The 115,343-nt window shown below is 43.1% G+C and carries 118 protein-coding genes, 1 pseudogene and 4 riboswitches (1 of these 123 running past the window's edge); of the genes and pseudogenes, 27 read left to right on the top strand and 92 right to left on the bottom strand.

Features of this window, described 5'->3' with window-relative positions; translation table 11 throughout:
* The 8 genes from panB to CARFE_RS0102825 all read right to left on the bottom strand — a co-directional run.
* Window positions 1-830: the 5' portion of a 3-methyl-2-oxobutanoate hydroxymethyltransferase gene (gene panB, locus CARFE_RS0102860; RefSeq protein ID WP_028051663.1), read on the bottom strand. The gene continues 1 nt to the left of window position 1, outside the view; 830 of the gene's 831 nt are visible here — the first part of the coding sequence; its start codon is at window positions 828-830; the stop codon is cut by the window's left edge — 2 of its three bases fall inside, at window positions 1-2.
* Window positions 823-1,701 (bottom strand): Rossmann-like and DUF2520 domain-containing protein, encoded by an 879-nt coding sequence (locus CARFE_RS0102855; RefSeq protein ID WP_028051662.1) that lies wholly within the window; start codon window positions 1,699-1,701, stop codon window positions 823-825. The genes panB and CARFE_RS0102855 overlap by 8 nt, the downstream gene beginning before the upstream one ends.
* 215 nt (window positions 1,702-1,916) lie before the next feature.
* Entirely contained in the window at window positions 1,917-2,402 is a 486-nt protein-coding gene (gene folK, locus CARFE_RS0102850; protein WP_028051661.1) for a 2-amino-4-hydroxy-6-hydroxymethyldihydropteridine diphosphokinase, read from the bottom strand.
* A 1-nt stretch (window position 2,403) separates the two neighbouring features.
* Window positions 2,404-2,763: a dihydroneopterin aldolase gene (folB, locus tag CARFE_RS0102845; protein WP_028051660.1), complete on the bottom strand. Its 360-nt coding sequence runs from the start codon at window positions 2,761-2,763 to the stop codon at window positions 2,404-2,406.
* 8 nt (window positions 2,764-2,771) lie between these two features.
* Window positions 2,772-3,527 carry a dihydropteroate synthase gene (gene folP, locus CARFE_RS16895; protein WP_281170176.1) on the bottom strand — a complete coding sequence of 252 codons (756 nt, stop codon included), beginning with the start codon at window positions 3,525-3,527 and terminating at the stop codon, window positions 2,772-2,774.
* Between the two features lie 440 nt (window positions 3,528-3,967).
* Complete coding sequence (locus CARFE_RS0102835) at window positions 3,968-4,450, bottom strand: HD domain-containing protein (RefSeq protein ID WP_028051658.1); 483 nt, start codon at window positions 4,448-4,450, stop codon at window positions 3,968-3,970.
* Between the two features lie 65 nt (window positions 4,451-4,515).
* Entirely contained in the window at window positions 4,516-6,186 is a 1,671-nt protein-coding gene (locus CARFE_RS0102830; protein WP_028051657.1) for a formate--tetrahydrofolate ligase, read from the bottom strand.
* A 179-nt stretch (window positions 6,187-6,365) separates the two neighbouring features.
* Window positions 6,366-6,761, bottom strand: coding sequence for a thioesterase family protein (locus CARFE_RS0102825; protein WP_028051656.1), 396 nt, complete (start codon window positions 6,759-6,761; stop codon window positions 6,366-6,368).
* Between the two features lie 381 nt (window positions 6,762-7,142).
* Window positions 7,143-7,228: riboswitch (glycine riboswitch) on the top strand.
* Window positions 7,229-7,322, top strand: a riboswitch (glycine riboswitch). It abuts the riboswitch before it with no gap.
* 39 nt (window positions 7,323-7,361) lie between these two features.
* On the opposite strand from CARFE_RS0102825, the gene CARFE_RS14055 reads away from it, so the two are divergent.
* The 8 genes from CARFE_RS14055 to grdD all read left to right on the top strand — a co-directional run bounded on the left by CARFE_RS14055 (window position 7,362) and on the right by grdD (window position 15,091).
* On the top strand, window positions 7,362-7,757 hold the full coding sequence (locus CARFE_RS14055) for a GrdX family protein (RefSeq protein ID WP_051250125.1): 396 nt from the start codon (window positions 7,362-7,364) through the stop codon (window positions 7,755-7,757).
* Window positions 7,758-7,806: 49 nt separating this feature from the next.
* Window positions 7,807-8,730: a thioredoxin-disulfide reductase gene (trxB, locus tag CARFE_RS0102805; RefSeq protein WP_011345259.1), complete on the top strand. Its 924-nt coding sequence runs from the start codon at window positions 7,807-7,809 to the stop codon at window positions 8,728-8,730.
* Between the two features lie 14 nt (window positions 8,731-8,744).
* Window positions 8,745-9,074 carry a thioredoxin family protein gene (locus CARFE_RS0102800; RefSeq protein WP_011345260.1) on the top strand — a complete coding sequence of 110 codons (330 nt, stop codon included), beginning with the start codon at window positions 8,745-8,747 and terminating at the stop codon, window positions 9,072-9,074.
* 11 nt (window positions 9,075-9,085) lie between these two features.
* Window positions 9,086-10,372, top strand: a complete 1,287-nt coding sequence (locus CARFE_RS0102795) for a glycine/sarcosine/betaine reductase component B subunit (RefSeq protein WP_028051654.1) — start codon at window positions 9,086-9,088, stop codon at window positions 10,370-10,372.
* Between the two features lie 117 nt (window positions 10,373-10,489).
* Window positions 10,490-10,960: a glycine/sarcosine/betaine reductase complex selenoprotein A gene (gene grdA / locus CARFE_RS0102785; protein WP_011345262.1), complete on the top strand. Its 471-nt coding sequence runs from the start codon at window positions 10,490-10,492 to the stop codon at window positions 10,958-10,960.
* Between the two features lie 27 nt (window positions 10,961-10,987).
* Complete coding sequence (gene grdB, locus CARFE_RS0102780) at window positions 10,988-12,295, top strand: glycine reductase complex selenoprotein B (protein WP_011345263.1); 1,308 nt, start codon at window positions 10,988-10,990, stop codon at window positions 12,293-12,295.
* A 106-nt stretch (window positions 12,296-12,401) separates the two neighbouring features.
* Entirely contained in the window at window positions 12,402-13,931 is a 1,530-nt protein-coding gene (grdC, locus tag CARFE_RS0102770; RefSeq protein ID WP_028051649.1) for a glycine/sarcosine/betaine reductase complex component C subunit beta, read from the top strand.
* 14 nt (window positions 13,932-13,945) lie between these two features.
* Entirely contained in the window at window positions 13,946-15,091 is a 1,146-nt protein-coding gene (gene grdD, locus CARFE_RS0102765; protein WP_028051648.1) for a glycine/sarcosine/betaine reductase complex component C subunit alpha, read from the top strand.
* Window positions 15,092-15,209: 118 nt separating this feature from the next.
* Here the strand turns inward: grdD and CARFE_RS16145 are convergent, their stop codons facing one another.
* The 18 genes from CARFE_RS16145 to CARFE_RS0102675 all read right to left on the bottom strand — a co-directional run bounded on the left by CARFE_RS16145 (window position 15,210) and on the right by CARFE_RS0102675 (window position 31,856).
* Window positions 15,210-15,380 (bottom strand): hypothetical protein, encoded by a 171-nt coding sequence (locus CARFE_RS16145; protein ID WP_154652707.1) that lies wholly within the window; start codon window positions 15,378-15,380, stop codon window positions 15,210-15,212.
* 49 nt (window positions 15,381-15,429) lie between these two features.
* Complete coding sequence (locus CARFE_RS0102755; RefSeq protein ID WP_028051647.1) at window positions 15,430-16,548, bottom strand: DUF362 domain-containing protein; 1,119 nt, start codon at window positions 16,546-16,548, stop codon at window positions 15,430-15,432.
* Window positions 16,549-16,709: 161 nt separating this feature from the next.
* On the bottom strand, window positions 16,710-17,651 hold the full coding sequence (locus tag CARFE_RS0102750; RefSeq protein ID WP_028051646.1) for a selenium metabolism-associated LysR family transcriptional regulator: 942 nt from the start codon (window positions 17,649-17,651) through the stop codon (window positions 16,710-16,712).
* Window positions 17,623-19,020 carry a cobyrinate a,c-diamide synthase gene (locus CARFE_RS14050; RefSeq protein WP_051250124.1) on the bottom strand — a complete coding sequence of 466 codons (1,398 nt, stop codon included), beginning with the start codon at window positions 19,018-19,020 and terminating at the stop codon, window positions 17,623-17,625. Before CARFE_RS14050 ends, CARFE_RS0102750 begins: the two co-directional genes overlap by 29 nt.
* Window positions 19,021-19,079: 59 nt before the next feature.
* Window positions 19,080-20,399, bottom strand: a complete 1,320-nt coding sequence (locus CARFE_RS0102740) for a YeiH family protein (RefSeq protein WP_028051645.1) — start codon at window positions 20,397-20,399, stop codon at window positions 19,080-19,082.
* Between the two features lie 146 nt (window positions 20,400-20,545).
* Entirely contained in the window at window positions 20,546-21,148 is a 603-nt protein-coding gene (locus tag CARFE_RS0102735; RefSeq protein ID WP_011345271.1) for a hypothetical protein, read from the bottom strand.
* Window positions 21,149-21,466, bottom strand: a complete 318-nt coding sequence (locus tag CARFE_RS0102730; protein ID WP_011345272.1) for a TusE/DsrC/DsvC family sulfur relay protein — start codon at window positions 21,464-21,466, stop codon at window positions 21,149-21,151.
* Between the two features lie 27 nt (window positions 21,467-21,493).
* Window positions 21,494-22,822: a sulfate reduction electron transfer complex DsrMKJOP subunit DsrK gene (dsrK, locus tag CARFE_RS0102725; protein ID WP_028051644.1), complete on the bottom strand. Its 1,329-nt coding sequence runs from the start codon at window positions 22,820-22,822 to the stop codon at window positions 21,494-21,496.
* A 17-nt stretch (window positions 22,823-22,839) separates the two neighbouring features.
* The gene (locus CARFE_RS0102720; RefSeq protein ID WP_028051643.1) at window positions 22,840-23,556 is read right to left on the bottom strand and encodes a respiratory nitrate reductase subunit gamma; all 717 of its coding nucleotides are present in this window, start codon (window positions 23,554-23,556) and stop codon (window positions 22,840-22,842) included.
* A 15-nt stretch (window positions 23,557-23,571) separates the two neighbouring features.
* Entirely contained in the window at window positions 23,572-23,760 is a 189-nt protein-coding gene (locus CARFE_RS0102715; RefSeq protein WP_011345275.1) for a 4Fe-4S binding protein, read from the bottom strand.
* 26 nt (window positions 23,761-23,786) lie between these two features.
* Window positions 23,787-25,082: a (Fe-S)-binding protein gene (locus CARFE_RS0102710; protein WP_028051642.1), complete on the bottom strand. Its 1,296-nt coding sequence runs from the start codon at window positions 25,080-25,082 to the stop codon at window positions 23,787-23,789.
* A gap of 105 nt (window positions 25,083-25,187) precedes the next feature.
* The gene (cobA, locus tag CARFE_RS0102705; protein ID WP_034541476.1) at window positions 25,188-26,690 is read right to left on the bottom strand and encodes a uroporphyrinogen-III C-methyltransferase; all 1,503 of its coding nucleotides are present in this window, start codon (window positions 26,688-26,690) and stop codon (window positions 25,188-25,190) included.
* A 77-nt stretch (window positions 26,691-26,767) separates the two neighbouring features.
* A complete protein-coding gene (locus CARFE_RS0102700; RefSeq protein WP_011345278.1) occupies window positions 26,768-26,953 on the bottom strand; it encodes a helix-turn-helix domain-containing protein in 186 nt (61 codons plus the stop codon).
* Between the two features lie 13 nt (window positions 26,954-26,966).
* On the bottom strand, window positions 26,967-28,025 hold the full coding sequence (gene dsrB, locus CARFE_RS0102695; RefSeq protein WP_028051640.1) for a dissimilatory-type sulfite reductase subunit beta: 1,059 nt from the start codon (window positions 28,023-28,025) through the stop codon (window positions 26,967-26,969).
* Window position 28,026: 1 nt separating this feature from the next.
* The gene (gene dsrA / locus CARFE_RS0102690; RefSeq protein WP_028051639.1) at window positions 28,027-29,217 is read right to left on the bottom strand and encodes a dissimilatory-type sulfite reductase subunit alpha; all 1,191 of its coding nucleotides are present in this window, start codon (window positions 29,215-29,217) and stop codon (window positions 28,027-28,029) included.
* Between the two features lie 327 nt (window positions 29,218-29,544).
* On the bottom strand, window positions 29,545-31,155 hold the full coding sequence (locus CARFE_RS0102685; RefSeq protein WP_028051638.1) for a long-chain-fatty-acid--CoA ligase: 1,611 nt from the start codon (window positions 31,153-31,155) through the stop codon (window positions 29,545-29,547).
* A gap of 194 nt (window positions 31,156-31,349) precedes the next feature.
* Complete coding sequence (locus CARFE_RS16810) at window positions 31,350-31,439, bottom strand: desulfoferrodoxin FeS4 iron-binding domain-containing protein (RefSeq protein ID WP_084138721.1); 90 nt, start codon at window positions 31,437-31,439, stop codon at window positions 31,350-31,352.
* A 24-nt stretch (window positions 31,440-31,463) separates the two neighbouring features.
* Window positions 31,464-31,856 carry a PaaI family thioesterase gene (locus CARFE_RS0102675; RefSeq protein WP_011345283.1) on the bottom strand — a complete coding sequence of 131 codons (393 nt, stop codon included), beginning with the start codon at window positions 31,854-31,856 and terminating at the stop codon, window positions 31,464-31,466.
* 132 nt (window positions 31,857-31,988) lie between these two features.
* Here CARFE_RS0102675 and CARFE_RS14045 point away from each other — a divergent pair, with 132 nt between their 5' ends.
* From CARFE_RS14045 to CARFE_RS0102650, 4 genes are all read left to right on the top strand, one after another.
* Window positions 31,989-33,116 carry an FTR1 family iron permease gene (locus tag CARFE_RS14045; RefSeq protein ID WP_051250122.1) on the top strand — a complete coding sequence of 376 codons (1,128 nt, stop codon included), beginning with the start codon at window positions 31,989-31,991 and terminating at the stop codon, window positions 33,114-33,116.
* A 228-nt stretch (window positions 33,117-33,344) separates the two neighbouring features.
* Window positions 33,345-33,758: an Hsp20/alpha crystallin family protein gene (locus CARFE_RS14040; RefSeq protein ID WP_011345286.1), complete on the top strand. Its 414-nt coding sequence runs from the start codon at window positions 33,345-33,347 to the stop codon at window positions 33,756-33,758.
* Window positions 33,759-33,857: 99 nt separating this feature from the next.
* Window positions 33,858-35,030 (top strand): MFS transporter, encoded by a 1,173-nt coding sequence (locus tag CARFE_RS0102655; RefSeq protein ID WP_028051636.1) that lies wholly within the window; start codon window positions 33,858-33,860, stop codon window positions 35,028-35,030.
* 66 nt (window positions 35,031-35,096) lie between these two features.
* Window positions 35,097-35,945, top strand: coding sequence for a DegV family protein (locus tag CARFE_RS0102650; RefSeq protein WP_028051635.1), 849 nt, complete (start codon window positions 35,097-35,099; stop codon window positions 35,943-35,945).
* A 57-nt stretch (window positions 35,946-36,002) separates the two neighbouring features.
* Here the strand turns inward: CARFE_RS0102650 and CARFE_RS0102645 are convergent, their stop codons facing one another.
* The 8 genes from CARFE_RS0102645 to CARFE_RS0102605 form a co-directional block, all read right to left on the bottom strand.
* Complete coding sequence (locus CARFE_RS0102645; RefSeq protein WP_028051634.1) at window positions 36,003-36,440, bottom strand: Hsp20/alpha crystallin family protein; 438 nt, start codon at window positions 36,438-36,440, stop codon at window positions 36,003-36,005.
* Window positions 36,441-36,492: 52 nt separating this feature from the next.
* Window positions 36,493-37,290 (bottom strand): MetQ/NlpA family ABC transporter substrate-binding protein, encoded by a 798-nt coding sequence (locus CARFE_RS0102640; protein ID WP_028051633.1) that lies wholly within the window; start codon window positions 37,288-37,290, stop codon window positions 36,493-36,495.
* 19 nt (window positions 37,291-37,309) lie between these two features.
* Window positions 37,310-37,957 (bottom strand): methionine ABC transporter permease, encoded by a 648-nt coding sequence (locus tag CARFE_RS0102635; RefSeq protein ID WP_011345291.1) that lies wholly within the window; start codon window positions 37,955-37,957, stop codon window positions 37,310-37,312.
* 2 nt (window positions 37,958-37,959) lie between these two features.
* A complete protein-coding gene (locus CARFE_RS0102630; RefSeq protein ID WP_028051632.1) occupies window positions 37,960-38,973 on the bottom strand; it encodes a methionine ABC transporter ATP-binding protein in 1,014 nt (337 codons plus the stop codon).
* Window positions 38,974-39,034: 61 nt separating this feature from the next.
* Window positions 39,035-39,139: riboswitch (SAM riboswitch) on the bottom strand.
* A 110-nt stretch (window positions 39,140-39,249) separates the two neighbouring features.
* Window positions 39,250-40,098: an ABC transporter permease subunit gene (locus tag CARFE_RS0102620; RefSeq protein WP_028051631.1), complete on the bottom strand. Its 849-nt coding sequence runs from the start codon at window positions 40,096-40,098 to the stop codon at window positions 39,250-39,252.
* Entirely contained in the window at window positions 40,082-40,987 is a 906-nt protein-coding gene (locus CARFE_RS0102615; RefSeq protein ID WP_028051630.1) for an ABC transporter ATP-binding protein, read from the bottom strand. Before CARFE_RS0102615 ends, CARFE_RS0102620 begins: the two co-directional genes overlap by 17 nt.
* A gap of 1 nt (window position 40,988) precedes the next feature.
* Window positions 40,989-42,071: an anti-sigma factor family protein gene (locus CARFE_RS0102610; protein WP_028051629.1), complete on the bottom strand. Its 1,083-nt coding sequence runs from the start codon at window positions 42,069-42,071 to the stop codon at window positions 40,989-40,991.
* 1 nt (window position 42,072) lies between these two features.
* On the bottom strand, window positions 42,073-42,540 hold the full coding sequence (locus tag CARFE_RS0102605) for an RNA polymerase sigma factor SigX (protein ID WP_028051628.1): 468 nt from the start codon (window positions 42,538-42,540) through the stop codon (window positions 42,073-42,075).
* A gap of 155 nt (window positions 42,541-42,695) precedes the next feature.
* On the opposite strand from CARFE_RS0102605, the gene CARFE_RS16410 reads away from it, so the two are divergent.
* From CARFE_RS16410 to CARFE_RS0102585, 4 genes are all read left to right on the top strand, one after another.
* On the top strand, window positions 42,696-42,968 hold the full coding sequence (locus tag CARFE_RS16410; protein WP_051250121.1) for an SHOCT domain-containing protein: 273 nt from the start codon (window positions 42,696-42,698) through the stop codon (window positions 42,966-42,968).
* Window positions 42,969-43,037: 69 nt separating this feature from the next.
* On the top strand, window positions 43,038-43,226 hold the full coding sequence (locus CARFE_RS0102595; protein ID WP_049752105.1) for an SHOCT domain-containing protein: 189 nt from the start codon (window positions 43,038-43,040) through the stop codon (window positions 43,224-43,226).
* A gap of 72 nt (window positions 43,227-43,298) precedes the next feature.
* Window positions 43,299-43,487, top strand: coding sequence for an SHOCT domain-containing protein (locus CARFE_RS0102590; RefSeq protein WP_049752106.1), 189 nt, complete (start codon window positions 43,299-43,301; stop codon window positions 43,485-43,487).
* A gap of 158 nt (window positions 43,488-43,645) precedes the next feature.
* Window positions 43,646-44,581, top strand: coding sequence for a metal-dependent hydrolase (locus CARFE_RS0102585; RefSeq protein WP_028051626.1), 936 nt, complete (start codon window positions 43,646-43,648; stop codon window positions 44,579-44,581).
* Here the strand turns inward: CARFE_RS0102585 and CARFE_RS0102580 are convergent.
* Complete coding sequence (locus tag CARFE_RS0102580; RefSeq protein ID WP_028051625.1) at window positions 44,578-45,564, bottom strand: sodium:calcium antiporter; 987 nt, start codon at window positions 45,562-45,564, stop codon at window positions 44,578-44,580. The genes CARFE_RS0102585 and CARFE_RS0102580 overlap by 4 nt on opposite strands.
* Before the next feature lie 399 nt (window positions 45,565-45,963).
* On the opposite strand from CARFE_RS0102580, the gene CARFE_RS0102570 reads away from it, so the two are divergent.
* Window positions 45,964-46,464: a hypothetical protein gene (locus CARFE_RS0102570; RefSeq protein ID WP_028051624.1), complete on the top strand. Its 501-nt coding sequence runs from the start codon at window positions 45,964-45,966 to the stop codon at window positions 46,462-46,464.
* Between the two features lie 9 nt (window positions 46,465-46,473).
* Here CARFE_RS0102570 and CARFE_RS0102565 read toward each other — a convergent pair whose 3' ends face one another.
* The 5 genes from CARFE_RS0102565 to CARFE_RS0102540 form a co-directional block, all read right to left on the bottom strand.
* Complete coding sequence (locus CARFE_RS0102565; protein ID WP_011345302.1) at window positions 46,474-47,223, bottom strand: hypothetical protein; 750 nt, start codon at window positions 47,221-47,223, stop codon at window positions 46,474-46,476.
* Window positions 47,224-47,298: 75 nt separating this feature from the next.
* Entirely contained in the window at window positions 47,299-48,330 is a 1,032-nt protein-coding gene (locus tag CARFE_RS0102560) for a GerMN domain-containing protein (RefSeq protein WP_028051623.1), read from the bottom strand.
* A 55-nt stretch (window positions 48,331-48,385) separates the two neighbouring features.
* Window positions 48,386-48,922, bottom strand: coding sequence for a 4Fe-4S binding protein (locus CARFE_RS0102555; protein WP_028051622.1), 537 nt, complete (start codon window positions 48,920-48,922; stop codon window positions 48,386-48,388).
* Window positions 48,923-49,084: 162 nt separating this feature from the next.
* The gene (locus tag CARFE_RS0102545) at window positions 49,085-51,016 is read right to left on the bottom strand and encodes a cell division protein FtsA (protein WP_034541474.1); all 1,932 of its coding nucleotides are present in this window, start codon (window positions 51,014-51,016) and stop codon (window positions 49,085-49,087) included.
* A 66-nt stretch (window positions 51,017-51,082) separates the two neighbouring features.
* Window positions 51,083-52,408, bottom strand: coding sequence for a CCA tRNA nucleotidyltransferase (locus CARFE_RS0102540; protein WP_028051620.1), 1,326 nt, complete (start codon window positions 52,406-52,408; stop codon window positions 51,083-51,085).
* A gap of 133 nt (window positions 52,409-52,541) precedes the next feature.
* On the opposite strand from CARFE_RS0102540, the gene CARFE_RS14030 reads away from it, so the two are divergent.
* Window positions 52,542-53,783 carry an HD domain-containing phosphohydrolase gene (locus tag CARFE_RS14030; protein ID WP_051250120.1) on the top strand — a complete coding sequence of 414 codons (1,242 nt, stop codon included), beginning with the start codon at window positions 52,542-52,544 and terminating at the stop codon, window positions 53,781-53,783.
* A gap of 203 nt (window positions 53,784-53,986) precedes the next feature.
* On the opposite strand, the gene cydC is transcribed toward CARFE_RS14030, so the two are convergent.
* The 11 genes from cydC to CARFE_RS0102480 all read right to left on the bottom strand — a co-directional run bounded on the left by cydC (window position 53,987) and on the right by CARFE_RS0102480 (window position 66,306).
* Window positions 53,987-55,660 (bottom strand): thiol reductant ABC exporter subunit CydC, encoded by a 1,674-nt coding sequence (gene cydC / locus CARFE_RS0102530; protein WP_028051619.1) that lies wholly within the window; start codon window positions 55,658-55,660, stop codon window positions 53,987-53,989.
* Window positions 55,657-57,381 (bottom strand): thiol reductant ABC exporter subunit CydD, encoded by a 1,725-nt coding sequence (gene cydD, locus CARFE_RS0102525; protein WP_028051618.1) that lies wholly within the window; start codon window positions 57,379-57,381, stop codon window positions 55,657-55,659. The genes cydC and cydD overlap by 4 nt, the downstream gene beginning before the upstream one ends.
* Window positions 57,382-57,456: 75 nt before the next feature.
* Window positions 57,457-58,473, bottom strand: a complete 1,017-nt coding sequence (gene cydB / locus CARFE_RS0102520; protein WP_028051617.1) for a cytochrome d ubiquinol oxidase subunit II — start codon at window positions 58,471-58,473, stop codon at window positions 57,457-57,459.
* A gap of 1 nt (window position 58,474) precedes the next feature.
* The gene (locus CARFE_RS0102515) at window positions 58,475-59,812 is read right to left on the bottom strand and encodes a cytochrome ubiquinol oxidase subunit I (RefSeq protein WP_245570747.1); all 1,338 of its coding nucleotides are present in this window, start codon (window positions 59,810-59,812) and stop codon (window positions 58,475-58,477) included.
* A 50-nt stretch (window positions 59,813-59,862) separates the two neighbouring features.
* Window positions 59,863-60,282: an RrF2 family transcriptional regulator gene (locus tag CARFE_RS0102510; protein WP_028051615.1), complete on the bottom strand. Its 420-nt coding sequence runs from the start codon at window positions 60,280-60,282 to the stop codon at window positions 59,863-59,865.
* A gap of 113 nt (window positions 60,283-60,395) precedes the next feature.
* On the bottom strand, window positions 60,396-61,637 hold the full coding sequence (locus CARFE_RS0102505) for a DNA recombination protein RmuC (RefSeq protein WP_084138709.1): 1,242 nt from the start codon (window positions 61,635-61,637) through the stop codon (window positions 60,396-60,398).
* A gap of 170 nt (window positions 61,638-61,807) precedes the next feature.
* On the bottom strand, window positions 61,808-62,734 hold the full coding sequence (gene hydE, locus CARFE_RS16270) for a [FeFe] hydrogenase H-cluster radical SAM maturase HydE (protein ID WP_051250119.1): 927 nt from the start codon (window positions 62,732-62,734) through the stop codon (window positions 61,808-61,810).
* Between the two features lie 3 nt (window positions 62,735-62,737).
* Window positions 62,738-63,664, bottom strand: a complete 927-nt coding sequence (locus tag CARFE_RS16265; protein WP_051250118.1) for a 5-oxoprolinase subunit C family protein — start codon at window positions 63,662-63,664, stop codon at window positions 62,738-62,740.
* Window positions 63,657-64,421 (bottom strand): 5-oxoprolinase subunit PxpA, encoded by a 765-nt coding sequence (locus CARFE_RS0102490; protein WP_028051613.1) that lies wholly within the window; start codon window positions 64,419-64,421, stop codon window positions 63,657-63,659. The genes CARFE_RS16265 and CARFE_RS0102490 overlap by 8 nt, the downstream gene beginning before the upstream one ends.
* Window positions 64,418-65,101, bottom strand: coding sequence for a 5-oxoprolinase subunit PxpB (pxpB, locus tag CARFE_RS14015; protein ID WP_034541472.1), 684 nt, complete (start codon window positions 65,099-65,101; stop codon window positions 64,418-64,420). Before pxpB ends, CARFE_RS0102490 begins: the two co-directional genes overlap by 4 nt.
* 11 nt (window positions 65,102-65,112) lie before the next feature.
* Complete coding sequence (locus tag CARFE_RS0102480; protein ID WP_011345319.1) at window positions 65,113-66,306, bottom strand: NRAMP family divalent metal transporter; 1,194 nt, start codon at window positions 66,304-66,306, stop codon at window positions 65,113-65,115.
* A gap of 169 nt (window positions 66,307-66,475) precedes the next feature.
* Here CARFE_RS0102480 and CARFE_RS15460 point away from each other — a divergent pair, with 169 nt between their 5' ends.
* The gene (locus CARFE_RS15460) at window positions 66,476-67,153 is read left to right on the top strand and encodes an HD domain-containing protein (protein ID WP_051250117.1); all 678 of its coding nucleotides are present in this window, start codon (window positions 66,476-66,478) and stop codon (window positions 67,151-67,153) included.
* Between the two features lie 43 nt (window positions 67,154-67,196).
* Here the strand turns inward: CARFE_RS15460 and CARFE_RS0102470 are convergent, their stop codons facing one another.
* On the bottom strand, window positions 67,197-67,862 hold the full coding sequence (locus CARFE_RS0102470; protein WP_028051612.1) for a hypothetical protein: 666 nt from the start codon (window positions 67,860-67,862) through the stop codon (window positions 67,197-67,199).
* Between the two features lie 139 nt (window positions 67,863-68,001).
* Here CARFE_RS0102470 and CARFE_RS14005 point away from each other — a divergent pair, with 139 nt between their 5' ends.
* Window positions 68,002-68,922 (top strand): MBL fold metallo-hydrolase, encoded by a 921-nt coding sequence (locus tag CARFE_RS14005; RefSeq protein ID WP_051250116.1) that lies wholly within the window; start codon window positions 68,002-68,004, stop codon window positions 68,920-68,922.
* 753 nt (window positions 68,923-69,675) lie between these two features.
* Here CARFE_RS14005 and CARFE_RS0102455 read toward each other — a convergent pair.
* From CARFE_RS0102455 to CARFE_RS0102425, 8 genes are all read right to left on the bottom strand, one after another.
* The gene (locus CARFE_RS0102455; protein WP_028051610.1) at window positions 69,676-71,070 is read right to left on the bottom strand and encodes an amino acid permease; all 1,395 of its coding nucleotides are present in this window, start codon (window positions 71,068-71,070) and stop codon (window positions 69,676-69,678) included.
* Between the two features lie 47 nt (window positions 71,071-71,117).
* Window positions 71,118-72,011 carry an L-serine ammonia-lyase, iron-sulfur-dependent, subunit alpha gene (sdaAA, locus tag CARFE_RS0102450; protein WP_028051609.1) on the bottom strand — a complete coding sequence of 298 codons (894 nt, stop codon included), beginning with the start codon at window positions 72,009-72,011 and terminating at the stop codon, window positions 71,118-71,120.
* A 10-nt stretch (window positions 72,012-72,021) separates the two neighbouring features.
* Window positions 72,022-72,678, bottom strand: a complete 657-nt coding sequence (sdaAB, locus tag CARFE_RS0102445; protein WP_028051608.1) for an L-serine ammonia-lyase, iron-sulfur-dependent subunit beta — start codon at window positions 72,676-72,678, stop codon at window positions 72,022-72,024.
* Between the two features lie 81 nt (window positions 72,679-72,759).
* Window positions 72,760-73,989, bottom strand: coding sequence for a threonine ammonia-lyase (gene ilvA / locus CARFE_RS0102440; RefSeq protein WP_028051607.1), 1,230 nt, complete (start codon window positions 73,987-73,989; stop codon window positions 72,760-72,762).
* 22 nt (window positions 73,990-74,011) lie between these two features.
* Window positions 74,012-74,389 carry a RidA family protein gene (locus tag CARFE_RS0102435; protein ID WP_028051606.1) on the bottom strand — a complete coding sequence of 126 codons (378 nt, stop codon included), beginning with the start codon at window positions 74,387-74,389 and terminating at the stop codon, window positions 74,012-74,014.
* Entirely contained in the window at window positions 74,386-75,060 is a 675-nt protein-coding gene (locus CARFE_RS0102430; protein WP_028051605.1) for a helix-turn-helix transcriptional regulator, read from the bottom strand. Before CARFE_RS0102430 ends, CARFE_RS0102435 begins: the two co-directional genes overlap by 4 nt.
* Before the next feature lie 179 nt (window positions 75,061-75,239).
* Complete coding sequence (locus CARFE_RS16130; protein ID WP_154652705.1) at window positions 75,240-75,455, bottom strand: hypothetical protein; 216 nt, start codon at window positions 75,453-75,455, stop codon at window positions 75,240-75,242.
* Between the two features lie 76 nt (window positions 75,456-75,531).
* Window positions 75,532-76,065, bottom strand: a complete 534-nt coding sequence (locus CARFE_RS0102425; protein ID WP_028051604.1) for a hypothetical protein — start codon at window positions 76,063-76,065, stop codon at window positions 75,532-75,534.
* Between the two features lie 185 nt (window positions 76,066-76,250).
* Between CARFE_RS0102425 and CARFE_RS0102420 the strand changes: the two genes are divergently transcribed.
* Together CARFE_RS0102420 and CARFE_RS0102415 are read left to right on the top strand one after the other, a co-directional pair.
* Complete coding sequence (locus tag CARFE_RS0102420) at window positions 76,251-76,637, top strand: hypothetical protein (protein ID WP_028051603.1); 387 nt, start codon at window positions 76,251-76,253, stop codon at window positions 76,635-76,637.
* Window positions 76,621-77,943, top strand: coding sequence for a 4Fe-4S binding protein (locus CARFE_RS0102415; RefSeq protein ID WP_028051602.1), 1,323 nt, complete (start codon window positions 76,621-76,623; stop codon window positions 77,941-77,943). The genes CARFE_RS0102420 and CARFE_RS0102415 overlap by 17 nt, the downstream gene beginning before the upstream one ends.
* Before the next feature lie 51 nt (window positions 77,944-77,994).
* Here CARFE_RS0102415 and CARFE_RS0102410 read toward each other — a convergent pair whose 3' ends face one another.
* The 4 genes from CARFE_RS0102410 to CARFE_RS0102395 are packed head-to-tail and all read right to left on the bottom strand — an operon-like array spanning window position 77,995 to window position 82,071.
* Window positions 77,995-78,837, bottom strand: coding sequence for an SDH family Clp fold serine proteinase (locus tag CARFE_RS0102410; protein ID WP_084138706.1), 843 nt, complete (start codon window positions 78,835-78,837; stop codon window positions 77,995-77,997).
* Between the two features lie 29 nt (window positions 78,838-78,866).
* Window positions 78,867-80,687 carry a sensor domain-containing diguanylate cyclase gene (locus CARFE_RS0102405; RefSeq protein ID WP_028051600.1) on the bottom strand — a complete coding sequence of 607 codons (1,821 nt, stop codon included), beginning with the start codon at window positions 80,685-80,687 and terminating at the stop codon, window positions 78,867-78,869.
* Window positions 80,688-80,711: 24 nt separating this feature from the next.
* Window positions 80,712-81,494: a TPM domain-containing protein gene (locus CARFE_RS0102400; protein ID WP_051250115.1), complete on the bottom strand. Its 783-nt coding sequence runs from the start codon at window positions 81,492-81,494 to the stop codon at window positions 80,712-80,714.
* A gap of 10 nt (window positions 81,495-81,504) precedes the next feature.
* Window positions 81,505-82,071 (bottom strand): LemA family protein, encoded by a 567-nt coding sequence (locus CARFE_RS0102395; RefSeq protein WP_028051598.1) that lies wholly within the window; start codon window positions 82,069-82,071, stop codon window positions 81,505-81,507.
* 375 nt (window positions 82,072-82,446) lie between these two features.
* Here CARFE_RS0102395 and CARFE_RS0102390 point away from each other — a divergent pair, with 375 nt between their 5' ends.
* Entirely contained in the window at window positions 82,447-83,247 is an 801-nt protein-coding gene (locus tag CARFE_RS0102390; RefSeq protein ID WP_028051597.1) for a sulfite exporter TauE/SafE family protein, read from the top strand.
* Here CARFE_RS0102390 and CARFE_RS0102385 read toward each other — a convergent pair.
* The 13 genes from CARFE_RS0102385 to CARFE_RS0102320 form a co-directional block, all read right to left on the bottom strand.
* Entirely contained in the window at window positions 83,244-83,666 is a 423-nt protein-coding gene (locus CARFE_RS0102385) for a putative zinc-binding protein (protein WP_028051596.1), read from the bottom strand. The two genes, CARFE_RS0102390 and CARFE_RS0102385, sit on opposite strands and share 4 nt — an antisense overlap.
* Window positions 83,667-83,806: 140 nt before the next feature.
* On the bottom strand, window positions 83,807-84,241 hold the full coding sequence (locus tag CARFE_RS0102380) for a DMT family transporter (protein ID WP_028051595.1): 435 nt from the start codon (window positions 84,239-84,241) through the stop codon (window positions 83,807-83,809).
* Between the two features lie 71 nt (window positions 84,242-84,312).
* Complete coding sequence (locus CARFE_RS14000; protein WP_034541467.1) at window positions 84,313-84,555, bottom strand: spore coat protein; 243 nt, start codon at window positions 84,553-84,555, stop codon at window positions 84,313-84,315.
* Window positions 84,556-84,568: 13 nt separating this feature from the next.
* On the bottom strand, window positions 84,569-84,772 hold the full coding sequence (locus CARFE_RS0102370) for a ferritin family protein (protein WP_028051594.1): 204 nt from the start codon (window positions 84,770-84,772) through the stop codon (window positions 84,569-84,571).
* Window positions 84,773-84,842: 70 nt separating this feature from the next.
* Entirely contained in the window at window positions 84,843-85,124 is a 282-nt protein-coding gene (locus tag CARFE_RS0102365) for a ferredoxin family protein (protein WP_028051593.1), read from the bottom strand.
* Window positions 85,121-86,416 carry an FAD-dependent oxidoreductase gene (locus CARFE_RS0102360; RefSeq protein ID WP_028051592.1) on the bottom strand — a complete coding sequence of 432 codons (1,296 nt, stop codon included), beginning with the start codon at window positions 86,414-86,416 and terminating at the stop codon, window positions 85,121-85,123. The genes CARFE_RS0102365 and CARFE_RS0102360 overlap by 4 nt, the downstream gene beginning before the upstream one ends.
* On the bottom strand, window positions 86,417-87,427 hold the full coding sequence (locus CARFE_RS0102355) for an electron transfer flavoprotein subunit alpha/FixB family protein (protein ID WP_028051591.1): 1,011 nt from the start codon (window positions 87,425-87,427) through the stop codon (window positions 86,417-86,419).
* Between the two features lie 27 nt (window positions 87,428-87,454).
* Window positions 87,455-88,270: an electron transfer flavoprotein subunit beta/FixA family protein gene (locus CARFE_RS0102350; RefSeq protein ID WP_011345345.1), complete on the bottom strand. Its 816-nt coding sequence runs from the start codon at window positions 88,268-88,270 to the stop codon at window positions 87,455-87,457.
* Window positions 88,271-88,355: 85 nt separating this feature from the next.
* Complete coding sequence (locus CARFE_RS15455) at window positions 88,356-88,994, bottom strand: ferredoxin-thioredoxin reductase catalytic domain-containing protein (protein WP_051250114.1); 639 nt, start codon at window positions 88,992-88,994, stop codon at window positions 88,356-88,358.
* A 101-nt stretch (window positions 88,995-89,095) separates the two neighbouring features.
* Window positions 89,096-90,331, bottom strand: coding sequence for a glutamate 2,3-aminomutase (eam, locus tag CARFE_RS0102340; RefSeq protein ID WP_028051590.1), 1,236 nt, complete (start codon window positions 90,329-90,331; stop codon window positions 89,096-89,098).
* Between the two features lie 79 nt (window positions 90,332-90,410).
* Window positions 90,411-90,540: riboswitch (cyclic di-AMP (ydaO/yuaA leader) on the bottom strand.
* A 67-nt stretch (window positions 90,541-90,607) separates the two neighbouring features.
* Entirely contained in the window at window positions 90,608-91,348 is a 741-nt protein-coding gene (locus tag CARFE_RS13990) for a tyrosine-protein phosphatase (protein WP_051250113.1), read from the bottom strand.
* Between the two features lie 241 nt (window positions 91,349-91,589).
* Window positions 91,590-91,964, bottom strand: coding sequence for a nucleotidyltransferase family protein (locus tag CARFE_RS13980; RefSeq protein WP_034541463.1), 375 nt, complete (start codon window positions 91,962-91,964; stop codon window positions 91,590-91,592).
* An 11-nt stretch (window positions 91,965-91,975) separates the two neighbouring features.
* Entirely contained in the window at window positions 91,976-92,479 is a 504-nt protein-coding gene (locus CARFE_RS0102320; protein WP_028051589.1) for a ribonuclease toxin HepT-like protein, read from the bottom strand.
* Window positions 92,480-92,619: 140 nt separating this feature from the next.
* Between CARFE_RS0102320 and CARFE_RS0102315 the strand changes: the two genes are divergently transcribed.
* Window positions 92,620-93,204 (top strand): Uma2 family endonuclease, encoded by a 585-nt coding sequence (locus tag CARFE_RS0102315; protein ID WP_028051588.1) that lies wholly within the window; start codon window positions 92,620-92,622, stop codon window positions 93,202-93,204.
* A gap of 26 nt (window positions 93,205-93,230) precedes the next feature.
* On the opposite strand, the gene CARFE_RS0102310 is transcribed toward CARFE_RS0102315, so the two are convergent.
* From CARFE_RS0102310 to CARFE_RS0102275, 8 genes are all read right to left on the bottom strand, one after another.
* The gene (locus tag CARFE_RS0102310) at window positions 93,231-95,087 is read right to left on the bottom strand and encodes an N-acetylmuramoyl-L-alanine amidase (protein ID WP_028051587.1); all 1,857 of its coding nucleotides are present in this window, start codon (window positions 95,085-95,087) and stop codon (window positions 93,231-93,233) included.
* 248 nt (window positions 95,088-95,335) lie between these two features.
* Complete coding sequence (locus CARFE_RS15450) at window positions 95,336-96,787, bottom strand: transglutaminase domain-containing protein (RefSeq protein WP_028051586.1); 1,452 nt, start codon at window positions 96,785-96,787, stop codon at window positions 95,336-95,338.
* Window positions 96,788-96,901: 114 nt separating this feature from the next.
* Window positions 96,902-97,591, bottom strand: coding sequence for a 6-phosphogluconolactonase (locus tag CARFE_RS0102300; protein WP_028051585.1), 690 nt, complete (start codon window positions 97,589-97,591; stop codon window positions 96,902-96,904).
* Window positions 97,581-98,639 (bottom strand): ABC transporter ATP-binding protein, encoded by a 1,059-nt coding sequence (locus CARFE_RS0102295; protein WP_034541460.1) that lies wholly within the window; start codon window positions 98,637-98,639, stop codon window positions 97,581-97,583. The genes CARFE_RS0102300 and CARFE_RS0102295 overlap by 11 nt, the downstream gene beginning before the upstream one ends.
* Before the next feature lie 9 nt (window positions 98,640-98,648).
* Entirely contained in the window at window positions 98,649-99,515 is an 867-nt protein-coding gene (locus CARFE_RS0102290; protein WP_051250112.1) for a carbohydrate ABC transporter permease, read from the bottom strand.
* Between the two features lie 12 nt (window positions 99,516-99,527).
* Complete coding sequence (locus CARFE_RS0102285; RefSeq protein WP_028051582.1) at window positions 99,528-100,409, bottom strand: carbohydrate ABC transporter permease; 882 nt, start codon at window positions 100,407-100,409, stop codon at window positions 99,528-99,530.
* A 12-nt stretch (window positions 100,410-100,421) separates the two neighbouring features.
* Window positions 100,422-101,690: an ABC transporter substrate-binding protein gene (locus CARFE_RS0102280; RefSeq protein WP_028051581.1), complete on the bottom strand. Its 1,269-nt coding sequence runs from the start codon at window positions 101,688-101,690 to the stop codon at window positions 100,422-100,424.
* Window positions 101,674-102,879 (bottom strand): ROK family transcriptional regulator, encoded by a 1,206-nt coding sequence (locus CARFE_RS0102275; protein ID WP_028051580.1) that lies wholly within the window; start codon window positions 102,877-102,879, stop codon window positions 101,674-101,676. The genes CARFE_RS0102280 and CARFE_RS0102275 overlap by 17 nt, the downstream gene beginning before the upstream one ends.
* Window positions 102,880-103,110: 231 nt before the next feature.
* On the opposite strand from CARFE_RS0102275, the gene CARFE_RS0102270 reads away from it, so the two are divergent.
* Window positions 103,111-106,758 carry a 5'-nucleotidase C-terminal domain-containing protein gene (locus CARFE_RS0102270; RefSeq protein ID WP_028051579.1) on the top strand — a complete coding sequence of 1,216 codons (3,648 nt, stop codon included), beginning with the start codon at window positions 103,111-103,113 and terminating at the stop codon, window positions 106,756-106,758.
* Window positions 106,759-106,874: 116 nt separating this feature from the next.
* Window positions 106,875-107,195, top strand: a complete 321-nt coding sequence (locus tag CARFE_RS0102265) for a coiled-coil domain-containing protein (protein ID WP_028051578.1) — start codon at window positions 106,875-106,877, stop codon at window positions 107,193-107,195.
* A gap of 55 nt (window positions 107,196-107,250) precedes the next feature.
* Here CARFE_RS0102265 and CARFE_RS15445 read toward each other — a convergent pair whose 3' ends face one another.
* The 7 genes from CARFE_RS15445 to CARFE_RS13960 form a co-directional block, all read right to left on the bottom strand.
* Window positions 107,251-108,771 carry an HD-GYP domain-containing protein gene (locus tag CARFE_RS15445; RefSeq protein WP_051250111.1) on the bottom strand — a complete coding sequence of 507 codons (1,521 nt, stop codon included), beginning with the start codon at window positions 108,769-108,771 and terminating at the stop codon, window positions 107,251-107,253.
* Window positions 108,772-108,869: 98 nt separating this feature from the next.
* A complete protein-coding gene (locus CARFE_RS0102255) occupies window positions 108,870-110,111 on the bottom strand; it encodes a methyl-accepting chemotaxis protein (RefSeq protein ID WP_028051577.1) in 1,242 nt (413 codons plus the stop codon).
* Window positions 110,112-110,488: 377 nt separating this feature from the next.
* A complete protein-coding gene (locus CARFE_RS15440; RefSeq protein WP_051250110.1) occupies window positions 110,489-111,904 on the bottom strand; it encodes a S1C family serine protease in 1,416 nt (471 codons plus the stop codon).
* A gap of 106 nt (window positions 111,905-112,010) precedes the next feature.
* Window positions 112,011-112,502, bottom strand: coding sequence for an HD domain-containing protein (locus CARFE_RS0102245; protein ID WP_028051576.1), 492 nt, complete (start codon window positions 112,500-112,502; stop codon window positions 112,011-112,013).
* A gap of 264 nt (window positions 112,503-112,766) precedes the next feature.
* Window positions 112,767-112,898: a hypothetical protein gene (locus CARFE_RS16660; protein ID WP_281170174.1), complete on the bottom strand. Its 132-nt coding sequence runs from the start codon at window positions 112,896-112,898 to the stop codon at window positions 112,767-112,769.
* 283 nt (window positions 112,899-113,181) lie between these two features.
* Complete coding sequence (locus CARFE_RS0102235; RefSeq protein ID WP_028051575.1) at window positions 113,182-113,778, bottom strand: hypothetical protein; 597 nt, start codon at window positions 113,776-113,778, stop codon at window positions 113,182-113,184.
* A 159-nt stretch (window positions 113,779-113,937) separates the two neighbouring features.
* Window positions 113,938-114,897: an IS1182 family transposase gene (locus CARFE_RS13960; protein WP_281170175.1), complete on the bottom strand. Its 960-nt coding sequence runs from the start codon at window positions 114,895-114,897 to the stop codon at window positions 113,938-113,940.
* Here CARFE_RS13960 and CARFE_RS13955 point away from each other — a divergent pair.
* Window positions 114,862-115,343 (top strand): annotated as a pseudogene (locus tag CARFE_RS13955) (Mu transposase C-terminal domain-containing protein); the annotation flags it as partial. The gene CARFE_RS13960 and the pseudogene CARFE_RS13955 overlap by 36 nt on opposite strands.

Raw genomic sequence — 115,343 nt, 5'->3', positions numbered from 1 at the left:
TAATAGATTCTTTCTAATATCTCCAGAGCCATGGTAAAACTGTGTTTTTCTTCCGGGAATTGTTGCTCCTTCACTTCCTGCACATATTGTCTTATTGCTTCTTTAATTAAGCTTGAAAGATCGGCATATCTTTTTACAAACTTAGGTAACATCCGGGGATACATACCCAAAACATCGTGGTAAACCAGAACCTGCCCATCGCAGTTTACTCCCGAGCCAATTCCTATTGTTGGAATTGGTATGCTTTCGGTTATTTTTGCCGCTAAAGCCGCCGGCACGCATTCCAAAACTATGGCAAATGCCCCCGCATCCGCCAAAGCTTTAGCATCATCTAAAAGTTTTTGGGCAGTCTTTAAGTCCTTACCTTGAACTTTATAACCCCCAAGGGCATTAACCGACTGGGGAGTTAGGCCAATATGTCCCATTACCGGTATTCCTGCAGTTACAAGCTTCGCCACCAGTTCAGCTATTTCACCGCCCCCTTCAAGTTTTACCGCCTGGGCTCCTCCTTCTTTTAAAAAGCGGCCGGCATTATAAAGGGCATCGGTGTAACTTGCCTGATAAGACATGAAAGGCATGTCTGCAACTACCATGCTCCTTTTGCTCCCCCGTACCACCGCCTTGACGTGATGGAGCATCTCCTCCATGGTAACGGGGACAGTACTGTCGTAACCCAAAACCACCATCCCTAACGAATCCCCTACTAAAAGCACTTCCGCTCCAGCTTCCTCGGCAAAAAGGGCGGAAGGATAATCATAAGCCGTTATCATGGCAATCTTCTGACCCGCTTCTTTCATCTCTTTTAAACTGCTAACGGTAACCCTATCCATTAGATTTTTCCCCCTCAAAAAGTTTTAAAATCTCCTGTCCTTTTTCCGGATTATAATCTTCGCGCTTTTGGGCCATTTCCAAAGTGTGCCTACCCAGAACCCGATAAAATTCCCTTAGTTTCGGATATTCCCGCAATTTCTCCAAGTGCTGTTCTATGGTTACCGTATCTCCCCGGGCAATCGGCCCGGTTAATGCATTTACCGTGCCATACTTTTCAATATTATTTAGCGTTCCCAAAATTAACGGTTTTAACGCTCTATAACCCTCTTCCCGATCAATTCCCGAAATTTCTAAAAGCTCTAAAGCTATATCAATAAGGGTAACCAGATAATTGGAAGCCACTACCGCTCCGGCGTGATACAAGCTTTTTTGATTCTCTTTAAGGTAAAGCACCTTGGCTCCTAACACCCGCACCAAATAAGCCCCTAATTCAACTCCTTCCGGATCCCCTTCCAAAGAAAAATAAGCCTCGGGCATGACCTGTCGACCCATCTCCGGAGAAGCTATGGCCTGAAGAGGATGCATGGTAAAAGTAATCCCGCCCTTTTCCTTTATAGGGCTTAAAATTTTGTAACACTGGGAGCCGCTGGTATGAGCAAAATACTTTCCCTTTAAATTGGGAATTTTAGCAATTTCCCGGGCAACCCGGGCTATTTCTCGATCGGGAGTGGTGATAAAAATAAGTTCCGACTCCGCAACCAAACTTTCCAGGTCCCGGTAAACAAAGCTGTTTATTTTTAAAGCAAGCTTCTCAGCAGAAGATAAACTTTTACTGTAAACCCCACTGATATTAAACCCTTTTTCGCGCAGGAGTAAACTTAATGCTCCCCCAACTCGCCCTGCCCCGATAATTCCAATGGAATTAATCATAAAATCCCCCTCTGTTGGGTTGTGATAAAAAAAGCCTTCCGAACGGAAGGCCTTTGTTTTAACTCCCGTCTCGGTCCTCTGGATCCAAGCGGTCATATTGATTTTTCAAAAATAAATCGACTCTGTAGGACCCATAACGGTGTCCTCAAGGTTATAATAACAAGACCAAGAAATCTTTACAATAAATTTTCCTACAGGAAGATAAAATAATTTTTTCACAAATTTTTGAATTTTTTTATGCCCTGCTCCTGCCTTAATTTTTCAGCAATGCTTTTTAAAACTACCCCATTTATCTCCGCCTCGGGCCAGAGCTCCAGAAGGGGTAGCACTACAAAAGCCCTTTCGGTGATGCGGGGATGAGGCAGGGTTAGTTTCTCCTCCTGCCTCTTTTCCCCTTCATACCACAAAAGGTCCAAATCGATTACCCGCGGGCCATAACGTATGCTTCTTACCCTACCCATTTTATTTTCTATTTGTAAAAGAGCTTCCAACAAACTTTCTGGCGTAAGAGCAGTTTCTATTTCGCATACCGTATTTAAAAACCAGTCCTGCTCAGCGTATCCCCAGGGCTCCGTTTCGTATAAAGCTGCAACTTTATTAATCCTGGTACCGGGAAGGGATTTAATTTCCTTTAAAGCAGTTTTTATATTTTCTTCTTTTTTTCCCAAGTTAGTACCGATTCCAATATATGCTAAAGCCACGCTATCTGCCCCTTTTTACTTCCACATAAACATCGGAAAGTTTCTGCCTTAAAGGTGCCCCAGGTTTGTGAACCCGCACCATTACTTCTTTTATCAAGGAAAATTTGTTTAAAATTCCCCCTGCTACTTCTTCCGCCAGAGCTTCGATTAAATCAAAGCGGTTTTTTGTAACAATCTCCTCGGTGAAATCTAAAACTTCTTTATAGCTAACGGTTTTATTTAAATCATCGCTGCGCCCCGCATCCCTTAAATCAATACCAAGCTCAAGGTCAAGAATGAATTTTTGCCCCAAAGCTTTTTCTTCCGGTAAAACTCCGTGAAAAGCATAAAATTCAACACCTTTTATGACAATCTTATCCATCTTTTCACCTACCGTACCATGGCATCGGTCATTTTAGCAACCCGCACCATTTCTTTCACATCGTGAACCCGTACGATATCTACACCTTTAGCTATTCCCAAAGTTACGGTGGCCGCCGTCCCTTCCACCCGTTCGTTCACCGGCAAATCTAGAGTTTTACCAATCATTGATTTCCGTGAAGTACCCAATAAAATCGGCTGGCCAAGGCTATTTAGTTCGTTTAAGCGCTTCATTAATAAAAGATTGTGCTCTAACGTTTTGCCAAAACCAATTCCCGGATCAATAATAATCTTTTCCCGCGGTATCCCTGCTTTAACACCGATCTTGATACTTTCTTTCAAGAAAGCTATGACCTCTGCCATTAAATCATCGTACTCGGCCTCGGTTTTATTGTGCATCACTACCACCGGTGCCCCATAGCGGGCAGCTACTTCAGCCATTCGGGGATCTTTTTGTAGCCCCCATACATCATTAATGATATGAGCTCCCGCTTCCAAAGCTTTTTCCGCCACCTCTGCTTTGTAAGTATCCACCGAAATGGGAACATTCATTTCCCGCACCAAGGCTTCCACTACCGGCAATACCCGGCGCAGTTCCTCTTCCGGCGGAACATATTCCGCTCCCGGCCGGGTTGATTCCCCGCCGACATCGATAATATCCGCTCCCTCGGCAACCATTTGCCGCGCTCGCTTTACCGCCGCTTCAATATCGTTGTACTGTCCACCATCCGAAAAGGAATCGGGAGTCACATTTAAAATCCCCATAATGAGGGTTCTCTCGCCAAGGGTAATTTTTCGGCCCCGGCAATCCAGTTCGTACTTCGCCCGTCCATTTAAATTTTTTAAAACTTCTTCAATTTCTTCCGCCAGACTCTTTAGGCCAAAGGGCTGCATTTTTAACTTGGGTATTACCTGCCGCCAAACTTTTTCGGTAGCAAAACACAAAACATCGGTTGTGGGAGCAGTTAAATCCAAACTCCCCCAGGAAGTAGCACAGTCCCCTCCTTTGGCCAGAAGCTCCTGTTTTAAAATATTGGCAGCTTTCGTCGAAAGCTCTTTAACTTTAATACATCTTAAAACCCCTTTAGGGGCCATCAAATTTACCCCAGCCAAAGTACTACCGATCAAAGAAATTTCCTTTTTTACCTCATCAATATTGGAAAACTCCATTGACCATAAGATATGCTCCATAGCATAAACCCCCATTAATAAAACTTCTCCTGGTGAAGTAATAACATTTCTTCTTTTTTGTGGCATTTATCTATAACCTTACAGGTAAGACACGGCCGGGAAAGCTTATCGGCAAGGTATAATAAACGGGTAAAACCTTCCGAGTTTTGTTCCCGGTGACCCCTTATTGCTTCCGTTATCAGGAAAATTTCCTCTTGAACAAACTCCTGATACTTTTCTAATATCTCCCGGGCAACTTCAGCCCCAATCAGCGCGTGATTTAAACCGTAAAGATACTCTTCTACCCTCCCTAAATCGTGGAGAAGGGCAGTAAGATAGATAAGTTCCCTTGGAAAGGAAAATTTATTTTCAAAACACAAAATAGCTAAAATTCTTGCCACATCTAAAAAGTGCTGGAAGTCGTGCCTGCAAAACTCCCGGTCTTTCTCCAAATAATTTATCTCTTTAAAACGCCTAACCACTTCTTCATCCCTATAAACCCGCCAGAATCTCTGCATAGGTTACCCCAAACTTTCTTTAACTATAACAAGGAAAAAGGGGGATTTCTCCCCCTTTAGCCCCCTTAGAATAAGCCGGTAATTTTACCGTTAGCATCGATATCAATGACCTCTGCTGCCGGTCGTTTGGGAAGCCCAGGCATAGTCATGATATCGCCGGTAATGGCCACGATAAAGCCTGCTCCCACCGAAGCCCGCAGCTCCCGCACCGTAATGTTAAAGCCGGTCGGTCTTCCAAGTTTGTTCGGGTCATCGGATAACGAGTACTGGGTTTTGGCCATAATTACCGGCATATTGCCAAAGCCCATTTCTTCAAACTTGGCCAAGGTCTTTTCCGCATCTGCGGTAAAGACAACCCCATCGGCACCGTAAATTTCCCGGGCAATGGTTTCAATCTTCTGCTTAATCGGCATTTCTAAATCGTAGAGGTAACGGAAATTGGCTGGTTTTTCTTCAATCACTTTAAGCACCTTTTGAGCTAATTCGATTCCACCTTCACCGCCCTTGGCCCAAACTTCCGATAAAGCAAACTCAGCACCGGTAGCTTCAATGAGCTCCCGGAGCTTGTTGAGCTCGGCATCGGTGTCGGTGGGGAAGCGGTTAATGGCAACTACCGCCGGTAAACCAAACTTACCGATATTTTCAATGTGCTTTTCTAAATTAGCAAAACCTTTTTCTAATGCTTCAAGATTTTCTTTATTGAGTTCGGCCCGCGGTACACCACCGTTGTATTTTAAGGCCCGAACCGTTGCAACGATAACTACTGCCGAAGGTTTAAATCCGGCAAACCGGCAAACAACGTTGAAGAACTTTTCAGCGCCAAGGTCAGCACCGAAACCTGCTTCGGTTACCAGGTAATCGGCAAGTTTTAAAGCAATCTTATCGGCCAAAATAGAGTTAGTACCATGAGCGATATTAGCAAACGGACCACCATGCACAAAAGCCGGGGTGTGTTCTAAGGTTTGCACTAAATTAGGTTTAATTGCATCTTTCATTAAAACAGTCATTGCGCCAGCGGCTTTCAAATCTCTGGCATAAACCGGCTTTTGGTCGTATGTATATCCAATTAAAATCCGGTTAAATCTTTCTTTTAAGTCCATGAGGTCGGAAGCTAAGCAAAGGATAGCCATTATTTCGGAAGCAACGGTAATATCAAAGCCCGTTTCCCGGGGTACCCCTTGAGCCGGACCGCCAAGACCGATTACTACCTTGCGAAGAGCCCGGTCGTTTAAGTCTACCACCCGGCGCCAAACAACTCTCCTGGGGTCAATCCCCAATTCGTTTCCTTGATGGATGTGGTTATCAATCATCGCTGCTAAAAGGTTATGCGCTGTAGTAATTGCGTGCAGGTCCCCGGTAAAATGGAGGTTAATATCTTCCATCGGCACGACCTGAGCATAACCACCACCGGCGGCACCACCCTTTACCCCAAAGCTTGGGCCTAAGGATGGTTCCCGTAAAGCAATGACAGTTTTCTTTCCTAAGCGGGACAAAGCATCCCCCAGGCCAACGGTTGTTGTAGTTTTTCCTTCCCCGGCGGGTGTCGGGTTAATTGCCGTTACCAAAATTAATTTGCCGTCCGGACGGTCCTTGATCTTGTCCCAAACGTGAGCTGCAATTTTTGCTTTGTACTTACCATACAGTTCAATGTCATCTTCGGTGAGCCCTAACTTTTCCGCTATTTTTACTATGGGCTCTAATTTTGCCTCCTGGGCAATTTCGATATCACTTTTCATATCCTTTCCCTTCCTTTCCCTTAAATTTTTAAATAACCTTTACCAAACTATTTTGAGCATCAATTAATAGATTATTCTCTTCTTCGGGCCAAATTCCTGCTTATATTTTGAAATTTTTAAATTTTCCTAAAAGATATTGTAGGAACTTTCATTAACTTTATTTTTCCCTCAATATCCCTTTATTTTTCTCTGGAACTTACCTTTCCTAAAAATTTCTCAATGTTCACTCGTACCCTTTCATGCCGTCCTTCCCCTATTTTCCCCTGCTCATCAAAAGCTTCCACCAAAAACGTAAGCTTTCGCCCTTCAACGGAAATCAATTTGGCTTTAGCTTCAACCAAAGCACCGACGGGCGATGCTTTTATGTGAGAAACCTCAATTTTTGTCCCCACGGTAGTTTCTCCCGGAGATAACGCAGCAGCAACAGCATTTACCGCCGCTTTTTCCATCAAAGCTACCATCATTGGAGTGGCAAATACTTCTAAACTTCCACTCCCCACTGCCTTGGCCGTTTTTTCCAGGGAAACGGTAGTTTTAGCCGTCCCTTCCAGGCCTTCGGTAAGGCTTTCCGCCATCCTATCACCCCACTTTTCCACGTGTTTATTATTTTATTCTTTCCTTCCCTTTAAATTTCCTCTTTCTATTTTTAATCCTTAAAAAAAATATTGTTAAGATTAAGTAAATTAAGCTGTATACTGCATTGGTATACAAACCTCTTTATATGCGCTTTTTGTCACAATAAACTAAAAAATATTTTCTCATATTTTCGCCATTTTCTTAATTTTCACAAGATAAAAACTTCTAAATTTGTCGAAAAAATTAAATTTTTGTAGCAGGACTTGTGTAAATTGTCACGAATGTATATAATAGAAATTGAAAAGTTAAGAAAAACTTTTCATTCTCCCCCTGCATATTTTTACTCCATCCCCCCAAAAATTAATAATGAAATTTTCCGGATGAAGGTTGTGGGAGAGACCCGTAATCGGGCGCCGAAGGAGCAAGGGCAACCGAAACTCTCAGGCAAAAGGACCGCAACCGGACGGAACTCTGGAGAGTCCGCAAAATGCGGCACCGAAGGAGAAACCCGTAGCCTTGGGCCCGGGAATCTCTCAGGTTGTAAGGACAGAGGCCGGAAAGTTATTCGGCCTCTGTTTTTCTTTTAGGAGGAATTTTTCATGCTGGTGATTACAAATAATCCGAAAGTCAAAGACTATATTCAAAGATTTACTTTAGAACCCCGCTTTACGATTATCTGGGTGGATGGATATACCGAAGATGTGTTAGCAAAAGTGCGTGATCTCTGCCATTTAGGTTATAAACTTTTAACCCATCCCTTGACCGGTAGCATTAAGCCAAACCAAACACCTTATAAAACCGTAGTTTTAGAAAAGCTCGAGCAAGAATCCGATTACGATTCCATCCTAATGGCTGAAATTAGCTATTTAAAAACCAAAGAGCTATTAGAAAAACGGTCTCGTCCCAAGGAAATCGAGCTCTTTCTGGAAGATTTTGCTGTAATAGACCTGGATTTTTTTAAAAGTTTCCTTTACAGCATGGGTCTTATTACATAAGTTTATAACTTTAATTTATAACTTTTCCCTTTAAAAGGAGGAATATCGTATGGAAAGATACGATGTAATCATCATCGGCGCCGGTCCTGCTGGACTTTCCGCAGCTCTTTACAGCGCCCGGAGTAAGCTTTCCACCCTTTATATTGAAAAGCTTTCCACCGGCGGACAGGCTGCCACTACCGATGAAATTGAAAATTATCCGGGATTTGCCCATGGGATTTCCGGCCCGGAACTTACCGCCCAAATGGAGGAACAAGCAAAGCGTTTTGGTGCCAAAAAACTTTTGGCCGAAGTAAAGGGGATTGAGCTTGCGGGGGCTGACCGGATCGTCAAAACCACCAAAGGTAACTTTGTTGCGAAAGTGGTAATTATCGCTTCCGGTGCTGCACCTAAACTTCTTGGCTGTCCGGGAGAGCAAGAATTCAGATCCCGGGGGGTTTCCTACTGTGCTACCTGTGACGCCGCTTTTTACGAAGGCGCCAACGTCATGGTCGTAGGGGGTGGCGATTCAGCGGTTGAGGAAGCCTGTTACCTTACCAAGTTTGCTGATAAGGTAACCCTTGTCCATCGCCGCGATACCTTGAGAGCCACCAAAGTTCTCCAGGAAAGGGCTTTTGCCAACGAAAAGCTGGAAATCCTTTGGAACACCGTGGTGGAAGAAATTATCGGCACCGACGTTGTGGAAAAAGTGCGCTTAAAAAACGTGGTCACCGGTGAAGTTTTTGAAAGGGAAATTGACGGAATCTTTATCTATGTTGGCCTTAAGCCCAATACCGAGTTTGTCAAAGGCTTAGTAAACCTGGACGAACAGGGGTACATTATTACCGATGAAAACATGCGCACCAACATTCCCGGAATCTACGCCGCCGGCGATGTCCGGCAAAAGCTGTTACGGCAGGTAGTAACTGCCGCTGCTGACGGTGCTATTGCTGCTTACCATGCGGAAAAATATCTTGAAGAATGTACCGAGTAAAGGAGGTGATAAACATGGCGGGAAACATAATTGAGCTAAACAAAGACAATTTTGAAGAAGAAGTTTTAAAAAGCGAGCTTCCGGTTCTGGTGGACTTCTGGGGTCCCAGGTGCGTACCCTGCATGGGTTTAATGCCGGTAGTAGAAGAATTGGCCGAAATCTATGCGGGTAAAATGAAGTTTACCAAATTAAACACTGCCGAAAACCGGAGGCTTGCCATTCAGCTTAAAGTTATGAGCCTTCCTACCTTCCAGTTTTATAAAAACGGCGAACTTGTAGACCAGCTACAAGGTAATTTTGGCCGCGAAGAAATTGAAGAAAAAATTCGGGCCATTATCGGCTAAGGAGGGATAAAATGCGGCTTACCCTTGGGAAAATTAACATTAAAGGGCTGGAATTTGGCCCCAGTACCCGGGTCGAAAATGGAGTTCTTTACGTTAATAAAGACGAATTAACAGCCTTATTGAAAGAGGATAACCGGATTAGTTCCGTTGAGGTTTTCTTAGCCCGCCCGGGCGAATCGGTACGAATTGTACCGGTAAAAGACGTCATTGAACCCCGGGTGAAGGTGGAAGGCCCAGGAAATATTTTCCCCGGTTTTCTCGGTAAAGTAGAAATGGTGGGCAGCGGCCGGACCCACGTTTTAAAAGGTGCTGCTGTGGTCACTACCGGAAAGATTGTAGGATTCCAGGAAGGAATTATTGACATGACCGGTCCTGGAGCCGAGTATACTCCTTTTTCCAAAACCTATAACGTTGTAGTTAAAATCGAACCGGTAGATGGATTAAGTCAACATGAACACGAAAGTGTGGTCCGGTTAGCCGGACTTAAAGCAGCGGCCTACCTTGGGGAAGCTGGTAAAAACATTACCCCCGATGAAGAGGTAACTTATGAAGTTGCTCCGCTCTTAGAAGCCGCTTCAAAGTACCCCGAACTTCCAAAAGTAGCTTATGTTTACATGCTCCAAACTCAGGGTTTACTGCATGATACTTACGTTTACGGGGTAGATGCCAAACGTATTTTACCCACCCTCATCTCCCCTACCGAAGTATTTGACGGCGCTATAGTTAGCGGTAACTGTGTTTCGGCCTGTGACAAAAACACTACTTACGTGCACATGAATAACCCTGTAATTGAAGAATTATTTGCCCGTCACGGCACGGATATAAACTTTGTTGGCGTTATTATCACCAACGAAAACGTTACCTTAGCCGATAAAGAACGTTCCTCCAGCTACACCGCTAAACTTGCTGAAATGCTTGGAATTGACGCTGCAATCGTTTCCGAAGAAGGCTTCGGTAACCCTGATGCCGACCTGGTTATGAACTGCCGGAAGTTAGAGCAAAAAGGTATCAAAACCGTCCTTATCACCGACGAATACGCCGGTAGAGACGGCAGCTCGCAATCGCTGGCCGACACCACTCCAGAAGCCAATGCCGTGGTTACCGCCGGTAACGCCAACGAAACCATTGTGCTGCCCAAGTTAGATACTGTCATTGGCCATGTGGGAGTTGTCGATGTTATTGCCGGAGGTTTTGCCGGGTCACTACGGCCCGATGGCAGCATCGAAGTGGAAATCCAAGCAATCACCGGCGCTACCTCGGAAGTTGGCTTCAATAAACTATCCGCAAAAGGATATTAATGGTGTTAGGTGTTAGGTGGTTGGTGGTTGGTGGTGGGAAAATCTCAACCACTAACGACAGACCACTAAACACCGTGATTGCTGTCCCTACTATAAAAACTAAAGGAGGAGTTTAGTATGGCAATTTTGGCCGGTAAAAAAGTTATTGCTGTAGGTGACCGTGACGGTGTCCCCGGTCCCGCTATAGCAGAGTGTGCCAAGAGTGCCGGAGCGGAAGTAGTATTTGCCACTACCGAATGTTTCGTCTGAACTGCTGCCGGCACCATGGACCTGCAAAACCAGGCCCGTATTAAGGAACTTGCTGAAGAACTCGGCGGTGAAAATATCGTTGTCCTTTTAGGTGCAGCCGAACCGGACACCGCATCACTGGCAGCAGAAACCGTAACTCTGGGCGATCCTACTTTCGCAGGTCCATTAGCTGGAGTCTCGTTGGGACTCAAGGTTTATCACATTTTGGAACCCGAAATTAAGGCTGAAATTGACCCGGCCGTTTATGAAGAGCAGGCAGCCATGATGGAAATGGTTTTAGATGTTGATGCCTTAGCCGCCGAAGTATCCAAAATGAGAAAAGAGGGAAGCAAATATTAGTCCTTGCTTGGCAAAGGAGGTAATTTTGTGGCTAAATTCCGTGTAGTCCATTACTTAAACCAGTTTTTCGGTCAAATAGGCGGCGAAGAAAAAGCAGATACTGCTCCCCTGAAAAAAGACGGTCCCGTAGGCCCTGGTACCGCTTTAAATGGTGCTTTTAAAGGAGAAGCGGAAGTTGTCGGTACCGTTATCTGCGGTGATAGCTATTTTGCCGAAAACATGGAAGAAGCCCTTAAGCAAATTCTATCAATGATCAAGGAATATAATCCTGACCTGGTAGTCGCCGGTCCCGCTTTTAACGCCGGCCGTTACGGTACCGCCTGCGGGGCGGTTGCCGAAGCGGTAGTAAAAAATCTTGGCATCCCTGCGGTAACCGGCATGTACCCGGAAAACCCAGGTGTAGAAATGTATAAAAAATCCGTTTACATCATAGCTACCGCCGATTCGGCCATCGGTATGCGCAATGCCATCCCCAAAATGGCAGCTCTGGGTCTTAAGCTCTTAAAGAAAGAAGAAATCGGTACTCCCGAACAGGAAGGCTACATTGCCCGGGGAATTCGGAAAAATTACTTTGCGGAAGAAAGAGGAGCCAAGCGGGCAGTAGACATGCTTATCGCCAAAATCAAGGGAGAAAATTTTACTACCGAACTTCCTATGCCTGCTTTTGACCGGGTTCCCCCTAATCCCGCCATAAAAGACCTTAGCAAAGCCACCATAGCTCTGGTAACATCCGGTGGTATTGTTCCCAAGGGCAATCCCGACCGGATTGAATCGTCGTCAGCTTCAAAGTTCGGTAAATACTCTATCGCTGGCGTTAAAGACTTAACCAGCGATACCTTTGAGACCGCCCATGGCGGCTATGATCCGGTTTACGCCAATCAAGACGCCGACAGAGTTTTACCGGTTGACGTTTTAAGGGAAATGGAAGCGGAAGGTAAAATTGGCAAACTGCACGATTACTACTATGCTACCGTTGGTAACGGTACTTCTGTTGCCAATGCTGCTAAATTCGGTCAGGCCATTGCTGCCGATTTAAAAGCTTCCGGAGTAGATGCGGTCATTCTTACCTCCACCTGAGGTACCTGCACTCGCTGCGGTGCAGCGATGGTCAAGGAGATTGAACGGGCCGGTATTCCCGTAGTTCACATGTGCACCATCGTTCCCATCAGTAAAACCGTTGGTGCTAACCGAATTGTACCAACCGTTGCTATTCCTCACCCCCTCGGCAATCCTGCCCTTCCGGCGGATGAGGAAAAAGCTTTAAGAAGAAAACTCGTGGAAAAAGCATTAAAGGCTCTTACCACAGAAGTGGAAGGGCAAACGGTATTTGACTAAAAAATCCCGGGAGCAGGTCATAAGCCTGCTCCCCAAAATTTAGAAAGCAAGCCCATTATCCGGGCTTAAGATAAAAAAATAATTTTGACAAACGGAGGTTATAATTATGCCGGTCTTAAAAGGTGTTGGCCAGTGCCTCATTCATGCCCCTGACCTTTTGTACCACAACGGAACCACCCAGACGGTTGAAAGGCTAAAAAACCCTGACTCTGAATACCTGAAAAAACTTCCCGAACATTTGCGGAAGTATGACGATGCTGTAGCTTACGCCCCAAACCAGGCATACATCGGTAATATCGGTCTTGAAGAGTTAAAAACCATTCCCCGCCCCTGGTACACAAACTCCATTAATGGAGCTTCCCGTTTTGGCAAGTACGGTGAAATAATGCCCGAAGACGAATTTTACGGACTCTTAAAAATAGCCGACGCCTTTGACCTCGTTATTCTGGAAGAAAGTTTTCAGGAAGAGGTCAAGGAAAAACTTGCCAAACATAAGCTAATAAACGAACAACTGCTGGCCCGCCTTACAAACGCCAAACCCCCGGGGGAAATTGAAAAGTTGGTAACCTCCCACACAGCGGAAGGTTTATACCTCGGGGAAAAATTAGTAGGTTGCGTGCGGCAGGCCCATGAAATTGACGAAAACTTATCGGCCCATATTATGTTAGAAAACCTTGTGGTAAAAGCATCGGGTATTTTAGCAGTCCTCCATCTTTTAGCCAATACCGGAATTAATCCTGAGGAAGTAGATTACATTATCGAATGTTCCGAAGAAGCCTGCGGTGACATGAACCAAAGAGGTGGCGGTAACTTTGCTAAAGCTATTGGTGAAATTGCCGGTTTGGTAAACGCCAACGGCTCCGACGTGCGCGGCTTTTGTGCCGGTCCTGCCCATGCCCTTTTACATGCTGCATCCCTGGTAAAATCCGGTACCTTTAAAAACGTTGTAGTTGTAGGTGGCGGTGCCGTTGCCAAACTCGGAATGAACGGCAAAGACCACGTCAATAAAGGAATGCCGGTTTTAGAAGACATGCTGGGAGCTTTTGCGATACTGGTCTCGGAAAACGATGGCCTTAACCCAATCATCCGCCTGGATGTTATTGGCAAACACAATATCGGTAGCGGCGCTTCTCCGCAACAGGTAATGAAAGCCCTGGTGGCCGAACCTCTTGCCAAACTTGGCCGGAAAATCACCGAAATTGACTACTATTCGGTAGAAATGCAAAACCCCGAACTTACCGAACCGGCCGGCGCCGGCAACGTACCGGAAGCAAACTACAAGATGATCGGTGCTCTGGCGGTTATGGCAGGAGAGATCGGCCGGGCCGATATCCCCAAGTTCGTGGAAAAACACGGATTACCCGGCTTTGCTCCCACTCAAGGTCATATTCCTTCCGGAGTTCCGGCCCTTGGGTTCTTTAGGGATGCTCTCTTGGAAGGCAAAATTTCTTCGGCCATGGTTATTGGCAAGGGTAGTCTGTTCCTGGCCCGGATGACCAACCTGTTTGACGGTTTATCGCTTTTAATTGAGAAGAACCCCGGTAAGGTGGAGGAAACTACCGGCCTTACAAAAGAAGCCGTTCGGGAAATGGTTGCCGAGTACTTAAGGGAAATGGCCAAAGGCCTTCTTTCCTAAGGGGGTACAAATAAATGGAGCAGGTAAAAAGATTAATTGCGGAAGTGTTAAATGAAGCAGCGGATGTTATTGCCACCGGACGGGCTCTTAAAAACATCCGGGTAGGTATCACCCTTCTGGGCAGTGAACACGGTGTGCTTGAAGTGTTAAAAGGTGCCGCGATGGCCGCCCAAAACCTTCCTAACGTTGAAATCGTAGTAATTGGTCCGGAAGATGTCGAAACCAGGCTCACTAAAGTCGTTGTCACCGATGAAAAAGAAGGCCACCGGGTAATGGAAAAGATGTTAGACTCCGGTGAATTAAATGCGGCCGTTACCATGCATTACAACTTCCCTATCGGCACCTCTACTGTAGGTTTGGTAGTAACCCCCGCTCAGGGCCGGAAAATGTTTATTGCCACTACCACCGGTACCTCTTCCCCCGACCGGGTGGAAGGAATGGTTAAAAACGCTATTTACGGCATTGCCACTGCCAAAGCTTACGGAATTAAAAATCCTAAAGTTGGTATCTTAAATGTGGACGGTGCCCGGCAGGTAGAAAGAATTTTAAAAGAACTCCAAAGTCGCGGCTACCCAATTGATTTTAGCGAATCAAAGCGTTCCGACGGCGGTGTAGTAATGCGGGGTAACGACTTACTTGCCGGTACTCCCGACGTCATGATTTGCGATAGCTTAACCGGCAACCTCTTAATTAAAATCTTCTCCGCCTACACCACCGGTGGAAGTTACGAGGCGTTAGGCTACGGCTACGGTCCGGGAATTGGAGAAGGCTTTAACAAAATAATTAATATCATTTCCCGGGCCTCGGGCGCCCCGGTAATTGCCGGTGCTATTGAATACGCCGCCGCCATGGCCCAGGGTAGACTTGTAGAAGTTGCACAAGCAGAAATCGCAGCTGCTAAAAAAGCAGGGCTTCTTGAATTGGTAAAACCTTTAGAGAGAAAAGAAGCAGTAGAAGAAGTAAAAATGCCCCCGAAAAAACCGGTAGACAAAGAAATTGCCGGAATTGATGTTCTAGAATTGGAAAATGCCCAGAAGCTTTTATGGAAACACGGTATTTATGCCGAAACCGGCATGGGTTGCACCGGTCCCATTATCCTTGTTGCTCCTGACGACTTAAGTCAGGCCCTTAAAGTCTTAAAGGAAAATAAAGTATTGTAGGGTCCGGTTTAGAGGTTTGAGGTTGGCAGTAAAACCCCTGCAGGCATAAGATGCAGTCTTAAGCCCGCCCTACATTAAACAAAAAGCCGCAGAGGTTTTGGCCTCTGCGGCTTTCTTCTTACTCCTCCATTTTGATAAAATTTTCCCAGGACTGAAAATAATTTTTTAAAATCTCATCGGCCATTTCATTACCATAATACTCGGATAACATGTGCACCGCCGATTCTCGGTTGATGAGGCCCTGCTTAAAGCTATCCATCAGGTTATGCACCCGGTCGTCATAATCCATAAAACCGCCTCCCGTTTTTTTTATTTTTTCCGGAAAGGGAGGGTTTTTATTACTTTTTCCGGGAAAACAGCCGCATTAAAAAGCCTTCTTTTAGTTCCACCGCATTGGCCGGGCAGAGTTCCTGGCAGCAATAACAGCGAATACACTTATTATAATCCACTATCGCCCGTCGATTCTCAATCTTAACGGCTTTAGGCGGACAATGACGGGCACAGCGACCACAACCGACACACCGTTCGTTCATTACCGGCCGGGCGGTAAACTGGTTTTGAAAGAAGCGAACTAAAAAAGCCGGAATCCTTCCGTCCAAAGACTCGATGTTGTTAGGCGGCGCAAAATTAAACGTTAAACCTTTCCCGCTGCCGGTAACTTCTATTTCCTTTAACGGCACCACTACCCCCCAGTTTAAAGCTACTCTGGCTACCGGCATTTTTTCCGCCTCAAATCCTATCATTTGCGTCATCACCATATCCACCGCAAAGCCGTTATCTCCACCGATAATAACCCCTGCTTTTTTAGGATTCCCGTTTCGGGGTCCATTTCCTTCCATCCCCACTACCCCATCGATAATGAAAAACACCGGTTTTATTAAAAGAGCCAAGTCGCAAAGCATGGCCGCAAAATCATCCCTTTTTTGCATTCGTAAATGATATTGTGCCTTGGTAGTCGCAACATTAAACCCAAATAAATTTTTTATGCCCCCGGTTATCCCCATAAACGAGTGGGTTTTCATTTTAGCTACCGATATAACCTTATCCACTACGGAAAGTTCCCTGGCCAGAGAAAACCTTTTTACGGTACGCCCTTCAGGATGCGGATAATCTTTAGCCTCGGCAAAAGGTAATAACTCTGCCCCTTCTTCCTGGCACACCCGGGCAATGCCGCACCGGGCGGCTACCCGTTCGGTATTACCGGTCCCCGGCGAATCCCCCACCAGCGGAATAGCCCCGGCTTTTTTTACCATACGAACTACCGCCCGCACCACTTCCGGATGGGTCGTCACCGCCCTTTCCGGCGGAAGCCCTTCCAGCATATTGGGCTTAATCAAGACCCGCTCCCCGGGCTTAATAAACGTCTCAATTCCACCAAACTCTGAAAATACTTCTGCTACTGCAGCTTCTACCTCCGCATAGTTATAACTACTACATTTTGCCACACAAACTTTCATCCCTTTTCCTCCCAAGTATAATTTTGGGGACAGTCCCTAATTTAATACTTCAAGCCTTTGGCCCCTTCTTTTATTCTTCTTTAATTATACAGTTATCTTTTTCCCGCTTTAAAGTTAAATCCTGCAACAAAGCCAAAAAAAGACCGGGGATTAACCCCGGTCTAAACAGGTTGAACGTAATCGCAAATGTCCTGGCTTATCAGCTTAGCTACAAGCTCATTATTTCTTAAAAGATTTATAAAAAGTTGCTTTTGCTTCTCGTGGGCAGTGCTTTTCGTCAAAACAAAGGATAAAGGCCTTCTAATCGGTGCTTCCAGTATACTTAGTTTCTTAAACATTTTCAAATCACAATCCCGCCGCACTGTCAGCTCGGAAATTATGGTTACACCTAAGCCTGCTGCTACAACTTCCTTGATAGCCTGCGTACTGCTAAATTCCATGGTAACGTTTAAGTCATTAAGATCAAGCCCCAGTTCCTTTAAGGCTATTTCCAGCACCTTTCTCGTTCCCGAACCTTCTTCCCGTAAAATTATCCGTTCTTTCAACAATTCCGCTACCGGCAGTCTTTCTTTACTGCCCCAGATATGATGATAAGGCACTACAACTACCAACTCGTCTTCCCAAAATTTTTCTACTTTAAGCTCCTCATCGTCAATTGGTCCCTCAATGAGTCCAATATCAATAGTTTTTTCCACCAATTCATGATAAATGGTATCGGTATTGGCAATCTTCACCCGCATTTCAATCTCAGGATACAGTTTATAAAAATACGCTAAAAGCTTGGGTAGGACATATTCCCCAATAGTCAGCGTAGCCCCAATGTAAAGTTTTCCTTTACTTTCTCCCCCGGCATCTCGAGCCAACTCGTATGCTTCGTGAATTTTATCAATAATATCCTGAACTTTCTGGTAAAAAATCTCTCCAGCTTTTGTAAGACGTACTCCTTTATTCGACCGCTCAAACAGCTTTACTCCTACTTCATTTTCCAGGGATTGAATTTGCAGACTAATTGCCGGCTGACTCATGTGCAATCTTTTCGCCGCCGTGGAAATATTTTTGGTTTCAGCTACCACTTTAAAAATTACAAGCTGCGAGTGAAGCATTAAAACCCCCACCTTTTACCCGAAAGTTTTTAGCTGCGTTAACAAAATTCTCGGACCATTTGGGGTATGTTAACACGTGAAAATGGGTGTAAGCAGCAAACACATTTTTATAGCAAAAGCCATCCTGACCTTTAGTGATCCCCTGCCCTTTATGAAGCTTAAGACCAAAGGTTAATTCCTCAGTTAAATTTAGCCTGGAATAATGAAACTCATGTCCTTTTAGGCAATATCCTACCGGAAAATACGGATTTTCCCTGACAATTTCCCCTTCGGTATAACCATGCCCCTGGGGCTTAGGGGTCATCTGGCATTCCGCCGGAATTACGCCGGCCATATAATATTCGCTCCCGTTATACTTAATTTTATCGCATAAATACATAAGACCGCCGCACTCGGCATAAATCGGCATCCCCAGTTGCGCATATTTTTTTACCTGAGTTAATAATTTCCGGTTCCGGGCAAGTTCTTCTAAATAAAGTTCCGGAAACCCGCCTCCAATATATAACCCACCTAACTCCTCGGGTAACTCATCATAAAAAGGATTTATAAAAACTATTTCAGCCCCTGCTTTCTCCAGCATCTCTAAATTTTCAGGATAATAAAAGCAAAACGCTTCATTTTTAAAAACCCCAATTTTTACTTCGCCTCTTCCCAATGGCTTTGGCCCTACTGTTACAATGTTTTTACTGGCTAAACTAATAATCGGCTCTAAATCAATATGCTCCTCTACCATCCGGGAAAGATAATCTAACAGGTCATTAGAGGCCTTAACTTCTCCAGAAGTGATAAGCCCAAGATGCCGTTCCATTATTGCCCCTTTTTCCCCAATTTTGGGCATATAACCTAAAATTCTAACCGGACAGTAACCGGCAAATACCTCTTCTAAAAGCTTAATCTGACGGCGGCTGCCCACTTTATTAAAAATTACGCCAAAAATTTTTAATTCCCGATCAAACTCCATCAACCCTTTTACCACCGCAGCCAAGGTTCTGGTGGTTCTGGTAGCATCTACCACCAGTAATACCGGTAAATTTAATAACTTTGCCAGCTCTGCGGTGCTATTTGTTCCCAGGGCATCAACACCATCAAAAATCCCCATATTTCCTTCCACAACCGAAAGCATAGCAGTTTTTGCATAATACCTGTAATGGTTAACCACTTCCTCCCGGCTGTGTAAAAAAAGGTCCAGATTTCGGCTCTGCTCTCCTGCAGCCAAAGTATGCCAGCCCGGGTCAATATAGTCCGGACCTTTTTTAAACGGCTGAACCTTAATTCCTCTCCGCGAAAGGGCCCGTAAAATTCCCAGGGTCAAAGTGGTTTTTCCGCTTCTTCCACTTGCCGCTGCTACAACTATACCATTTGGCTTCATTTTTTCTCCCATCCTTTAAAAAGGGTAAATGAGGGCCGCATATTAGCAGCCCTCACTTTTTAGAGTTTGCTCCAGTAATCGCCCAAAATGTGCACTGAGAAAGTATAGCCCAGTAAAACGTTAACAATAACACCTATGACAAATGCCGCCAGTGGTTTCCAACCAAAAGACGATAATTCTCTAAACCTCGTAGTAAAGCCAATACTTAAGAAGCAAAATACAAAGGCCCAAGTACGTAAAGTTTTTATAGGATTAATAACCAAGGGTGTCAATACTTCTTTCGACACTTGAGGAGTTAAACTCGCATCAACAATACTAATTATGATAGTTGCAATAAAGAATCCAATAACAAATTTGGGGAATCGTATCCACACTTCTTTCGCCGAAACAGAAGCACCCTCAGCACGCTTTTCCCATTTGGTTGCTGCCACCACAGCTAAAATTAAGCACCAGATCCCAATCCAAATGTCACGGCCAATTACCTTCATTAGTGTAAAGGCTTTAATGGCAACTTCATCACCAATCGCTGAAGCCGCAGCAAGGCCAGCAGCATCGGCAAATTCGGAAGAACCTATCCATGCCCCGGCCTGCCCTGGCGGGAGTCCTAAAGCCTTACAAACAAACGGAAGAAGGAAGATCATAATCACAGCAAAAATAGTTACCAGAGCAATAGAAATGGAAACATGTTCTTTTTTGGCATTAACAGCACCACCTACAGCAATTGAAGCAGAAACTCCACAAATCGAACCACCGGCACCCAAGGTTGCCCCAAAAGGTTTTTCCAAACCAAAAAGGCGAGTTGCAGCAAAGAAAATAGTCAACCAGGTAGTTACCGATATAATAGTTGCCTGTAAAAGAGCAATGGGACCAGCTTTAACAATTAAGGTAAAGGGTAAAGTTGCACCAAGTAATACAATACCGGTTTTAATGTAAAACTCGGTTCTAAAGCTAGTATCAAGCCATTTTGGAAGTTTAAATACATTACTGACTATTAAACCCAATAAAAGTGCCAACAGCGGAGGTTCAAGATTATATTGCTGAGCAACTGTAGACGAACCAAGCACCAACACTATAACCGTAAGCAAGTAAATAATTGTGAAACCTTTAATAAACTCGCCGACATTAAATCCCATAAACTTAATACTTATGCTAAATAGTACAAGGAACATTAAATAAAGATACACATAAATCAAACCGTTTTCAGCAAAGTGTTTAGTTACTTCCGAAAACGATTTCCATTTAGGTGGCGCTACAGCAATTGGCTTAATTGAAAGCCCCATTTTGTACAAAATTAGCGCCACCAAAACAATACCAATTCCAAGGTAAACTGCCCACCAGTCTTCCTTTTTAAGGAATTCAGAACCTTGCTTGTCGCTCATCAATGACCTCCCCCTTTTCGTCATAAATTTTTCTTATAGGCTTATTGTCTGAATCCCTTGACTCTCGCGCCTTCAACCCCCCTCCTTTCTTGTTGTTTGTGGTTACTTTCACATTTTAAGATTTTTTATAAAGCATTAGGGAAACCCTAATGCTTTATAACGCCCCTTTTACCAAACTCAAATCCAAAGAAGTAACGGCTGAAGAAGAAGTAGATAAAATGGGTAATTTTACTAAAGGGCAGGTAGAAAAACATTAACCCTGTTACGAAATAAAACCAGTTTTGCCCCTGGAAATTTAAAACATAGCCGAAGGCTCCAGCAATAAATAACGTTACCAGTAAAACCGAAAGATAATCATCGGGGGTATTTAACTTCTGCATTTCCGATTTCGTCAACCGCTCAAAAATCCCAACAATGCCAGCCAATAGACCCGCTCCGGTCAGCACTACCAATATATCCCTGACAAGACCGGCAAACTCTACTTCAAATACAGATAGGATAAGGGTGACAAAGGAAGCAAAGATTCCAAGATGAAAGATTACCCCCCGCAAATAAGATATAGCATGTTTGCGGGTACTTTCTTTGGCCCAGGGAGCCATTCCTAAGGTATATGCGTATAAAACTCCATAGGAACTATCCCCCCGGGGACGGGCTAAATCCCGGGGGGGATTGGCCTTTAAAAGCCCGGCCATTTTAACAATAATGCCCGCTACCGTTACAAAAAACGCCACCAGCAAAAAAGTTTTCATTTACACGCACCCCGTAGGTTTAGGCAGACCAGCAATTTTGCAAGCCCCTTTGGCAGGACCGGATGGGAACAGTTCGTAAATCTCTTTCAAGCTAAACCCGGTATCTTTGCAAAGCTTTCTGATCATCGGAGCGATTTGGTACTGAAGATAATAGTTGCGGATGTAGTTAACCACTTTCCAGTGAGCTTCGGTAAGCTCCGTAACCCCCTCGGTCTTCGCTAAAGCCTTAGCTATCTCCTCATTCCAAATTGAAGGGTCTTCAATGAAACCATCCTCATCCACATTTAAAACCAACCCATCAATTTCAATTTGCGGCATATTTACCTACCTCCTTAAAAAATTTTTTTATAAGATAATAGCTTTTCCAACCAAATCCATAAGCCCGGACATTTCCACAGGCAGATTATAGTACTCAAAAACCAATGGCAATTGAGCTTTGCAGATGGAACAGGGAGCCACTACATAGTCCGCTCCGGTCTTTTTTACCTGCTCGGCCTTGACTTTCCCAAGCTTCATCCGGGTTTCCATAATTTCTTCCATCAATAGCCCCGACCCAGCACCGCAGCAGAAATTTTCCTCCCGGTTAGGAGTCATTTCTACAAAATTTTTAACTACATGGCGCAGAATAAAGCGCGGTTCTTCAATAATATCCCCTGCTCGGGCTAAATTACAGGGGTCATGGTAAGTGTAAACTATATCGCCATTTCTCTCCGGATCAACTTTTATTATTCCTTTAGCAATTAAGTACGCCGCTTCTTCGTGAATATGGCGAATTTCCACATCAACGGGACCGTTTAGCCCATCGGTATACATCCGGGCTGCCCGCCAGCCATGACCACATTCACCCTGAACAATCTTTTTAGCTTTCAATTTTTTGGCACAATCTAAAAGCCGGCGATTGTGTTCTTTCATCACTTTTTCATCAAAGAAAAGGCCAAAGTTGGCAGCTTCAATTATTTCACTGGGAATGGTCCACTTAATACCGGCTGCATGATACATCTTGGCCACACCAATCATCGTGTTGGTATTGACGAAAAAGTCCGCTGAGGAAGGCACATACATGACATCCGCTTCTTCATCTACGGGTATGCGGATTTTTATACCCGTCTCTTCGTACATTTCTTCTTCAAGGAATTCGCAGCTATCTAACAGGGCCGGTTTGGTAATCCCCATGTTGTTGCCGGTATTGGCCATATTTTTGACAATACCGACAGTAAATCGTGGCACCATCCCGAGCTCTGCTAATATTTGCCTGACCATGATGGTAACTTCGGCCGTATCGATTCCAAAGGGGCAAACTAAAGCACACCGCCGGCACTGGTTGCACTGGTAAAAATAAGTAAACCATTTTTCCAAAAGTTCGGCACTTATTCCAATGCCTCCGGCCACTTTCCCTAAAACCCCTGATAGTGGCATTACTTCCTGCTTATAAACACTTCGGACTAAATCGGCTCGTTTGGTCGGTATATTATAAGGGTCTTCAGTTCCCAGGTACGAGTGGCAGGCATTTATACAAGCACCGCATTTGGTGCAGCATTCCATAGCGAGTTTAAACATTCGACTTTCGGCGGCTTTTTCGCGAATTAAGGCCACCGCTTTGCGCACTTTTTCCTCATCGTCCAAAATGCGATATGGCAGCGGGGCGAGGTCTTTTGCTTTCTGCGGGGCATTCATTATATGCTTCCCCCTTTCTAAAGCCTTAAAAGCTTTGCCTTGCCATCACCGGTTAACGTAATTGCTTTATTTATTAACCCGCCCGCTAAGTGCAAAAGTTTAGAAAACGGAAGGTACATCAATAAGATTTGTCCAAAGAAATAATGAAGGACAAAAGCATCAGGAAGCTCATAGTTAATTGGCCTTAAACTAAATAAATCCGCAAAATATTTCTTCACGGTAGAAAGTTCTACCGGTGCCAAAGTCCGCATCGCATTTCCGGTGGTGACAATTACCAAAATTAAAAGTAAATCAATGTAATCCCAGGGGTCGGAAACCTGTTTAATCTGGCCGGAGAGCCGCCTTAAAAGAAGGGCTAATGCACCCAAAAAGGCCAGAGTACCTGCCAGCATCCCAAAAGCAAAGGACAGCTTTTCGCTCTGTTCCGGAGTTGCACCAAACAGCGTAAACTGGTGCCCGGCAAAGGCTATTCCGGCTATATGCCCGATAACTATCAAGAATATCCCCAGGTGAAATCCGTAAGACATCACCCAAAGCGGGCGCTCAAACCGATACAGGGTTTTAAAGAATAGGATTTCTTTCAGAATTTCACCACCGGGCGTATCGGGTACCGGAAAAAGGTTTAATTGATACTTCACTTTTGAGGCATACCAACCTCTTATCCGGTAGATAAGCCCAAACACCAGTATTAAAAATGTTAGATAAGGAAATACGCCAACAACAAAATGTTTCAAGGGTTCTTCCCCCTATTATAGTTCTTGAATGGTAACGGCCCCGGTTGGGCAGGAAGTAGTACAGGTTTCACAACCCATACACTCCGAGGGATCCGAAACTAATTCCACCTTATCACCCTTTAATTCAAACAATCTTGCCGGACAAGCTTCGGCACAGGTACCGCAACCGGTGCATTTATCCAGATCCAAATTAACCATGTACATCGCTTTCACTCCCTTTATAGTTATTTTTAGTTATTTTTTTCTTCCCCGGGCAACACCAAAGCATTAGCAACGATTTCCGATAAAGCAGTGATATTCGCGGGTATTTTATAATGCTTTTTAAGGTCTTGAAGCTGTACCAAACAGTTGTGGCATGGTGCCACTACTTCTTTAGCTTCGGTAGCCATTATTTGGTCTGCCTTTGGTTTACCCGCCGCTATCCTGGATTTAGCATAATCGGTCATGGCCAGCATCCCACCGCCACCACCGCAGCAAAGGTTTTCAACACCTGAAGGGCTCATTTCTCTAAAATCACTTACAGCCATCGCCAGGATTTCTCTTGGCTCTTTATAAATGCCGCCGTTTCTGGCTAAATTACACGGGTCATGGTAGGTCACCGGCTTGTTATTACGCGAAGGGTCAAGTTTTATGCGGCCGGACGTAACGTATTCATGGATTAATTCCACCACATGCCTTACTTCAAAGGGGAATTTTTCACCCAGCCAGTTTTCAGCTTCCCAGCGCATGGCCCTAAAGCCATGCCCACATTCGGTCATCGCCAGCACTTTCACCCCGAGCTCTACAGTGGCATCCCTTAACCTTTGGGCATGAAGTCTTGCCAAGTCGTCTTCCCCGGAAAATAATGCTAAATTGGTTGCATCAAACATTTTGCTGGAAACGGTCCAATCCTCGCCGGCAGCATAGAAAATTTTTGCCAGAGCAATAAAGGAAAGAGGATAAACCTTAACTTCCAGGGGTATCGTCATGTACAACACCCGGGCACCTTTTTTATCCACCGGGATTTTTGCTTTGGAGTCCCCAACTTCGTCCTGAAGTTGTTCTTCCAGCCACTCTATCGTTTCTAAAAACTCCTCCCGGGTAACCCCCATGTTATTCCCCGATTCAATGGTTAAATCCACTCCAGCCTTTAAACTGGCAGGAACCATGTTAATTGCTGCCAGCATGGCCCGGGCCGTTCTGACAATTAACCCGGTATCTATACCCATGGGACAGTTAATGGTACACCGCCGGCACATGGTACAGCTACCAAAGGCAATATCCTTTAACTCCCGGGCGTACTCCTCATCAAAATCCCGAGCTCCTACCAGGCCGGGAAACAATTTTCCCGTCGGCGTAAAATACCTCCGGTAGATTTTTCTAAGTTTTTCCGCTTTATAAGCCGGCGTATGAACGGGATCCTGGGTAGCCCTATAGTAGTGGCAACTATCCTTGCAGATGCCACAGTGAGCACACACTTCCAGGCTGGCAATTAATTTTTTATTTAATCTGCTTTTAAGAAACTCCACCGCTTTTTGGGTACTCATCGCTTTACCCCTTTAATCTCGAGCATTTTTTTCTTTTTTCAATTTAACCGTAACACTTACTGCTTTCTGTGTAAAATTCGCGTTTTTTATTTCACTATTTGCAATTTAAATTGCTGCTTCTAATATCTTTTCTAAAATGCCATCAACTCCAGGCCGTTTAGCCTCAAGAATCTCAAAGTTACCATATCTTTTAATCTCCGCCGTTGTGCTTAGCCCCATCGAAACCATTTTTATTTCCGCTAACCTCTCTCGCTTTTCGTCCGTTAAGCTTTCAAAAAAATTGTTCACTGCTGCCGGGCTTACAAAGGTAATAAAATCAATTTTCCGACCATCAATTAACTCAAAAAGATGGTCTGCCTCAACCTTTGCCCTGACAGCCTTGTACACCGGTAGGTACTTTACCGGTAAACGCTCCTCACGGAGTTTTAATTCTAAAATTGTAGCCTTTTCGCTTTTGGGAAAGAGAATTTTTTCCCCATCTTGAAGGCGCCCGGCAATGAATTTTACCACTTCACGGGGCAAAAACCGGTCAGTTTTATGGGCTACATTTATCCCTGAATTTTCCAAAGCTTTCTTAGTTTTTTCTCCGATAGCAATTATTTCGGGCAAAGCATCTATTGATAGCTCCAAACACTTTAAACGGTTCAAAAAAAACTCTACACCGTTCGGACTTGTAAATAAGATATACTTGTATTCATTAAGCCTCTGGAGTTCCCGGTCTACTTCCCGGTAGCTCTCGGGTTTTAAATATTCCACCTGGGGCAAATGCCAAACTTCAGCTCCAAGTTCTTTTAACCGGCAAGCCAAAAGTTTACCGGAGTTACTGCTTTGAGTAACCAGTATGCGCTTGCCCATTAGCCTTTTCGTTTCAAACCAGTTAAGCTGCTCCCGGAGCTTAACCGTCTCCCCCACCACAATAATTACCGGATGCTTTAAGTCGGCCTTTCTTACCTTTTCCTCAATATCCTGAAGACACCCGGTTACCGTCCTTTGTTCCGCTCGGGTCCCAAGCCTGATTACGGCAACAGGGGTTTGGGGCGGGCGGCCATACTTCAGCAAATTGGCTACAATTTGCGGCAGATTTTTCCTCCCCATTAAAAAGACCAATGTATCCGCAGCTAAAGCTACTTTTTCCCAGTTAATTTGACTTTCTTTTTTGGTCGGGTCCTCGTTACCGGTTATTACGCAAAAGGAAGCCGCTACTTCCCGGTGGGTTACCGGAATCCCTGCATACGCCGGAACGGCAATAGCCGAAGTTATTCCCGGAACCACCTCAAAAGGAATCCCGTGCCGGGTAAGCTCTAATGCTTCTTCGCCACCACGCCCGAAAACGAAGGGATCTCCCCCTTTTAACCTCACCACCGTTTTCCCTGCTAACGCTTTTTCCACCAAAAGCTTGTTAATCTCTTCCTGCAAATACTCGTGACGTTCAGGAGCTTTTCCGGCATAGATAAGTTCGGCATCTTTTCGGGCATAGGTTAAGAGTACCGGGTTTACCAAGCGGTCGTAAACTATCACATCCGCTTTTTTGATTAGATTTAAACCTTTAACGGTAATCAAATCCGGATCTCCCGGGCCGGCACCCACGAGGTACACAAAACCAGGCATAGACTTCATCCTTTGCTTAATTTCTTAGGGCCGCCCAGGGCGGGCGGCCCAGGGCAGGGGAGAAAAGGGGAGTAATGTTATGTTTTTAGCTTGATATAAGAAGTCCCAAGATAAAGAAACTCAATTTTATCTTCCTTGGCCAATTCGGTAACTGCTTTATCTACTTCTCCTTTGGAAACACCTAAAGCTTGAGCCACTTCTTTGTTTTTGGCCTTATCGACCGTTTTTAAGTAATCAATGATTTTTTGTTTTAGCTCTTCCACCCTACCGACCCCCTTACCAGTTAAACTGAGTAGTGGTTCTAAAGGTGGTCGGCGCAAAGATAAAGTCATCGATATGTTTTTCCGTAAATGGAAGACCCGTCAGTTTAAAGAACCGCTCCCAGCCAATCCGCTCAATCCATTCGCCATATCTTTCACCCGGCAGAGCATTTTCAGCATATACTTCTAGAAGGTGCTTTACTGCCTCCACCGTCTCCGTCCACCGGGGCGGATTGTTGGGAAGATACGGTATTGCCAGCCGGGAAAACTTAGGAGCGGTCCGGGCGTTGGAAACCTTACCGCCCACAAAGATGGCTACCCCGTCGTTTTCCGGATCGGCAATTGGCATGGCCGGACAAACGGTATAGCAGTTGCCGCAGTACATACACTTATCCGGATTCACTTCCACCGATTTTAGCTTGGGATTTGGCTTAATGGCACCGGTCGGACAGCTCTGAATAACCGAGGGAATCTCACAAACCTTATGCAGCTTTTCGTGATCGATTCTCGGCGGTTTGCGGTGAATACCAACGATAGCAATATCCGAACAGTGCACGGCCCCGCACATATTAAGACAGCAGGCCACAGCAATCCGGACCATGTTGGGAAGCTTGTTTTCCACAAAGTAATCGTAAAGCCCATCCATTAAACTTTTTACCAGGCCGGAAGCGTCGGTAGCCGCAGAATGACAGTGCACCCAGCCCTGAGTATGCACAATGTTAGAAACCGAGTGTCCGGTACCTCCTACCGGCAAGCCTCTTCGGGCAAGCTCCTCCAAAAGCGGCTCCACCATTTCCTTATCATCCAGTAAAAACTCAATATTATGGCGACTGGTAAAGCGCAAATGCCCTTTGCTGTATTTATCGGCAATTTCGCAAATTTCCCGGATAAAATCAATGCTGGCAAGTCTTGGCGACCCTACCCGAACGGTATACAGCTCGGCCCCGGTTTCCGAAACATGCTTTAAAACCCCGGGACGAATTTGTTCGTGGTACAGCCACTTGCCATAATTTTCTTTAATAATATCAGGAATAAGCGTACTGTAATGGGGAGGCCCAAAATCGGTTTTGGCCATTTTACTTCACCTCCTCTGGGTACCAGAAGTAGTAGGGGTTAGCACGAGGAGCTGTAACCATTTGCGGCACCGGTTTAATTCCGGTATCCCGTAAGAACTTCGGCATACCCAGACGGTAAATGGTTTCGCCAATCCGCTCCCGGGTCTTGCCGTTTTCATCCCACCAATCGGTAATGGTCCGGATAAAATCCTTAAGTTCGGTATAAGGCGGTTTCATTTCCATAAACGGTATGATAACCCAGGACATAAATGCCGATTTTACAATCGGAGCCTTGGCACCTATGAGTAATGTGGCACCGCCTTCTTTGCCAACCCTTAATGCCCGGGGCATTTCGTTAATACAATGCATGCAGCGGGTGCAGGACTCATTATCAATAACAATTTGTCGGGTCTCGGGGTTGTACTTCACCGCTTTTTTCGGGCATTTTTCCACGACCATTCCCTGAATGTCAAAACCGGCCTCGGCATATGCTTTTACTTCCTCCTGATTTACCCGGATTTCATCCCTCCAGGTACCAATTACCGAGAGATCAGCCCGGGCAATAGAAGCTACGCAATCGTTGGGGCAACCGGCAATCTTGATCTTAAACTTATAGGGCCACATCGGCCGGTGAAGCTCATTTTGAAACTCCATGGTAATCTCATGGCAAACATCCAGGGTATCGAAGCAAGCAAACTCGCAACGGGCCGGACCAACGCAACAGCTCGGCGTTCTTAGGTCCGAACCGGAACCTCCCAGGTCAAAGCCGGCTTCTGCCAGTTCATCAAAGCAAGCCTGCAGTTTATCAGTGTCGGTACCCAGGAGAATTGCATCACCGGTCGAACCATGGAAGTTAGTTAAACCGCTGCCATATTTTTCCCAGATATCGCAAAGTTTCCGCAATGCTTCGGTAGTGTAAAACCAACCGGCTGGCTGGTTTACCCGAATAGTGTGAAATTCCGCTGCATCGGGAAACTGCTCCGGAACATCGGAGTAACGGCCAATAACTCCGCCACCGTAACCTTTTACCCCCACAATTCCGCCGTGTTTCCAGTGAACTTTCTTTTCCCGATAAGAAAGCTCAAGCTGTCCTAACAGCGCTTCGGCTTTTTTGTTTTTGGCCGCAGCTTTTTTAATTTCCTTGACAAAGCTGGGCCAACGCCCCTCCTCTAACTGGTCCAAAAGAGGAGTCTTTTTTTCCTCGTTGGCCATTAATTCGGCACCTCCTGCTTGTGATAATATTCTCATGTGTTCTCTACTAAAATCATAATTTTTCTAACATTTTCGGTCAATTAGGTTTATTATTTGATAAACTTATGGCGTTATTTTAATTTATTAATTTTTGCTCTATTTTTCTCTTTAAATCCCCTTCCACATTTCAAAATCATCCCTAAACATCCCGGTTTTTCCCGCTTTTATTTGTGATATTGGTAACTATCTATAAAAAAAATAAATACCGTTATTTGTGATATTTATAATTTTAGGGACAGTCCCTAAAGTTATCCTTAAAGTATAGTAAAAGGGACTGTCCCCAAATTACTACTTCCGACCTAATTCTTCTTCTCTTAATTGCCGCCGCAGAATCTTACCTACAGCAGTCTTGGGAAGTTCCTCTCTAAATTCAACTTTCTTCGGCACTTTATAAGCCGCAAGTCTTTCCTTACAAAAAGCTATTATCTCTTCAGCGGTAGCGGTCTCTCCATCCTTTAACACCACAAAAGCTTTTACCGTTTCTCCCCGGTATTCATCGGGAACGCCAACTACTACCGCTTCCTTAATTTTGGGATGCTCAAACAACACTTCTTCAACTTCCCGGGGATAAATGTTATAGCCGCTGGCAATAATCATATCTTTTTTCCGGTCAACGATATAAAAATATCCATCCTCATCCATACGGGCAATATCACCGGTGTAAAGCCAGCCGTCCTTTAACACCCGGGCCGTCTCCTCGGGCATATTCCAGTAACCTTTCATTACCTGCGGGCCTTTAACTGCCAGCTCTCCAATTTCACCAATCGGAAGTTCCCGTTCGTAATTTTCGGGGTCCACAATTTTAGCTTCGGTATCCGGGAAGGGAAGCCCAATAGACCCTACTTTTCTTTTACCCCCTAAAGGATTACAGTGGGTAACCGGCGATGCTTCGGACAATCCGTAGCCTTCGACCAGATGGCCGCCGGTAAGCTCCTCAAACTTTAAAGCAACCTCCACCGGAAGGGGAGCAGAACCGGATATGCACTCTTTAATGCTGTCTATCCCGTAGCTTCCGGCATTGGGATAATTGTTGATAGCAATATACATCGTTGGAACACCGGGGAAAACGGTCGGCCGGTATTTTTTAATGGTATTCATTACTTCATTTATTTCAAAGCGAGGTAAAAGCACCAGCGTTCCTGCATTTATAAGGGAAAAGTTCATGGCCACACTCATGCCGTAAGAGTGGAAAAAGGGTAAAACTCCTAACACTACTTCCTTGCCAAATTCACAGGAAGTCATCCAGGCCGTAACCTGCATGGGGTTTGCCAAGATGTTACGGTTGGTTAAAATTGCCCCTTTAGCAATTCCTGTGGTACCACCGGTATACTGCAATACCGCCGGGTCATTAAGATAGTCAATTGGGGGATACTCCACAGTATAACCTGCCGCCGATTTTACATAAGCTTCAAAATCCACCGCATCATCAGGAACATCATAAGGGCTAAAATCAAATAATATAATTTTTTCTAAATTCGTCTGGTTTTGCACTGCCTTTATCCGGGGGTAAAGGTTACGCATTGCCACAATAACTTTAGCCCCGGAATCGTTTAAAATGTGCAAAAGTTCCCTTTCCACGTACATCGGGTTTACCTGAACTAAAATAGCTCCAATTTTTTGAACCGCAAGATAAGTAATCACATACTGCGGGGTGTTGGGAGACATTAAAGCCACACGGTCACCCTTTTTCACTCCATCCCGGGCAAGAGCTGCTGCCAAAAGATCGGTGTAAAGCTTTAACTCCCCGTAAGTAATCTCTTTCTGGTAAAAAATTAGCGCTTTGTGATTCGGCATTTTAGCCGCAATTTCATCAACTATTTGGGCTATCGTCTTATCAGGGTAATTTAAAGAATGCGGTACCCCTTCTTCATAAGACTTAAGCCAGATAGGTTCTCCCATCCCTTTTCTCCTCCTTTTTACTTTTCTCTCTTTTTTTAATATTTCGAATTTTTGTATTGTTCGATAAATATTATAACGCATCCCCCTCCAATATTTAACCCATCAACTGAATGAACGCTCATTTTTTTATCGACATGAATCGACTTCTAAAATCCCAAAAAATAAAAAACCGGGAAATCTCCCGGTAATAACAATCACCTTTTCTCCCGTAAAACCATCGGCTTGCCGCAGCACGCAAACTGCCCTTTTCCACTCTCCAAAATTTTCACTTTATTCCCGCAAATCTAACATAAATACATCGTCTTATTTTACCACACTAAATAAGTGGCAATACCAATGGCCAAAAGTTCTTGTTTATCATTATACACCTCTACTTCACCAACTACCACCCTATTTCCCGTACTTACTCTCCGGGCACGAGCCACAATATCGCCGCCAAGGCCGGGTTTTAAGTAATTTACTTTCAGTTCAATAGTCGCCGTTTTTTGTCCCTCGGTCATTTGCGCCACCACCATTGCTCCTACCGCCGCATCAATAATTGAAGCAAAAACACCCCCATGTACCACTCCAAAAGTTTGAAAGTGATGCGGTTTTAAACTAATCTTTAATTCCGCTTCCTGGGGCGTTACCTTCACCGGTTCCATCCCCATAAAGCTCCAAAAAGTGTCGTCCCGCAAAAGTTTTAACAAATCCCCCTGCATTTTCCCCCTCTTTTCTCTATTTTTTTGCTAACCTAAAATTCGCCGCTGAACTTAATTCACCTTCTTGACTATTCCGATTTTTTTACTTATAATTAAATTGAAAATGATTTTCAATTTCAAGGAGGTTTTTCTATGGTTAAAAGATTTTCTTTAATAGTCGTTATTGTTACCCTGCTTACTTTTGTCTTTACCTTTCCCTCTTTTGCCGAAAACCCTATCGGAGAGTACCAAAATCTCTTAAAAAGCCTTTATCAAGAAGCCAAAGAAGGTGAATGGGGGGAGGCTCAGGAACTTGCTTCTAAACTCCAAACTTTTTTTGAAAAAGAGGAAAAAGAAATTAAAGAATTAAGCCCAAAACTTTATGAAGAATCGGAAGAATATTTGCCAAAAATTATCAAGTACGCTTCTAAAAAAGACTTCGAAGAGCTTTCCGAGTACTATGAGAAATTAACAGGAGCTTTTCCCTCCAGTGAAAAGAAAGAAGGTTTTGCCGGTCTTTTTGATAGCGCTTTGATAATTCTCAGGGAAGGATTTGAAGCTTTTCTAATCATAGGCGCGCTCTGGGCGTTTTTGCAAAAAGCCGGACAGGAAAACCTTAAAGGAAGTCTTATCCTGGGTGCAGTTACAGGAGTAGCCGGTAGCATTGCCGTTGCTTTTTTCCTTCTATCCGCTGCCGGTAAAGCTCTACCTCCAGCAGCATTAGAAGGTTTATCCTCGATTATCGCAGCAGCTCTTCTTTTTTATGTAAGTTTCTGGCTTCTTTCCAAAGCAAGCACCCACAGGTGGGAAGAGTTCATTAAAAATACCGCAAACCAGGCTCTAATCAGGAAAAGCTACTGGTCCTTTTTCGGCGTCTCATTTTTGGCGGTATTTCGGGAGGGTTTTGAAACCGTATTATTTTACACCGCTCTCTACCACCAGGTAAGCCCCTCAGGCTTCTGGAGCGGGCTTATTTCCGGTGCCCTTGGTCTTGTCGTATTAGTTTTTGCCATCGTTAAGCTCGGGGTAAAGATACCCCTTCGTCCCTTTTTCCTGGCTACCGGAATCCTCCTCTATTATCTAACCATTAAATTTGCCGGTTACGGCGTTCATGAGCTGGCAGAAATAGGCTGGATTTCGGAAACCAAGCTGGGTAATTTTAGCTTAAGCTTGCTTGGTTTTTACCCCACTTTAGAAAATTTAATTGTTCAGGGAATTCTGTTAGTAATAGGTATTTATGGAATTGGTAAAATCTTAACCAATCCCCCACAAGCCACTTAAATAATTTTGAAAGGCGGCCAATGCCGCCTTTTTTCTTTGCAAAAGTGAAATTTAAAGAAATTTTTAGCAATAATTCATTTTTTAGTTTTAACCTTTATTTTTGGCGCTTTTCTCTTATTTTTGACTATTTTTGACTTTTGCATATTGGTCAGGAAAGGTCAATAATTATAGGTGAAAGGTCAAGGAAAGTTAAAATAAAATATAAAAAGATACCCGGAGGTGGTTGGTATGCTCATGAGATTTGATCCCTTCAAAGAAATCTTTGATTTAAATCGCTGGTTTGCCGAAGCCTTTACTCCAATTAACAGAAGCCTTTCTCTACCAAGAGTTGACATCTTAGATAACGGAGATGAGCTTTTAGTTAAAGCAGAGCTTCCAGGTATTGAAGATAAGAACCAAATCGAACTCTACGTCCAAAACGATTATTTAATCATTAAAGGTCAGGTTCAGGATGAAACCGAAGCCAAAACCGACAGATACTATCGCAAAGAAAGATTCACCGGTAGCTTTGAAAGGGTAGTTTACCTGCCGGTGGAAGTGGAACCTGCCAAAGCCACTGCTGAATATAAAAACGGCATTTTAAACATCAAGCTTAAAAAAGCTCAAGGTAACCCCCAGGGATTTAAAGTAGATATCAACTAATCCCCCTCCCTCCCTCCTTCCCCGAAGATTTACCACTTCGGGGTTTTTTCTTTTTAAAAAATATGTTTTAATAGTAATGTTGGACGGGAGGGAGAATATTTGAATTATAATTATAACAAAATTCGTTATGCGATTGCTTTTGGCCATTTCTGGATAGATTTTTACGCCAACGTCTTAGCTTCTACCATGTACCTTTTAGCCCGGGACTTACACTTAAGCCTTACCCGCCAGGGAATTCTGGTAGCGGTTGTTTCGTTTGCCGGTTCGGTCATGCAACCGTACCTGGGTTATCTGGTGGATAAAAAAGGAAAAAGCACCTATCTCTTATTTAGCCTTTTGCTAATGGGATTACTTACTACCGCCACCGGACTGTTTCAAAATTTTTATCCCGTTTTAATCCTTTTTACCCTCGGCGCCTTAGGCTCAGCCCTTTATCACCCCTTAGGGTCTGTGCTTACAACCAGCATCAGCGAAAAGAAAAACACCGCCGTGTCGTTTTACGTTACCTGGGGAAATATCGGCTACTCCATAGCCCCGGTAATTCTGGTGCCGGCGGTAGAAGCTCTGGGACGAAAAGGGCTTTTACTTTTTTCTCTGCCTATGTTTTTAGCACTAATATTCCTCTATTTATCAAAAAGCCACCAGCTACCCCTTCCCCACGAAGAGCGTAAAGAAACTCTACCCTCCTTTCGGGCCACGATTAAAAGCGCCTTTTTAGGCCTTCTGCTTTTAAACTTAATCGTTTGGGGCCGTGCCTGGATCCAGGTTGCCCTTGGCAACTATTCCATTCAGTATTTCCTGCATCAGGGGCTTTCGGCCAACCAGAGCAGTATCCTTCTTTCGGCTTATCTTTTGGCCGGAACAGCAGGGGTGGTAGCGGGTGGTTTTGTAAGTGAAAAGCACGGAGAAAGGTTTACCCTGCTTGCTACTTTCCTTTTGTCCGGAGCTACGTTAATAATGATGTTTTTCACTCCACCACCTTTTTCTTATCTTGGCATGCTTATAACCGGCTTTCTTTTAAACATGTCGTTCCCGGCCACCATCGTTATGGGACAAAACTTAATCCCGGAAAACGCCGGAATGGTTTCCGGGATGATGATGGGGCTGGCTTTTGGTCTTGGCGGTATGGGTGCTATGCTTACCGGTACGGTAGCTGATTATACCAGTCTTGCTTTTTCTTTAAAACTGTTGGTGGTGATTCCCTTTATTATCTCCGCTTTAACGTTGGTTTATTTTCAAAAAATTTCCCTGCCTAAACCCAAAATAAAATAATTTTTGACATATTTCGATTTTTCCTGTATATTTAAGTTAAATTTATTTTTTTGGAGGTTTTACGATTTGCGCAAGTTTAAGATTTTCACCGATAGCACCCTGGATTTACCCGAAGAAATTTTAAACGAAGAGGGAATTGAGATTATTCCTCTTTCCGTTCATTTTCCCGACGGCAAGAGCTATCTTGATCGCCTGGAAATTTCCGCTAAAGAGTTTTTAGCCAGGATGAAAGAATACGTCGAATTACCTAAAACCAGTCAACCATCCCCCCATCACTTTTTAGAAGCTTTTAAAAATGCCGTACACCAATTGGAAAACGTCGGCGAGGTAGTTTTTTTAGGGGTTTCGTCCCGGCTTTCCGGAACCTTTCAAACTGCTAAAATGGCTGCAGAAATGGTCAGCAAAAAAATCACCGTTATTGATTCAAAAACCGGTTCCCTGGGACTTGGGATTTTAGCCTTAAAGGTTGCGGAATGGTTAAAAGAAGGCATAAACCGGGAAGAACTCTTACACCGGATAGAAAAATTTAAAGAAGAGCATCGGCTCTTTTTTACCGTGGAAACCATGGAAAATCTGGTCAAAGGCGGGCGGATTTCCCGGATGAAAGAAAGGGTTGCTAATTTTTTAAATATAAAACCTATCTTTCACCGGACGCCTGAAGGCGAAATAGCTCATTTAGAAAATGTCCGGGGGCGAAAAAAAGCCATCCAAAGACTAATTGAGCTTGCCGAACAACATGGGAAAGATTTTGAACAAAAAATTGTCGGTATAACTCACGCCGGCGCTTTGGAAGAGGCGCTTTTCTTAAAAGAAAAACTCCTGGAGCGGTTAAAACCGAAAAAAATTATCCTTTCCGAATTAAGTCCAGCACTGGCCACCCACAGCGGGGAAGGAACTTTACTGGTAACTTATTAAAAATAAGGGGACGGTTCAGAGCAGCAAAATGGATGCTTGGAGAACCGTCCCTTCCGTTTACTGTATTTCTATGCGGCGGGCCCGGGGATTGTTTTTGCCGGATTTTTTCATCCGCACCTCTAAAATGCCTTTTTGGTAAGAAGCCCGGGCATGATCCGGTTCAACTTCCGCCGGTAGAGCGATAGTTCTTGAAAATTTGCCGTAATAACGTTCACTCCGGTAAAACCGCTCTTGCTTTCTCTCCCGTTCATCCCGGATCTCGCCTCTTAAGGTAAGGCTTTCCGGCTCCACAATTACTTCAAGGTCTTCTTTGGCATTTAGTCCCGGTATTTCCGCCCGAACAACTACGTCTGCCCCTTCTTCAAAAATTTCCACCCGCGGGCTAAAGAGTCTTGCAGGGTTAAAGGGTTCCAAAAAATCTCCCCGTTCAAAAAACCGTTCCATCTGGTTTTTAAAATTTAACATTTCCCGCCAGGGATCAAAAGGTATAAGCATTTTTTCACCTCCATTTAATTAGCATGGAGGCTTTTTTATTTTTTATACGAAATTAATTTAAAGGCACCACCGCACCATTGTATTTTTCATTGATAAACTTCTTAATTTCTTCGGACTTTAAAGCTTCCGACAGTTTTTTAATTTCTTCGCGATTTTCATCGCCTTTGCGCACAGCCAAAACGTTGCCAAAAGTCTCGGCCGCTTCCGAATTGGCATCTTCGGCAATTAACGCATCTTTAGGAGTAAGCTTAGCTTCCTGGGCATAGTTGCCGTTAATTACCGCTCCATCAAGGTCATCCAGGGACCGCGGCAGCTGGGCTGCTTCTAATTCCACCACTTCCACTTTCTTGGAAGTTATATCCTTTACCGTTGCTTTGATCCCCACACCCGGTTTTAAGGTAATAAGCCCTGCTTTTTCCAAGAGAGCCAAAGCCCGCCCACCGTTGGTAGGATCGTTCGGAATACCAATTTTGGCTCCCGGTTTAAACTCGTCAATACTCTTTACCTTTTTGGAATAAAGCCCCATCGGCTCAAAATGGACTTTTACCGTCCAGGTAAGGTTAAGCCCCCGGTCTTTATTAAATTGCTCTAAATACGGTACGTGCTGAAAATAGTTGGCATCCAGCTCTTTTTCCGCCAAAGCGATATTGGGCTTTACATAGTCGGTAAACTCGATAATCTCCAGTTTGATGCCTTCCTTTTCTAAAATCGGCTGCACCTGCCGTAAAATTTCCGCGTGGGGTACCGGGGTCGCCCCAACTTTTAAAACTTTTTCTGTAGGTTTTTGGCTTCCGCAGCCAAAAAGGCCAAGGGTTAAAATTAGCACTAAGGCTACCAAAACTTTTTTCATTTTAACTCCTCCTCCTTAATTATTTTGTTTTATATTTACGGGCCAAAAAATTGCCCGTAGCCTGCACAATCTCCACCAGAGCTACCAAAATAGCCACGGTTATGAGCATCACATCCGTTTGAAAACGCATATAACCATACCGGACTCCGAGGTCGCCCAGCCCTCCACCACCTATGGCTCCGGCCATGGCCGAATAACCAATTATAGCTATTGCAGTATTGGTTAAACTCAAAATAATTCCGGCTCGGGCTTCCGGCAAAAGTACTTTGAAAATTACCTGCCGGTTATTTGCCCCCATGGCCCGGGCCGCTTCTACCACTCCAGGGTCAACTTCTCTGAGATTGGCCTCAATTAACCGGGCAACAAAAGGCGCCGCCCCTATTGTTAAGGGTACTATCGCTGCGCTGCTACCGATAGAGGTCCCGGCAATAAGCCGGGTTAAAGGAGTTACCGCCAGCATCAGAATTACAAAAGGCGCCGAACGCAGGACATTTACTACCGAACCCAGAATGCTGTAAATTACAGGATTGGGCATTATCCCACCATTTGAAACGGCATTTAAGAGAACTCCCACCGGAATACCAATTACCGCTGCAAAGAAAAGAGATACTCCGGTCATATAAAGGGTTTCATAGGTAGCCTTCAGGATTTCCGGCCAGTATTCCACTTCTACACCACCTCCAGCTTCACCGAAAGCTCGTGCAAAATTTGCCGGACCTTGTCTCGTTTGCTTTCATCCCCGAAAATCTCTACCGCCAAAATTCCGTAGGGAACGTCTTTTAAATGTCCGATATTGCCGTAAAGGATACTTAACTCCACACCCGTTTCTTTGATTATCCTGGATACCACCGGCTCATTGGCGGTATTGCCGGCAAAGCGCAGCAAGAGCACTTCCCTGTCAGGTCTTCTGGTCCGGGCATGGGCTAAAACCTCTTCCGGTAATTCCTTGCTGATTACGGTGTTAACAAACTCTTTGGTAATGGGGTGCGAGGGATTTAAAAAGACATCGGTTACTACCCCTTCTTCTACCACCCGGCCGTTGTCCATTACCGCCACCCGGTCGCAGATTTCGGTAATCACCCGCATTTCATGGGTAATGATAACTATGGTAATCCCCAGCTTTTGGTTAATTTCTGCCAGTAACTTAAGAATTTGTCCCGTCGTTTGCGGGTCCAGAGCAGATGTGGGTTCATCACAGAGAAGAATCTTAGGGTTTGCAGCAATCGCCCGGGCAATTCCCACCCGTTGCTTTTGGCCCCCGGAAAGTTCTCTTGGATAACTATCCGCTTTATCCAAAAGCCCCACCAGCTCCAGGACTTCCATAACCCGCTTCTTTATCTGTTCCCTGGGATAGCCCCCTATCTCCAGGGGAAAAGCTACGTTCCCAAAAACGGTGCGGGAATCCAAGAGGTTAAAATGCTGAAAGATCATCCCGATTTTTTGCCGCAAATTTAGAAGTTCTTTACTTGATAGCCGTGTGATTTCCACGCCATCCACCCAAACTTCACCGGAAGTAGGCCGGACAAGCCCGTTTATTGCCCGCAGTAACGATGACTTTCCGGCGCCCGATAAGCCGATGATGCCAAAAATTTCACCTTTTTTTATTTCTAAACTGACATTATCCACCGCTTTTACCTTTCTTTTCCCCGGATACGTAATGTCCAGGTTTTTAATAATAATCACTGTTACCACCTCTTTTGCAAAAAAATAACCCCCTTCCGGTTAGAAGAGGGTTTTGCTCCTCCTCTTATCTCCCGGAATTTAATCCGCAGGAATTGGCACCATTGCCAAAAATATGGCCGGTTGCCGGGCTTCATTGGGCCAGTCCCTCCGCCACTCTTGATAAGAGGCGATCTATGTCATCGCCGCTATTTAGTTCGCATTAAACTGAATTTGATTTTAAATTCGAAACTACCACCTGTCAAGTCCCTCTGAAAAAGTTTTAATTTTTTAAATTTTCTACGCTGCCTCCCGTTTATTAAAAAGATATATTCCCAGAATTACTACCCCCATCAGGTAAAGAAGCGTATATCCGAGAAAGTACAAGCTCGGGGGGTTGGCACTGCCAAATAAGGTTAAAGGTCCGGCAAAGTTGCTAACTCCAGAAAAAATATACGACACCCCTTTGCGGTAAATAGCGTCGGTAGGAAGGATAATACTGGTTAAAAGGCCGATTTCTTGCAAAATTTTCGTTTGTCCGGGAAAGAAGCTTGCCACCTGCTCCATCATCCCTCCCACCAGCGAAGCCATATACAGGGTAAAAGCAAAAAAACCGTTAGCCGCCGGCGACAACCGCACCGACCCGGTCAACGTCACCGCCGTTAAAATAAGCGGCATTCCGCTTAAAATAAGTCCTGCAAACCAGACATTCTGTGGGATAAAACCGGTAATAACGTAAAACTCGGCTACCAGCGCCAATATTAAAATTATCGCCGCAATAATGCCCAAAAGACCGTAACCAATAAATTTTCCCAAAAATACCTCCCACTTTTTAACGGGACGTACCAGTAGCGGCTGTAAAAGCCACGCTTCTAATTCTCCTGAAATCGCCCCGACCGCACTAAATACCGCTATCACGTTTACTGCAAGGGAGGCGAAAAACAAGCCAAAGGAAAAGAAAAAATTTAAGAGAATATAATGCTGTAGCACCATATCAGGAGTAGGACTTTTATAAATTTTTAAATTATCGCTGATAAAATAAAGGCCGGTACCGAAAAGAATAAGGTAAACCACCGCTAAAATGACAATTACCAAAAGAGTTTTTCTGCGCACCGCTTCCCTTAAGGTATAACTAATTATCTGCCCCATTTTTGCCCTCCACCGCCTGGATAAATAATTCCTCGAGCGCCGCCTTAAACGGCCGAACCTCATAAATATTAGCTCCCCCGAGGACCAAATCCCGCATTATTGCCGGTACTTCTTCTTCGCTTACCCCCAAAAGCTTTAACCCATTTGGGGCTTCCCCGGTTTGATACCGGGATTTTAGTTTATTAAGAAGAGCTTCGGGAATTTCCCCGCGGATTAAAATCCCGCGTCCGGATAAAAGTTCCGCAAGTTTTCCCCGGGCTTTTATTTCCCCGCGGTTAATAATCGCTACACTATCGGCTACCATTTCCACCTCAGATAAAAGATGGCTGTTTAAAAATACCGCTACTCCTTGTCTTTTAAGGTCGGTGATAATTTCCCGGACTTCAATCCGGCCTACCGGATCCAGAGCCGAAGTTGGCTCATCCAAAAATAAAAGTTCCGGTTCCCCTAATAAGGCCACCGCCAGGGCCAGCCGCTGGCGCATCCCCTGGCTGTAGGTCTTAATTCTATTATCTTTCCGCTCCCAGAGTTTGGTCCGGGTTAAAACCTCTTCTATTCTTCTCTTTAACTTTTTCTCTGGAAGGTAGAGGAGTTTCCCGTGAAAGCGCAAAAGCTCTTCTGCCGTCATCCACTCCGGCAGGCGAATATTTTCCGGGAGATAGCCTACCTTACGACGGACATGCAAGTCTTCCGGGCTTTTCCCAAAAAGCCGTATCGTCCCCGAGGTAGGCTTTAATAAGCCCAGGGCAGTTTTCACAAAGGTACTTTTCCCGGCACCGTTTGGTCCTAAAAAAGCAAAGATTTCCCCGGGGGAAACCCCCAGAGAAATGTTCCGGCACCCTATTTCCCGGCCATAATATTTTGTTAAATCGACACTTTCTAATACCATGTTACCAGCTAAGCCCCCTTGCTACTTCTAAAAGGGTTTCTTTATCAAGAGAGCTTTCAATTACGGTAAGAATTCCCCCCTTTAAAAACACCAACACCCGATAGCTTCCACCCGATTGTTCAAGCATCTTTCCGGTTACACCGGCGATTTTAACATCTTCCACCGATGTTCCCTTGTAAACCGGTATCACCAGGGCGCTGTTTAAATCACCGGCAAGTCCTGCCAGAGAGCTTTTTAGGTCTCCGGGGATCCCCGGCAGCTCTAAGAGAACTTCGGCAATTTCTTCCGGCGTAATCCTGGCCCGGGTTTTTATTTCCGGTACTGCCTGACGGGTAATGCTAAGAAAACCACCATTATTACCGCCACCTGTCAGGTTGTAATTGGCCCGGTAACCAGGGTTTACGCTGATGTTAAACTCTTTTCCCTCCAGGGTTTCCGGAAATAGCTTCTTGGCTCCCAAAAACTTCAGCTGCCTGTTCATCTCCTTAACATTAACTTTCACTGTTAATTTAAATCCTTCCCCTTGGTATAAATTATTCAATTGCGCATATTTTTCCAAAGTTGAAGGTAAATTTTCCGGAACGGGATTTAAAGAAGCCGGAATATTTTTAATATCATTGAGAGCCAAATCCCGCGGTTTTAAAGTCACCTCTCTTTTAACCTCGATAAGTCCTTCTATTTTGCTTTCCCCCACCTTATTAAAAATATCGGAAAGTTTCTCCAGGTCCGCCGCATTAACCGAGACTACTTCGACCTTTTCAGCCCGGAAAAAGGTGTAAAGTTCATCGGCTATCGCTGGCGCCCCGATCAGGATTAAAGCGGCCGCCGCTACCGCTGCCACCCGGGGTAAAATTGCATTTTGCCAGAATTTTCTCCTAAGGCTTGGCGCTTTAGCCTTTTCGCCGTCAGTCAAAAGCGAAAGCTTTGTCGCGGTAAATTTTCTGGTGGCTTTAATTTCGTTTAACTTTTCCCGGCACTTTACGCACTCTTCAAGGTGTTCCTCTACCTTCCTCATTTCCCCTAAATTTAGCTCATCATCCACATAAGCCATTAAAATCCCCTCATCCAAACAACGGCCCTTCAAATTACTCACCTCCGGATAATTTTAAATAACTTTTTTTAAACCGGGCCTGCGCCCGGCAGAGTTTCTGGCCCACCGAGCTTTCCTTAATCCCTAATTTTTGGGCTATCTCCTTGTATTTATAGCCCTTCTCCCGTAAAAGTAATAGTTTTTGTTCTTCTTCGGTAAGGGTTGCCAGAGCTTCTTTCACCAGTTCCACCTCATCAATAAAATCAATTCCGGAAATTTTCGCTCCTTCTAAAAGCGGAATCTCCCGGGCACTCCTGAGATAATCATAGGCAAGATTTTCTCCCACTTTAAAAAGCCAACCGACAGGATTATTTATACTGCTTATATCTTCCCGGAGGAGCCTGGCAAAACACTCCTGAGCCAGTTCTTCGGCTATATCTACCCTTTTTACAATACTATTAATCCTGAAGGTAAGTTTGGTATACATTTCTTTATAAAGGGTTTCAACTATACTGGGCTCCACTCTCTCCCTCCTTTACCGCTTTTTCTACCTCTAAGACGATTTTAACCCCTAATTTGTGACAGCCAAAGAAATATTTTCTCCGTTAATCTGCAATAAACACGAAACACTTTGGTAACAATTAGGTTTTATAATAAACTTAAAAGGAGGCGATATTAATGATGTGGAGATTTTTCCCGGGATTTGGCTACGGTTACGGTTATTACCCCGGCAGTTTACTAATAAACCTGCTTTTGTTTTTAGCTGTTATAGTGGTAGCAGCCCTGATTTTCCGCCGGTTTGGCATCTTTTTTCCCATGGGCGGCTGCGGCCATCATGTTTCCCATACAAACCACCGCTCTTCGGCAGAAGAAATTTTAAGAGAGCGGTACGCTCGCGGGGAAATAACCAGGGAAGATTATTTAAAAGCTTTAGAAGATCTTAAAAAATAAGGGGTGATAACGATGATGTGGTACTTCTGGGATCGGCTAACTCCATGGAACATGCTTGGAGGTATCTTTATGATGATCTTAATGTTTCTCTTTTGGGCGGTAGTGATTTATTTCATCTTCAAACTTCTTACCCGAAACGATATTATAAATAAAGTTACCTCCGGAAAATCTCCGGAAGAACTTTTAAAGGAAAGATACGCCCGGGGAGAAATAACCAAAGAACAATACGAAGAAATGCTTCAAGATTTACGAAAATAGCGGGTGATTGTCATGTTTTGGTATTGCTGGAATCAAGCTTTTGGACCCTGGAATTTGATAGGAGGTTTTATTATGATGATCTTCGGCTTGCTTTTCTTAGCTTTGATTATTTACATCGCCTTTCAACTATTAGCTAAAAACAACGGAATTACTAAATTAAGTATAACCAAATCACCAGAAGATTTGTTAAAAGAGCGGTATGCCAAGGGTGAAATTAGCAAAGAAAAATACGAAGAAATGTTGCACGACTTACGAAAATAGCGGGAAACCCCCGCTATTTTTTTATGGAAAAAATAAATTAAAATATTAAAATATAGACAAAAGCTAAAAATAGCCAACACCGGGATAAGTTTTTTTTAATCCACCTTCTAACTTCAATCTTCCAACTTCCAAAAAGCCACCACTAAAGGAGGTCCAAGATGGACAACCTGACCCACGGACTTATTGGTTATGCCCTGGCCAAAGCCGTTTTGCCGGCAGGTACTGACCCAGCTTTAGCCAAAGCAATAACTATTGCTTCTGTACTGGCTTCCGAAGCGCCGGACATAGACTTTGTCACCCGGGCTTTCGGCCCTTTAAAATATTTTGAATACCACCGTACCCTGACCCATGCCCCCTGGGGAGTAGCGACCTTATCTTTGCTGGCAGCCGTTATTGCCTACTTTTTAAACCCCAAAGCAAATTTTGGCTATCTCTTTGGTATGGCCCTCGTTTCCGGCTTTATTCATGTAGGCATGGATTTACTTACTTCCTACGGGACAGCATTGTTCTGGCCTCTATCAAAAAAGCTCTACTCCTACGATATTTTAATGATTATCGATCTGTATATATTGTTAATATTTGCCGGCGGTTTTCTTTTCTTCTGGCTGGGAAAGTCACCCCAGAAAGTATTTCTCACCACGCTTTTAATACTTCTTCTTTATATCGGTGCCCGCTGGCAAATCCAGCACCATCTCTGGCAAAAGGTAGCTTTTCTCTACCCTGAAGCAAAAATAACCGTTTATCCCGATCCCCTCGACTTTTTCTCCTGGCGTTATATCGCCCAGGAGGGCAAAACAATCCATCAAGGAGAAGCTAAATTTTTAAGCGGTAAAATAATTGAAACAAAAACCCTTGAATCCTCTGAAATCCCAGAAGAATCAAGGGTTGCCCTTTCCACTCCCGAAGCAAAAGCATTTTTAAATTTTGCCAAATTTACTTACGTTAAAGTTAAAGATACACCCGAGGGAAGAAAAATTTATCTTTTAGAACCCCGTTACCATTTTCGCGGGCATTATGTATTTGGAGTATTAATTGAACTTGACAGGCAAAACAAAGTAGTTAAAACTTATTTAAACCAGTCTTTAGCTGACTAACCCCTTACGACAAAATAGATAAACACTAAATATAAAAGACCATTTATCAGTAAAAGCCTGGCTGATAGTTTCTTTTGCCACCGGTACCCGAGGTAAGCCAGCAAACCTGCCGTTAATGCCAGTATTCCCGATAGCCCGGCATAAAAATCCAGGTGCCAGTCGGAAAACACGATACCAAAAGCGGGAATTAAAGTGCTCTGGAAAACCATTGCGCCGGTAATATTTCCAAGAGCATAGGTATCTTTTTGGTCCCGAATCCAGATTATTGAGTTAAACTTTTCCGGAAGTTCGGTGGCAATAGGAGCAATTACCAGTGACAGTACCAGCGGTGGAATCCCTGCAGCTTTCGCTGCCGTTTCAATCCCTTTCACAAATTCATCGGCTCCCAATACAATCATTGTTAATGCCACCAGCACCTGAGCAATAATCGCCAGGGTGGGTGGGTCATCATGACGGGGAGCAAAATAACACCGGTCCAACTCGTGACAGTTTTCCTCACCGGCAGGGGCAGTTATTGTTATCTTTAAATAATAGGCATAAGCTCCCACCAATACAAGAGCCACTATGACTTTGCCGGCATAAGGTAAAAAAGAGGCCAAGAGAGCTAAAGCATAAAAAGGTAAAAAGAACGTTAAATCCCGTTTAAACACCTCACCGTTTACCGCAAGTTCCCGGCGGTTTTCCCTTCTTTTAAAGGCAAGGGCTGATAACCCCGCTAAAAACATTGCTATAGTACTTAACATAAACGGTGCCCCTAAAATAGCCCCCACCCCGATGGCATGGGCATCGGCACCGGTTCCAAAGAGAATGGCTATAATGGGTATCATCGTTTCCGGTAGGGCCGTTCCCACCGCCGCCAGGACACTTCCTACCGTGCCTTCATTTAAATTAAACTTTTTTCCAAGCCATTCCACGCCATTGGTGAATAAAACCGCTCCCCCTAAAATAAACAGCAAGCTGCCAAAAAGTAAGATTACAGTCATCCGTCCCACCTCTTTCTCTAACAATTTTTAGTTTACAAAAAAATAAGACCTTTATACCTAAAAAATAACTTCTTAGGTACAAAGGTCTTGCCTTTCGTGAAAGAACCGGGCTCTTCGCCGGGTTTGTCGGCTCTTTCTCCCGGAAAACCGGGCGGCTACTCCCCTTTGCGACATTTAATTACTTTTTTGCGACATTTAATCACTTTTTATTATAGTAATTCTACCTTATTTTGACAAGTCCTTTAGATTCGGTAATTCTTTTCCCTGTAGATGCGATACCGTAAAAGCTCCGCTATTTCTGCGCCCGCCGCCACTATCAATCCACCGTTTTTCCTCGCCTTCATAATTTTTTGATAATTTGTTATAATATTATTAACACTCCTCAAGAGGTGGTTAATCATGTCTTTTGTTTCCTATATCCGCCAACCCCGGGCGGCTATGCAAAAGCTGTTACTTTATCCCGGAAGCAAAAAAGCATTTTATAATTATTTTATAGCATCCTTTCTCTTACTAATTGGCCTTATGTTTTTCCCCTTTTCCCAGAGTTCAGACTACTTCTACCAAGTTCTTTCTTTTAAACAGCCAGCAATAATTTTAACTTTTTTAGGTATCTTTATCTTATTTTTTTCTCTTATAGGTATAGTTAATCTTATCGTAGCTTACCTTACCGCCCTTATTGTCAGCAAAAATATTACAAAAATCGATCAGGACTTACTGTTTCAGCGGTTTTTACTGGGTTATTCGGAACTTATCTTGTTTTCTGCCTTACCCCAGGGATTGGCCTGGCTCAATCTGTTTAAATTAGATCTTATTTTTGCCGTATTAACCTGGGCCGCCCAACTATACGCCCTTTATCTTGCTTATCTCATGATAACTACCGCCATTAATTTGTTTAAATAAAGCCGGGGTCTACCCCCGGCTTAACACTTTCTTTTTCACATTTTCGTAATCCTTACGGTGAACGTATTTCATTCCCGACTCATCTAAACTTGCTACCCGAAACCAGCCGCTGGCAATTAAAATTTTAAGACGTGCCATGCTGATTTTTAAGTTTACGGCAACCTCGTTTAACGACAAAATTTCATCATTATCAATAAATCTTTTTAAAACCTCCGGCTTGGGCTTAAAATTCTGGCAAAAACTTCCTTCCGGCAATACCGCAAATTTCTCTATATCGAAATCCGGATCAAAAAACTCATCGGTTTCATCAAATAAACCGTAAACTTCCCGGCAAAGACCGATGGTTTTTGCGGAAACGGTAGTTAAATCCTCCCCCTGATACGAGTAAAACGTCATCTTACTTAAGAAATCCTCTCTTACTTCTACCGGCATCTCCCGTTCAAAATGAATGCAGTTTTTACAGGAAAAAGCCCGTTTTTTTGGCAGGTCTCTCCTTGTTGGCCGCCGGTACTCCTGATAAAACTTCCCTAAACCGTCATTAATATATTCGGCTAAAAGGTGAGCGTTATCGAGATATAGTTCTTCATCCTCTACCAGATGTTCATACACCGCTCCTTCTTGAGGCTCGAAAATTTCAATCACCCTGCCGTTAAATTTGCCTTTTTCCTTTAAGTTCTTCAACCACTGAAGAAAATTTTGCGCTTCCCGCTCATCATCAAAAAGGAGTAAGAACTCGCGCAGAGGAAAATAATTTTTCAATAATTTCTCCTCCTTTAACAAAAATAAAACCATTGATTATCATTTTATTGTACTATTATATTCTTCAACTGTCAATTATTGCTTGACTTTTAAAATTTCATCCTTGCCAAAGGCAAAATGTCCTGACTCGTACCCTTTACCCTCCACATTTATAATAACTCCTTCAACGCCAAAGTTCCGACCGTAAGTATTAACGATGCTGTCAATTTTTAAAGCTTCATAAGCTGATCCGGCATTTAATTCCGTAACTAATTCCCTGGAAAAGTTTAACCTGAGAGTTTGTCCCTCCAGGACAAAGTTTAAAAGACGGACGTTTGCCCCCAGTACTTTGTATTTATTTTCTTTGAGAATTTCAGTTATTCTTTCCGCCAATCCTTCCCCGGTTTTAAATTTCTCGGTTCGATCGTCGGTTAAAAGTTTTTCAATATCCGGCGCAGGATAATAAATCGTAATTTTTTTTACCGGTAAATTGCCATCTTTTTCACCATTACCGTATTTTAAAAGATTATCTTCCATTACCGCATCGCCGCCAAAGATAAATACCTGCTTTACCAGCCCAACCCCCTTGGCAAAATACCTTTCAACAGTGTTGTTTTTAGACTTACCCACCACTTTAATGCAGGTAAACTCTCCCGCCGGAACTTTTACCTTCTCCTTAAGGCTTTCAATCGTCCAGGTAGCGTCACTCCCCTGCCAGGTTGTTCCAACTTTTAGAGGAGCTTTTAAGTAATACTCCCCTTCCTGCCCGGCAATATCCAAGTAATTAATTCGCCAGTAACTTTCTTCTTTAGTATAGACAAGCTTTACCCCGTCCTCCTGCACAGTAAAAATCTTGGCCAAGGTAGTCCCGCCGTTTTGCTGCGAAAGTTGCACCTTTTTACCTTCAATAAATTCCGTGTCCACCCTTCCCCCGGCAAACTCGTTTCCTATTCCTTCATACTCCCAGTAGAAGTTTGGAGCAACCGGAAAGTAATCGGCTATCTTAAGCTCTTCCGCCGGTTTTTCTTGCGAAACGGATGTACCTTTTTCCGGAATTTTTTTAGTACACGCAGTTGCAAAAAAAAGCAGCAAAAGCAGTAACGTACTAACCAACCCCACCTTTTTCATAGTAAAGCCTCCTTTTTCGTAATAAAAAACAAAAAAATCCTGTATTGCTACAGGATTAAGTTTGCCCTAATATCTGGCTAAAATGTATCTTTCCGGTTTTTGTCCGGGGAATTTGTTCTAAAAGGATTACGTTATTGGCCGGTACCGGCTGCTCCGCCAACTTGTTGGCAAACTCCACAAATTTAGCTTTGTCAAACCCGTTTTCCGGTACAATAAAGATTTTTAGTTCATCGTCCACCAGTAAAACGGCAATATCTTTAATCCCCGGAAAATCATCCAGGTATCCTTCTAACTCCCGATAGGGAATGATATTTTTGGTAACCTGAAAGAATTTCTTTAGATAATATTCAAAAGTATTTCGGGTCTGGCGCAATTTTTCATCCAGGCGTTTTGCTTCCGCTTCATTTTCTACAATATGAAAAACCGCATACGGGCAAGTTTTTAAACATTCACCGCAAAAATTGCATAATTCTTTATTAACACTAATTTTTCGGGTTTCGGCATTATATGTTATCGCCCCGGTTGGGCAGCATTCCGCAGCTTTACAGCTTGGTTCATGCTGGCAGGCATCGTAATCAACGTATAAAAACATTGTTTCTCTCCCCCTATTTTAGACTCCAATGTCAAAATAATATTGCTTTAGTGAAAAGTTTATTTAAATTTATTATATGCAAATTTCCCAAAAAAATAAAGGGATAACAGAATTATTTTTTGAAAATTTTTATTTTTTTGTTTAAAAAACAGAAACATTTTTCTAAAGAAGAATTTGTATTACATCTCCGTCTTTAAGCTCATCGGTAAACCCGGCTTCGCGGTCATTTAATAAGATTTTCAAGGAACTAACCTTCGGTGGAATTTCTTCCAAGTAGGGTAATACATCGGCTAAAATGTAGCTTGATTTTCCGTCAAGTTTCACCGTCCTGCCGTTTAAGGTAATTTTTATTGCTAAAGAATCATTATTCGGAAAAAAGGCCTCTTCCCCTAAAACTACCTCATCTCCCGGAAAAAAGCGGTACTCTAAATCTACTTCCCTTCCGTTTACTAAAATTTTTCCGGTTTGAGCAAACAATGTCCCCACCGTTTCCCGGGAACAGATAATAAGGTTATCTCCTTCTTTAATCAAATAATCGTCGGCTAAAACCTCATTATTTAAGGTTACCAAGGGATTTAGAGCTATCTCTTCTCCATTTACTTTAATGACAATACTTCTATACTCGTTTAAAAGGTCTTTTACCGTAAGCTTTGCATCACCACCATCCCGGGCTGGTACAAATTTTATGGAATCTCCAGCCCCAACGGCTGTTTTTAAGGATGCAGTTTGTCCATTCACATAAATTTCACAAACCCGGGGTAATTCTCCTTTTACTTCTCGCCTCTTCCCGTTAAGATAAAACATTAAGCTTTTTCCTTCCTGGCCAAAGATTTCTGCCGGTGTTATTCCGGAAAGCTTTAATACCTCGCCGACATTTAAATTTTGTCGATGTAAAAGCCGAACCTCCCTCCCGTTTAAAAAGACGGTAATAAAACCGTGATCGTATTTTTTCAGTGCAGTTAGCAGTATGCCAAGAACCGTAACCCCTTCGGGTCCCTTTAGCCTTTCCGGTATCGTTAAAAATTTTTGCTCCCTTAAGTCACATCCTTTAACCGCCACCCGGCTAACGTCAAGCCCTAAAAGCTCGGAAAGCTTTTTGGCAATGCCGGGAGTCTTCGCTCCTCCTCCCACTAAAAATACCGCTTTGGGAGTCCCTCCGTTAAGCCGTCTAATTTCTTCGGCTACTTTACCCGCTATCCGCTCCACCGTCGGCTCAATTCTGGAAATTATTTCTTCCGCCGGTAATTTAACCTCCTGTCCCAGAATATCGTAAAAGGTTATCTCTTTGTTTAAAGCCAATTGCTTTTTGATATTTTCCGCATCGGGAAAATCCACGAGAAACTGCCGCATAATTTCTTCGGTTACCTCATCGCCCGCTTCCGGTACCATCCCGTAAGCTACCGCCGCACCATCCCGGGCAATAGCAATATCCGAAGTACCGGCCCCAATATCCACCAGGGCTATATTGAGTAACCTCAGGCTTTCAGGAACGGTAGCCGCTATGGCCGCGATAGGCTCCAGGGTTAGGCTTAACGGTTCTAACCCCGACCGTATAAGAACCGCTTGCAGGCTGGCAGTAACCGTTTCCGGCAAAAATGTGGCCACCAGCTCAACGCTCATCTTTTTCCCCCGGTGTCCTTCCAGTGCTTTAAAAGGATAGCCGTCTAAATAATAATTAATGATGCTGTAACCCACCAGTTCGTATCTTACATCCCCTTGATTGCCAAGAGCTTCGGTTGCCGCTTCCAAAGCCTGGCTTTCCAATTCAAAAACCTGCCGGGCGCTCACCTCGCCCCCGGCAATTTCTTTTTCGGCATAAGCGGTGGCAGTATAAAGGGCTCGTCCGGCCGCTGCTATCGCCGCTTTGGTAAGTTTTATTCCGAGCTCTTTTTCTAACTCTTCCTTGATTTCCGTTACAACCCCCGCTACTTTAGCTATATCGTGAATTTGCCCGTCTAACATGGAGCGTTCGTTATGCTCCCGCAGTGTTTCTTTTAAAATTTTTATTTTTCCATCTTCCAAAACTTCCGCAACAACCCCGATAACCGTCCGCGTTCCTATATCTAAAGCAAAAATTATATTTTTTTCATCCATACCAATCCCGCCCGTATTTTTTTTATACCTTATTATTCGCTATTTTTCGGTATTCTCCTTTAAGAATTAACGTTTATTAAACTTTCTTCGCATATAATCTATTGCCTCTCCGCTATTCCTTATCTCACCCCGGGCCCAGGCTTTTAAAAGATAATTTTTAATGTACCCCACCGCAGGAGATTCGGGAAGATTTAAAGTTTTCATAATCTCTTTTCCCGATAGCCCTTCCTTAAATTCCAGGTATCCGTAATAAAAATTTATTAACCCCCTTAAAAATTCTAAATCGTCCCGGGCTTTTTCCCCTTTATCCGCAAGATACAGAAGAATTAACTCTAAAAACAAATCTCCGGTATCGTGTACGAGCCGTAAAATTGCCTCACCGCTTACTTTTGCCGCCGTTTTTAGAGATAAAAGCCGCATGTGGTTTTGAATTAAAACAGTTAAAACCCTTTTTTCCCGGTGGGAAAAGTTAAGATAATCAAGAAAAGGTTTAAGCCTGTTTACACTTTCCTTTTCATGGCCAAAAAAGCGGGTTCGCCCCTCTTTGTCATAAGATAATGTCCCGGGTTTACCGATATCGTGAAAAAACGCCACCATTTTTAAAAGATACGGCGGATAATCGCTCCTGATCCCCAAAGGGTTATCTTCCAAAAGCTCTTCCATTCGACTTAACGTATCTATTAAATGCCGGTAAACCGTCTCTGAGTGGTGATAATTTTGGTAAAGTTCATATCCTTCCTTCAATCCAAGATTAAACACCTCGAAAAACCCCGTATGAAACAGCATATCTACCGTTGGTGCGGCGGGTTTTAAAGTGAAAATTTTTTTATGCTCCTCCGCTACCCGCTCCCCGGGCATTTTCTTTATATATTGTATATATTGTTTAAATACAACCATTGTTTCCTGCTCTACGGCAAAACCAAGCTCTCCCGCCAGGCGTATTCCCCGTAAAATTCGTACCGGGTCTTCTAAGATGTTTTCCGCACTAATCATCCGGATAATCCTGGCCTGTAAATCGTTTCTACCTCCGAAAAGGTCGATAACCTCTCGGGGAAATTCACCGTTAACCGGCAAAGCCAGGGCATTTACCGTAAAATCCCGGCGTCTTAGGTCTTCTTCCAAGCTTTCCCCAAAAACCGGCAGAATATCCACCTGGTAAGTTTCGTTACCATCCTTAAAGACCAGCCGGTAAATTAAAAGTTCTTCCTTTAGAGGAAAAAAGTTTCCCCCAAAAGCTTTTAAAAGTTTCTCGCCCACTTCCCGCGGCTCTTTTAAAGTAGCCAGGTCTACGTCTTTGACCGGGCGGGAAAGCAGCATATCCCGTACACTACCGCCCACAAAGTAAGTTTTGGAGTCTTTGATGACTTCTCTTACCTTTTGTAAAATATCCATTTAAGTCGCCTCTACTTTCTTCTCTTTTCGGAATCCTCAAAGCTTTGTCCTTTCAATAAATTGTCGAAGTATGGTATAATTACGTCGGTTTTAAATTATTCTAATTATTTTTATCAACGGGGGTTGGTAAGTGATGTATGAGATAGATTTAACCGACGTCGTTATAGCTTTAACCAAAGCTTTAGAATTTACCAATGAAGACCTGGGATATCACCACGAACGGGTTGCCTACATAGCCGCTTCGATCGGGAAAAAACTCAATCTTTCGGAAAAAGATTATGAAACTTTGTTTTGGGCTGCCTACTTACACGATTTGGGCGCCGGAGCAAAATTAGTCGACAGGGAAATTCATAATTTAGATAAATACGACACCGCCCATGCCAATTTTGGCTATGAACTATTAAAAGATGTACCGTTTTTTACCGAAGTAGCCCAGGTAATAAAACATCACCATACCAAATATATTAATTTTACTTCCGCTGAAAAAAATTCCCCCCTTGCTTTCTTAAGCCAAATTATCTTTGCTGCCGACCAGGTAGATTTATATTTAAAACCAAACAAACTTGCCCTTTTACAACGAAATGAAATTGAGCGGTTTTTCAGGAAAAATGTTCAAATCCTCTTTAATGAAGATATAGTTGAAGCTTTTTTGGATTTATCTCAAAAAGAAAGTTTCTGGCTTGACCTTACTACATATTATATTGAAGATAGATTAAAGACCTTAAGACCAAAAACCAAAATTTTAGCCGGTGAACAGGGGCTAAAGCTTTTAACCGTGCCTTTTGCCCGGATTATCGACGCGAAAAGTCCTTTTACGGAAAGACATTCTTTAAAAGTTGCAGCTCTAAGCGGCCAGCTTGCCGAAATTGCCGGCCTTCCCGGGCAAAAATCTTTAATTGAAATCGCCGGTCTCCTGCACGATATCGGAAAACTTTCCGTTTCCAATAAGATTTTAGAAAAAAACGGCCCGCTAAACGATGAAGAGTATGCACTAATTAAAACCCATCCTTATTATACCTATTACCTGCTAATACAAGTCACAGGTTTTGAAAAAGTCGCCCAGTGGGCCGGTTACCACCATGAACAGCCCAACGGCCAGGGTTATCCTTTTAAGCTTACCAAAGACCAGCTTGACCTTCCTTCCCGCATTCTGGCGGTAGCCGATAAATGGGTCGCTTTAAGGGAAAACCGGCCTTACCGGGATGCTTTAAGTATTGAAAATGCTCTCGATATCTTGGAAAACATGGCCCAAAAGGAAATAGTAGACCCTGAGGTAGTAAAGCTTTTAAAAGAAAATATCGATTATCTGGAAAAATCTCAGGAAGAAGAAATTGGTCAGATTACCGGGAAAACTAACGAACCGCTCCTTAGCTAAGGAGCAATTTCCCCTGCCCAAAACAAATGCCCTCTATCGGAAATTTTGGTAGAGGGCATTTTTGTTAAAAGCATTTTGACAAAAATTAACCTTTTCCTGCAATATTTAAAAAAAATTTTACTTAATTTTTAAGAAAACCGGTAATGTCCGACAATATTAAACGACCGCCGGATAACATCGGTGCAAGCTTCTTTTTCGCCCCTTTAAACCCCGTCATGATTTAAATACCTTTCTTTAAACTCAACAAAGCTAAGCTTTTCTTTTATTTCTCCCCGGTCCATTACCAGAATTTCATCCATCTTTTCTAAACCCCTCAAACGGTGGGTTATATAAACAAGGGTTTTATCCCCCGCTACTTCCCAAATATTATCTAAAATCTCTTTTTCCGTTATACTATCAAGGCCGGTAGTTGGCTCATCTAAAAGCCAGATAGGAGCATTTTTTAAAAGCAACCGGGCTATTAAAAGCCTCTGGCGCTCCCCGCCCGACAAACGTTCCCCCCGCTCTCCTACTTCAAAGGAAAGCTTTAAATGAGAAAGCCTAACTTTTTCGAGTACCGCCAAAAGCTCTTCTTCCTTAGCTTCAGGTTTGGCAATCCGTAAATTTTCCTCAAGAGTAGCGTTAAAAATAAAGCTTTCCTGGCTTACCACCCCAAAAAGGGTCCGCACCGCTTCCGGAGAAAAGGTCTTAAGTTCTTCACCCCCGAGGAAAATTTCCCCTTCATAATCATAAAAGCGCAAAAGAAGCTTTAAAATACTGCTTTTCCCTGAGCCGCTGGGACCCACCACGGCTATCTTTTGCCCTTCCTTTAGAAAAAAGCTCACTTCTTTTAAGGAAGGCTCAACATTTCCCGGGTAAATTAACGTCACCTTTTTAAACTCTAAAGAAAAGTCGCCGGGTAAATCAGTCCGCCCGGCTCCCTCAATAACCTGCGGTGGCTCGTTTAATATGGAAAAAATCCTTCTGGCACTTTCCTTGCTTTCCTCCCAGTACTGCCGGGCCGCAGCTGCCGGTAAAACCGCTTCAAAAGAAGTTTGCACCACTAAAACCACAAGAGCAATAAGCACTCCGGAAAGTTTTCCCTGGGAACTTAAGTAGACTGCCAGAACTAACGCTAAAAAGCCGGAAAAATGACTTAAAAAGAAAACAGTGCTCTCCGAGAAAGCAGTTAAATTTGCCGCCATCTTACGTAAAGCTATAAGTTTTTGGGAAAGCTTTTGGACCCCTAAAACCTTTTCCTCCAAACTATTGTTGGTTTTTAAATCAATATACCCGAGGATTAGTTCCCCAATGCCGTCGGCTAAAAAAGCCCGCTCCGTGCGAAGTTTTTGGGTAAACTCCAAGCGCTTCTTTCCCAGAAGGGCGGGTAAAAAAATGGTTGCAATTATAAATCCTGAAAAGAGGAGTAAGGAAAACCAAAAAGAAAATCTCCATAAAAAAATCCCAACTAAAATTAAAACGCACAATATCACAAGGTACGGATAAACCGCCCGTAAGAAAAAGTTTTGCAAGCTTTCCACATCCGCCACCATCCGGGACAGTAAATCGGTGCTGCGGGCTTTTTGGAAAATTGCCGGAGCTTTGGGTTCTATTTTTTCGTAAAAAAACTTACGGATTTCGGCTAAAAAATTAAAAGTGGTCTTATGGGAAAAATACCGTTCCAAATACCGAAAGACCGCTCGGGAAAGTCCGAAAAATCTCACGCCCACAATGGTCAGGGTCAAAGTATACGCCCAGGGCTTAAGCGCTGCTTTGGAAATAAGATAAGCTGATGTGGCAAATAAGCCAACACTGCTTACCACGGTAAGAGTCCCGAGAAATACCGCTAAACAAACTCCCCTAATATCGTTTTGTAAAATTTTAAATAATTGTTTCATACTTCCCCCCGGTAAGCCGTAATTAATTGCCGGTATAATTCATTTTCCGCTAAAAGCTGTTCGTGCCTTCCCATACCTCGGATCTCTCCCCGGTCTATCAAAATGATTTTATCCGCCCGGTAGAGGCTCGAAAGGCGATGGGCTATGATGATTACCGTCCGGTTTTGGAAAAGCTCATCAAAGGCTTTGTCCAAAAGTTTTTCGGTATGATCATCAAGACCTGCGGTTGGCTCATCTAAAATTACAATTTTTGCGTCTTTTAAAAACACCCGGGCTAAAGCAATTCGCTGGCGTTCGCCCCCGGATAACCCCCGCCCTCCTTCGCCAACCTTGGTGTCATAACCCTGCGGGAGTTCGGCAATAAATTGATGGGCCCCGGCTAAAGTCGCCGCCCGTTTAATTTCTTCGCCCTTTGCTCCTTTTTTCCCAAGGGCAATATTTTCCGCTATACTTCCCGGAAAAATAAAGGGCGTCTGATGAAGATAACCCACCTGGTCATACCAGTCTTTTTCCTTAAGTTCCCAGAGGGGAACCCCATTTATTAATATTTCTCCTTCTGCCGGTCGCATAAGCCCCAGCAAAAGCTTTACCAGGGTAGACTTACCAGCCCCGCTGGGTCCAACAATCGCAACCTTTTCCAAAGGCTTTATCGTAAGATTAATATTTTTGAGAACTTCTTTCCCCGGTATATAACTATGACTTACCTGTTTAAGGATAATTTCCGGTGGAGAAATAAAGGTAATAGACCGCTTATTTAAAAAGACCCGGCTTTCTTTTTCCTCTATTATTGTCCACAGTTTTTGCGAAAACGCTATCGCCGTTCTGCCAGCATGAAAACTGCTTCCAAGATTCCTCAAAGGTAAATAAAGTTCCGGTGCTAACAGTAACACAAAAAACGCCTGTAAAAACTCCATTTTTCCGTATAAAAGCCTTAACCCCACTTCTACCGCCACCATCGCGGTGCTGATGGTAGCTAAAACTTCCAGGGCAAGGGCTGAAAGAAAAGCAACCCTTAAAACCTCCATGGTGGCATCCCGAAACATTAAACCGCTTTTTTTAAGCTCATTAACCTGCTCTTTACTCCGGCCAAAGGCCTTTAAGTCCGCTATCCCCTGTAAAAGCTCGAAAAACTTACCGCTCAAGCGGGATAAAGTTGTCCACTGCCTCTGGGCTAATTTCTCGGCAAAACTTCCAATCAGCATCATGAAAACGGGAATTAACGGAGCGGTTAGCAGCATAATTATTCCGGAAATAAGGTCTAAAGCTAAAACCACTACCAAAATCATCAAAGGTATGATCCCGGCACTTATTAGTTGCGGAAGATACCGGGCATAGTAAACCTCGAGATTTTCTACCCCTTCTAAACTCAGAGTTAAAAGCTCTCCCGTTTTTTCCGGCAGTAAAACTTTTGTCCCTAATGCTGCTATTTTTCCCAAAAGCACATTCCGTATTTCGCCGGTAACTTTAGAAGCAAGATTGGCCCCTACCTTTTCTCCAAAATAACCGGAACTGATCCTTAACGTAATGATAATAAATAATGCCAGGAAAAAAGGCCAAAGTTCCCCAAGCCCTTTTTTAGCTAAAAAGGCCCCGTTGATGATATACGCTATTAAATAAGCCTGGGCAATAATCGCACCGCTGCTTATAAACGACGTTAAAGCGATTTTAACTAAATACCCTTTATATTTTAGCGCTTCTTGATTTAATCTTTTTTCTATCATAGCTACCCTCGGTTTTTTCTTTAAATTTTACCATAATAAAGGAAAAGCGGCAGCTTTACAGCTACCGCAATATTTTTAATATCCGTTCCGCTCCGGTGAAGCTTTACCCCGAAACACCCGGTAAGTATAGATAGTGTATAAAAGGACGATCGGTACCCCGATTAACGCGACAAAGAGCATTACCTTTAAAGTTAAGGGCGAGGAGGAAGCATTATAAATAGTAAGATTTTTGGCCGGATCAGTAGCAATTACCCAGTTGGGATAAAGCCCCGCCGCCACGGTTAAAATCATCGTGGCAAAAGCTATAGATGAGGCGGTAAACACCTTCTGGTAAGCGTTTTTCCGCACCCAGCCCGGGATAAGGATAAGGGATACTAAGGTTATAAGCGGTAAAACATATAAAAGGGGCAATTTTTGATAATTTTCCCACAAATGCGGTGCTGCCATTTTGCTGTAAATCCCGCCAATTAGCCACAGTACCAGTAAAATCACGGCAAAATTTTTGCTGAGTTCCCGAGCTCGTTTTTGCTGGTCCCCTTCGGTTTTTAACGCTGCATAGGCCGCCCCCTGCAGCAGGAAGGCAAAAAGCCCAACAATACCAAAGCACAGGGCAAAAGGTTTTAAAAGGCCAAAAAAGGTACCGGCGTAATTTTGCTCGGCATCTAAAGGTATACCGTAAACCACATTGCCTACCGCCACTCCAAAAAGAAGGGCCGGTAAGAAACTCCCCAGGAAAAATAAGCCGCCCATCAGCTTTTGCAGTCCCGGAGTATCTACTTTAAAGTAGTACTCCACCGCTACCGCCCGGAAAATCAACGCAAACAGTACCAGCATCATCGCCAGGTAAAAACCGCTGAACACCGACGCATAAACCAGAGGAAAAGCGGCAAAAAGCGCTCCACCGCCGGTTAAAAGCCAAACTTCGTTGCCATCCCACACCGGGCCAATGGCATTGATTAAAATTTTTCTTTCCTTATCGGTTTTCCCAAGGACGTAAAATAAACTACCCACGCCCAGATCAAAGCCGTCCAAGAGGGCATAGCCGATAATCAATACCCCCACCAGCAAAAACCAGACGGTATTTAAATCCACCCTACGCCACCTCCCTTTCCGCTACACCCAAAGCATTTTCATTATGGGTCTTAACGGTCCGCACCATCAGGTAAAGCATCAAACCGCCCAGGAAAAGGTACACAGCTATGAATAATAAATTGGTCAACACTAACTGCCCTGGGTCAAGCTTCGAGACCGCATCGGAAGTTTTTAAAAGACCGTAAACAATCCAGGGCTGACGCCCGACCTCGGCGGTTATCCACCCCAATTCATTGGCAATATAGGGAAGGGGAATAAAGTAAAGGAGGAGTTTTAAAAGCAACCGGTTATTGTAAATTTTGCCCCGGATAAGCTCCACCACCGCCCACAAAAGGGCCAATGCCATTAAAATCCCGAGACCTACCATTAAATGGAATGAAAGGAAAGTTGGTAATATCGGCGGCCGTTCCTCCCGGGGAAACTCTTTAATACCCTTTACAGGCTGATTTACATCACCGTGAGCAAGGTAGCTTAAAAGACCCGGAACTCCTATTTCAAAGACATTTTTCTCGTTTTTGGTATCCGGCCAACCTAAAATAAGGAGGGGAGCTTTTTCCTGGGTCTCCCAGAGGCCTTCAAAGGCAGCTAACTTAGCCGGTTGAGTTACCGCCACCTGTTTGGCATGAATATCGCCAAAATAAATCTGCAAAAGGGCAAAGATAAGTCCAAAGATTATCCCAACTCGTAAAGACGGCCTGGCAATTTCCACATTTTTCTTGCGCAAGAGATAGTAAGCGCTTATACCCATGACAAAGAAGGCCGCGGTTACATACGCTCCATCCAAAGTATGCAGGAAGCGCGGCAAAGTAGACGGGCTAAATACCGCTTCTTTAAAGCTTGTAAGAATAGCCCGGCCCCCTTCCAGCTTATAACCCGCCGGAGTTTGCTGCCAGGAGTTAGCAGCGATAATCCAAAAGGCTGAAAGGTTTGTACCAAAAGCAACCAAGACCGCACTTAAAAACCGCATTCCCCGGGAAATCTTATCCCGACCAAAGAGCAGAAGCCCGATAAACGTAGACTCCAAGAAGAAGGCAAAAACCCCTTCCGCCGCCAGAGGCGCACCAAAAATATCCCCCACAAACCGGGAATAGTCAGCCCAGTTGGTGCCAAATTGAAATTCCATGGTAATCCCGGAAGCTACTCCAACCGCAAAATTAATGGCAAAAAGTTTAGTCCAAAACCGGGCCATTTTATCCCAGACCTCGTCGTTAGTCCTCCAGTACTTGTACTCCATGTAAGCGATCAGCACAGCTAAACCCAAGGTAAGGGGTACGTAGAAAAAATGAAAAATAGCGGTTACGGTAAACTGCAAACGGGATAATGCCGTGAGATCCATCATCCACCCTCCTTAAAAATATACTTTTTTAGTATAGTTTTGGGCAAAATTTTTTAAAGGTTTTGCTCCCTTTCCAAAATTTTTTTAAAACTCACCGTTCCCAGCCGGGCAATGATATCATTTTGGATTAAGGAAAGCTCCTGGTGAATGGCACACCGGCCACCCCGCTGACTGGTGCAATACTGGGGATCGATTAAGCAGCGGTTAATCTTTACCGGTCCCTCCACCGCTTCCACCACATCTAACAGCGTTATTTCTTCCGGAGCTTTAGCTAAACTAAAACCGCCCCCCACCCCGCGGTAGGATTTTACAATCCCCGCTTGTCCCAGCTGCCGCAGGATTTTTAGCAAAAACCTTAAGGGGATATTTTCCCGCCCGGCAATTTCCTGGGCTTCTACCACCTCCCCATTCCCTTTTCTCGCCAAGTACAATACCGCCCGAAATGCATAATCGGTTGCCTGAGTTAGATTCATCTCTTCCTCCAAAGTATACTAAAATAGTATTGTTTTCTTTAAAATAAACCATTTATATCCCTTTTGTCAAGTAGTAATTTGGGAATAGTCCCATTTTTATACTTTACTATAACTCAGAACCGTCCCTCCTGAGGTAGCTCTTGAACCTGGGAAAGCTTTTTCTCGATATTTCTGGTTTTCTTTACGGCATTGTCGATTTCATTGGTGGCAGCTTCAAGTTTTTTCCGGGTTTTATCCAGAGCTTCCCCGAAACGGGCAAATTCGGTTTTTACTTCCCCCAGGAGGGTCCAGACTTCAAGAGAGCGCTTTTCAATAGCCAAGGTTCTAAAGCCCATCTGCAGGCTATTTAAAAAAGCCGCTAACGTAGTAGGTCCGGCTACGGCAACGCGATATTCCCGCTGAAGCCGCTCTACCAAACCATTTCTTCTTAAGACCTCGGCATATAAACCTTCCGAAGGCAAAAACATAATAGCAAAATCGGTGGTATGGGGAGGATCTAAGTATTTTTCCCGGATTTTTTTAGCTTCATCCTTAATTCTATTTTCCAACGCTTTGGCGGCTTCTTCGGCTAAAAGCGCATCTCCTTTATCGATAGCATCCAGTAATCGCTGGTAATCCTCGGTAGGAAACTTTGCATCAATGGGAAGCCACACCGGGCCATCCTTTTGCCCGGGAAGCTTAATGGCAAATTCTACCCGCTCCTCCGAACCTTTTTTCGTGGCGATGTTTTTCTCGTACTGCTCCGGGGCAAAAATCTGCTCTAAAATTGCCCCAAGCTGAATTTCACCAAGGGTTCCCCGGGTTTTGACGTTGGTTAAAACTTTCTTTAAATCTCCCACTCCCGCCGCTAAAGCCTGCATTTCTCCCAAGCCCCGTTGTACCTGTTCTAACCGCTCGCTAATAAGCCGAAAGGATTCCGAAAGCCGTCGCTCCAGCGTGCCCTGAAGCTTTTCATCGACGGTAGCCCGCATTTCCTCCAGCTTTTTAGCGTTATCCTCCTGCAAGCGATGAAGATTATCCTCTACCGTTTTCCGCACCGCTTCCAACCGCTGCTCGGTTTGCAGCATAAGCCCGGAAAGCTGCCTTTCTACCGCCTCTAACTGATTTTTCTGTAAAATCCCGATCTGACTTAAAGACCCAAGCATGGTATCGCGAAAATCTCTTAAGCTATCGCTTAGGTCTTTTCGGTTTTGAGCAGCTTCCTCCCGCAGGGTACTATTAAGACTGCTTAAAAGTTCCTTAACAAAGTTAATGCCGGTAAGAAGGCTTTCTCTTTCCGGAAAACGAATTTTCATAAAAAGGATGATTTGGAAAATAAAGATGATAAAAAGCAGAATTAAAATAAATATTTCCAAGATTATGTCTCCTTTCATTTATTATTCCAGTTTCTAACTTCCAACCTCAAACCTCAAAAAGGTACGGCTCTCCAAAAAACTGTAATCAGTCGTCGGTAATAGGTGGCAGGTAAGAAAAAAGAATTTACAGCCCACCGACCACCTACCACTGACCACCTACCACCGACCATCTATATAATTGTTCTCCCTATGCTCTCGATTCTCCTTTTCAGGCAGGGAAGGCAGGCGTCGGGATCTTCGTTTACGCAGATTTTACCGGGATAAAGCTGGTAGAGAGGTCGGTACGGTTGCGGGGTCATATTGGGCATAACCACATTGGCCCCCACTTTTAAGCCAAGCTCCCGGCCCTCGGGATGGATGGTACCAAGGGCCGTAGTGGCAGGGATATTGGCTTTAGGGAGTATAATCCGGGTCAGGGCAATCATTGTAAGGGTTTGCTCTAAAGTTCCGCCCTTTTCCTTTGCCAGCGGTGTATCCGGATGGGGAATAAAGGGGCCAATCCCCACCATCTCCGGTTGCAGCTTCTCCATAAACAATAAATCCTCCCAGAGCATATCGTCCGTCTGCCCCGGAAGGCCTACCATATTCCCCGCACCTACCTCGTAACCAAGGTCTTTTAAAGCATAAAGGCAGCGCACCCGGTTTTCAAAACTACCGTCAGGATGGAGTACTTCATAAAGTTTACGGTTTGCCGTCTCATGCCGCAAGAGGTAACGATCCGCCCCGGCTTTTTTTAATTCCCGGTACGCATGAGTAGAAAGTTCCCCGATACTTAAAGTAACGTAGACCCCAAGTTCCTTAATCCGGGAAACCATCCCTACCAGGTCCTTCAGTTTGTAATAGGGGTCCTCACCGCTCTGGAGTACCACGGTTTTTATCCCAAGAGCAGCAATTTCTTTCGCTCGCTTAATTATCTCCTCGGGGCTCATCCGGTAACGGCCAAGCTTTGTATTATCCCGGCGAAGACCGCAGTAAAGGCAGTTTCGCCGGCAGTAGTTGGAAAACTCAATGATTCCCCGAAGATATACTACATCCCCTTTTTCCCGGGCTCGAATGCTATCGGCCAAGGCATAGAGTTTATCTTGAAAAATTTCCAAAGATTAAACCTCCCAGAAACTTTCCTCAATCACCTTATTTAAATTATACAGCCTTTCCTCGGCTTCCTGCAGGGGGATTGGTTTAAAGAAAATTTTCTCTTTGGAAGTTTTCTGGGTCAATCGGGAAAGACTTTCTCCCGCAACTACCCCTATCAGGGGATAACCACCGGTGGTCTGCCGGTCGGCAAGTAAGACAATGAGTTCCCCATTTTTTGTTACCTGCATCCCACCCAGAGGCACCGGAGCGGAAATAATTTCCTTTTCAGCAAGAGTTAGCGTTGGACCCGAAAAACGGTAGCCCATCCGGTTAAACGCCGGGTTTAAGGTAAAAGGTTGCAATGCTAACCGTTCTACGCTATCCTTGGAAAGATATTCCCATTCCGGCCCCTGAATAAAATAAATTTGGTCATTTTCGTACAGGGCAAAACGTCCTTCGGGTAAAAAATAGCGTTTTTTAAAGTTCCCTTCAAATTCGGCAAAGGGTATTTCATCGTCCTTTTTTAAAGCCCGGCCCAAAAAACCTCCGAACCCCGCTAAAAGATTGGTACCTCTACCTCCCAGTACTTCGGGTACTATAAAACCGCCCTTTACCGCGAGATATCCCCAGTTACCCCCGTAAGGGCCGGTAATCTCCAGAACGCTTCCGGCAGGTGCAAAATAGGATTGCCAGAAGTGAACAGGTCCTCCGTCTAAAAAAGCCCGGTATTTACCACCGGTTAAAGCAAAAACCGTGCTCTGGCAAAACTTCACCGTAATTCCCGCATTAAATTCTATAGCCGCTTTTAAGTCTTCGTTACCGCACAGCCTGTTGGCAATCGAAAATGCTTTTAAATCCATTGCCCCTCCGGGGCCAAGGCCGTATCGCTGATAGCCAAAGCGCCCGCCATCCTGAATCGTCGTTAAATTTCCGGGTTTTAGTATTTTAAGCACGCTTTTTCCTCCAGGCCTGAACGTGGATATTTTTGCTTTCTAATTCCTGATTAATTTTTTGGACAAGTTTTACCGCCTCGATATTGTCACCATGAACACAAATGGTATCAACTTCCGTCTTTATAACCGTACCATCCACAGCTTTTACCCAGCCCTCGGCTAACGCTAAAGCCTGAGCTACCGCTTCATCCCCCGTCTTTTTAGCCCCTTCCTGATTTCTCGGCACCAGCCGGCCATCGGGTAAATAACCGCGATCGGCAAATCCTTCCCGGATAACAGTAAGTCCCATCTCACCGGCTACTTCAAAAAGTCTGCCGTAGGGTAAAGTCACAATAGCTATTTCCGGATCAAAAACCCGAACCGCCCGGGCTACTGCCTCGGCCACTTCAACTTTTACCACCGCATCGTTATACAAAGCTCCGTGCGGCTTTACATGGGTAATTTTTACCCCTTCCGCCCGGGCAAAAACAGAAAGAGCCCCGAGCTGATATAAAAGCATATTGGTTATTTCTTCTTTAGTGTAAGGAATGCTTCGGCGGCCAAACCCCCAGAGGTCCGGATAGCCGGGATGAGCTCCCAGGTTTACGCCATATTCCCGGGCAAGCTTACAGCATTCAGCCATAACCATAAAATCCCCGGCATGAAAGCCGCAGGCTACATTTATACTGGAAACCAGCGGCAAGATGGCTTCATCTTCACCTACTTTAAAGTTGCCGAAACTTTCCCCTATATCGGCGTTTAAATCAATATACCTCATGCTTCCCCTCCCAGCCGGAAGTATTCCTCAACGCTTATCGGATAAAACTCTATATACCCTCCGGGCTCCAGTAAAAAGGGAGCCTCAGGGTTTTCCGGATTAAACAGTCGCAGAGGGGTTCTTCCAATAATTTGCCAGCCACCGGGAGATGCCACCGGATAAATCCCCGTTTGCATCCCCGCAATCCCTACCGAGCCCGCTTCCACCCGTGGCCGCGGTGATGATTTACGGGGAGCGGCAATTCGCGGGTCCAACCCCCCAAGATAAGGAAAGCCTGGCGTAAAGCCAAGCATGTAGATATAATAACGGTTTTTCGTATGGATGCTCACTACTTCCTGGGGAGTTAAATTATTAAGCCTTGCCACTTCCTCAAGGTCGGGACCAAACTCCCCGCCATAAGCTACCGGTATCCGGTATAAGCGGGGAGTTTCTTCTTGCCCACTGCCGTCTTTAAGATTTTCCGCTAATCTTTCCACCAACTTTTTTAACTCCCAAAAGCTTATTACCGCCGGCTCAAAATATACCGCTAAAGCCCGGTAGGTGGGTACCGTTTCCAGGATTCCGGGAATTCCCTGCAATTTCCGGTCCAAAGCTATAACCTTCTGGTTTACTTCCCGGCTTATTTCCTTTGCAAAATAAATCCCAAGACAACGCTCTCCCAGGGAGTAAATTTTATACATATTTCCTCCTTTTAACTTAAAAGCTTTAAAAACTGGTCTTTAAAGCTAACTATACCAAAGTAACCTACCGCCAGAGCTACCACCACCCCAAAAATAGTAAGCCATACCGGATGGCGATAGTTCCCAAAAAGTTCTTTCTTGCGTAAAACTAAAAGCATGGCCGTTAAAGTAATAGGTAAAATCAAACCGTTAAAAGCTCCGGCTAAAATTAAAAGCTTTACAGGTTTACCAAACTTTACGAACACCGCCAGGGATAAAAGCACAAAAAGGATAATGGCAATATTGTAGTTTTCGCGTACTTTCTTGCTGTAAGTTTTTAAGAATGACATGGAGGTATAAGCAGAACCAATTACCGAAGTAATCGCTGCCGCCCATAGCACCAGGCCAAAAAGTTTATAACCCAAGGTACCGGCAGCGATTTTAAAAGCCGAAGCGGGCGGGTTATTGGGATCTAAAGTATGCCCTTTAGCCACCACACCCAAAACCGCCAGAAACAATAAAATCCGCATTAATCCGGCAATTATTATACCAGAAAGTGAACTTTTTGTTACCTCCGGTAAATTTTCCTCTCCCACAATGCCGGCATCCAAAAGCCTGTGGCCTCCCGCAAAAGTTATGTAACCGCCCACCGTCCCCCCGACCAAAGTCACTATCGCTAAAAAGTCAACTTTAGCCGGGACAAAAGTCCGGTAAAGCGCTTCACCTACCGGCGGCCTGGTAGTTACCGCCACATAAGCTGTTAGCAAAATCATAAGCCCGCCTAAAATCTTGGCCGTTAAATCAATTTTACTCCCTAAATCCTTGGATAAGAAAATTAAAATGGCAAAAGCCGCAGAAATCACCGCTCCCCATTCCGGGCTAAGACCGGTTAAGACATTAACCGCAAGGCCTGTGCCGGCAATGTTACCGATATTAAAGGCAAAACCCCCTAAAACAATTAAAAAAGTAACAACTACCCCCAGTCCGGGCAGTACCTCATCGGCTAACTCCTGTCCCGGTTTTCTGGTCATGGTAATAATTCTCCAGATGTTAAGCTGCGCTCCAATATCCAGTAAAATGGACATTAAAATAACAAAACCAAAACTTGTGAGAAGTTGCTCGGTAAATACCGCTGTTTGGGTTAAAAAGCCGGGACCGATGGCGGAAGTTGCCATTAAAAAAGCAGCCCCTAAAACTGCTCCTGCACTAACGTCTTTTTTCCCCATAATCTCACCCTTTCTCTATTTTTCCCTTTAAAAAGTATATATTTCTACTTTAGTTAATAAAAGTACCGTTTTTAATGTATATTGTATTCCCACCGGCATTTTGTGGGATATATCACAGAATTTTCTTAAATTTTGAAGTTTAATAGTAGTAAGGAAAGGAAGTGGGATTATGGGTATGTGGAAATGTCCCGGGCAAGACAGGAGTTTTTGGAAAATAGACGATATCTTTGAGGCTCCCTGTCCGCACTGCGGGGAAATGATTGAGTTCTGGAAAGACGACATCACCATAAAATGTCCGCACTGCAAAAACTTTGTCACCAATCCTAAATTTAATCCCGGTTGCGCCGCCTGGTGCAATTACGCCGATAAATGTCTGGGGGCAGTTGCTCAAGAAATCCAAAGTCAACCGGAAATAGTTAAAACAAGAGTAGAAGTTAACGTCCGAAAGTATCTGTTTAACCAGCCGGAACTTCTGGGTTTATCTTTAAAAGCCGGGGAATATGCCGAAAAGCTGGCCGAAAAGCTCCAGGTGTCTCCCTTGGTGCCGGTAGTAGCGGCTTATTTTCACAAAATTACCGAAAGCAGCACCCGTCAGGAACTGGCCCGGAAGGCAAAACTTCCTGAGGAAGCATATGCGGCGGTAGAAAAGCTTTTGGCAGGGGAAGGGGAAGCAAAAGAGTTAAATATCTTTTTGGATGCAGTAAGGTTAGCTGCTTTGCACCATAAAACCACAGAAGAACTTGAGCCTGAATTTAATATTCTACTAAGCGAACTATCCCTTGCCGAAGCCCGGGATTTTGCCCAGAAGATTTTTGACATAAAGAAAAAACTTTCTAAGAAAAAATAGTCTAACCCCCTGCAGGGTAAACCGCAGGGGGTTAGTTATTTTCTTATTTCTTAGCTTTTCCCGCCTGAACCTTAGCTTTTATTTCTGCCTGAACCTTGGCTTTTAGTGCTGCTACTGTTTTTGTCGTATCCCGCTTCATCTTCATTAAATCCTGCATCTCTTTTTTATTCACAATCCCACCAACTACCTTTACTTCTTTTAAAGTTCCACGGGCATCGTACTTGACCACCACTTTTGCCCCTACCGGGATTGAAGCAAGGTCTTTTACCGTATACTTAACAAATTTCGGAACAGAGATAGTCTTTTTGCCCACTTTTTTCTCTACTAAAGTAAAGATTTTGAGCCCTTTTATGCCGGTTACCTTTACCACTGCCGGGTCAGGAACGGTAAAGCTTTTGGACATGGTAACGTTCTTGTTTAATTTGGCTACGGTAAACACCCCATCTTTGTTATAAGTTACTACTCCGGCATAAGTGTAAACCGCCATACATACTGCTGGTTGCGAATAAATAGTTCCGGTCACCGAATTTGCATTATACGTAGTATCAGTTACCGTATTATTATAAGTAGCATCAGTAACTGTAGTGTTAGTTACCGTAGTGTATGTAGTAGCGGTAACCGTCGGAGTAGTCCCTTCTTCGGCCAAAGCAAACCCGGCAAAGGCCACCACCAGGGATAAAGTTAGTACTACTGCTAAGAGCTTTCTCATGGTATCTACCTCCTTTTAATTTTTGGTTTCACTATAATATTCGTAAGCTTTTAAAATTTTAAGGGGGTCATAAAAAAATTTTGCAAAAAAAGAGTATCGGGCATAAAATAAAGTTATCAGATAGAAAGAGGGGATGCGCATGGTGGAAAAAGTTTTAGAAACAGAGATTTACCGGGTTAAAATTCCGGTGCCTTTTCCTTTAAAGTATGTTAACTGCTATCTAACTTCCGATGAAAAAGGCTGGTATGTTATCGATACCGGTATCAATTACCCCGAGGCTCAGGAAGCGTGGGAAAATGTAGTTACTGACTTGGGGCTTAAGTGGGAAAATTTAAAAACCATTTACTTAACCCATTACCACCCGGACCATTACGGCCTTGCCGGCTACATGCAGCAGAAATCCCGGGCCCGGGTTTACATGGCACCGCAGGAGTTTACCGCAGCCCTGGGCTTTTTTGTAAAAGACCCGCAAGAGATTTATTCCAAATTTGCCGAGTTTTACTTACAAGTTGGAGTACCCGAAGAAAAAAGCCGGGAAATACTTTTCCACACAACTAAAAACCGGGAAATGACCGCTCCTCATCCGGAAGTTACTTTTATCGCCCCCGGGCAAAAAGTACCCTTTGGTAAATACCTGTTAACCACTTACTTTCATCCGGGGCATTCACCCTCCCATCTTACCCTGCACTTAGAGGAGTTGGGGCTTTTATTTTCGGGAGACCATCTCTTAGAAAGAATATCATCTAACATCAGCTACTGGCCGATGTACACCGGTCAAAATCCTTTGCAAGATTATTTAAAGAGCTTAGAAGCCTTAAAAAATCTCAAGGTAGATTTAGTCCTCCCCGGTCACGGCAATACCTTTTCTAATATGTTAGGAAGAATTGATGAACTTTTTGCTCACCATGAGGAAAGACTTAAGGAAATTAAAAAATTAACTGCTGAAGGACTAAATCCTTATGAAATAACCCTTAAAATTTTCGGGGAAAATCTTAGCCCCCATGAACTCCGCTTTGCCGTGGCTGAGGTAATTGCTCACCAGATTTATCTTAAAAATTAAAGGACTTAGGGCGTAATGCCATAAGTCCTTTTTATGTATTTCCATAAATCTTTACGCCTTCTTTTTTTATATATATATCAGTCGAAACTTTTTTGTCCCCCTGCCTGAAATCAACGACCTTGAATCTTTTAACCGGGAACTTTTGCAAAAATCCTTGAAATACCTGGATAAAACCCACTATGAGAAACAGCAAAAAATCCGGGATTTATTTGCNGAAGACCAGCAGCAGCTAAAAGTNTTACCGCCTAAGCCTTTTTATCCCTACACTACAGCTACGGTAACAGTGGACAAATACGGCCGAATAAAGCATAACCAAATTTACTACTATGGCATCCCGGCAAAGCCAGGAGNAAGCTTATTAGTAGTGGCAAGATGGAATACCCTGACCATTTACAACAGCCAGATAAAAACTAAATTTATATAGCTTTAGTAATTAAGGCCTGTAGCCTTGAATATAAGGTCAAATTTTACCGGATAGTAGACCAGGTAAACCTTTTAACCGAAAACCTTGCAATATCAAGAGGCTTTTCTGGTAAAAGCTGTTCCTATCCCGATAAAAAGGCTACGATTTCTCTTAGGCTATTTACCCCGTAAACCTCAACTCCAGATACTAATGCCCCTCCACCTCCACTAATTCCCCGTTGATGCCGTTTAAGGTAACGTTATGTCTTGCCACCCCTATATTTATCTTAATAAAGGAATCACCTTTGTTGTATTAATAAAAAATCACCGCAAGAAAATTCCTGCGGTGACTTAGATAGCTTCTTCTTTTATTTTTTTTACTTCTGGAACTTGTTTTTTATCTATTTCGAAAACATAATAACTTATAATAATTAATGCCATAAACGCCGCTCCAATGATTAGCGATAGTCTGGTATCGCTATTTAACCACATGCCAACTAATACTAGTACCAAGAAGATAATCGTAAGGTAATTACTGTAAGGCGAAAGTGGAGCTTTAAATGGGTGATTTTTTATTTCATTATCTTTAAGTTTTCTAAATTTAAGTTGACTGATAAGTATTACAAACCAAGGCATCATACCCGGTAATACGCTAGCACTATAAATATATACAAAAAGTTTTGGTGGAGCTATATAGTTTAAAGCTACTCCAATTAGCAAGCACGCTATTGTTACTAAAAGGCTATTGACAGGTACCCCAGAAGGAGATACCTTGGCTAAAAATTTTGGAGCTTGGCCATTTTGGCTTAATGTATATAACATTCTTGCAGAACTATAAATACCACTGTTACAACCAGACAAGGCAGCAGTTAAAACTACAAAGTTTATGATACTTGCTGCAGCAGGAATACCTACTTTAGCAAAGGTCAAAACAAATGGGCTACCAATGGTCCCCAACTTATTCCATGGATAAAGGGCGACAATTACGAAAATGGCCCCAATATAAAAGATTAGTATTCGCCATGTGATATTTTGAACTGCCCTTCTTAGAGTTCTTTGTGGATCTTTTGCTTCGCCGGCTGTAACACCAACCAATTCAACCCCTTGGAAAGCTGCAACTACAAGACAAAGGGCAAACAGGAATCCTTTTATACCATTTGGGAAGAAGCCGCCATGAATATATAAGTTTTCTAATCCAATGGGGCGACCATGGTTGCCAAATCCGAAAAAGATCATTCCTATCCCCAAAATAATCATTACTACTATTGTCACCACTTTAATAAGCGCAAACCAGAATTCAAATTCTCCATAGTACTTAACTGCAGCTAAGTTTGCCGTACCTACTATCAAAATTGCTATTAAGCCAGGTACCCATTGAGGCAATGTTGGAAACCAAAATTTCATATAAATGCCTACGGCTGTTACCTCCGACATTCCTACCGCTACCCACATAAACCAGTAACTCCAAGCAGTAAGATAACCCCATAAAGGACCGATGTACTTGTGGGCATAAGTTGCAAAGGAGCCGGTGATTGGTTCAATGTAAAGCATTTCACCTATAGTACGCATTATGAAAAATATGAAGATACCCGCTATAATGTAAGCTAAAATTACAGAAGGACCTGCCCATTTCAAGGTACTTGCTGAACCCATGAATAAACCTACTCCAATGGTCCCTCCTAAAGCAATTAACTCAATGTGCCTTGCCTCTAAACCTCTTTTTAATTCTTTTTCAGTTTCTACCATTTATACTTCCTCCTTTTATTAAAATTTTGAATTATACTTCCCGAAAACTACCATTTATTACCAATCAGGTTTTGCTTGTATATTTTAGCACTAATAACTTTACCTGTAGGGGTAGCCGCAAGCCCTCCCAGAGCCGTCTCCTTTAAAGATACAGGAAGCGCCCGCCCAATTTCCCCCATTGCATCAATCACTTCATCAAAAGGAATAGCTGAAACAATTCCCGCTAAAGCCATATCTGCTGCCGCTAAGGCTTGTACCGCCGCCGCAACATTACGCTTTACGCAGGGAACTTCCACTAAACCCGCCACCGGATCACAAACTAAACCAAGCATTCCTTTTAAGGCTATGGCTCCTGCATGAACTGCCTGCTCCGGAGTTCCTCCCATTAATTCAGCAGCAGCAACTGCAGCCATCGCTGCAGCCGAACCACATTCTGCCTGACAGCCTCCCTGGGCTCCAGAAAGGGAAGCTTTATGGGCAATAACTACTCCCACTGCTCCAGCAGCGTATAACCCTTCAACTACTTTTTCTTCGGAAATACTATACTCTTCCATTAAACTTAACAGTACTCCTGGTAAAACCCCTGCAGAACCTGCCGTAGGAGCTGCCACAATTAAACCCATGGAAGCATTGGCTTCACTTACCGCTAAGGCGTAGGCAATAGCTTTGCCAAAAACTCCCGCAGCTAATGTCTTACCAGCATCCAGCTGTTTTTTATATTTTACTGCTTGGCCGCCCACCAATCCTCCCACCGAAGATCTACCAGTAAAGCCCTCTGCAATTGCTTCTTTCATCACCAAAACTCTTTTTTGCATAATAGCAATTAATTCTTCCTCTAAAACTTCCCGGTCTTTAGCTTCCAACAATAACGCTGTCCTTCCTAAAGTCTGGCCAAGTTTTTTAGCTTCACTAAGTAATTGCTCTACCGATTCAAGATACATACTGTCCTCCTTACAGCGGGGGAATAGTAAAACCACTATTTATCCCTGGGAGTCTTTTAATTTCCCATAAAATTTCTTCATCAACTGGCTGGTCGGTTTCAATAACCATTAACGCCTCAGCCCCTTTTCTCTGCCGGGAAACACTCATTTGGGCAATGTTAATTCCGTGCCATGCTAAAACCGATGTAACCTTGGCAACTGCCCCTGGACGGTCAGCATGGGGAACCACTAAAGTTGGGTACTTGGCAGTAATTTTTACAGGATAACCATTAATACCGGTAATTAATACTGAACCGCCACCAATAGAGCTTCCGGTAATCGTAGCTTTATTTTTCGCACCAGTCAACTCCATATACACTGTATTAGGGTGAGCTTCAGATAGTTCTATGGGCAAAAATTCATACTCTAATCCCTTTTCTTCAGCAATTTTTAAACTTTCCCTTATCCGAGAATCATCAGCATCAAACCCTAAAAGTCCGGCAATTAGTGCCCGGTCTGTACCGTGTCCTCGATACGTTTCCTTAAAAGAGCCGTGCAAAAAGATTTTTGCCTTTTGCGGTTCCTCCCCTAATATCAGCCTTCCTACTTTTCCCAATCTCACCGCTCCAGCGGTATGAGAGCTTGACGGCCCAATCATTACCGGTCCAATAATATCTAAAATATCCATCTTTCCTTTCCTACCTTTTCGCTAACTTAAACTAAATCCCAATCCGGTTAGCTACTTGTACCAATTTATTAAAATTCCGCATTATATTTCCAAGGAAGTAAGCGTTGGGGAAATATTAACAAAATAATGGTGCTGTTTTAAAAGTCTTTGAATCTCTTCGACCTGTTCAGGATCAGCTGTTTCAAGCTCCAATTCTACCTGAGCAGAACCCAATGGGACATTTACAGCTTCTCGATTGTGAATTACTGATAACACGTTGGCTCCTGTGCTGGCAATTATCTGGAGTAATTGGCTTAGAGTTCCTGGCTTGTCCGGAATAACGGTATTCAAGAAAATTTTTCTGCCATCCTTTACTAAACCTTTGTTAATAATGCGTGATAAAAGATTTACGTCAATATTTCCACCACTTACAATTGCTACAATTTTACTCTTTTTATAATGAGATAATCGATTTAAAACAGCTGCAACGGATACCGATCCAGCCCCTTCAGCTACGGTTTTCGCCCTTTCCATCAAAAACAAAATAGCACTGGCGATTTCATCTTCATCAACAGTAACAATATCATCTACATAATGTTTAACAATTTCAAAAGTTAAGTCCCCAGGGTTTCTAACCGCAATACCATCAGCGATTGTGGGGTGGCCACTTATATTTATAAGTTGTCCTCGTGCTAATGACTCTGCCATGGAAGGCATATTTTTAGCTTGAACACCAATAACTTGCACCTTTGGTCTTAAGTTTTTTATGGCCACTGCAATTCCTGCAATTAAGCCACCGCCTCCGATAGGCACTACAACTACTTCTACATCTGGTAAATCTGCTAAAATTTCCAACGCTATAGTTCCCTGACCTGCAATAACTTGTGGATCGTTAAATGGATGAATGAAGGTAGCTTTTGTTTCTAACTGAATTCGTTTAGCTTCTTCATACGCTTCATCATAAACGTTACCATGCAATACTACTTTTGCTCCATATTGACTTGTAGCCTTTATTTTGGACAATGGAGCGTGTCTTGGCATGACAATAGTGGAACGGATTCCATAAAGGGTTGCTGCCAGAGCTACACCTTGGGCATGGTTGCCAGCAGATGAAGCAACAACTCCTCTTTTCTTTTCACTTTCACTTAAACTCGCTATTTTATAATAAGCCCCTCTTAACTTAAATGAACCAGTACGCTGTAAGTTTTCCATTTTTAAATAGATATGATTACCAGTCATTTCACTTAGAGTGGTATTATATACGAGAGGTGTCTTGTGTGCAATTTTGCCTAAAATTTCACTGGCTTTTTTTACTTCTTCTAGGGAAACCATGAATTTTCACCTTCTAATGAATTTATTTACAAGCAACAACTTCTACTTCTACCAGCGCGCCTTTTGGCAAACTAGCAACAGCTATGCATGAACGTGCCGGAAAAACCTTACCAAAATATTCACTGTAAATTTTATTTACAGCAGTAAAGTCATCCATATTGGTAATAAAAATTGTAGTTTTAACCACATGGCTAAATTCCATACCCGCTGCAGATAAGATCTGCCTTATATTTTCCATTGCCTGTTTTATTTGGGCTTCAACTCCTCCTGGTACAAGTTCACCAGTCTGAGGATTAATACCAATTTGACCAGAGACAAATAGAAATCCATTTACCTTTATAGCCTGAGAATAGGGACCAATAGCTTGTGGCGCTTTGCTGGTGTTAATAACTTCTTTCATTTCTCATCCCTCTTCTTATAATTGTTTAGATACCTATATATTGTACTTTCCGAGGTTTTTAGATATTTTGCAAGTTCGGTTACTGCACCTTTTAATAAAAAGAAGCCTTTATCATTTAATTTTTGGACAATTTCTATTTTTTCTTCTTGTGACAACCGCTCCGGTGGAACGTTGAACTGTTTAATAGTTTCTTCAATAAGGGATGACATTAAGTCTTCTAAAGATGGGTTCGTAACTTCCAAAAACTCACTTCTTAAATTAATTTTTTGAGCTTGTTTATCTGTGTCTATATTCATAATAAAGTCGTCAATAAATTTACGTGCTTGTAAAGCAGTACTAAGGTCCACATTTACGCATAACATTCCAACTAATTCACCATTATCATCCTTAATGAAAAAAGTAGACGAACGTAACGGTTTTCCATCTTTTGTCCGAGCAGGATAGTTAACCATAGCATCTTGCGTTTGATACAATTTTTCTTTTAAAAATTTTAGCCCTAAATCGGTAAGCGGTCCTCCCACCTTTCGCCCACTAATATGACCGTTCCGTATTGCAATAATTGAACTCTCTACGTTTGTAACATCGTGTAGAACAACCTCACAGTGTGGCCCGACAATAGTAGCAATGAAATCTACCAGAGGAATAAATCTTTCCAATAACTTTTCCTTCACCTTATCCCCCCTCAGTGAGATTATTTGTGTTGTTAGTAATTTTGAAAATAATTTTACCTTTTATGCCAAATTTTTTTCACAGAAATAATTCTGCATAAAAATAAAAAATCCTTCTTATAATAAAAATTTTTTTGCAACTTAAAAATTAGTAATCAACGTATTTTTTTAAATTATCAATATTATTTGCAAAAAAAAATAACTGCTTTTGTTGTAGTAGTTGCTGTATAAGGGTTACCGTCTTTACTGATTTCAACACTTAACGTTTGCCCATTATCTGGTGCAGGATTAACCCTAACTTCCAACGGATTGTCTTGTGTTAACAGAAAGCCACCTGCCAAATAAGCATCTGTTGGCGTATCAGCCAAGACAATTGTAGATGTTGCAAATAACAGCAATAATGCACCCGTGAGTCTGCACCCATGCCGGGCGCACACATATAAAAAGCGAGGTGTACTACCTCGCCTTTTCCTTTTAATCCATATGTTGTTCAGTTTCCTGATGTCCGTGAGTAATGACTTCAGGATTTTTTGCTAAGTCCTGAAGATAGGTCCAAGAGGCAAAAGCTAAGGTTAAAATAACAACCCCGGCAATTAACTTTTCTTTTAATTTCGGCTTAATTCCATGTTTTACCGTAAAGCTAATCAGCGAAATAACTAAGCCTGCAGGTATTAAGTAACTGGCATAAGCCGGTTCTTCATCAAAGTGCTGAATACCCCCACTCATCATCCCTATACCTACCGATAAAAACAATGAAAATAGTAAAAACTTCACCGTTTCCGTACCACTTAATTCTCGCCTGTTTAATTTCACCTCATAAAGATATGAGGCAATCACGAAAAGCACTATACCTATACTCATGATCAAAGAATATCGAGCAGGATTTAGAGGCATGTGGACTATAGAACCGGAAATAAGCCCCATTCCAAGAAAATAAAAGGCATAACTAAAATACGGAAACAAAATCTTTTGCCAGGAATTTTGGAAAGAATGATTGTTGATTTCCATCCCGCACCTCCCTATTTTTTTACACTAACTTATGTTAACAACAAACTTTTACGGAACCTTAATCAAAATGTTACAAAACTACTACAACTTATAGTTTTAATTTTTGTAACACTTTCGTTATGTTTTTTAAACAACTTTTTGCTAAAGTAAGCAACAGCAAAATCTACTACAGGAGGTGATAAGCTATGAAAGCAGCAACAAAAGTTCTAACTCTTTTAGTACTGTTTATCTTTATTTTAGGTAACATTACGTTGGCCAGCGGCGGGCATGATTCCATAACTAATGACAGCTCGATGTTCTCGGGAAATATGGAAATGTCAAAGGATAATATGAATAACAACAAGCAAAACACCTTGTCTGCAGAAAATATGGATATGTCAAATAACAGTACCGATGACCACCAACAAAGCGGCATGGATAGCCATGAAGCCAGCGATTCTCACGCATCAAGCGATATCCCTTGGAGTTTTTTAAAAGTTATAGGCATTTTAAATACAGGCATAATTTTAACTGGACTTATATCCCGTTATCTTCCCGAAAGAGAGGAGTTGAAAAATGAATCAGGTACTTAAAAATATCCTTAAAAGCCGCTGGTATCCGGTAATTTTCCAGATCATTACATTATTTTTCTTTAGCATTGTTATTTATACTCTAATCACCGGCCCCGCATCACCCCATGATAATTTTGGTACAGCTCTCACCTGGGTGCTTTGGTGGCCGATAATCCCGTTAATTTTCCTTTTGCTTGGTCGCTTTTGGTGTGCTATCTGCCCCTTTGCCACCATCAACGATTTTGTGCAAAAATTTGCTGGAATGAAACTTAAAGTTCCCAACTTTCTTAAAAAGTACGGAATTTGGATTATTGATGCGACCTTTATCATCATAACCTGGTCGGACCACATCTGGGGAATCGTCGAAAACCCTCGTGGTTCAGGAATCCTGCTTCTTTTAATAACTACCGGTGTTATCTTTTCCGGGGTATTATTTGAAAGGCGTACCTGGTGCCGTTATCTTTGTTTCTTAGGTGGTCTTGCAGGTAACTATTCCCGAACAGGTATGCTAAAATTACGAGCCACCCCGGATATTTGTAAAAATTGCACCACTCTTGCTTGCTATAAAGGTAGTAAAAATGCCCCTGGTTGCCCGTTATTTGAGGTTCCTAGAAATATGCAAACCAGCGCTACCTGTAATCTCTGTGGCTATTGTGTTAAAAATTGTCCAAACGATTCAATAAATATCTCTTTTAAACCCCCTGCCAGTGAACTTTGGTTTATCAAACGGCCACGCCTTGAAGAGTCATTTTTGGCAATTGTAATTATGGGTATCGTTTTTGTACAGAACCTTACCATGTTAGAAATCTGGCAGAAATGGCAAAAAGCTTTAACTAATATTCTCCACACTGATAGTTATCCAGTATTATTTACAGTACTATTTTTAATTGCCATGACCATACCAGTAGTCCTAACCTTAGTTGCAAGTAAAGGTGCCTCTTATGCTAATCGCCAAAAAACTTGGGAAAATTTCGCTCGCTACGGTTATTCCCTTATTCCTTTAGATTTAGCCGGGCATATAGCTCATAACCTATTTCACCTTTTGGCTGAAGGAAAATCAATTTATTATACAGGTTTAGCCTTTTTCACCGGCAAAAAATTAGAAGGTATGAGCACTGCTATTGTGAGCTCTTCGACAATAACCTTTTTGCAATATACCATATTGGTATTAGGTGCAATTTTGTCGCTATACACCGCCTGGAAAATCGCTAAAAACAACGAACCTAAAAATACCTTCAATGTTTTCTTACCCTTCAGTATATTAATTATCATCTTCCTCTTAATTAACATTTACCTCTTTATGCTCCCGATGGCTATGAGAATGTAATAACTTAGAAGACTTAACAAAAATACCCCCTTATTTAAGGGGGTATCATCTTTATTTGGGAAGATCATTTTTTCCGTAAGGCAGAGGGATATACTGCACCGAAGGCCGGCGGCCCTGGGGTTGCGGATATAAATCCATAAGCTCATAGATCTCCCGGGGCAGGTCCGTCGACACCGGAAGCCCCAGCTCCTTTAACTGCTGGGCGGAAATGGGATAATCGTGGGTCCAGGTTCCCTGGGATAAAAGCTTGGCCACTTCCCGGGCTTTTTCTAAATCCATCTTATCGGACAAAAGCTCCACCACCGTATTTTCCACCTGGGCTAAAGCTTTTTTAGCTATATCTGCCATAATCAAAGTTCTGTCCTCGACCTTATCTGGACCCTTTTGCTCCACCACTTTGAGAATTGATGCCGCCGGATACTCCCCCAGCTGCGGGTCTACCGGCCCGGCTACCGCATTTTCATCCATGACGATTTCATCGGCAGCAAGAGCGATTAAAGTTCCACCGGACATCGCGTAATGGGGAATAAACACCGTAACTTTAGCCGGATGTTTTCTTAACGCCTCTGCTATCTGCTCCGCTGCTAACACCAGGCCACCGGGGGTATGGAGCACCAGGTCAATGGGCATATCATCGGGGGTAAGGCGAATTGCTCGCAGTATCTGCTCCGAATCTTCAATATTGATGTAACGGCTAACGGGAAGGCCAAGAAAACTAAACGTCTCCTGCCGGTGAATCATGGTTATTAAGCGGGACTTTCTCTTCATCTCAAAATCCCGGATAATTTTAAGCCGTAAAACCTCAATTTTTTGCTGCTTAAACATTGGAATTAACGACATCAGTAAAAGTAAAAACCAGAAAAAATCAAAAAGAGAAACTTTCAAGCCTCTCACCTCAATTTTCGCAAATTTTTATTTCTCCATTATTTATATTTTATTCTTTTCCCAACTTCAATGCTTCTTCTATTTTTCCCTTTATCTTCATACATCCGGTCATCCGCAAGCTTCAACAAAATTTCCAGGCTTCCAGCCTCCACCGGGTAAGTAGCCCCGCCGACTGCTAAAGAAAATTCCCGCTGGTATTTTTTTATCTTTAAGGCTGAAAAGTTCTTTTTTAGTTCTGCAATTTTCTTCTTTCCTTCCTCCAGCCCCATCTTACGGTAAATAATCCCAAACTCATCGCCGCCAAGTCTTGCACCCACATCGCTCTGCCGGATATTTTCCCGGATTTTTTGTCCTATTAATTTTAAAGCAAGGTCGCCCGCCTGGTGGCCTAAATTATCATTAATTTCTTTTAACCCGTTCATATCCAGAAAAACCACCGTAAACGGTTCACCGTAACGGTCGGCATCGTATTTTGTTTTATTAAGTTCTTCAAAAAAGTAACGCCTATTATGAAGTCCCGTTAAACTATCTTCATAAGACAATCTCTCCATTATCTCCTGCCTTTTAGCCTGAACAATTGCCAGAGTAGCAAATTTTTGGAAAAAATGGGCAGTATCAAAGTCATCTTCATCAAACTTAACAAAAGGACGGAAAATGTAAGCCAGAATAAATCCGTAAAGCTCTCCATCGGTTACCAAAGGAATATATAACACCTGTTTGCTGTGGGCAAAAATCTCTTTAATTAAAGGGCTAAAATCTCTATGCTCTAACATTTCTAAGATATCATTTAAGTTCTCAAAGGTCTCAATACTTAAGCCAAAAATTTTTTCCAAATCCCGAAAATAAATTATGCCTCTTTCGGGAAACATCTCCTGAAACTTACCGCTGCTGTACCCCGCCCGGTAAGTATGTTCTCCCTCTTTTAAGTAAATGGCAATCCTTTCGGCTTTTGGTATTAGCTGTTGCAACTTATCTCCGTGAATCTTTAAAATCGCCTCTAAGTCGATTTGATGTTTTAAAAGTTCTTCACTCATTTTGGCCATTTCGCTTAAATTATAAAAATAAGTTATTATTCCCGAAAGATAAATTGCCCGGAAAAGAAAAATATATGCCAATACCTTGTATAAATGACCGATTAGATTATAAGTATCATAAACACTCTTATAAAAAGTAAAAGCTGCCTCAGAAAAGAAAGTAAAAATAAGAAAATACCCCAGATTTGTTATTAACGAAAGTTTTAATTCCTGTCTTTTGGCAAATACCAGTAAAAACCCCAAACCATATAAAGTCATTAAAAGGTGTTCCAAAGAAACTTTAAGGGAAGTAAGTCCCTGTCCCTCGATAAAAAGCGGGGGAACATATTTTAAATAAACCGTAGAAAACAAAAACGCTATTACTATCAACACTATGTCGGTAAAAACAATAAACCAGGGACGGACCACAGCTCGGGTCGATCCCCAGAGGTGTAAACTTGCAATAATAACCGCAAAAGCTACTATAAAACGTCCATAAAGCCAGAGAAAAGTTGCCTTTTGATAGGAACTTTCCGTAATAAAAAGAGGCATCCCCTTATACGATAGAGCATGAAGTAAATCAACCCAGCCCACGGCAAAAAAAAGTAACCCCAATACGTAGAGAAAACGCCCGCTTCTTCCCGTAAGCCCTTCCCGCATTAGCCAGACCATACTGAAAATCGCAAAAGAAACAAACACCGTAATAAGCTCTAAAAAAGTGTGTATCCCGAGATATTGTTCATGACTGTAAATCCGGTACATAGTCGGTGTAAAATATCGGGCAAAAGCCAGGAACAAAAAAGCCCCAGCAAAAACCAAGAATAGTTTTTTCTTGTAACCTTCCAACCGTTGTTCCCTCCCGCAGGCAAACTACCAGCCGCCACTGGCCCCACCGCCTCCGCCGGAGCCACCGCCAAAATTATCATCGAAATCATCATCACCACCGCCAAAAGGCCCCGTTGGAGGAATAAAAATCGGTGGGTCAAAATCCGGTCCCCGGTAGGAATCATAATAACCGTACTTACGCGGTCGCAGCATAGCGGTGATGAAAAAAAATAAGATTATCAGTATTACAAAAACCGCACCGATTACTTCCACGGAAACACCGGATTTTACCCGGTATGCAGCGGGATTTTCCTTACTTAATTGGGCCGGGTTCACTCCATACTCTCTGGCCACTTCCGCAGCTATTCGCCGAAAACCCAAAAGAATCCCCCGGTCATAATCGCCGTTACTGAAATAGGGAACCATCTCTTCCCGCAATATTCTTCCTGCTTTGCCGTCAGGAATAGCCCCTTCTAAACCATAACCCACCTCAATTCGGGCTTTACGGTCCTTAATAGCTACCAAAATTACCACGCCGTTATTTTTCTCCCTGTTTCCTACACCCCACTGGCGTAAAACTTCTAAGGCGTACTCCTCAATCGTCATCCCTTCCAAACTATTGACCGTTACCACCGCTATTTGTGCTCCAGTTTTAGCATAAAGCACCCGGTTAACCCGCAGGATTTCTTCCCGGGTCGCCGGGGATAGTACCCCGGCGTAGTCGGCAACATATATATCCTGCTGCGGTTTGGGAACAATAGCTAAAGCCGACGAACTTATAAGAAAAAGGAGTATTACTACTCCTATTAGGTATTTATAAATTTTCACTTTTTGTCACCTACTGGCCGAAATTCACCTTGGGAAAAGTTCTGGCATTTTCCGGTGCCTTAAAGTAATCTTTTTCCGTAAAACCAAACATTCTGGCTACAATATTTGTAGGAAAAGTTTTTATCCGGGTATTGTATTTTCTAACTGCCTCATTGTAATCCCGGCGGGCCACAGTTATCCTATTAGCCGTTCCGGCAAGCTCATCCATGAGCTGGGAAAACTGGGCATCAGCTTTTAAATTCGGATAATTTTCGGTTAACATTAAAAGTCGGCCCACCAGGTTACTTAGCTCTCCTGCCGCTTCATCCCGCTGGGAAACGGTACCGGCAGAAAGCATTAAACTTCTGGCTTTAGCAATATCAGAGAAAATCCCTTTTTCGTGGGCTGCATACCCTTTAACGGTTGCTTCAAGGTTGGGTAAAAGCTCCGCCGCCCGGGCCAACTGGTTATCGATTTCACTTAAATTAGCATCAACTTTTTCGTTTAAAGCTACCAGCGAATTATAAGTAGAAAAACCATATACCAAAAATAATATTATAATCCCAACTACTATCCAAATTAAGGTCTTCTGGTTCATCGCTCTACCCCCACATTTTCATTTTCTCCCGGACTTATTTTACATTACCACCCAAAAACTTTCAAACTTTTGGTGGAAAATGTAATAAAATTTTAACAATTAACCGCGAAGAAGTTAGGAGCATCCTCTACCGGTATCTTAATTTTATGCAACCAAACCAGCTAAAGATTCTTTTTTTCCAAAAGAAAAAAGTGGTAAAATATTAACGGTGGTCGGTCATTTTTTCTACCATCTACGACAGATTACCAACCACAATTATACGTAGGGACAACTTTCTTCGAAGTTTGAGATTTGAAATTAGAAGTTGAAAAATGGAGTTGCCCCTACCTTTAAAATATCAAAGCATTTAAAAACAGAAAGGTGAGGGTGAAAAATATGGAACACTTATTAAACGTAATTATCGGCATATTTGTGGGGATGATCGGTACTTTAATCGGAGCCGGAGGAGGCTTTATCTTAATCCCCTATCTTATCCTGGTGGCAAAATTTTCACCCCAGACCGCAGCCGGTACCTCGCTGTTTATGGTATTTTTTAATGCCTTATCCGGAAGTATCGCCTACATCCGGCAAAAACGGGTGGATTTTCGCACCGCCTTTTACTTTGCCCTGGCTACCATTCCCGGGGCAATTTTTGGTGCTTATTTAAACAGCTTTCTTCATTCGCGCCTCTTTAATGTCCTGTTTGCCTTACTGTTATTTTTTCTGGCAGTTCGAACATTTTTTCATAAAACCTCCAACGCTAAAAAAGAAAACCAAGAAACAAAAATTCCCGGGCACGAAACCCGGGAAATTATTGATGCCGAAGGAAATAAATATGAATATTCCTTTAACCTCTGGCTTGGTATCGGAATCAGTTTAATTGTAGGCATTTTATCCTCCCTTTTGGGTATAGGGGGCGGGATAATCCATGTCCCACTTATGGGCTTTTTGGGCTTTCCGATGCATATCGCTACCGCTACCAGCCATTTTATCCTGGTAATTACCTCGTTAATCGGGGTAACATCCCACATTGCCTACGGCCATGTGGTCTTTCCAAAAGCCATTGCTTATGCCATTGGCGCCATTATCGGAGCGCAAATCGGTGCCCGGATTTCCGCTAAAATTTCCGGCAGCACCATTAAAAAAGGCCTGGCAGTAGCTTTAGCCCTGGTAGCCGTAAGGCTTCTTACTCTTTAAACAGCTTTTTCCCTGACTCTTATATTTTCTCTTATTATCTTCGCTGCCTTATCTGCCAGAGCATCTATCGCTTTTCGGCTTCGCTCTCCCGGCCGGCTTCTTTTCTCACCGGCTAAGGAGAGCTTTTCTTCTCTAAGCACATCCGGTAAGTATACTTCAAAATCAACCTTGCCGCCTTTATCCACCACTGCCTTCGTAGCACACCGGTCTTTACAGCCATTTAGCACCAACACCGGATAATCATTGATAAAATCAATATCTTCCTGAACGCCGGTAGCCAGCGCCGGAAGACAAACCAAAACGGTATTATCCGGATATAACTCTTCCACCAATTTATACGCTGCTTCCCTCGTTATCACCCCAAAAATCTGGCCAATTCCCGCACAGGGGGTAACGGCAATTTTTTCGTAGTTTTTCATGTTTATACCTCCTCAAATAGTGTTCGGTAGTATGCGGTCTGTGGTATGGAAAAATTCGTAGGAAAATATTTTTTACTTAAAATTAGTATTTTCGTAATTCTTCTATAATATTATTATCAATAATTTTTCCTGTCAAGGTATCATTCTTTTAAAACCAACCATGCCCCTACAATAATAAAAACCGCTCCTAAAATCGTCTGCCAGGAAAAAGGAGTTTTTGCCAGATTGAATATCCCCAGGCGGTCAATTATCCCGGCAGTTAAGAGCTGCGCTGCTACAATAGCCGTAGTTGCTGCTGCCACCCCTCCTTTAGGCATCGCAAAAGCTACAGCGTAAACAATTACCACCCCTATTAAACCACCCAGGTAGTAATACCAGGGTCCTTGAAAAAAGCTACCTTTTTCTTTACTGAAAAAAACAAAAAAAGCCGCTCCAATTGTTCCAACAATATGTACGATAAGGGTAGTCTTGGCAAGGCCTATGGATTTACTTAAAGCACTGTTCATGGAACCCTGAACGGCCATTGCCATCCCCGCCAGAGCAGCTATCATGTAGGCTAAAAGTTTCCCATCCATAAGTTTAGACCTCCGTAAATTGCGGTAAGTGGTTGGTGCTCCTAACATAAAACCGTGGCTTTTGCCACGGTTTACATGGTGGGACGGACCCGGATTTCGTTTCCGGTTTGCTGCACCAGCGGTACCTGATACCAGCCCTTTTGGGACATTGTAGTAAAAAGCTTCCGGGCATTATTTAACTTATCGTTATGGGCCTGCATTAAAGTATTCCGCACCTGATCGGAATAAGCCTCCATTACCGCCGTGTGATACATGGTAGATAAAAATTTTTCAAAGGAAAGAATATCCGTAATCATGTCCTGGTCTTTAAGCATCTTTACCACCTCCTTAGTGCATGGTTATACCTGCCTGGGAAAGCAAACTGTTAATGCTTGAAGCATGCTGCGAACAGTTGCTGGAAATCTGGCTAAAAAGGGATTTTAAAGACGGGTCACTGGCGTTCTGGGCATAAAAGGAAGCCCGGGTTGCCTGAAGCCCCTCAAGCTTGGCAAGCTCCTGAAGATAAATAAGCTCCTTCTGGGAAAGCTGCATAAAAAATCACCTCCTCGGTTTTTACTTTTCCCGAGAAGGTTTTAATTTATTTATGGTTTATTTTTCTATTTTATCCAAATTTATAGCTTACCCCGAAGCCGCCCCGGGGATAGCGCCATTCGATATTGTTAAAAAGGCAGCCGTACTTACAGGTACCGCACTCCACACAGCCTTCATAGGCAATCATGATCCGCTCACTTTCCTTATCCCAGGAGTAAACCCCGGCAGGACAAACGTAAGTGCAGTACTTGGCATCACATTTTTCTTTACAAATTTTGGGGTCTTTTATTTTAAGATGCGATTCATTGTCCGGCACAAACCGGTTTAAATAAAGCTTATCCATTAAATTCATCGAATCAACCCCTTCCAGAGACCATAGGCATCTTTCACCATCTGCCAGAAAGACCTCTTAGATAGCGCTTTTTCCTTAATTGCCTTAAACTTGTCCCGCTTCGGTACTCCGTCTACCATAAATAGTTCAAAAAAGGCCTCATCCATCATATCGGGATAAGTGGTCATCAGGTCGTGGTTTTGTTCTAAGAAATCTTTGGCATTTTTATATTTTTCCAGGTCTTTCATAACAAAGCTTTCTTTTAAATAATCTTCATATACCTTTAAAGTATTAGCGGAAAAATCCCCCTGACTTGCCGCCCTGATTATTGCCTTTGCCGCCAACGCTCCGGAAGTTATGGCCAAATTGGCACCTTCCCGGTGGATGGAGTTTACCAGCATTCCGGCATCGCCTACAATCACAATACCATCACCGTAAAGTTTGGGTATCCCTTTATAGCCCCCTTCCGGAATTAAGTGGGCAAGGTACTCTTTTACCTCGCCGTCACGCAACAAAGGCTTAATTGCCGGATGGTTTTTAAACGCTTCAATTAAATCATTGGGGCTAATCCGCCTCTTAATAAGATCCGACATTAAAGCGCCAACCCCAATAGAAAGGGAATTCTGGTTGGTGTAGATAAAGGCTGTTCCCACCATACCGGCCGTTGCTTTGCCGAAAAGCTCAATCGCCACTCCTTCCCCGGGCTCGATGTTAAACCGGTCCTCGATTACCGAAGCTGGGAGCCCAATTACTTCTTTTACCGCCACCGCCAGGTTCTGCGGTGGAATAGGCTTTTGAAAACCGTACTTTTGCGCTAAAAGGGAGTGGGCCCCTTCCGCCAGCACCACCACATCCGCCAGAACTTCTCCTTCTTTCCGCCCGGCAATAACTCCTTTTACTTTGCCGTCTTTGACAATTAAGTCTTCCACCACCGTTTCGGTAATTAAAAGCGCTCCTTTTTCCTGCACCTTTTTAGCTAAAAACCGGTCGAATTTCGCCCGAAAGACCGAATATCCGCTAATGTCTTCTTTATACCGGGGATTTCGATAGGAAAATCCAATTTTTGCAGTATCGGTTAAAAAATAATAACGCTGTTCAATTATCGGTCGCTCCACCGGGGCTTCTTTAAAAATTTCCGGGAAAACAGCTTCGGTGGGCTTTTTATAAATAATGCCCCCCATAACGTTTTTGGCGCCGGGAAATTCGCCCCGTTCAATTACAAGAACTTTCAGTCCCGCTTCCGCCAGTTTATAGGCTGCCGCCAGTCCCGAAGGTCCTGCTCCAACCACCACTACGTCAAACTTTTCGGGCATTTACCGCACCCCCCTTTGTCCTGCCAGCACCCGGCGTGCTTCTTCGGTAATTGCGGGAAGTACCTCCAGTACATCGCCTACAATACCATAAGTAGCAATATTGAAAATCGGAGCATTGGGATCGTTGTTTATGGCTACAATCACCTCGGACATCTGCATGCCAACCAAATGCTGCACTGCCCCAGAAATACCGCAGGCAATATACAGCTTGGGCCGCACCGTTTGCCCGGTCTGGCCTATCTGGTGAGCATAAGGAACCCAGCCCGCTTCTACTGCCGGGCGGCTGGCTCCTACTACTCCCCCGAGAACTTCAGCTAATTCCTCCACCAGCCGAAAGTTCTTTTTACTTCCAAGTCCCCGGCCCCCGGCAACGATAATCTCCGCTTTATCAAGATAAACTCCCGGTCCCTTTTCCTCCTCGTACTTAATTATCCGGGTCGGAACTTCCTCCTCTAAAATCCCAAGCTCCTCTTCCACTACCACGCCAATTCTGGGTTTAGGTTCGGGCAGGGGAAATACCCGGGGACGTACGGTAGCCATCTGCGGCCGGGCGGTTTTGCAGAGAATGGTCGCCATGATATTGCCGCCAAAAGCCGGGCGGGTTTGGTGTAAAAGCCGGGTAGCTTTATCGATAGAAAGCTCGGTACAATCCGCCGTAAGCCCAGTCTTAAGCCAGGTCGCCACCACTCCGGCTAAATCCCGGCCCAAGGTAGTCGCCCCGATCAAGATAATCTCGGGCGTATATTTTTGCGCAAGCTTGACAATGCCTTTAGCGTAAGGATACGTCCGATAATCCTTCAGAACAGGGTCGTCAATAAGGTAAACCTTATCGGCACCGTAGCGGAAAAGCTGCTCGGCAAAATCCCGGACACCATCACCTAAAAGCACCGCTGCCAGTTCAGTTTCTAAATCATCGGCCAGTTCCCGTCCTTTGCCTAAAAGCTCAAAAGTAACCGGAGCAATTTCTCCGCCTAAATGTTCCACAAAAACCCAGACGCCTTGAGCGTGCATCTAACCACCACCTTAAATATTAAATTACTACTTATTTGCTACAAGCGTTAACGGAACCAGCTTCTCTACCAGAGCTTTGGCCACTTCTTGGGGACTGCCCGTCAGCATTTCTACTTTAGCCCGGGCTTTAGCCTGGGGCACAAAACTTTTCCATACCTGTGTGGGTGAGCCTTTAAGTCCTAAAAAAGCTTCCTCCACGTCTAATTGCTCTTTTCCCCATACTTCCGGCTGGTAACGGGCAGCACGAATCATATCCGGCATAGTAGCGTAACGGATTTCGTTTATCCCCTTTAACGCCGTAAGAAGCGCCGGCAGTTTTGCCCGCACGTATTCTTTCCGCCCCTCAATTTTCCTTACCGCCACTACATAGCCTTCCACGGGATTAAACTCCTCCACCCGCTCAATGTAGGTAATAAGCGCCATATTGAGCCTGGCTGCCACCCCGGGACCCACCTGCGCCGTATCCCCGTCGATGGCTTGCTTACCGGCAAACACCAAATCCACCGGTTCCGCGGAAGCTATTTTCTCAATAGCTTTGGCGAGGACATAACTTGTAGCCAGGGTATCCGATCCGGCAAACTTCCGGTCGGTAAGTAAAATCGCCCGGTCGGCTCCATAAGAAATTGCTTTTTTCAAAGCCTCGGCCGCCTGCGGCGGACCCATCGAAACCACCGTCACCTTACCGCCGTATTTATCCTTAAGCCTTAAAGCTTCTTCCAGGGCGTGGGCATCGTAGGGGTTGATAATAGATGGCACCCCTTCGCGAATTAAAGTGTTAGTTTTGGGGTCAATCCGCACTTCCGCCGTATCGGGCACCTGTTTTAGTAAAACTACCGCATGCACAATACCACCTCCAGACGTTTATTTTTAGTTTACCCAGGATTAAAAATTTTTCTGTGAGTTAGCTTACAATTTTAGCAAAAGCTTTTTATTTTCTTTTTAAAGTCACCAAATAGCCATCGCTAGTTTCCTTCTTTTGATACTCTAAGTTTTTAAGCTCCGCAAATTTTTTTAGGTTTTCCGCTTCCTGCTCTTTTTCCACCAGTACTGTTAACTCTTTATTACCTATTGCATTTAATGCTCTCTTTACCTGGTGAAGGCTATCGGGAACTTTAAGTCCCCGTTTTTTCTCCACCGGTACTTTCCGGGTATCTAAAATGCCGTTAACAAAATTTAACGGCACCCCCTGGTACTCCTCCATTAAATGGGCCTCGGCTTTTTTAAAATCCTCGTGAGACAAATCCTGGCGGCCAAACAGTACACAGTGACAGGTGCCGTTTTCCTTAATTTCTTCTTCCGCAAAGGCACAGGGACAAATGAGCTTTTTATCCAATTCCCTGTCCCCTGACGGCTCAAAGCAAGGACAATAACGGCGCCCAAACATCTTTTCGCTTTCAGTCAACCATATTTTTAAATTGGTATAAAACATCCAGTGAGGATTTACCTTTAAGTTTTTAATTTGCGCATATTTTTTAATAAACTGGTCCTGTCGTCCCAATTCCTGTCGATAGCGGAAATAATCCCCGAAAAAAGCTTTCATCATTTTGAACATCCCTTTAACGTCCATACCCTAACCTCCTAATAATTTTATTTTATTTAAAATATAACATTTTATAATTTTATTTGCAATAAAAAATCCGCCTACCAAACGGTAGACGGATGTTCATCTTAACTATTCGGGTATCTAATTATTCGGCCTTCCCAGTTGCGTAAAACTGCTTCTTCTTCCGAGAGTTCAATTAAATACTGGGGTAAAAGCGGAATTTTCCCAAAGCCTCCAGGCGCGTTGACGATATAATACGGCACTGCCAGTCCCGACGTATAGCCCCGCAAGCTTTCCATTATCCTTAATCCGTCTTCAATCTTGGGAACAAAATGCATCGTTCCCCGTACCCTCTTCGCCTGGAAGATATAGTACGGCCGTACCCGAATTTTTAAAAGCTCATGGTTCAATTTCTCCATAATTACGGGATTGTCATTTACCCCTTTTAAAAGCACCGCCTGATTACCTAATACCACTCCCGCTTCAATTAATTTATCCACCGCTTTTTTGGCCTCAGGAGTTACCTCCCGGGGATGGTTAAACTGGGTATTGATATATATCGGCGGGTATTTTTTTAATATTTTAACCAGATTATCGGTAACCCTTTGCGGCAAGGTCACCGGTACCCGGGTACCAATCCTTTTAATTTCTACATGGGGTATTTCGGAAAGTTCTTTTAATATCCAGTCCAACTCCAAATCGGATAAAAGGAGCGCATCCCCACCGGTAATTAAAACATCCCGGATTTCTTTATGCTCCCGGATGTAAAGAAGGGCTTCTTTTATCTGCTCCCGGGGAGTTTTCCGGTCAACCTCCCCGATATTTCTTCGCCGCTGACAGTGACGGCAATACATCCCGCACATATTGGTAACATTAATTATCAAGCGGTCCGGATAACGCCGGGTAACCGCCGCCACCGGCGAAGTCCCCGCTTCATTCATCGGGTCAAGTTCACCGGTATCATCTAAAATCTCTAAAATGGAAGGAACCGACTGCTTCTTAATACCGCAATCGGGATCATCGGGATCAACTAAGCTCAAATAATAAGGCGAAATGGCAAAGCGGAAGGTTTTACTGACTTCCTGGAGCTCCCAGAGAGCTTGATCGCTTAACGGCAAAATTTTTCGTAAAACTTCCGGCGTTGTTATCCGATTTTTCAACTGCCAGCGCCAATCCTGCCAGTCTTCCTCCGTTCCGCCTAATACCTTTAAAATCTTTTCCTTTTGTTTTAAAATTTTTTCCCAGGCTTCAAATCCCGATAAAACCTTTTTTCTTTCCCTTAACCTACTACGACCAATCCTGGTAAGCTCTCTTTGCCGTTTCAATCCTTCATCTTTCTGCGAAATTCTTGCTCTATTCATTTAAATCCCTCCTTTCAATTCAGAGGGAGCACAGAAAAACCCTCCAGGGGGAGGGTCAAAAAGGCAAAAAATATCCATTTTGCTCCCCCTTCGACGCTTACGAGGTTAGCTGACGGGTTCGGGCGGAAGGAGTCGCCCTACCTAAAAAGGATTCACCCCAAAAGATGGTTCCCCCGCTTCCCGTAACGGGAATTCAGCGTTCTGTTAATAATATTTTACCAAGTAAAATAATTTTTTTCAAGTTTCTTGACTATTTTGTAACATATTTTGGTTATCTTAGAAAAATTTTAACCACGACTTTTTCTTTTTTGACTTTTCTTCTTGAAATTCTAAAGCTACCGAATTTAAAAATTTTCCTTCAAAAAACCGGCGGTTATTGGCAAATACTTCCGGTTTAAGATACTCTTCTAAAAACTTTATACTTCCCGGACCGTGAGCATCGGTACCAACCAAAGCCCCTTTTTCTAAAAACCACCGGGCACTTTTTCGGCTTCCTTCCCCGAAATAACCGGATAAAAGGGAAGTCAGGCTTACCTGAAAAACAATCCCCATATCCAAAAGCTCCTCAATTTCCTTCCAATTCTCCCGTAAATACCGGTACCGCTCCGGGTGGGCAATGATTACTTTATTCCCTGCCCCGATTATCTCCGCTAAGTAGAAGGTAAGCCAGGGCGGTTTTTGCGTTAGCGGCAGTTCAATTAAATAAATCCGTTCCCCTTTTAAGCCCAGAACTTTACCTTCGGCTATTAACTCCGGAAGCTCCGGGGTAAGATAAAGCTCCATCCCCGGGTAGACTTTAAGCGCAATACTCTCCGCCCCCAGGGCCCGGTTTAAAACCTCTACTTTGCGGATTACTTCTTCCGGCTTTAGCGGTGCTCCTTCCGCCATAAAGTGCGGAGTCGCTACCACCTCACGAAAACCCGCCTTCGCCATTTCCCGGGCAAACCATAAGGAATCTTCAAGCGTCTTTGGCCCATCATCTACTCCGGGTAGAATATGGCAGTGAAGGTCCAGCATTTTAAGCCTCCTTAAAAATTCACTCACTGTTTAGAAAACTCTGGGTTAATTATTCTTATTCAAAAAATTTATTAATAAGTATATCCTTAGAAATTTTCAAATTCGCTATATCATTTATTATTTAAAGTTCCAATTTTTAAAGGATCATGTAGAGGAATTGTAACATGATGTTCCCCTTTCAATGTTGTAGTAAGACGAATATGGCTTCCGGTTTGCCGTGTAACCCCTTTTATAAAAGTAATCATAATTTCTTCCCTTCCCGGTAAACTTTTTCCACTAAACTTGCCGGCGCATCTTCCTCTAATACCAGATGTACCTGGAAAGGTACCGCTAAATCCACACACTCCGCTACCATTTTAAAAAAACTTCCCTCAATTTTCCCCGCTATGAAAATATCTATATCCGAAATAGGAGTAAAAAAAGCATTTTCATCGGCCAGGGAACCAAACAAATAAACATCCTTCACTCCGTACCTTTGGCGGATAAATTTAGCTATTTCTTTAGCTTTACTTAAAGCTTCTTCCCGTAAAATCTTTTTCTCTTCTTCCTGTCTTTTTTGCCGCTTTTTCAGCCACTCCCGCTGCTCAATAATATCTTTTTCGGAAAAGGGAACCATACCGTTCACTCCTAATCGGCAACACTTTTTTGCAAAAACTCTATAAATTCTTCCATCTCAAGAAAAAATAACCTCAGTGTGTCCGGTAGCTTTATTAATAAAGCAAGAATTTTTTCCTCATTTAAATTAAATCCATAAACATTTCGAAATACATGTCTAAAGCCTCTTAATTCCTCAAGCTTTTCCCAAAGTTCCCGGCTAATAACTCTTTTTCGTACACCTTCAATATCCAGCGCCATTTGCAGGAGAAGTTCTTTATGCCAGTTTTCCGAAGCCGGTACCTTTCCGTCAAACTCCCGGGCAATTATTTTAAAAATGTTTTCTATACATACATATATATCATGCAAGATAGAAGCCACAGCCCTTATAATAAAGCTATCCCCGCTTAAAATCTTTTTTAAATTTTTTTGTCCAGAATAATATCCTTTTTCTATGAGTTCATTTTCAAGCTTCTTGATATTTTTTAGCTCTTCCTTTATTCTCGCTGAAATAATCATGATATCCCGCGGTGTCATTTTTACCCCTCCGCTTTTATTTACTATAATTGTATCTTAACTCACCGGCCCTTACAATCAGCACTGTTAATTTTTTCTATTTTCCTTGACCTCTTATTTGCCCCAGGATAAAATTAGATTAACAAAAGGAGGCAAAACTTATGAGTAAAGCTTTGAACTCTAACGTTTTTACCTATAAAGATTATTTAAAACTTCCGGAAGAAGAGCGTGGTGAACTTATTGATGGCCAATTTTTCTCAAAAGCTTACGCTTCTCCGTCATGCCTCCATCAAAAAACCCTTTTAGAGCTTGCTTTGCAAATCGGTAGTTTCCTAAAAACAAAAGAAACTACCTGCGAACTTTACGTAGCCCCTTTTGATGTGCTTCTGGCTTTAGAAAATGAAACCATTGAAGACGTTAAAAACGTAGTTCAGCCGGATCTTCTGGTTATTTGTGACCCGCAAAAACTTACAGAAAAAGGTTGCCTTGGAGCACCGGATTTAATTATTGAAATAGTATCCCCCACATCCTATCGCTTAGATTATGTATTAAAGTTAAACTTATACGATAAATTCCATGTAAAGGAATACTGGATTGTAAATCCCGAAACGAAAACAGTATTAATTTACCGTCAGGATAATGATCAAGGTTTTGGCGAGCCGGAAAAATACACTATCCCATCATTCGTATCTTCTTCTGTTCTGGCCGGGTTCACTATTTCAACGGAGCAAATATTTAAAGATTAAAAAAGCGCCGGCGTTCTGCCGGCGCTTTACTTACCTAAAAACCATTTGGTTATTCCCTGTGCTAAAGCCGCTGCCGCTTTAGTCCGGTATTCCGGGGTAGAAAGTTTTTTTTCTTCTTCTGCATTGGACAAAAACCCTACTTCCACCAGGGTAGAAGGCATTTCAGTATACTTAATAACATAATATCCTTTATCCGTATAGATTCCTTTATTTTTACTTCCTAAAACTTCATTTAACGAACTCATAAGCTTATCTGCTAAAGCTTTCTCTAAAAGTTGATTACTGGGATCAGGGTAGTAATACACTTGCGTGCCATTAGTCGAGTAATATGCTGGCGAACCTACGCTGTTTTGGTGAATGCTTAAGAATAAATCAGCAGATAAATCATTAGCATAATCTACACGTTGCTGTAAGGAAAGATAAGTGTCGCCAGTTCTGGTCATATAAACAGCAGCTCCCAGCGCTTCCAGGTAACCTTTAAGTTTAAGAGCAATATCTAAATTTACATCCTTTTCTTTAATCCCATAGACCTTTCCTATCGTACCGGGGTCGCTACCGCCGTGACCAGGATCCAGTACAATCTTTTTCCCTGAAAGTACTGGTTCCGGGAAAATTCTTACATTGTATCCCCCATTAATTTTCTCCACCGCAAGGTTTAGCGGGACAAAGCCGGCAAAATTTACAGCTACATTTCCATTTTCCGTAGCTGTGGTTAAACTTTTTACCGGAAAACTCAAATCAGGAGTAGTAATATTATCGATTTGCCCATTTTCTAAAACAATTTTTGCCGTCAGTCTATCATTACTTAAAGTATAAGTAAGATTGGCCGTAGTAGTTATTTGCCAGGTCAGCGAAGCAGGTGCCGTTTCACCTTTAATCTGCACCGGATGTACCGGTTCTACCGGAGTATCGCTAAAGTAAGCTTTCTCCGCCCAGCCTATCTCACGGCCAGCCAAAGCTAACCGGTACCAGCCGTCTTTTTCCTCTAAAACCCCAAAGCTCTTTTCCCCGGAAATTGTCGCTTTAACTCCGGTAGAAAACCCCGCACCGTTAAAAATATTTACGGGATCAATCATTGGATATACCGTTTTAATAATCCTAAGCGTATCTCCACGGCTGGTATCTTCTACAAAAGGAACTAAAAACGCTTTTGCTACCCAGCCGGTAATACTTCCCGCTTTAACCTTCATCCAGTCACCGGAAACCTGCAGTCCTTCTACCTTTGTCCCCTGCGGCAGGGTCTTTATCACGCTATAACTTGTTCCCGGACCGGAACGAAGATTTAAGTTGGTAGCTTTTACTGCATAGACTCCAGAAATCGTCTTAATAGAAGTATTAGTACTGCTCTGCGGAGGAGTAGGGGTTGTCCCCCGGGAAGTCTCGGTAACTTTAATATAGGTTTTTACCACCCACCCGGCAATACTCCCCGCTTTTATGTAATACCAGCCGTTTTGCTCTTTATAAATTTCCACCCGCGTGTTTTTGGCTAATTTACCGGCTATCGCCGCAGAAGTACTCGGGGTTTTTCTGACGTTTAAAATTGTAGCTGTCACAATCCCGGTACGAGACGCTTGAGTGCTCCGGCTACTCCCTACTACCGGACTGATATATTTGCCGGAAACATATCCATAACCGTTTTTATACCGGATTTTAAACCACTCACCCGTTTTCCCCGTAAGTTCAACTTTTTGTCCCCGGGTTAATACACCAATCTTAGCATAATTAATGCCCGGACCAGAACGAACATTTAACGTCGAAGCCGTCACCACTCCGTAGCTTGCGGCCAATACTGGCAGGCGGAACCCAAAAAATATGGAGAAAAGGAAAACCAAAAGAAATGCCAGAGCTTGTCCGCGAAGGCTGGAGCGATATCCCTTTCTCACTTTTTCACCCGCCTTTTTCCATTAATTTATCAAATCTTGTAAATATTATAACAAAGTCTTTACAATTTGTCGAACAAAAAAAACCCCAAAAGGGCGTAAAATCAGAAATTACAGCACATAACCCCCTGGGGCTTGTCAAAATCCTAAGTTTTTTGGGTAGTTTTATGGTTTTTCCAGTTTTTATCCAAATTTGAGCTGTCCCGACATTACCTGTCAACGGACGTCAGTCGTGGGTGGAAAGAATCACCCTACTCTTCAAAGGTTATCGAATGGAGCATTTCCGCTTCATAATAGGCTTCCGCCGAAGTATCTTCTACATGCTTGGGTAGAGGTGCTTCCTTTAAGAAATAATCATAAACTATCCCATACTTTTCCTGGTCATCCCAGGTCACATCCACATCCAGCCACTTACCGTTAACGTAAACCCTGTTCCAGGCATGGGGCTCACCATCACCGGTACCGATCACAATTTTAGTGGGAATTCCCGCTGCCCGGGCAATAGCTGCAAACAAGCGGCTGTAATCCTGGCAAACACCGGTACCGGAAGTTAAGGCTTCCGAAGCAGTTTTCTGAGGCACCACCCCAAGCCGGTAGCTGGTCCAATCATAAGCCAATGCCCTGGCTACATAATCATGAATTGCCTTTACTTTCTCCAAATCACTGGTTAAGTCCTTGGTTAAATCGTAGGCAATTTGCCGAATTGTAGGATTATCGCTATCAACAAAGCCGGAAGGTAAAAGCGTCGACTTATCGGCAATACCGGTCACGTTTAATTTTATCACTTTTTCAATGTAAACACTGCTACCCCACGACTGCTTGTAAAATAGCAGGTAATAGCTGCCACTCCCGTACCGGAAATAAAGCTTCTCGCCACTTATATTGGAACTGTTAAACTCCTTTATTGCATATATTTTCCCGCTACCGGCTGGCTTATAGCCAAAGTCGGTACTAATCCCCGCTGGAATACCGCTAATTTGCAGGGTTCCAATTTCCTCTCCGGGTTTTAAATTAAGGGTATAGGTATTCACATCGGGATACTCGGAAAGCTTCCGGTAGTCAAAGCTTAAAACACTTCCCGGCTTTATCTCTTCTACCGGAGTATTCGAGCTATCCCGGCGAATAATTTTTAGGGATTTAACGGTGGTGTTACCAAAGATATCAACAGCTTTAACCGTTACGGTATTTTCACCGGGATTAAGATTAACCTTAGCAACCGTCTGGTAATACCAAACCGGTACCGCTAAAAGGTTTTTCCCGTTAACCTCTAACTTTGCTACCCGGGAAATATCCCAAGCAGTGATTTTTAAATCCGCCGTAGAATTAGTCACCACCGAAGGCGCTGTTACCATAAGCACCGGCGGAGTTTTATCCAGGTAAACAATATATACCCGACGTAAGGTATACTTGCCTTTATGGTCAACCACTTTAACGGTAAAAATATTACTTCCGGCTTTTAAATTCACCTTAACCGATTTAACTATACTTTTCGTACCCGGCAAAGCATAATGGTTTTTATTAACCGTCAGATACTTTAAAGGATTCTGTCCGGAAGCTTTTGCGGTAATGGTTGCCGATGGGGAATAAACCACCTTTGGCGCCACAACAGTCAGGGTCGGGGTGTCCGCCGCTAACGAAACAGTACTAAATACGGTAACCAGTAAAAAGGCAAGTAGTACCAGCACTCCTAATTTTCTTCTCACCACCAACCCTCCTTTCGAATTTTTTCTATTATCCTAAGTATATTATAATCTTTTTGACAATTTTCTGCAAAAAGACCCTCTCTCAAGGAAAAAAGCTGTAGAAAAAACTACAGCTTAAAACGCTTCTTTATCCACCCAAAGAGAGAAATTTTCTAAGTTTTTGAGAAAATTTGCCGGTTGATTTGCTTCCCCTGCTAAAAGCTTTTTCACCGCTTCCTTCTTACTTTTTCCTGTCGCTACCATAACTATTTTTTCAAACCTGGCAATTTCTTTTAAGCCTAAGGTAATCCCATACTCCGGTACGTCTCTTCCTTTAAAAAAGAAATCTGCTAAAAGCCTTGTTTCCTGCAAAAGCTCAGCTTTAATTATTCCTTCCCGCGGCACCGTCCCTGGTTCATTCATGCCTACATGGCCATTAACCCCCAGACCCAGAAGGCAAAACCCTCGCGGAATATTCCTAATTTTCTTTTCCACCGCTGGAATATCTTCGACAAAGCCGGTTAAAACAAGAATTCTCTCATCCGAAATTGCCAGGGGTTCATAAAAGTTTTTTCTTAAATAATACTGGCAACTTGCCTCATCATCCGGCTTAATACCACCAAATTCATCAAGATTAATGTAATAATTCTGATTGCGGTATTCTCTATCCGCAAGCAAAAGGCATAACTTTTCATAGAGAGGTAAAGGGGTACGACCGGTAGGAAGCACTATAAGTTTGTCCTTATTTTCCCTTAAATAGGAAACAAACTCCTGGCTCAATTTATTAAAAAGTTCTTCCCTGTCGGCAAACACTTTAACTTCCATAGGACACCTCAACCCTTCTACCAGTATCCTTAGCAAAAAAATGCACTGCCTTTTCCGGAAAAGCTAATTTAATTTCCTGTCCGGTATATCCCGACTCCGTTGTTACCACCGTAAGCCGCTGTTGCCCAAGCAACACATGGTGGTAGTGCTCTGAACCCAGGTATTCGCTAAAAGCAACAAAAGCCTTAAGTGGCAAATCTGGCCCAAGCTTTATCTGGTTCGGCCGTATTCCCAGAATATACTCTCCTGATAAAAGATTTAAATTTAACTGTACTTCAAAGCCTTCTCCTCTAAATATTTTGCGTTCATTATCCCAGACTCCCGGCAAAAGATTCATTGAAGGCGAGCCAATAAAAGTTGCCACAAACGTATCTACCGGTTTCTGGTAAATTTCTTCCGGTCGGTCAACCTGCCTTAATTCTCCTTCGTAGAAAACCGCGATTCTATCCCCCATGGTCATAGCTTCAACCTGGTCATGGGTAACGTAAATAACGGTAATCCCTAAATCCTGCTGAAGCTTCTTAATCTCCGCCCGCATCTGGACCCGTAGTTTGGCATCAAGATTGGACAGCGGTTCGTCCATTAAAAATAGCTTGGGTTCCCGGACAATAGCTCGCCCTAAAGCAACCCTTTGCCGCTGCCCTCCGGACAATTCTCTGGGTTTGCGGTCCAGCAAATCACTTAACCCCAGCATTGCCGCTGTTTTTTCTACCTTAGCACGGATTTCTCTTTCTGGAAGCTTTCTGATTCTAAGCCCAAAAGCAATATTTTCAAAAACATTTTTATGGGGATATAAAGCGTAGCTCTGAAAAACCATCGCTACATCCCGGTCTTTTGGTGGAAGGTCGGTAATTTCTCGCCCATCCAAATAAATTTTCCCGGAAGATACTTCTTCTAAGCCAGCAATCATCCGCAAAGTGGTAGTTTTGCCGCAGCCGGAAGGCCCAACCAGTACCAAAAACTCTCCTTTTGCCACTTCTAAATTTAAATTTTTTACTACTTCTTTATTTTTAAAGCTTTTTTTCACATTTTCCAGGCGCAAATACATCTTTTCCACCTAACCTTTCACACTACCACTTGTAAGTCCACTGATAATATATTTCTGAAAAATTAGCGCTAAAAGCACCGGCGGCAAAGCTGCCAGTACCCCACCCGTGGCAATCATGCCATAATCCACAGCATTTTTACCGCTAAATTCCGCAATCGCCACGGAAATTGTTTTGGCGTCCAGCGAAGAAGTAAAAATAAGAGCATACATAAACTCATCCCAGGCCATTAAAAAAGCAAAAATACCTGTAGCCACAAGCCCTGGTACTGCTAAAGGCAAGATTACTTTAATAAAAGCTTGCAAACGGGAAAGGCCATCCACCATTGCCGCTTCTTCTAATTCCACCGGCAGGGTGGCAAGAAATCCCCGCATTAGCCACACCACAAACGGGGTGATAAAAGATGAATAAACAATTATCAAGCTGTAAATTGTATCCAGAAGCCCAAGCTTACTCATAATTAAAAACATCGGGATGATAATCGCTATTGGCGGCAGCATATAGGTATAAATAAACAAATATAAAAGTTTATCTTTAAACTTTCCCTGCATCCGGGTAAAAGCATAAGCCGCCATTGTCCCGGCAACTAAAGAAATTACGGTCACCACCAGTGCAACTTTAAAGGAGTTAAACATAGCCCGGTAAAAAGTATAAGCAGTTTCATCGGCAGTATTTCCCGAAAACACCCGGACATAGCGGGAAAAGTCGATATGTTCCGGCCAGAACTTCAAAGGTTTAGAAAGCAAGTCGGCCTGGCTGGCTACACTGGAAATAAATAGCCAGGCAAAAGGTGCTAAAATAATCATTGTTACCAGCAAAAATCCGCCCCACTGCACTAATGCCGCAGCAATTTTCTCTGATTTTTTCCGTACCACCATAAGCTTCCTCCGTTAAAGCTCATTTTTAATTAACCGGCTGTAGATAATGGCCAGAGCTAAAATAATCAGTGAAATAAGGTAACTTAAAGCTGCCCCTTTACTTAAGTGTAAAAAGCTAAAAGCTTCCTGGTAAGCGTAATAGGTAATTACCTGCGTGCCGTTAGCAGGACCTCCCCGGGTCATGATGTAGATAATATCAAAAACCTTAAACGCTTCCATAGTTCGTAAAACAATTACTACCAGCAGGGTTGGTTTCAAGTAAGGAAGAATTACTTCCCGAAAAATCGTCCATTTGTTTGCTCCATCCACCTCACAGGCTTCGTACAAATCCCGGGGGATAGCCTGCAACGCTGCCAGAAGCAAAATCGCTACCAGCGGCGTCATTTTCCAAGCATCGGCTAAAATAACCATATTTAAGGCTAAAAAAGGCTTACCCAGCCACGACTGGTAGGTATTAATAATGCCTAACTTTACCAGAAGAGCATTTAAAGCTCCGTATTCGGGATTAAATATCCAGCGCCAGAGTGCCCCGTTAACTATTGTCGGTAACGCCCAGGGCAGAATTATCAGCACTCGCAAAATATTTCTTCCAGCAAAATCAGCATTTAAAAGAAGCGCCAGAAGAATTCCGGCAGTAATTTCAATTAACAGCGAAACCACTGTAAAATAAAGTGTTCGGCCCAGGGCACCCCAGAAATAATCCTGTTTTAATAGGTAGAAGTAATTTTTTACCCCTACAAAACCATTTTCCAGAGGATGGGTTAAATCGACGTTGTTAAAACTCAGCCATAAAGTATAAAGGAGGGGGTAGATTACTACCCCCAGAACCACCACCGCTACAGGAATAAGCAAAAACACCTGTAATTTTTTCTCCGTCCGGCTAAAATAACTCATCTCTTTCCCCCGCTATTTCTTTAATTGCTTTACCTTGGCCGCAACATCATTTAAAGCCTGTTCCGGAGTCTTTTTCCCTAAAAGAGCGTTTTGAATTTCAACCTGTAAAGCTTGCGAAAGCTCTGGATACCAGGAAACCTGAGGCCGGTTTACAATATACTGGTACTGTTTCTGAGCTATTTCCACCAATTTTTCCTGCCCCTTCTTTACTTCAGGATCGTTATAAAGGGACTTATAAATAGGTAAAGCTAATTTAGCATATTTCTTCTGATTATCTTTATTGGCCATAAAAAGTAAATATTTTAAAGCTTCTTCCTCATGCTTGGTATTTTTCAGAATCGCCAAACCCATACCACCATTTACGGAAGCACTTTTTGCTTTGTCCGATCCGGGCATTAAAGCTATTTCCACTTTACCGGCCACTTTGGATTCCTTGGGGTCATTGGCTAAATTATACATGTAAGTCCAGTTAATAGCAAAAGCTGCTTCACCCTGGGAGAAAATCCGGCGGACATCTTCTTCTAAAGATTCTCTGGAAGCAGGATTAGAAAGCCCTTCATCTAAAGACTTTTTCATGAATTTTAAAGCCTCTAAACCAGCACCCTGATTCAATACCGGATTACCATTTTTATCGATAATCTCTCCGCCAAAGGCACCAACCAGGGTAGTATAGTCACAAACCACAGCTTCTGCCTGCGCCCAGCTCCAGATAATGGGGTATTTTACCAGTCCTTTATTTTTAATAATCCTGGCATCGGCCAGAAGTTCATCCCACGTAGCCGGCGGGTTTTTAATCCCGGCCTTTTCTAAAATCTCTTTATTGTAGAAAAGATACTTGGTGTCGTTTAACCAGGGCATCCCGTAAAGTTTTCCGTTATACTCTACCGCACTTAAAACGCCGGGGAAAATATCATTCAATAAATTCTGATCAATTTTCCCGGTAATATCCTTAATAAACCCGGCCTGGGCCAGTTCCGGTGTCCAGATACAGTCTACTAAAGCCACATCAAAACCACCGGTGCCAGCTGCCGCACTGGTAACAATTTTATCATGCAGCGCTTCATACGGCACAAAGGTTAAATTTACTTTAATATTAGGATTTTCCTTCATAAAAGCTTCAGTCATCTGCCGGATATCATCTTCACTATAACCAGCTTGCTTCATATAAAGGGCATTTAAGGTCACCGGCCCTGCTTCTTTTTTGCCACAGCCGCTAAGACCCAGAGTTAAAAATAAAATCCCAATCACTAACAAACTTAATACTTTAAGCTTCCTTCTCATTGTTTTCCTCTCCTTTCAGTAAGGAAAATTTTTGAAAATCCTGCATTTCTTCCAGAAAAGCCGCACACGCGCCCAGAGCTTCAGCTTTTTCGTGAATTTTACTTAATTTAATTTCGAGGCCTTCCTGTAAAGCAATAAGGCTATTTTCCTTGAGTCCCTGCCAAAACCCCTCTTCTAAGAATTCCCAGGCCCTGGTCACCTCCCCTCCTAAAAAAATCTTCTCCGGATTAAAAATATTGACCAGATTGGCAATTCCCCGCCCCAATAACTCGCCCCACCATTTAAAAAAGCTTACGCACTTTTCCTCACCATTGGTAGCCTTTAAAAGCAATACATTAAAGTCTTTGGGCAGAGCAGAGTCAAACAAATCCACTAAACGTGGTAGAGCTTTTCCTGCGACTGCTGCTTCCAGACAGCCTGTCTGACCACAGGTACAGACCACGCTTCTGTCATCCGTTACCTTCATGTGGCCTATCTCTCCCGCACGCCCTTTAAACCCTTTATAGGGTTTGCCCATTAACATTATGCCAGCTCCAATGCCCTGGCCGATTTTAATATAAAGGAAATTGCGTAAATTCTGTCCTTCCCCAAACCACTTCTCGGCAATCGCCATAGCCCGGGCATCATGTTCAATTATTACCGGCAGCCCAAATCTTGCTGTAATTACCTCTTTCAAAGGAACTTCCCGCCAGAAAGGCAAATTGTGGGCCGATAAGGATACTCCTTTTTCATAATCAACCTGTCCCGGTAACGCAAAGCCAATTCCGGTAGGTTTAGGAACCTTTTTCAAGAGTTTTTCTATTACTTTTTCTATCTTTTTTAAAGCTGTTTCCCGGGTTTCCCCCTCCCAGAATATTCTTTCTTCCTGGATAATCTCACCAAGAAGGTTGGTAACTATCCCGGTAATTCCCTTATTACCAATTTTTACTCCAATGAAATAAGCTCCGGCGGGGTTTATCCTGAGTTTTTCTGGCTTCCGGCCACCAGTTGACTGGCCATAACCAGTCTGGATAATTAATCCGTGATTTAAGAGCCTTTCCACCACAAAAGATATTGTTGGCTTGGTAAGGCCAGTAACTTCGGCCAGCTCTACCCGGGAAATCTCCCCGGCCCGATAAATAGCCCAGAACACCCGGGTAGTATTCAGCTTTTTTATCATTTTACTGTTGCCTTTGATATCCCGATACAAAGTACTACCCCTTACTTAATTAATTTAACTAACTAAGTTATGGATGAAATATTTCGACAAATTTTTTTAATTTCCTGCTTTAATATTTGGACTTTTTTAAGTGAAAGTAAGGGATTGCTTGACAATAAGTGGTTGGCCAAAGCTTAATAAATTGACAATGATAAGAATTTACCTTACAATTAAGCTATTAATTTTATACAATATTCTTAAATCTTAAAAAGGAGGGTTTTCATGTTAAAATTACAGAAGCTCCGTTTTCTGGCGACAGTCCTGGTCCTGGCTCTAATCTTTAGTTTTGTAAATCCAGGATTAGCCGCTACCTTTGCCAGCACGCCGAAAACGGTAGATTTACTGGAGGTCACCGACTTCCACGGTTATTTAAAGTATGACACAACTTTAAACGGCCAGCCTTTAGAGCAGAAAATCGCTGCAGTCTTAGCTAAAAAGCTAAAAGACATTAAAGCCTCAAACCCCAACACCGTCATTCTCTCCGGCGGTGATATGTTTCAGGGAACCCCCATTTCCAATGTCCTCAGGGGTAAACCGGTAGTTGAGTTTATGAACAACGTCGGTTTTGACGCAATGACCCTGGGCAACCACGAATTTGACTGGGGGTTAGACGCGGTAATTGATTACAACACCAACACCATTAAAGGAGCAAAATTCCCGCTTTTAGCCGCTAATATCGTTTACAAAGCTGATAATACGCGGCCTCCCTTTTTCAAGCCTTATACCATCATTGACAAAAACGGCATTAAGATCGGGGTCATCGGTCTTGTCTCTACCGATTTTCCCAACGTCATCATGCCCGCTTACATAGCACCCTTTAAAATCTTAGATCCAGTTACCACCGCCAACGCCTTAATTCCCGAGGTCAAAGCCGCCGGTGCTAATATCGTAGTGATCTTAGCCCACATGGGGGCGTTTGACTCCACCCTTACCAAAACCGATATCCCCGATAATGAGCTTATTAACCTTGCCAAAAACATTAACGGCGCCGATGTAATCTTTGGTGGCCATACCCATACCATTATCGCCGGCAAAGTAAACGGCATCCCGGTAGCTGTAGCCCAGAACAACGGTAAAGGCTTTGCCCGGGTAACCCTTACATTAGATGAAAATAATAAAATAGTCGACAGCACCGTAAGTTTTGTAAGTATTGTCAACGATTACAACACCCAGACACCGGTAATAGACCCGGAGGTAGATGCTATTGTTGAAGCCGCCAAGGCAGAAGTTGGCCCCATGTTTTCCGAGGTAATCGGTAGAGCAGCTCTTGACCTGACCCGTACCCAGAGTGCCAGCCCCTACGGCGACTCGCTTTTGGGTAACTGGGCCGCCGACGTTACCCGGAAAAAAGTAGGCGCCCAGATTGGCTTTGCCAACAACGGCGGGCTTAGAACAGACTTAAAAGCAGGCAACATTACCGTGGGGGATATCTTTACTTTAATGCCCTTTGACAACACTATCTATAAGCTCCAAATGAAAGGTTCCACCATTAAAAAAGTTCTGGAACAAGCGGTCATGGACGGAGGCAAAGGCATTCAGGTAGCCGGACTTAAATTTGAATACCTGCCCACTCTTCCCAGCATGAGCCGGGTCACCAAGGTTACTCTGGAAGACGGCACACCCCTTGACGATAATGCTGTTTACACCGTCGCTACCAACAACTTTATGGCTACCGGCGGCGATAACTTCACCGCCTTTAAGGAAGCTGTTTCCGCCGAAGATACCTTTATCCTGGTCCGGGATGCTTTTATCGAGGACATCCGGAGTAAAGGTACCATTACCTCACAGATCGACAATCGGATTAAACCAGCAACCGATATTTATAAAATTTCCATTTTAGCTACCTCGGATTTGCACGGAAATATTTTCCCGCTGGATTACTACCAAAATATACCTTACGACCAGGGATTAGCTAAAGTTTATACTTATGTCAAACAAGTGCGGGCCCAGAATCCGGTAATTTTGGTGGACAACGGCGATACCATTCAGGGAACACCCTTAAACTACTATTTCAATATGATCGATACCGAATCGGAATATCCCATGATGAAAGCCATGGGCTATATGGGCTATGATGCCTGGACCCTGGGCAACCACGAGTTTAACTTCGGGTTAAACACCTTAAACCGCATTATTTTGGATGCTACCAATGAAGGAATCGCAGTCTTATCGGCCAATATCGTCTGGGCCAAAGATGGACGGACTTATGTCCGCCCCTATATCATTAAACAGGTTACCACCCCCTTTGGCACAGTAAAAGTCGGTATTCTTGGCCTTACCACCAAGACGATCCCCAGCTGGGAAAACCCGGCTAACTATAAAGGCCTGGAATTTAAGGACCCGGTTGAAACCGCCAAATACTGGATACCCAGGATGAAAGCCCAGGGGGTCGATTACATTATCGTCACCTTCCACTCCGGGGAAGAATCGGCTACCGATGTCATCCCGGAAAACCAGGTTAAAGCTCTGGCTACCAATGTCGATGGCATCAACGCCATTGTCGCCGGCCACACCCACCGGAATATCGGCATGAATATTTACACCAGCCCCTCGGGTAACAGGGTAATTGTTACCCAGCCCGACCGCTGGGGTCGCTATGTTTCCCATATTGACCTTATTTTTGTTAAAGATAGCAGCGGCAACTATAAATTTGCCGGGACCACGTCCAAAACTGTAAAGATGGATGCCAACTACCCTGCCGACCAGGGACTTTTAGCCGTAATGCAACCCTATCAGGATAAGGTATTAGCCTACACCGGCACCAAGATTGGTACTGCTGCCGGCGACTTCTTGGCTACCGGCATCACTACCCAGGATACAGCTTTAATGGACTTAGTCAATGAAGTCCAGCGGTATTATGCTAAAGCCGATCTTTCCATCGCTGCACCGCTAAGCACTACCGCCAAAATTTACAAAGGGGACATCACCATTCAAGATATTATGTCGCTCTATATCTATGAAAACTTCCTCTACGGCATCAAGATGACCGGCAAGCAGTTAAAAGACTGGCTGGAATGGTCGGCCCGTTATTATAAACAAGTAACAAGTCCTACCGATCCGGTAGTCAAAGACCCGGTCTACAATATCCCGGACTACAATTTAGATATGCTCCATGGAGCAACTTATACCATCGACCTTACCGCTCCGGTGGGACAAAGAATTAAAAATCTTAAAGTTAACGGCAAGCTCGTCAAAGATACCGATGTCTTTAAAGTCGCCATCAACAACTACCGTTTCAATGGCGGCGGTGGTTTCATGGCAGCTGCCGGTATCAGTAACACCGACCCCAGTATAGTTTACTTTGACTCAGCCAAGGAAATGGGCGATGAAGGACAAGTAAGAAGTCTAATCATTCGCTATATCCAGGAAAAAGGCACGATCGCTCCAAAAGTCGATAACAACTGGCGAATTTCTACCACACCGGTAGAACAGGAAAAAGATGTCGAAATTAAACCGACCCCTAACCCAGCACCGGCACCCCAGTACGCGGTGGTAATAAACTTAAGAGCATACGTTAAAGCCAATCCTTCTGCCTCTGCCCCTACCGTAGCGGTAGTTAGCGGCGGCAGCAAGTATCAAATTGTAATTAAAGATGGTTCCTGGTACAAAGTAAAAGTGGGCTCCATCTTTGGCTACATCAATGCTAAAGATGTCCTGGTAACCACCCAGCCCGAGAAAATCGTTGTTTATAAAAAAGTAAAAGTAACCTCCAAATCCGGTGCCTATATCCGGGACAAAGCTTCCAATGGAAAAATCTTAGGGGCCGTCCGTTATGGTACCACTTTGGAAGTTATCGGATTTTCCGGCAACCGCTATAAAGTAAAATACGGCAACAAAACCGGCTACATCTGGGAAAAACTTGTAAGTTAAGCGTTTTAAGCACAAACGCCTCTGGTCAGAGCAACGACTAGAGGCGTTTTTACTAATTTAACTTTTCCTAAAAATATGGTAGTATTATTACAAAGCCTAAAAGGAGCGTTGATAATATGTCCGAGGCCCTTCTTCAAGAAATTAAAACCCAGGTAAATCAAATTTCATCGATGTTAGCGGAGCTAATTCCTATGGTCGGCCGCAACAACGAAGCTTTAAAAGAACTAAGAAGCGATGTCAACGAACTGCGAAGTGAAGTAAATGAACTAAAAAATGAGGTCAACGAAATAAAAAAGAAAATCACTACCATGGAAAAAGATATTGCGGATATCAAGGCTACCGTTCAGGACCATACCGAAAAACTTGAATTTGCCATGTTTAAGCTAATCAATCACGAAGAACAGCTTTTTGCCCTGAAATGGGCAAAATATAAGTAAAAAGCAAACCCCTTGGTAAACACTCCAGACCAAGGGGGTTTTAACTAAAGACTTCTTAGGTTTCGCCAATTTCACGTAAAGTTTGTTCTTTAATTTCGGCAAGTTCTTTTTCTACTCCACTTTTTAAGACCGCAACTACTTCCGGGTCAAACTGGGTCTTACTATTTCTCCTTATTTCTTCTAAAGCAAAGGAAAAATCCCGCCCTTTCCGGTAAATCCGGTCGGATGTAATTGCCTCCAGGCTATCCGCCACCGAACAGATCCTGGCTAAAAAAGGAATCTCCTCCCCTTTTAAGCCATGAGGATATCCTTTGCCATCGTAGCGCTCATGGTGGTAACGGACAATTTCCCGCACCTCCATCGCCACATCCATCTCCTTCACTACCTGGTACCCGTACTCCGGGTGCAAGCGCATTACCAGCCATTCTTCCCCGGTTAAGCTACCGGGTTTTAATAATATCATATCGCGAATACCAACTTTACCTATATCGTGAAATATTCCCCCGGTTCGTAAATAATCAATACCCTCGCTATCTATCCCCAGTTTTTCTCCCAGGTAAACCGCATACCTGGTAACCAACTGGGAATGATAAGCGGTATAATGGTCTTTTTTCTCCAATAAACTAACCACCACTTTAAGCGACTTTTCCTGCGCACTTTTTAGCAAACAGTAAAATTCCGTTTCCTGATTTTTTTTATACGCCGCGATAATTTTTTTCGCTAAATTTTCCGCAAATTTAGCTGCACGGTAATAAAAATCCTCGGGAAATTTTAAGGAAGTCGGAAAAGTTATCACCAGAACCCCTATTTTATAGCTACTAAATATCACCGGATACAAAACCGCACTCTCTATACCGCATTTGTTCCAGATCTCCACAAACGGCCCCAGGATGCCTGGGTCTTTAAAGGGCAAGATTCTTATCTTCTCTTCCCGGTAACAGGTGGGGATAGGTAATCTTCCAGCAAAAGAATAGGGGGTTTTGCGCAGCGGCAGACGGGCAAACTCTTCAATTTTTTCCCCAACGCCCGCAATTACTTTAAAAACCCCCAGGCTGTTGGGAACTACTAAAGCTACAAACTGCGGCTCAAGCCAGCGGTAAATTTCTTTTAGGCTTTCCTGAATTACCTCCTGGGAATTGGTTAACAATTCGGCATTGATAATTTCTTTGGGTTCCTTTTCTGCCGGTTCATAAATTAACTCCTCAATCAACCGTTTTAAATAAAAAACCGCTGGCAAAATTTTATTTACTTTTTCCCGGGAATAATTAGAAAAAACAAATTCAATTATGGCTTCAGAAAAAAGGTCCAGTTCGTTTAAAAATATAAATATATTCGCATTCCTCTGGATATGTATACTAATAATCTCCTGTAAAGCTTTAAGATTATTTTGCTCTTTAATGCCTTTTAAAAAAATAACTAATTTTTTTAAAGTTTCCTCTAAATTAAGAGAAAATTCCCCGACAGTAGCTTTAAGTTTTTGTTCAAAGCCCAGCAACACCTGTTTTTCAAAATTTTCATCCTTTAAAAGCTCAGAAAAAACCGGTACCGCCAGTTGATAAAGAATTTCCTTTTCCATGATTTTCACCTAAACCGTCGTTTAAATGTTATTTCGACACTTTTTTATCTCTTCCTGCCAATAAGAACTATTTTCAAAAATAAAATTTTCCCCTCATTCTATAGCTTATATTTCCCTATTTCCTGATTAAGTTCCTCTACTACCCTGCCCAATTCCGTTATATTCGCTCCCACTTCTTCCACCATAGCGGTGGTTTCCTCAACGAATGAAGACGTTTCCACCGCTGTGTTCGCTAAATGGGTAGCCATATTTTGCATTTGCCCGGTTCTCTCACTGATTATTTCCGCTCCATGCCTTAATTCTTTGGCTTTTTCCGAAAATTCCCGGTAGTTTTCGGCGGTTTGTCTGACCACTTCCCCGGCCTTGCTGGCGTCTTTACCGACCTCCTGCAACTGCCGGTGTATGTTTAAAAGTTCCTCCTTTATCTCATTTGCCTTGTTTCTTGTACTGTCGGCCAGTTTCTTGACTTCCTGCGCCACCACCGCAAACCCCCTGCCGGCTTCTCCGGCTCTCGCCGCTTCAATGGCAGCGTTTAGCGATAGCAGGTTGGTTTGCTCGGCTATTTCGGTAATGAATTCGGCCACTTCCATTAAAGCGTTGCTGGTTTGAGCCGCTCTGTTTACCTTGGTTATGAGTTCTTCGATCCTCTTAACGGTTTCCTCGCTGGTTTGCCGCCCCTCTTCGGATTTTTTCTGAATATAGCCTGTTTCTTTAACCGCCTGATTGATTAATACCGCCAGATTCTCTGCGGTTTCTTTCAACTGTTCGGCAATGCTGGTTACGTTGTTAACCAGTTCCGCTTCCCGGATTACTCCGGTGTTGATTTGTTCCACCGCCCCCAGTATGCCTTCCATACTGCTATTAAGTTTCTGGGTTTCCTGCTGCATTAACGATAATATGCTTTTATTTCTGCCAATCATGGTGTTGTAAGCCTTAACTAAATCGTCCAGTTCATCCCTGCCGAACATAGCTTTCCTTTGAAATGCGTCAGCGGTTAAATCCCCTGAACTGATTACATCACAGTATTTGGTTAGCCGTTTAATAGGCTCAAACAAATCCTTGATAATTTGCCGGCTAAAAAAGATCAAAGCTCCCAGCATCGGAATAAACATGGCAACCATAAGCAGAAGTACGTTGTGGGTTGCTTTTTTGGCCGCACCTTGTAAAATTGCAAGGTTTCCGTGGGTACCAAACTGGTTAACGGCATTTACCAGTTCAAAAAAGATAACATACCCGAAAGCTATGCCCACGAAGATAATGGCAAAGATACTGCCAAAGGCAATAAAATATTTTGTCTTTAAAGACAGGTAGATATCACGGATGGTTGTAATCCGCGTCAACTTTTGTACCTCCTTTAAGTCTTAAAATATTCTATTAAATTAGCAAAATAAAGGAATATTTTCACAAAAAAATTGAAAAAAAATACTTTTCTACTTAAAATTTTTCGACAAGAATTAAACTTCTCCTGCAATACTTTTTAAAATTTTCGTTTTAATTAAAAAATTAGTAACGTAAGTTATGTTGGAAATGCTGGAGAAATTAACACGGCTGGTCATTCAAACGACTGATGGCTTAGAAGCACTGCGAACGGAAATAAAGGAATTTTCAAGAGAAATGAAGAATTGGCGCAAGGAAAAATAATTCAGCAATCACCTTGCCTAAAAAAATTAGAAAACCCCAGCCTTTTTAAGCTGGGGAATTTTACTGGTTATTAATCTCAATACCATTTTTCACTAAAATCGTTAAAACTGCTTACCGCCTCGTAAAAATACCAGTCAACGGTATACTTGCCATTATTGGGAGTTATATATTTTGCCGGTACCAAATTTTCGGTAGGCATTTGATCAAGGTCCTCATACACCCTGAACCAAACATAAAAAGCTGGGATCCCCAAATAATTAGAAAACTTTTCGGTTAATGTTCGGGCCAAAATGCTCCAATCATTATTAAAATCTGCATTTACCTGATGATTTAGATAAATTTTTAAAAATTGCTGGTAATTAACAACAACGTCAATTCCGTAATGAACAGCGCCAGTATTCTCATCTACCCAGGTGCCATTTTCATACGTAACCCTGCCAAAATTTGTTGAACCAATTATTAAAGGATTTAAATAATCGTAATTCCCTTCATTTAAAGTTTTGACCAGTTCATCAATCCCTGCCTGAAAAGTTTCATCACTAAAGACTTCCGCTAACGGAGCATTGACCACAAAAGCGGTATTCATATTCTGCAAAACCGTATTATAGGGAATAGCAAAATTCAGCCCTTCGCTTCCATTGAGCTTCATGTTGATTATGCCTATTACTTCGCCCTTCATATTGAAAAGTGGCCCGCCGCTATTGCCCGGGTTAACCGGAGCAGTGATTTGCAGGTAAGATTTGCCGTCTATTTCCCGATTATTGCTGCTAACTATGCCGCTTGCCATACTCCAGCTTAAACCCTGGGGATTACCAATGGTAAAAACTTGTTCCCCCACCTCGGGAAGTTTGGTGGTTAACGCCACCGGTTTTAAATTTCGGGCATTGATTTTAATTATGGCCCAGTCATTTTCCGGATCATATCTTTCTAAACTGACAACTTCGTATTTTGTTCCATTGGCTAAAGTAACAAAAGCTTGTTTTTCTCCTTTAATAACATGATAGCAGGTTAAAATCCGTCCGTCGGAAGAAATAATAAAGCCGCTACCCAGGCCTGAACCGGTAGTGATCAAAACAGTACTATCTTTTAATTCTTTAAAAAGCTGGGTTAAAGTTTTAGGCTTAACCTGAATCTTTATGGATTTGTAAGCTGCAGCTTTTTTGCTATCATAAACTTTTAGCTTAATTGTGAAATATGTATCACCGGTAACTTTAGGGGCTGTCCAGGTAACTTTTGCCGCCCTGGTACTGCTGAACCTGCCTTTATCAGAGCTGCTACCATTTACCGTCCATTCATAATAAATTTTATCCTTATTTTTATCATAGGCTTTGGCAGACAAGGTGATGCTTTCTCCCGAGGTCACTACCGTTTTGCTGGCGGAAATAGTTAGTATTTGGGGCGGATAATTTACTGTTTTAGCCAAAACTGGACGATAATTAAAAAGAACCAGACTTAATAAAAAAACAACGATAAATTTTCCTCGGAATTTCATTGTTACCCTCTCTTTCTTTAAGATGCATTTTTATCTTTATCATTCTCTAAAGTTAGAAAAATTCCTGCACCTTTTAAACAAAAAAGACCAGGGGCTTTTTTCAAATTTAAAGATAAGTTTTAACGGTAATGTTCCTGCCGGTGTTAGTCTTAAAATTTTTTTCGATTATCTTTTTCACATTTTCTTTATTTTTATCCAATCCCTCTTCCTCGATGTTTACCAGAAGGTCAGCTTCCCAGATGATCTGAAAATCAAGTCCATCATTTTTTTCTGCGGTATGATGGCCCCCTATGATATAGCAAACCCTTTCAATAATGCTTTTGTCTTCGTTATATTTAGCCATTATTTCCCTGGCAATTGGCGGCCCTTCTATTTCCTGGTATTTACCGGCAGAAGAATTGTATTTCTGTTCGGCAACAATAATACCTATATCGTGAAGAATAGCAGTTATAGTAATGATTTTCTTTAAATCACCTTTAATATTTTCCCCTTCCATTATTCTTTCCGCATAATTAAGTACTTTTAGGGCGTGGTTAATACGCCTTGTATCATCTCCAAAATAGTTCTTCATCGCTTCAATATACTTTTCCTTGTACATAATTTTTTCTTCCCACTTAATCTCGGTCATCCAAACAGTAAAAATTACGCCATTGGAGTTGGCATTTACATACCTGCCCTCCGACTCTATATTTTAATAATAACCTTATCCGCCGCTATTGTACAGACAAAACTGCTTTTCCTTTTTATCCGCTGCTAACTATTTGCGCTATTACCTAAACAATAATACTTTTTAACCCTTCAAAAGGCAAAAATTTAAAGGCTGTTGACCTTTTGCCAACAGCCTCCGTTTTAATCTCATTTTTTAATCTTTACCAATCGCAATACCTCCCAAGGCAAGTTTATACTCTAAGGTTGATTTAAGTTGCGAACGCTTTAAAAATTCCTCATTACTATAAATTAAAAGGTTAACCGGAACTTTAACATTTTGGCGCATCCACTTAATACGCAAACACAGGTTTTAAATCAACGATAAGATCGTCAAAAATGGATACTCTGATTACATCATCATCCGTAGATATTTCCGGTCTGTGTAATACTATTATATAGTTAATGTTAATTTTTTACAATATGTACCTTTCGCTTGGCCACAGTCGCACAAAAAACCCCAGCTTTGCCGCCGGGGCGCTTCCTTTCTTTTAATTTTACTTCCAGTTTTTACTAAAATCATTAAAACTGCTTTTGGTTCAGTAAAAACATCTCGGCAAATTTAACTCAAATTAACGCTTGTTTGTCCACAAAATTCCTGAAACTACCTTTCGATCACTTCCCCAAATCCAATAATCAATGCTGCTGGTTTCCCACGGGTAATACTCATTCCTACGCTTTAATTGGTCTAAAACAGTATTCCCTAACTCTGCCTTCCTCTTTTCAATAGAAACAAAGGCAATGGGGATATCTTTAACCATGGCGTACTCTTTTGCATTTTGCCAATTATGCTTATATTTGTCTGCACCATTTGTATAATTGAGCATAACTATCAGACCAAAACTAATCCCATTATAATCTTTTGTATTTTCCATGTAGGCTGCAATTGAATCTATCTTTTCGAAATATTTAGTTACTAATGTTTCAACCTCAACTACTATAAAAGGTTTATCACCTTTACATAATAGAATATCTGCATTTTTTTGCCCTTTTCTTCCCTTGCCGACTAAGGGAGAGGGGGCTCCATCCAACACAGAATGATCCGGGGACTTTTTAATCCATTCACTTGACAAAAAACCAATAATGGAACTATGAGAATTGCCATACATTTTAGTGATAATACCCCAATTAAACATCCTGATAAAACTTTCTATAAAAGCAGAAATCATGTTGTTATCTCCCCTTAGCTACCATTTTTCGTCTTGCGCAATGAAAAGAAAAAGGGTGATTGCCCCTATTTTTCGCAAACCTCTCACCTTCCTTTCTCTGCAGCATAATGAAAGCAGGCGGGATTTTCCGCCTGCTCAGCTTGTAGACAAACACCGCTTTTAAGCTGCAAGGCTTGGAAGCGGTGTTTTATTAAAGGTAAAGATTTTATGAATTTTAGATAAAAACGAAGAAAAAGCAGGCACTGCTGGTGGCAGTGTACCTTGTTTTTTCTTCCAGGTGGCTAACTTTTTTAAATTCATGCATGCGAAAAGAAGCGTGAGGTAATGCTTAACTTTCCTCAAGCCTCGCAAATGAGTATAACGCATTCCGTGCTTTTCTTTGGCATCTGCAAAAACCCTTTCGATGGTTTCTCCACGCTTTTTGTATAATTCTTTTCCCCAATAAGTATGCCTTATATCTTCCGCTATTTCCAAGTAATGTTCCCACACATGTCTGGTAACTACTTTTGTATAATTATTGCTTTGGGTACACTTTGAGCGTACAGGACATTCACGACATATTTTCGGGTCACTTTTATACTCTCGGTATCCTTCCCGGTTGGTAGTACTGTATTTTAAAACTTGGTTGTTGGGGCAAAGATAACAATCATAATATTCATCATAAACATAATCGCGTTTTTTAAAGTAGCCTTTTTTAGTCATTGGTCGTTTATAAGGCATAACAGGCAGTGCACCTGCTTTAATTATTTCTCTACATACAGCGGGACTTATGTACCCGGCATCAAGCACAACCGCTTCTATTCCAGGATGTCTTTTTTTAACCCTTTTAAACAAATCAGGAAATACTTGAGTATCGTGAACATTGCCAGGGGCTACTTCTAAATCAAGAACAAAAGCATTTTTAGTACAAGCTACAGATACAGAATAGGCAAAACAGCGTTCTTTTTCTCCTTTTACAAACAATCCACTTTCGGGATCTGTTGTGCTTACTATTATTTCTTGAGTATTTCTAGTATTTTCTTTTAATTCTTCTTTTTCCTGATTATTGTTAATATTAACATTACTATCTTGTTTGTTGTCGTTATTGCTTGTGCCAGTCTTGGTATTATCCTGACCAATACCCAGCCTTATGATGCTCCCAGTAAGGGAAAAATAGAACGGTTCTTTGGTACGGTTAAGACCCGATTTTTCCCTTTGCTGAAAGAAAAACCGGCATCTTCTTTAGAGGAGCTAAACCGCCGCTTCTGGCAGTGGTTAGAGGAAGATTACCACCGAAAAGTCCATGCCTCTCTGGGTATGACTCCTTTAGATGTTTATTTATCTCAGGTAAGTCAGGTACGGATGATTGATGACCCCGCTTCCCTCGACCCGCTATTTTTGAAAAGGGAAATGCGTAAGGTGAAACATGATGGCACTATTTCCGTTAATAATAAGCTGTATGAAGTACCACCCCGGTTTATTGGCCAGAAAATTGAAGTCCGTTTTGATGAAGATGTGGTTTATGTTTATGAAAATGGCGTAGCAGTAGATAAAGCTGTACCGGTTAATTTCGCTGATAATGCTAA

This window comes from Carboxydothermus ferrireducens DSM 11255 (assembly GCF_000427565.1).
Taxonomy (GTDB): Bacteria; Bacillota; Z-2901; order Carboxydothermales; family Carboxydothermaceae; genus Carboxydothermus; species Carboxydothermus hydrogenoformans.
The sequence above is the reverse complement of the archived record's forward strand: the minus strand, read 5'-3'. Positions and strand labels throughout refer to the sequence as shown.

Coding starts and splice junctions, on each gene's coding strand:
- CARFE_RS0102320 (WP_028051589.1), bottom strand. CDS start 92,479: ATGACACCGCGGGATATCATGATTATTTCAGCGAGAATAAAGGAAGAG.
- CARFE_RS0102800 (WP_011345260.1), top strand. CDS start 8,745: ATGGCGGGAAACATAATTGAGCTAAACAAAGACAATTTTGAAGAAGAA.
- CARFE_RS14040 (WP_011345286.1), top strand. CDS start 33,345: ATGCTCATGAGATTTGATCCCTTCAAAGAAATCTTTGATTTAAATCGC.
- CARFE_RS0102685 (WP_028051638.1), bottom strand. CDS start 31,155: ATGGGAGAACCTATCTGGCTTAAGTCTTATGAAGAAGGGGTACCGCAT.
- CARFE_RS0102830 (WP_028051657.1), bottom strand. CDS start 6,186: ATGAAAAGTGATATCGAAATTGCCCAGGAGGCAAAATTAGAGCCCATA.
- CARFE_RS15460 (WP_051250117.1), top strand. CDS start 66,476: ATGGGTATGTGGAAATGTCCCGGGCAAGACAGGAGTTTTTGGAAAATA.
- CARFE_RS0102595 (WP_049752105.1), top strand. CDS start 43,038: ATGATGATCTTAATGTTTCTCTTTTGGGCGGTAGTGATTTATTTCATC.
- CARFE_RS15440 (WP_051250110.1), bottom strand. CDS start 111,904: ATGAAATTCCGAGGAAAATTTATCGTTGTTTTTTTATTAAGTCTGGTT.
- ilvA (WP_028051607.1), bottom strand. CDS start 73,989: ATGGTTTCCCTAGAAGAAGTAAAAAAAGCCAGTGAAATTTTAGGCAAA.
- CARFE_RS0102395 (WP_028051598.1), bottom strand. CDS start 82,071: ATGAACCAGAAGACCTTAATTTGGATAGTAGTTGGGATTATAATATTA.
- CARFE_RS0102245 (WP_028051576.1), bottom strand. CDS start 112,502: ATGTACAAGGAAAAGTATATTGAAGCGATGAAGAACTATTTTGGAGAT.
- CARFE_RS0102235 (WP_028051575.1), bottom strand. CDS start 113,778: ATGATTTCTGCTTTTATAGAAAGTTTTATCAGGATGTTTAATTGGGGT.
- dsrA (WP_028051639.1), bottom strand. CDS start 29,217: ATGGCCAACGAGGAAAAAAAGACTCCTCTTTTGGACCAGTTAGAGGAG.
- CARFE_RS0102640 (WP_028051633.1), bottom strand. CDS start 37,290: ATGAAAAAAGTTTTGGTAGCCTTAGTGCTAATTTTAACCCTTGGCCTT.
- cydC (WP_028051619.1), bottom strand. CDS start 55,660: ATGAAACAATTATTTAAAATTTTACAAAACGATATTAGGGGAGTTTGT.
- CARFE_RS0102300 (WP_028051585.1), bottom strand. CDS start 97,591: ATGGAAGTTAAAGTGTTTGCCGACAGGGAAGAACTTTTTAATAAATTG.
- CARFE_RS0102425 (WP_028051604.1), bottom strand. CDS start 76,065: ATGGAAATCAACAATCATTCTTTCCAAAATTCCTGGCAAAAGATTTTG.
- cydD (WP_028051618.1), bottom strand. CDS start 57,381: ATGATAGAAAAAAGATTAAATCAAGAAGCGCTAAAATATAAAGGGTAT.
- CARFE_RS0102735 (WP_011345271.1), bottom strand. CDS start 21,148: ATGAAAACTTTTTTGCTGGTGGCGTTTTTTGTAACGGTAGCGGGCATT.
- CARFE_RS15455 (WP_051250114.1), bottom strand. CDS start 88,994: ATGGACGTTAAAGGGATGTTCAAAATGATGAAAGCTTTTTTCGGGGAT.
- CARFE_RS0102730 (WP_011345272.1), bottom strand. CDS start 21,466: ATGCCGCAAATTGAAATTGATGGGTTGGTTTTAAATGTGGATGAGGAT.
- CARFE_RS0102515 (WP_245570747.1), bottom strand. CDS start 59,812: ATGATGGATCTCACGGCATTATCCCGTTTGCAGTTTACCGTAACCGCT.
- sdaAA (WP_028051609.1), bottom strand. CDS start 72,011: ATGTATCTTGAATCGGTAGAGCAATTACTTAGTGAAGCTAAAAAACTT.
- CARFE_RS14050 (WP_051250124.1), bottom strand. CDS start 19,020: ATGAAGCCAAATGGTATAGTTGTAGCAGCGGCAAGTGGAAGAAGCGGA.
- CARFE_RS0102540 (WP_028051620.1), bottom strand. CDS start 52,408: ATGGATATTTTACAAAAGGTAAGAGAAGTCATCAAAGACTCCAAAACT.
- CARFE_RS0102835 (WP_028051658.1), bottom strand. CDS start 4,450: ATGCAGAGATTCTGGCGGGTTTATAGGGATGAAGAAGTGGTTAGGCGT.
- folB (WP_028051660.1), bottom strand. CDS start 2,763: ATGGATAAGATTGTCATAAAAGGTGTTGAATTTTATGCTTTTCACGGA.
- CARFE_RS0102380 (WP_028051595.1), bottom strand. CDS start 84,241: ATGGATGGGAAACTTTTAGCCTACATGATAGCTGCTCTGGCGGGGATG.
- CARFE_RS14000 (WP_034541467.1), bottom strand. CDS start 84,555: ATGCTTAAAGACCAGGACATGATTACGGATATTCTTTCCTTTGAAAAA.
- CARFE_RS0102555 (WP_028051622.1), bottom strand. CDS start 48,922: ATGTTTTTATACGTTGATTACGATGCCTGCCAGCATGAACCAAGCTGT.
- CARFE_RS0102315 (WP_028051588.1), top strand. CDS start 92,620: ATGAGTAAAGCTTTGAACTCTAACGTTTTTACCTATAAAGATTATTTA.
- cobA (WP_034541476.1), bottom strand. CDS start 26,690: ATGCCTGGTTTTGTGTACCTCGTGGGTGCCGGCCCGGGAGATCCGGAT.
- CARFE_RS0102285 (WP_028051582.1), bottom strand. CDS start 100,409: ATGAGTTATTTTAGCCGGACGGAGAAAAAATTACAGGTGTTTTTGCTT.
- trxB (WP_011345259.1), top strand. CDS start 7,807: ATGGAAAGATACGATGTAATCATCATCGGCGCCGGTCCTGCTGGACTT.
- CARFE_RS0102710 (WP_028051642.1), bottom strand. CDS start 25,082: ATGAGTACCCAAAAAGCGGTGGAGTTTCTTAAAAGCAGATTAAATAAA.
- CARFE_RS0102435 (WP_028051606.1), bottom strand. CDS start 74,389: ATGAAAGAAGTTATTAACACCAGCAAAGCGCCACAAGCTATTGGTCCC.
- dsrK (WP_028051644.1), bottom strand. CDS start 22,822: ATGAATGCCCCGCAGAAAGCAAAAGACCTCGCCCCGCTGCCATATCGC.
- CARFE_RS0102265 (WP_028051578.1), top strand. CDS start 106,875: ATGTCCGAGGCCCTTCTTCAAGAAATTAAAACCCAGGTAAATCAAATT.
- CARFE_RS16145 (WP_154652707.1), bottom strand. CDS start 15,380: ATGGATTATGACGACCGGGTGCATAACCTGATGGATAGCTTTAAGCAG.
- CARFE_RS14055 (WP_051250125.1), top strand. CDS start 7,362: ATGCTGGTGATTACAAATAATCCGAAAGTCAAAGACTATATTCAAAGA.
- CARFE_RS0102510 (WP_028051615.1), bottom strand. CDS start 60,282: ATGAATCTAACTCAGGCAACCGATTATGCATTTCGGGCGGTATTGTAC.
- CARFE_RS0102385 (WP_028051596.1), bottom strand. CDS start 83,666: ATGAAAAACTACGAAAAAATTGCCGTTACCCCCTGTGCGGGAATTGGC.
- CARFE_RS0102455 (WP_028051610.1), bottom strand. CDS start 71,070: ATGGTAGAAACTGAAAAAGAATTAAAAAGAGGTTTAGAGGCAAGGCAC.
- CARFE_RS0102580 (WP_028051625.1), bottom strand. CDS start 45,564: ATGACTGTAATCTTACTTTTTGGCAGCTTGCTGTTTATTTTAGGGGGA.
- CARFE_RS0102740 (WP_028051645.1), bottom strand. CDS start 20,399: ATGAGCGACAAGCAAGGTTCTGAATTCCTTAAAAAGGAAGACTGGTGG.
- grdD (WP_028051648.1), top strand. CDS start 13,946: ATGGAGCAGGTAAAAAGATTAATTGCGGAAGTGTTAAATGAAGCAGCG.
- CARFE_RS0102370 (WP_028051594.1), bottom strand. CDS start 84,772: ATGCAGCTTTCCCAGAAGGAGCTTATTTATCTTCAGGAGCTTGCCAAG.
- CARFE_RS0102755 (WP_028051647.1), bottom strand. CDS start 16,548: ATGAAAGTTTGTGTGGCAAAATGTAGTAGTTATAACTATGCGGAGGTA.
- CARFE_RS0102295 (WP_034541460.1), bottom strand. CDS start 98,639: ATGTATTTGCGCCTGGAAAATGTGAAAAAAAGCTTTAAAAATAAAGAA.
- CARFE_RS0102645 (WP_028051634.1), bottom strand. CDS start 36,440: ATGCTTATACCTTTTGATCCCTGGCGGGAAATGTTAAATTTTAAAAAC.
- eam (WP_028051590.1), bottom strand. CDS start 90,331: ATGAATAGAGCAAGAATTTCGCAGAAAGATGAAGGATTGAAACGGCAA.
- CARFE_RS0102855 (WP_028051662.1), bottom strand. CDS start 1,701: ATGATTAATTCCATTGGAATTATCGGGGCAGGGCGAGTTGGGGGAGCA.
- CARFE_RS0102560 (WP_028051623.1), bottom strand. CDS start 48,330: ATGAAAAAGGTGGGGTTGGTTAGTACGTTACTGCTTTTGCTGCTTTTT.
- CARFE_RS0102490 (WP_028051613.1), bottom strand. CDS start 64,421: ATGAGGTATATTGATTTAAACGCCGATATAGGGGAAAGTTTCGGCAAC.
- CARFE_RS0102355 (WP_028051591.1), bottom strand. CDS start 87,427: ATGCACGCTCAAGGCGTCTGGGTTTTTGTGGAACATTTAGGCGGAGAA.
- sdaAB (WP_028051608.1), bottom strand. CDS start 72,678: ATGGATATTTTAGATATTATTGGACCGGTAATGATTGGGCCGTCAAGC.
- CARFE_RS16410 (WP_051250121.1), top strand. CDS start 42,696: ATGATGTGGAGATTTTTCCCGGGATTTGGCTACGGTTACGGTTATTAC.
- CARFE_RS14045 (WP_051250122.1), top strand. CDS start 31,989: ATGGTTAAAAGATTTTCTTTAATAGTCGTTATTGTTACCCTGCTTACT.
- CARFE_RS0102545 (WP_034541474.1), bottom strand. CDS start 51,016: ATGGATGAAAAAAATATAATTTTTGCTTTAGATATAGGAACGCGGACG.
- CARFE_RS0102750 (WP_028051646.1), bottom strand. CDS start 17,651: ATGCTTCACTCGCAGCTTGTAATTTTTAAAGTGGTAGCTGAAACCAAA.
- CARFE_RS0102615 (WP_028051630.1), bottom strand. CDS start 40,987: ATGGTATTAGAAAGTGTCGATTTAACAAAATATTATGGCCGGGAAATA.
- CARFE_RS0102590 (WP_049752106.1), top strand. CDS start 43,299: ATGATGATCTTCGGCTTGCTTTTCTTAGCTTTGATTATTTACATCGCC.
- CARFE_RS16660 (WP_281170174.1), bottom strand. CDS start 112,898: ATGCGCCAAAATGTTAAAGTTCCGGTTAACCTTTTAATTTATAGTAAT.
- CARFE_RS0102795 (WP_028051654.1), top strand. CDS start 9,086: ATGCGGCTTACCCTTGGGAAAATTAACATTAAAGGGCTGGAATTTGGC.
- CARFE_RS0102280 (WP_028051581.1), bottom strand. CDS start 101,690: ATGAGAAGGAAGCTTAAAGTATTAAGTTTGTTAGTGATTGGGATTTTA.
- CARFE_RS0102420 (WP_028051603.1), top strand. CDS start 76,251: ATGAAAGCAGCAACAAAAGTTCTAACTCTTTTAGTACTGTTTATCTTT.
- folP (WP_281170176.1), bottom strand. CDS start 3,527: ATGGGGATTTTAAATGTGACTCCCGATTCCTTTTCGGATGGTGGACAG.
- CARFE_RS13990 (WP_051250113.1), bottom strand. CDS start 91,348: ATGCTGGACCTTCACTGCCATATTCTACCCGGAGTAGATGATGGGCCA.
- CARFE_RS15445 (WP_051250111.1), bottom strand. CDS start 108,771: ATGGAAAAGGAAATTCTTTATCAACTGGCGGTACCGGTTTTTTCTGAG.
- CARFE_RS0102570 (WP_028051624.1), top strand. CDS start 45,964: ATGTCTTTTGTTTCCTATATCCGCCAACCCCGGGCGGCTATGCAAAAG.
- CARFE_RS0102480 (WP_011345319.1), bottom strand. CDS start 66,306: ATGGGGAAAAAAGACGTTAGTGCAGGAGCAGTTTTAGGGGCTGCTTTT.
- CARFE_RS0102470 (WP_028051612.1), bottom strand. CDS start 67,862: ATGAGAAAGCTCTTAGCAGTAGTACTAACTTTATCCCTGGTGGTGGCC.
- CARFE_RS0102620 (WP_028051631.1), bottom strand. CDS start 40,098: ATGGGGCAGATAATTAGTTATACCTTAAGGGAAGCGGTGCGCAGAAAA.
- CARFE_RS0102290 (WP_051250112.1), bottom strand. CDS start 99,515: ATGGTGGTACGGAAAAAATCAGAGAAAATTGCTGCGGCATTAGTGCAG.
- CARFE_RS13980 (WP_034541463.1), bottom strand. CDS start 91,964: ATGGTTCCCTTTTCCGAAAAAGATATTATTGAGCAGCGGGAGTGGCTG.
- dsrB (WP_028051640.1), bottom strand. CDS start 28,025: ATGGCCAAAACCGATTTTGGGCCTCCCCATTACAGTACGCTTATTCCT.
- CARFE_RS0102715 (WP_011345275.1), bottom strand. CDS start 23,760: ATGTACATGGTTAATTTGGATCTGGATAAATGCACCGGTTGCGGTACC.
- CARFE_RS0102365 (WP_028051593.1), bottom strand. CDS start 85,124: ATGAATTTAATGGATAAGCTTTATTTAAACCGGTTTGTGCCGGACAAT.
- pxpB (WP_034541472.1), bottom strand. CDS start 65,101: ATGTATAAAATTTACTCCCTGGGAGAGCGTTGTCTTGGGATTTATTTT.
- grdC (WP_028051649.1), top strand. CDS start 12,402: ATGCCGGTCTTAAAAGGTGTTGGCCAGTGCCTCATTCATGCCCCTGAC.
- CARFE_RS0102675 (WP_011345283.1), bottom strand. CDS start 31,856: ATGCAGGGGGATTTGTTAAAACTTTTGCGGGACGACACTTTTTGGAGC.
- CARFE_RS14005 (WP_051250116.1), top strand. CDS start 68,002: ATGGTGGAAAAAGTTTTAGAAACAGAGATTTACCGGGTTAAAATTCCG.
- CARFE_RS0102415 (WP_028051602.1), top strand. CDS start 76,621: ATGAATCAGGTACTTAAAAATATCCTTAAAAGCCGCTGGTATCCGGTA.
- CARFE_RS14030 (WP_051250120.1), top strand. CDS start 52,542: ATGTATGAGATAGATTTAACCGACGTCGTTATAGCTTTAACCAAAGCT.
- CARFE_RS0102270 (WP_028051579.1), top strand. CDS start 103,111: ATGTTAAAATTACAGAAGCTCCGTTTTCTGGCGACAGTCCTGGTCCTG.
- CARFE_RS0102360 (WP_028051592.1), bottom strand. CDS start 86,416: ATGCCCGAAAAGTTTGACGTAGTGGTGGTTGGAGCAGGACCTTCGGGA.
- CARFE_RS0102585 (WP_028051626.1), top strand. CDS start 43,646: ATGGACAACCTGACCCACGGACTTATTGGTTATGCCCTGGCCAAAGCC.
- CARFE_RS0102825 (WP_028051656.1), bottom strand. CDS start 6,761: ATGGCGGAAAGCCTTACCGAAGGCCTGGAAGGGACGGCTAAAACTACC.
- CARFE_RS0102390 (WP_028051597.1), top strand. CDS start 82,447: ATGGAACACTTATTAAACGTAATTATCGGCATATTTGTGGGGATGATC.